The sequence below is a fragment of the Tessaracoccus sp. O5.2 genome (assembly GCF_964266725.1).
GTDB classification, from domain to species: Bacteria; Actinomycetota; Actinomycetes; order Propionibacteriales; family Propionibacteriaceae; genus Arachnia; species Arachnia lapidicapta.
This window is the reverse complement of sequence record NZ_CAXWGV010000053.1, coordinates 56534-141150: the sequence shown is the minus strand read 5'-3', so window position 1 is coordinate 141150 and position 84617 is coordinate 56534. Positions and strand designations below refer to the sequence as shown.

General features: G+C 71.8%; 73 protein-coding genes, 4 tRNA genes and 3 pseudogenes (1 of these 80 cut by a window edge). 51 read left to right on the top strand and 29 right to left on the bottom strand.

Annotated features, from left to right (window positions below; genetic code table 11):
- Positions 1–309 precede the first annotated feature (309 nt).
- From ACFQPD_RS13270 to ACFQPD_RS13255, 4 genes and pseudogenes are all read left to right on the top strand, one after another.
- Positions 310–1005, top strand: coding sequence for a sirohydrochlorin chelatase (locus tag ACFQPD_RS13270; RefSeq protein ID WP_068752698.1), 696 nt, complete (start codon positions 310–312; stop codon positions 1003–1005).
- A 14-nt stretch (positions 1006–1019) separates the two neighbouring features.
- Positions 1020–1865 (top strand): annotated as a pseudogene (locus ACFQPD_RS13265) (phosphoribosylaminoimidazolesuccinocarboxamide synthase); the annotation flags it as partial.
- 47 nt (positions 1866–1912) lie between these two features.
- The gene (locus ACFQPD_RS13260) at positions 1913–2761 is read left to right on the top strand and encodes an aminotransferase class IV (RefSeq protein WP_353081794.1); all 849 of its coding nucleotides are present in this window, start codon (positions 1913–1915) and stop codon (positions 2759–2761) included.
- Positions 2761–3378: a DNA-3-methyladenine glycosylase gene (locus ACFQPD_RS13255; protein WP_385901227.1), complete on the top strand. Its 618-nt coding sequence runs from the start codon at positions 2761–2763 to the stop codon at positions 3376–3378. The genes ACFQPD_RS13260 and ACFQPD_RS13255 overlap by 1 nt, the downstream gene beginning before the upstream one ends.
- Before the next feature lie 134 nt (positions 3379–3512).
- Here the strand turns inward: ACFQPD_RS13255 and ACFQPD_RS13250 are convergent.
- Positions 3513–4277 (bottom strand): annotated as a pseudogene (locus ACFQPD_RS13250) (pyridoxal phosphate-dependent aminotransferase); the annotation flags it as partial.
- A gap of 146 nt (positions 4278–4423) precedes the next feature.
- Here ACFQPD_RS13250 and ACFQPD_RS13245 point away from each other — a divergent pair.
- The 4 genes from ACFQPD_RS13245 to purQ all read left to right on the top strand — a co-directional run bounded on the left by ACFQPD_RS13245 (position 4424) and on the right by purQ (position 6393).
- Positions 4424–5056, top strand: a complete 633-nt coding sequence (locus ACFQPD_RS13245) for a hypothetical protein (protein ID WP_385901225.1) — start codon at positions 4424–4426, stop codon at positions 5054–5056.
- Entirely contained in the window at positions 5053–5418 is a 366-nt protein-coding gene (locus tag ACFQPD_RS13240; RefSeq protein ID WP_385901223.1) for a GntR family transcriptional regulator, read from the top strand. Before ACFQPD_RS13245 ends, ACFQPD_RS13240 begins: the two co-directional genes overlap by 4 nt.
- Positions 5419–5479: 61 nt before the next feature.
- Positions 5480–5719, top strand: a complete 240-nt coding sequence (gene purS / locus ACFQPD_RS13235; protein WP_068752691.1) for a phosphoribosylformylglycinamidine synthase subunit PurS — start codon at positions 5480–5482, stop codon at positions 5717–5719.
- On the top strand, positions 5719–6393 hold the full coding sequence (gene purQ, locus ACFQPD_RS13230) for a phosphoribosylformylglycinamidine synthase subunit PurQ (protein WP_385901222.1): 675 nt from the start codon (positions 5719–5721) through the stop codon (positions 6391–6393). The genes purS and purQ overlap by 1 nt, the downstream gene beginning before the upstream one ends.
- A 256-nt stretch (positions 6394–6649) precedes the next feature.
- Here purQ and ACFQPD_RS13225 read toward each other — a convergent pair whose 3' ends face one another.
- Positions 6650–6946 (bottom strand): GIY-YIG nuclease family protein, encoded by a 297-nt coding sequence (locus tag ACFQPD_RS13225; RefSeq protein ID WP_068752689.1) that lies wholly within the window; start codon positions 6944–6946, stop codon positions 6650–6652.
- 613 nt (positions 6947–7559) lie between these two features.
- On the opposite strand from ACFQPD_RS13225, the gene pepN reads away from it, so the two are divergent.
- The 4 genes from pepN to ACFQPD_RS13205 are packed head-to-tail and all read left to right on the top strand — an operon-like array spanning position 7560 to position 14714.
- Positions 7560–10082 (top strand): aminopeptidase N, encoded by a 2523-nt coding sequence (gene pepN, locus ACFQPD_RS13220; protein WP_385901221.1) that lies wholly within the window; start codon positions 7560–7562, stop codon positions 10080–10082.
- A 4-nt stretch (positions 10083–10086) separates the two neighbouring features.
- Complete coding sequence (gene purL, locus ACFQPD_RS13215; protein ID WP_385901220.1) at positions 10087–12339, top strand: phosphoribosylformylglycinamidine synthase subunit PurL; 2253 nt, start codon at positions 10087–10089, stop codon at positions 12337–12339.
- Positions 12340–12390: 51 nt separating this feature from the next.
- On the top strand, positions 12391–13713 hold the full coding sequence (locus tag ACFQPD_RS13210) for a dipeptidase (protein WP_385901219.1): 1323 nt from the start codon (positions 12391–12393) through the stop codon (positions 13711–13713).
- A complete protein-coding gene (locus tag ACFQPD_RS13205; protein ID WP_385901217.1) occupies positions 13710–14714 on the top strand; it encodes a glycoside hydrolase family 76 protein in 1005 nt (334 codons plus the stop codon). The genes ACFQPD_RS13210 and ACFQPD_RS13205 overlap by 4 nt, the downstream gene beginning before the upstream one ends.
- Here ACFQPD_RS13205 and ACFQPD_RS13200 read toward each other — a convergent pair.
- Positions 14711–15145: an NUDIX domain-containing protein gene (locus tag ACFQPD_RS13200; protein ID WP_068752684.1), complete on the bottom strand. Its 435-nt coding sequence runs from the start codon at positions 15143–15145 to the stop codon at positions 14711–14713. The genes ACFQPD_RS13205 and ACFQPD_RS13200 overlap by 4 nt on opposite strands.
- Before the next feature lie 57 nt (positions 15146–15202).
- Between ACFQPD_RS13200 and ACFQPD_RS13195 the strand changes: the two genes are divergently transcribed.
- Positions 15203–16678, top strand: coding sequence for an aspartate ammonia-lyase (locus tag ACFQPD_RS13195; protein WP_385901215.1), 1476 nt, complete (start codon positions 15203–15205; stop codon positions 16676–16678).
- Between the two features lie 8 nt (positions 16679–16686).
- Here the strand turns inward: ACFQPD_RS13195 and ACFQPD_RS13190 are convergent, their stop codons facing one another.
- Both ACFQPD_RS13190 and ACFQPD_RS13185 read right to left on the bottom strand, forming a co-directional pair.
- Positions 16687–17559: an enoyl-CoA hydratase-related protein gene (locus ACFQPD_RS13190; protein ID WP_385901213.1), complete on the bottom strand. Its 873-nt coding sequence runs from the start codon at positions 17557–17559 to the stop codon at positions 16687–16689.
- The gene (locus ACFQPD_RS13185) at positions 17556–18467 is read right to left on the bottom strand and encodes an NAD(P)H-dependent flavin oxidoreductase (protein WP_385901211.1); all 912 of its coding nucleotides are present in this window, start codon (positions 18465–18467) and stop codon (positions 17556–17558) included. The genes ACFQPD_RS13190 and ACFQPD_RS13185 overlap by 4 nt, the downstream gene beginning before the upstream one ends.
- A 117-nt stretch (positions 18468–18584) precedes the next feature.
- Between ACFQPD_RS13185 and ACFQPD_RS13180 the strand changes: the two genes are divergently transcribed.
- Entirely contained in the window at positions 18585–19535 is a 951-nt protein-coding gene (locus ACFQPD_RS13180; RefSeq protein ID WP_385901210.1) for a M28 family peptidase, read from the top strand.
- On the opposite strand, the gene ACFQPD_RS13175 is transcribed toward ACFQPD_RS13180, so the two are convergent.
- The 3 genes from ACFQPD_RS13175 to ACFQPD_RS13165 form a co-directional block, all read right to left on the bottom strand.
- A complete protein-coding gene (locus ACFQPD_RS13175) occupies positions 19462–19716 on the bottom strand; it encodes an HPr family phosphocarrier protein (RefSeq protein ID WP_068752680.1) in 255 nt (84 codons plus the stop codon). The two genes, ACFQPD_RS13180 and ACFQPD_RS13175, sit on opposite strands and share 74 nt — an antisense overlap.
- A gap of 114 nt (positions 19717–19830) precedes the next feature.
- Complete coding sequence (locus ACFQPD_RS13170; protein WP_385901208.1) at positions 19831–21450, bottom strand: glycoside hydrolase family 13 protein; 1620 nt, start codon at positions 21448–21450, stop codon at positions 19831–19833.
- A complete protein-coding gene (locus ACFQPD_RS13165; protein WP_385901207.1) occupies positions 21447–22439 on the bottom strand; it encodes a LacI family DNA-binding transcriptional regulator in 993 nt (330 codons plus the stop codon). The genes ACFQPD_RS13170 and ACFQPD_RS13165 overlap by 4 nt, the downstream gene beginning before the upstream one ends.
- Before the next feature lie 288 nt (positions 22440–22727).
- On the opposite strand from ACFQPD_RS13165, the gene ACFQPD_RS13160 reads away from it, so the two are divergent.
- The 3 genes from ACFQPD_RS13160 (at position 22728) to ACFQPD_RS13150 (ending at position 26531) form a co-directional block, all read left to right on the top strand.
- Positions 22728–23987: an extracellular solute-binding protein gene (locus tag ACFQPD_RS13160; RefSeq protein WP_385901206.1), complete on the top strand. Its 1260-nt coding sequence runs from the start codon at positions 22728–22730 to the stop codon at positions 23985–23987.
- 79 nt (positions 23988–24066) lie between these two features.
- Positions 24067–25641 (top strand): ABC transporter permease subunit, encoded by a 1575-nt coding sequence (locus ACFQPD_RS13155; RefSeq protein WP_385901204.1) that lies wholly within the window; start codon positions 24067–24069, stop codon positions 25639–25641.
- Positions 25641–26531 carry a sugar ABC transporter permease gene (locus ACFQPD_RS13150; protein ID WP_068752675.1) on the top strand — a complete coding sequence of 297 codons (891 nt, stop codon included), beginning with the start codon at positions 25641–25643 and terminating at the stop codon, positions 26529–26531. Before ACFQPD_RS13155 ends, ACFQPD_RS13150 begins: the two co-directional genes overlap by 1 nt.
- 45 nt (positions 26532–26576) lie before the next feature.
- Here the strand turns inward: ACFQPD_RS13150 and ACFQPD_RS13145 are convergent, their stop codons facing one another.
- Positions 26577–27230, bottom strand: coding sequence for a helix-turn-helix transcriptional regulator (locus ACFQPD_RS13145; RefSeq protein WP_385901202.1), 654 nt, complete (start codon positions 27228–27230; stop codon positions 26577–26579).
- Positions 27231–27286: 56 nt separating this feature from the next.
- Here ACFQPD_RS13145 and moaA point away from each other — a divergent pair, with 56 nt between their 5' ends.
- From moaA to glp, 10 genes are all read left to right on the top strand, one after another.
- Positions 27287–28306, top strand: a complete 1020-nt coding sequence (moaA, locus tag ACFQPD_RS13140; protein WP_385901201.1) for a GTP 3',8-cyclase MoaA — start codon at positions 27287–27289, stop codon at positions 28304–28306.
- Between the two features lie 4 nt (positions 28307–28310).
- Positions 28311–28871: a molybdenum cofactor guanylyltransferase gene (locus tag ACFQPD_RS13135; RefSeq protein ID WP_385901200.1), complete on the top strand. Its 561-nt coding sequence runs from the start codon at positions 28311–28313 to the stop codon at positions 28869–28871.
- A 78-nt stretch (positions 28872–28949) separates the two neighbouring features.
- Positions 28950–32663 (top strand): nitrate reductase subunit alpha, encoded by a 3714-nt coding sequence (locus ACFQPD_RS13130; protein ID WP_385901199.1) that lies wholly within the window; start codon positions 28950–28952, stop codon positions 32661–32663.
- On the top strand, positions 32663–34243 hold the full coding sequence (gene narH / locus ACFQPD_RS13125) for a nitrate reductase subunit beta (protein ID WP_068752670.1): 1581 nt from the start codon (positions 32663–32665) through the stop codon (positions 34241–34243). Before ACFQPD_RS13130 ends, narH begins: the two co-directional genes overlap by 1 nt.
- Positions 34243–34848 (top strand): nitrate reductase molybdenum cofactor assembly chaperone, encoded by a 606-nt coding sequence (gene narJ, locus ACFQPD_RS13120; protein WP_385901197.1) that lies wholly within the window; start codon positions 34243–34245, stop codon positions 34846–34848. Before narH ends, narJ begins: the two co-directional genes overlap by 1 nt.
- A gap of 3 nt (positions 34849–34851) precedes the next feature.
- Positions 34852–35613, top strand: a complete 762-nt coding sequence (gene narI / locus ACFQPD_RS13115) for a respiratory nitrate reductase subunit gamma (RefSeq protein ID WP_385901196.1) — start codon at positions 34852–34854, stop codon at positions 35611–35613.
- 76 nt (positions 35614–35689) lie between these two features.
- On the top strand, positions 35690–37033 hold the full coding sequence (locus tag ACFQPD_RS13110; protein WP_385901195.1) for a nitrate/nitrite transporter: 1344 nt from the start codon (positions 35690–35692) through the stop codon (positions 37031–37033).
- Complete coding sequence (locus ACFQPD_RS13105; RefSeq protein WP_385901193.1) at positions 37030–38418, top strand: MFS transporter; 1389 nt, start codon at positions 37030–37032, stop codon at positions 38416–38418. The genes ACFQPD_RS13110 and ACFQPD_RS13105 overlap by 4 nt, the downstream gene beginning before the upstream one ends.
- Positions 38419–38755: 337 nt before the next feature.
- Positions 38756–39172 carry a molybdenum cofactor biosynthesis protein MoaE gene (locus ACFQPD_RS13100; RefSeq protein WP_068752665.1) on the top strand — a complete coding sequence of 139 codons (417 nt, stop codon included), beginning with the start codon at positions 38756–38758 and terminating at the stop codon, positions 39170–39172.
- The gene (gene glp, locus ACFQPD_RS13095; protein WP_385901191.1) at positions 39172–40380 is read left to right on the top strand and encodes a gephyrin-like molybdotransferase Glp; all 1209 of its coding nucleotides are present in this window, start codon (positions 39172–39174) and stop codon (positions 40378–40380) included. The genes ACFQPD_RS13100 and glp overlap by 1 nt, the downstream gene beginning before the upstream one ends.
- Before the next feature lie 124 nt (positions 40381–40504).
- Here the strand turns inward: glp and ACFQPD_RS13090 are convergent.
- Positions 40505–40669: pseudogene (locus tag ACFQPD_RS13090) on the bottom strand (SRPBCC domain-containing protein); the annotation flags it as partial.
- A 93-nt stretch (positions 40670–40762) separates the two neighbouring features.
- Here ACFQPD_RS13090 and moaC point away from each other — a divergent pair.
- Positions 40763–41239, top strand: a complete 477-nt coding sequence (moaC, locus tag ACFQPD_RS13085; protein ID WP_068752663.1) for a cyclic pyranopterin monophosphate synthase MoaC — start codon at positions 40763–40765, stop codon at positions 41237–41239.
- Between the two features lie 7 nt (positions 41240–41246).
- On the opposite strand, the gene ACFQPD_RS13080 is transcribed toward moaC, so the two are convergent.
- A complete protein-coding gene (locus tag ACFQPD_RS13080) occupies positions 41247–41762 on the bottom strand; it encodes a molybdenum cofactor biosynthesis protein B (protein ID WP_078920143.1) in 516 nt (171 codons plus the stop codon).
- A gap of 58 nt (positions 41763–41820) precedes the next feature.
- On the opposite strand from ACFQPD_RS13080, the gene modA reads away from it, so the two are divergent.
- The 9 genes from modA (at position 41821) to ACFQPD_RS13035 (ending at position 50467) form a co-directional block, all read left to right on the top strand.
- Positions 41821–42540 (top strand): molybdate ABC transporter substrate-binding protein, encoded by a 720-nt coding sequence (modA, locus tag ACFQPD_RS13075; protein WP_385901190.1) that lies wholly within the window; start codon positions 41821–41823, stop codon positions 42538–42540.
- The gene (locus tag ACFQPD_RS13070; RefSeq protein WP_385901189.1) at positions 42537–43319 is read left to right on the top strand and encodes an ABC transporter permease; all 783 of its coding nucleotides are present in this window, start codon (positions 42537–42539) and stop codon (positions 43317–43319) included. The genes modA and ACFQPD_RS13070 overlap by 4 nt, the downstream gene beginning before the upstream one ends.
- Positions 43312–44367 carry a sulfate/molybdate ABC transporter ATP-binding protein gene (locus ACFQPD_RS13065; RefSeq protein ID WP_385901188.1) on the top strand — a complete coding sequence of 352 codons (1056 nt, stop codon included), beginning with the start codon at positions 43312–43314 and terminating at the stop codon, positions 44365–44367. Before ACFQPD_RS13070 ends, ACFQPD_RS13065 begins: the two co-directional genes overlap by 8 nt.
- A 68-nt stretch (positions 44368–44435) precedes the next feature.
- On the top strand, positions 44436–45866 hold the full coding sequence (gene purF / locus ACFQPD_RS13060; RefSeq protein WP_385901187.1) for an amidophosphoribosyltransferase: 1431 nt from the start codon (positions 44436–44438) through the stop codon (positions 45864–45866).
- Entirely contained in the window at positions 45863–46906 is a 1044-nt protein-coding gene (purM, locus tag ACFQPD_RS13055; protein WP_385901186.1) for a phosphoribosylformylglycinamidine cyclo-ligase, read from the top strand. The genes purF and purM overlap by 4 nt, the downstream gene beginning before the upstream one ends.
- 73 nt (positions 46907–46979) lie before the next feature.
- The gene (locus ACFQPD_RS13050) at positions 46980–47924 is read left to right on the top strand and encodes an AEC family transporter (protein ID WP_385901184.1); all 945 of its coding nucleotides are present in this window, start codon (positions 46980–46982) and stop codon (positions 47922–47924) included.
- 74 nt (positions 47925–47998) lie between these two features.
- Positions 47999–48433 (top strand): MarR family winged helix-turn-helix transcriptional regulator, encoded by a 435-nt coding sequence (locus ACFQPD_RS13045; protein ID WP_385901183.1) that lies wholly within the window; start codon positions 47999–48001, stop codon positions 48431–48433.
- Positions 48423–49715, top strand: coding sequence for an MFS transporter (locus ACFQPD_RS13040; protein ID WP_385901182.1), 1293 nt, complete (start codon positions 48423–48425; stop codon positions 49713–49715). The genes ACFQPD_RS13045 and ACFQPD_RS13040 overlap by 11 nt, the downstream gene beginning before the upstream one ends.
- Positions 49716–49774: 59 nt before the next feature.
- Entirely contained in the window at positions 49775–50467 is a 693-nt protein-coding gene (locus ACFQPD_RS13035) for a YceI family protein (protein WP_385901181.1), read from the top strand.
- Positions 50468–50532: 65 nt separating this feature from the next.
- On the opposite strand, the gene ACFQPD_RS13030 is transcribed toward ACFQPD_RS13035, so the two are convergent.
- Positions 50533–52746, bottom strand: coding sequence for an NADP-dependent isocitrate dehydrogenase (locus tag ACFQPD_RS13030; RefSeq protein WP_385901180.1), 2214 nt, complete (start codon positions 52744–52746; stop codon positions 50533–50535).
- Positions 52747–52939: 193 nt separating this feature from the next.
- Between ACFQPD_RS13030 and ACFQPD_RS13025 the strand changes: the two genes are divergently transcribed.
- Positions 52940–53167 (top strand): DUF3073 domain-containing protein, encoded by a 228-nt coding sequence (locus tag ACFQPD_RS13025; RefSeq protein WP_068752652.1) that lies wholly within the window; start codon positions 52940–52942, stop codon positions 53165–53167.
- A 151-nt stretch (positions 53168–53318) separates the two neighbouring features.
- Positions 53319–54152, top strand: a complete 834-nt coding sequence (locus ACFQPD_RS13020; protein WP_385901178.1) for an alpha/beta hydrolase — start codon at positions 53319–53321, stop codon at positions 54150–54152.
- Positions 54153–54186: 34 nt separating this feature from the next.
- On the opposite strand, the gene ACFQPD_RS13015 is transcribed toward ACFQPD_RS13020, so the two are convergent.
- The 5 genes from ACFQPD_RS13015 to ACFQPD_RS12995 all read right to left on the bottom strand — a co-directional run bounded on the left by ACFQPD_RS13015 (position 54187) and on the right by ACFQPD_RS12995 (position 57051).
- Positions 54187–54260 (bottom strand) — tRNA-Phe (locus ACFQPD_RS13015).
- A gap of 28 nt (positions 54261–54288) precedes the next feature.
- Positions 54289–54362: transfer RNA gene (locus tag ACFQPD_RS13010), tRNA-Asp, on the bottom strand.
- 125 nt (positions 54363–54487) lie between these two features.
- Positions 54488–54560: transfer RNA gene (locus ACFQPD_RS13005), tRNA-Glu, on the bottom strand.
- A gap of 112 nt (positions 54561–54672) precedes the next feature.
- On the bottom strand, positions 54673–56058 hold the full coding sequence (locus tag ACFQPD_RS13000) for an SH3 domain-containing protein (RefSeq protein WP_385901176.1): 1386 nt from the start codon (positions 56056–56058) through the stop codon (positions 54673–54675).
- A 357-nt stretch (positions 56059–56415) separates the two neighbouring features.
- A complete protein-coding gene (locus ACFQPD_RS12995) occupies positions 56416–57051 on the bottom strand; it encodes a hypothetical protein (RefSeq protein ID WP_385901175.1) in 636 nt (211 codons plus the stop codon).
- Between the two features lie 32 nt (positions 57052–57083).
- Between ACFQPD_RS12995 and ACFQPD_RS12990 the strand changes: the two genes are divergently transcribed.
- A tRNA-Lys gene (locus ACFQPD_RS12990) sits at positions 57084–57156 on the top strand.
- 21 nt (positions 57157–57177) lie between these two features.
- Here ACFQPD_RS12990 and ACFQPD_RS12985 read toward each other — a convergent pair.
- The 3 genes from ACFQPD_RS12985 to ACFQPD_RS12975 form a co-directional block, all read right to left on the bottom strand.
- On the bottom strand, positions 57178–59037 hold the full coding sequence (locus ACFQPD_RS12985) for an alpha-amylase family protein (RefSeq protein ID WP_385901173.1): 1860 nt from the start codon (positions 59035–59037) through the stop codon (positions 57178–57180).
- A 16-nt stretch (positions 59038–59053) separates the two neighbouring features.
- Positions 59054–60535: a patatin-like phospholipase family protein gene (locus tag ACFQPD_RS12980; protein WP_385901171.1), complete on the bottom strand. Its 1482-nt coding sequence runs from the start codon at positions 60533–60535 to the stop codon at positions 59054–59056.
- 348 nt (positions 60536–60883) lie between these two features.
- On the bottom strand, positions 60884–62332 hold the full coding sequence (locus ACFQPD_RS12975) for a DUF222 domain-containing protein (protein ID WP_385901169.1): 1449 nt from the start codon (positions 62330–62332) through the stop codon (positions 60884–60886).
- A 151-nt stretch (positions 62333–62483) separates the two neighbouring features.
- Between ACFQPD_RS12975 and ACFQPD_RS12970 the strand changes: the two genes are divergently transcribed.
- Positions 62484–63314: a formate transporter FocA gene (locus ACFQPD_RS12970; RefSeq protein WP_385901167.1), complete on the top strand. Its 831-nt coding sequence runs from the start codon at positions 62484–62486 to the stop codon at positions 63312–63314.
- 386 nt (positions 63315–63700) lie between these two features.
- Here the strand turns inward: ACFQPD_RS12970 and ACFQPD_RS12965 are convergent, their stop codons facing one another.
- Positions 63701–66757 (bottom strand): glycine--tRNA ligase, encoded by a 3057-nt coding sequence (locus ACFQPD_RS12965; protein WP_385901235.1) that lies wholly within the window; start codon positions 66755–66757, stop codon positions 63701–63703.
- Positions 66758–66852: 95 nt separating this feature from the next.
- Here ACFQPD_RS12965 and ACFQPD_RS12960 point away from each other — a divergent pair, with 95 nt between their 5' ends.
- Together ACFQPD_RS12960 and ACFQPD_RS12955 are read left to right on the top strand one after the other, a co-directional pair.
- Positions 66853–67797 (top strand): NAD(P)-dependent oxidoreductase, encoded by a 945-nt coding sequence (locus ACFQPD_RS12960; RefSeq protein ID WP_385901165.1) that lies wholly within the window; start codon positions 66853–66855, stop codon positions 67795–67797.
- Positions 67798–67831: 34 nt separating this feature from the next.
- Entirely contained in the window at positions 67832–68743 is a 912-nt protein-coding gene (locus ACFQPD_RS12955) for a cation diffusion facilitator family transporter (RefSeq protein WP_385901163.1), read from the top strand.
- On the opposite strand, the gene ACFQPD_RS12950 is transcribed toward ACFQPD_RS12955, so the two are convergent.
- The 5 genes from ACFQPD_RS12950 to ACFQPD_RS12930 form a co-directional block, all read right to left on the bottom strand.
- The gene (locus ACFQPD_RS12950; protein WP_385901161.1) at positions 68740–69498 is read right to left on the bottom strand and encodes an esterase/lipase family protein; all 759 of its coding nucleotides are present in this window, start codon (positions 69496–69498) and stop codon (positions 68740–68742) included. The two genes, ACFQPD_RS12955 and ACFQPD_RS12950, sit on opposite strands and share 4 nt — an antisense overlap.
- Positions 69499–69513: 15 nt before the next feature.
- Complete coding sequence (locus ACFQPD_RS12945) at positions 69514–70701, bottom strand: galactokinase family protein (RefSeq protein WP_385901159.1); 1188 nt, start codon at positions 70699–70701, stop codon at positions 69514–69516.
- Positions 70698–71516 carry a nucleotidyltransferase family protein gene (locus ACFQPD_RS12940; RefSeq protein ID WP_385901157.1) on the bottom strand — a complete coding sequence of 273 codons (819 nt, stop codon included), beginning with the start codon at positions 71514–71516 and terminating at the stop codon, positions 70698–70700. The genes ACFQPD_RS12945 and ACFQPD_RS12940 overlap by 4 nt, the downstream gene beginning before the upstream one ends.
- Before the next feature lie 64 nt (positions 71517–71580).
- Positions 71581–72198: a dihydroxyacetone kinase subunit DhaL gene (dhaL, locus tag ACFQPD_RS12935; RefSeq protein WP_068752640.1), complete on the bottom strand. Its 618-nt coding sequence runs from the start codon at positions 72196–72198 to the stop codon at positions 71581–71583.
- A gap of 77 nt (positions 72199–72275) precedes the next feature.
- Entirely contained in the window at positions 72276–72527 is a 252-nt protein-coding gene (locus ACFQPD_RS12930) for a PLD nuclease N-terminal domain-containing protein (protein ID WP_068752639.1), read from the bottom strand.
- 43 nt (positions 72528–72570) lie between these two features.
- Here ACFQPD_RS12930 and ACFQPD_RS12925 point away from each other — a divergent pair, with 43 nt between their 5' ends.
- Genes ACFQPD_RS12925 through menD form a run of 4 tightly spaced genes read left to right on the top strand, consistent with a single transcriptional unit; the run spans position 72571 to position 76926 of the window.
- Complete coding sequence (locus ACFQPD_RS12925; protein ID WP_385901154.1) at positions 72571–73581, top strand: AMP-binding protein; 1011 nt, start codon at positions 72571–72573, stop codon at positions 73579–73581.
- Positions 73578–74456: a 1,4-dihydroxy-2-naphthoate polyprenyltransferase gene (locus tag ACFQPD_RS12920; protein ID WP_385901152.1), complete on the top strand. Its 879-nt coding sequence runs from the start codon at positions 73578–73580 to the stop codon at positions 74454–74456. The genes ACFQPD_RS12925 and ACFQPD_RS12920 overlap by 4 nt, the downstream gene beginning before the upstream one ends.
- Positions 74453–75400, top strand: a complete 948-nt coding sequence (locus tag ACFQPD_RS12915; protein ID WP_385901150.1) for an o-succinylbenzoate synthase — start codon at positions 74453–74455, stop codon at positions 75398–75400. The genes ACFQPD_RS12920 and ACFQPD_RS12915 overlap by 4 nt, the downstream gene beginning before the upstream one ends.
- Positions 75397–76926: a 2-succinyl-5-enolpyruvyl-6-hydroxy-3-cyclohexene-1-carboxylic-acid synthase gene (menD, locus tag ACFQPD_RS12910; protein ID WP_385901148.1), complete on the top strand. Its 1530-nt coding sequence runs from the start codon at positions 75397–75399 to the stop codon at positions 76924–76926. The genes ACFQPD_RS12915 and menD overlap by 4 nt, the downstream gene beginning before the upstream one ends.
- Before the next feature lies 1 nt (position 76927).
- On the opposite strand, the gene ACFQPD_RS12905 is transcribed toward menD, so the two are convergent.
- Together ACFQPD_RS12905 and ACFQPD_RS12900 are read right to left on the bottom strand one after the other, a co-directional pair.
- Entirely contained in the window at positions 76928–78625 is a 1698-nt protein-coding gene (locus tag ACFQPD_RS12905; RefSeq protein WP_385901146.1) for a TM0106 family RecB-like putative nuclease, read from the bottom strand.
- Position 78626: 1 nt separating this feature from the next.
- Entirely contained in the window at positions 78627–79322 is a 696-nt protein-coding gene (locus ACFQPD_RS12900; protein ID WP_068752634.1) for a demethylmenaquinone methyltransferase, read from the bottom strand.
- A gap of 58 nt (positions 79323–79380) precedes the next feature.
- Here ACFQPD_RS12900 and ACFQPD_RS12895 point away from each other — a divergent pair, with 58 nt between their 5' ends.
- The 3 genes from ACFQPD_RS12895 (at position 79381) to ACFQPD_RS12885 (ending at position 82436) form a co-directional block, all read left to right on the top strand.
- Entirely contained in the window at positions 79381–80091 is a 711-nt protein-coding gene (locus ACFQPD_RS12895) for an alpha/beta fold hydrolase (RefSeq protein WP_385901143.1), read from the top strand.
- Positions 80092–80160: 69 nt separating this feature from the next.
- Positions 80161–80811: a heme ABC exporter ATP-binding protein CcmA gene (gene ccmA / locus ACFQPD_RS12890; RefSeq protein WP_385901141.1), complete on the top strand. Its 651-nt coding sequence runs from the start codon at positions 80161–80163 to the stop codon at positions 80809–80811.
- Complete coding sequence (locus ACFQPD_RS12885; RefSeq protein WP_353082534.1) at positions 80808–82436, top strand: DUF6297 family protein; 1629 nt, start codon at positions 80808–80810, stop codon at positions 82434–82436. The genes ccmA and ACFQPD_RS12885 overlap by 4 nt, the downstream gene beginning before the upstream one ends.
- Before the next feature lie 26 nt (positions 82437–82462).
- Here the strand turns inward: ACFQPD_RS12885 and ACFQPD_RS12880 are convergent, their stop codons facing one another.
- Entirely contained in the window at positions 82463–83716 is a 1254-nt protein-coding gene (locus tag ACFQPD_RS12880; protein ID WP_385901139.1) for an isochorismate synthase MenF, read from the bottom strand.
- Positions 83717–83952: 236 nt separating this feature from the next.
- Here ACFQPD_RS12880 and ACFQPD_RS12875 point away from each other — a divergent pair, with 236 nt between their 5' ends.
- A protein-coding gene (locus tag ACFQPD_RS12875) for a geranylgeranyl reductase family protein (RefSeq protein ID WP_353082536.1) crosses the window boundary here: on the top strand, positions 83953–84617 show its 5' portion. It continues 634 nt past the right edge of the window; 665 of the gene's 1299 nt are visible here — the first part of the coding sequence; the start codon lies at positions 83953–83955; its stop codon lies off the right edge, out of view.

Sequence of the window (84617 nt, the reverse complement as noted above, 5' to 3'; positions counted from 1 at the left end):
TCATAGATCGCCGCCGCTGGTCCGGGCAGGGCCTTGATCCATGCCGTCACTTCGGCGGGGTCGGGGCAGAGTCTTGCTTTGAAGATCTCGCCGGTCTGGACGTCCATGGCATGCGCCACGACGCTGCGGGCATGCACGTCCAGGCCAACACTCGTACGCTCGGTAAACAACCGGGGCCTCCCCACGTATGTCGGAAAGGCCAGACAGGACGCCCCTGTCCGGCAACCCACGAATCGTTGCGCGGCGAGGCCCCGGCCTGCCAGAGCCTCACCCCCGATCGGGGTCACCCATACCGTCTAGGTTGGCCCAATGCCTGACATCGTCCTGATCGCCCCCGGCTCGCCCGACCCGCGCCACAGCGACGGCGTGGAGCGGCTCGTCGACGCCGTCCGCGACCGGGTCCGTTCCGGGCGGGGCGTGGGGGCGTGTTACCTCGGGCATCACGGGCCCACCCCGTCGGAGCTGTCCGCGGAACTGGGGCGTGCGGCCGTCGCCATCCCGCTCCTGCTGGACCCCCGGGACCGCCACGCGAGCGCGCTGCCCGGCGCCGCCCGGGAACTGGCCGCGGCGGGTGCGGACGTCCAGCTGAGGCCCACGCTGGGGCCTGATCCCCGCCTGTTCGACGCCTGCGAGGAACTCCTGGCCGCGGCGGGCATCGTGCCGGACCCGGCCACGGCCGTCGTGCTCGTGGGCCCGGCAGGGGGGCGCGACCTCGCGAGCGTGGAGGAGCCCGCCACCGCACACCGCCTCGGCTGGGGGCCATGGGCCCTGGCCGCCGTCGACGGCGCCGAGCCGCTGGAGGCCGTCGTGGCCCACGTCCGCGGCCTCGCGGACCGGGTGGTCGGCGTCTCGTTCGTCGTGTCGGAGGACCGCGACCACGACCGCATGGCGGCCCGCTGCGACGCCCTCGACATCCCGATGGTGGCCGGTGGCCTGTCCCAGACCGGAGCGCTGGCTGATCTCGTCATCGCGCGCGCGGCGCAGGACGCTAGGCTCTCCGCGTGAGTCAGTTCGGCGCCCTGGTCAACCTCCCCCTCCGCCACGCGGGCAAGGTCCGCGAGCTGTACACCGTCGACGACGACGGGATCGAGCGGATCCTCATGGTGGCCACCGACAACATCTCGGCGTTCGACCACGTGCTGGCGACGCCGATCCCCGACAAGGGAGCCATCCTCACGCAGCTCAGCCTCTGGTGGTTCGATCAGCTGGCCGACCTCGTCGACAACCACGTGGTCTCCACCGACGTGCCGGCCGCGCTCGCCGGGCGCGCGACGCTCGTCGAGGCACTCGACATGGTGGAGGTCGAGTGCGTGGCCCGCGGCTACCTCACCGGCTCCGGGTGGACCGAGTACCAGCAGTCGCGGACCGTGTGCGGCGTTCCGCTGCCGGGCGGACTCCGCGACGGCGACAAGCTTCCCGAACCCATCTTCACGCCGGCCATCAAGGCCCCGCTCGGCGAGCACGACGAGAACGTCGACTTCGCCACCATCGCCCGCCTCCACGGCGATCAGCTGGCGGCCGAGCTGCGCGACCTCACGCTGGCGATCTACCGACGCGCCGAGGCCATCGCCGCCGAGCGCGGCATCATCCTCGCCGACACCAAGTTCGAGTTCGGCCGCCGCGCCGACGGGACGCTAGTGCTCGCGGACGAGGTGCTCACCCCCGACTCCTCCCGCTTCTGGGACGCCGCCGCGTGGCGGCCGGGGGAGTCGCTGCCGAGCTTCGACAAGCAGTACGTCCGCGACTGGCTCGCGCACGAATCCGGCTGGGACAAGGCCTCCGACACCCCGCCCCCGCCGCTGCCCGCCGAGGTGGTGGCGGCCACGCGCGAGCGCTACCTCGAGGCGTTCCGCCGCCTCACCGGCCGCGACTTCCAGCCCGCGGTTCCCGCCTGAGGGCTAGTGTCGACGGCATGACCATCCGCATGCTCGCCCTCCTCGACGGCACGCTCGTCGACCCCACCACCCCCATCGTCCGCGCCGACGACCAGGGCGTCGTGCGGGGCGACGGCGTCTTCGACGCGCTGCTCGCGAGCTTCGGCCGCGCGCACCATCTCGACGAGCACCTCGACCGGCTCGCCGCCTCGGCCCGCATCCTGCAACTGCCCGACCCCGACGACGCGGGCTACCGTCGCGCCGTGGACGCCATCCTCGGCGCGTGGGACTGGGACGCCGAGCCCGAGGCGGTGCTGCGGCTCATCATGACGCGCGGACCAGAGGGCCTCGATGAGCCGAACGGGTGGGTGATGGCCGCCCCGCTCGACGCCACCACCAAGCGTGAGCGGACCGACGGCGTGCGCGTCCTGGTCCTGGACCGCGGGTTCGAGGGCGCCGACGTCGCCCCGCTGCCCTGGCTGCTGCCGGGCGCGAAGTCGCTGTCCTACGGCATCAACATGGCGGCCAAGCGCTACGCGAAGGCGAACGGGGCCGACGACGTCATCTTCGTCACGCCGTCGGGCTCCCTGCTTGAGGGCCCCACCTCCAGCGTGGTCCTGGACCTGGACGGGGTGCTCGTCACCCCGCCGCTGGACGGCATCCTCCGCTCCATCACCATCGCGGAGCTGCTGGACAAGGCGCCCGCTGCGGGGCTCGACGTTCGGGTGGTCCCGCTGCACCGCGACGACCTCGCCCGCGCCCGCGGCGTGTGGCTGCTGTCGAGCGGCCGCATCGTCGCCCCCGTCACGCACATCGACGGCGCGGACATGCCCGCCTCTCCGCTGGGGGAGGCGCTGACCGACCTGCTCACCCCGCGCCCCGAGTGATGCTGGTCCATCCCGCGATCGGCTACCCCGACCTGCCGGACGACGCGGTCGTGCTGCTCGAGGCCGTCGCGGCGGAAGCCCGCGCGCTGCTCGACGGCACGCTGACCGTGGACCGGGACGGGGAGCGGGTGTCGCTGCGGATCACCGAGGTGGAGGCCTACGGCGGCGGGTACGACCCGGCCTCGCACGCGTACCGCGGGCCCTCGGCGCGCAACGCCGCGATGTTCGGCCCGCCCCGCCACGCCTACGTGTACCGGCACATGGGCCTGCACACCTGCTTCAACGTCGTCGTCGCCGTCGACGGCACCCCCACCGGGGTCCTGGTCCGCGCGGGGGAGGTGGTCGAAGGGGTCGAGATCGCCAGGGCCCGGCGCGCGGCCAAGGGCGTCACCCGCCGCGACACCGACCTCGCGTCGGGGCCCGCGCGGCTCACGGTCGCGATGGGGATCACGCTCGCCGACGCCGGCGCCCCGTTGGACGGGTCCACCGGCATCACGGTGCGGCCGCGCAGTGCAGAGGAGCCGATGGTGGGGGTCGGCCCGCGCATCGGCGTCGGGAAGGCGGCCGACTTCCCGCTGCGGTTCTGGATCGACGGCGACCCCACCGTCAGCCGGTGACCCTCAGCGCTGGAACGCGACGATCCGCTCGACGGCCTCGGCGATCGCAGCGCTCCCGGCCGCGAAACTGATCCGCACCGTGCGGTCGCCGAGGCGGGCGTCGAAGTCGCGCCCCGGGGTGACGGCGACGCCGGCGGGCAGAGCGCCAGGTTTCCGGCCAGCGCGTCGACGGCGGGCGCCAGATCCTCGGGCAGCACGAGCCAGCCCAGCCGCCAGCCCGTCATGCCCCAGTACTTGCTGAACGAGGACACCACGACGGCACCGTCGCTCTCGTCCAGCGCCGAGGTTCCGCGATCCGCGCCTGCCGGGTAGGTGACGCCGTGGTAGATCTCGTCGCTGACGAGCAGGACCCCATGCCTGTCGCACCAGGCCACGAGGTCGCGCAGCTCGTCGCGGCTGACCATGGTGCCGGTGGGGTTGGCGGGGGAGGCGAGCACGAGACCCGACAGGGGGTGCTCGGCGTGCGCGGCGGCGAGCAGCTCGACGGTGGGCTGGAACCGCACCTCCGGGCCGCAGTCGATGTCGACGACCTCGCAGCCGAGCGAGGTGAGGATGTTGCGGTAGGCGGGGTAGCCGGGGCGGGCCAGCGCCACCCGGTCGCCCGGCTCGAAGGCCGCGAGGAACGCGAGCAGGAAGCCACCCGACGACCCGGTGGTGACTGCCACCCGGGCGGGGTCGAGCTCCACGCCGTACCAGCGGCGGTAGTGCCCGGAAAGAGCCTCGCGCAGCGGACGGATCCCGAGCGCCGGCGTGTAGCCGAAGGGCCTGCCCTCCGCGTGCAGCCGCGCTGCCTCGGCGTTGACGGCCGACGGCGCCCCGCCCGCGGGTTCCCCGGCGCACAGTGAGATGACGTCGCGGCCGGCCGCCCGCAGGGTGGCCACGCGGTCGAGGACGGTCATGACCTCGAACGGGGGGACGGCGGAGCGCGACGACGGCATGCCGCTCAGGGTAGCCCGGGGCCTCCCCGCGTGTTGTATCAAGGTGTTGACACAAGGGTGAGCCGGGGGATAGCTTTGTGTCACCTACATGATACAAGGAGGGCGCCATGGCCGTCTCAGGACTCTTCTCGCTGATACTGCTCTCGCTGACCGTCGTGATGGCGCTCGCCGCCGCACTGCTGCTGGGGCGACGGCGGGCCCGATCCCTCGCATTCGACGTGGCCTGCCTGCTGGCCCTGCTCCTCACCGCGGTCCTCTTCTCGACGCTGGCAGCCTCGCCAGACGACATGGGCCGTGCCGGGCGTGCCGTGGCGGCCTCGTGGACCCAGGGCGACGGCGCGGCAGAGGGTGTCTTCGGCTCGCTGCGCAGCCCGTACCCGGGCAGCTTCTACACCCTGTGGGTGGGCATCGCGCTGGTGCTGCTGCTGGTGGCGACGGGCATCGGGCTCGGCATGACGGCGCGGCGTCCGCGCAACGGCGCCGATCCGGAACTCGTGCGGGTCGACGACGCGCTGCGCCGGATCATCGCCGAGGGGATCGTCGCCGGGCTCGGCGTCGGCGTCGGCGGCGCGGCGTTCGCCGTGCTGCTCGTCGGGGGCATGGACCTGGTGCAGCTCGCGCCGGTCCCCCTCGTCACGGCAGCCGGGGTGGTGAGCCTCCTCGGCGCCGTCGTCGCGCTCGTGGGTCTGATCGGCGCCGGCGTGATCCTCCTCGTGCCGCGCGACGGCGGTGCCCGGTGACCGTCTCGCTTCGCGTGGACTCCGCCGATCCCACGCCACCGTATGAGCAGCTGCGGCGACAACTCGCTGGGCTCATCCGCACCGGCACCCTGGCCTCGGGGACGAGGCTGCCGACGGTCAGGCAGCTGGCCCAGGACCTCGGCCTGGCTCCAGGGACCGTGATGCGGACGTACCGTGAACTCGAGGCGGACGGGCTCGTGGCGAGCCGACGGGTCCAGGGCACTGTGGTGACCGGGACGGTAGGGGCCGTGGACCAGAGGTTGGCGGTGCTTGCAGCGAGCTTCGTCGAGGAGGCGGGGCGCCTCGGCGTCGGGCCCGCCGAGATCCGCGCCGCCGTCGACGTGGCGCTGTCGCGGGGCTGACGCTGTCCGGCGTCGTCGCGCGCGGACGTCCGCAAGGACGCCGTGGGCTAGAATCCGGGCCATGCCACGCGTCGTCGTCAACGTCATGCCGAAGCCCGAGATCCTCGACCCGCAGGGGAAGGCCGTCACCGGCGCCCTCAAGCGGCTCGGCTTCGACGGGCTCACCGTCCGTCAGGGCAAGCGGTTCGAGATCGAGGTCGACGGCGAGGTTACGCCCGAGGTGCTGGCGGAGATCGGGGATGCGGCCGAGAAGCTGCTCGCCAACACCGTCATTGAGTCCTTCGACGTGGTGGCCGACTGATGGCCCGCATCGGCGTCGTCACGTTCCCGGGGTCGCTCGACGACCATGACGCGTTGCGCGCCGTCCGGCTGACAGGCGCCGAGGCCGTGCCGCTGTGGCACGGGTCTGACTCCGTGCAGGGCGTCGACGCCATCATCCTGCCCGGCGGATTCTCGTACGGCGACTACCTGCGCTGCGGCGCGATCGCCCGGTTCAGCCCGGTCATGGACACCATCATCGACGCCGCCAACGCGGGCATGCCGGTGCTCGGGATCTGCAACGGCTTCCAGCTGCTGTGCGAGGCGCACCTGCTCGAGGGGGCGATGATCCGCAACGTCGGGCAGCACTTCATCTGCCGCGACGAGCGGCTGCGGGTCGAGACCATCGACACCACGTGGACGTGCGCCTTCGAGAAGGGCCAGGAGATCACCATCGCCCTGAAGAACGGCGAGGGCAACTACCAGGCCTCGCCTGAGACGCTGCGCAAGCTCGAGGACAACGACCAGGTGGTCTTCCGGTACCTGGACAACCCGAACGGTTCGGCCAACGACATCGCGGGGATCACCAACGAGCGCGGAAACGTCGTCGGCCTGATGCCGCACCCGGAGCACAACGTCGAGGAGTTGACCAGCCCCACGCTCGACGGCCGCCCGTTCTTCGAGTCGGTGCTGCAGTTCCTGTCCGCGCGCGTCTGACTGGCGCTAGCCGCCGACCGAGGCCGCGCTTGCCTGTTCGCTGAGGTCGCGCCCGACGGCGCAGCCGTCCGGGCGAGTCTCGAAGCCGACGCCGCAGGCGTCGATCTCCTTACCACCCCGTTCGCTGAGGTCGCGCCCCGACGGCGGAGCCGTCCGGGCGAGTCTCGAAGCCGACGCCACCTCGTTCGCTGAGGTCGCGCCCGGTGCGGAGCACCCGGGCGAGTCTCGAAGCCGACGCCGCAGGCGTCGATCACCCTCACCCGGCATCCGTCGAGCGACGTCGCCGAGCCGACAGACCCGGCAGGTCGTCGAACCGACCCTCCACCAACGCACGCCGCTTCGCCCGACCCCAACCGCTGAGCTTCCGCTCCATCTGCCAGGCCTCCCCGATGTTGTCGAACTCCTGCGCCCAGACCAGTCGGACGGGCTGCCTCAGCGCGGTGTAGCGGCTGCCCCTCCCGATGCCGTGCTCCCAGGCGCGCTGATCCAGGTCCCGGGTCGAGCCGACGTAGTACGAGCCGTCTCCGCATTCCAACATGTATGTCCAAGCCATGTCGGCATGATGGTTGGCGGGGCTGGCGGTGTGCCGCGGAATGTGTCGCCTGTGGAGAGTGGGGGGCTTGGGGGGATCGACGCCTGCGGCGTCGGCTTCGAGACTCGCCCGGACGGCTGCACCGTCGGGCGCGACCTCAGCGAACGGGGTGGCGCGACCTCAGCGAGCGGTGTACGCGAGGGGGTGGGACGGTGGGGCGGCAATGCGCAGTGATGCCCAACCCGAGGGTCACCAAACTGGCGTCCCGCCTGGAGCTACCCGACCCAGGGCCGCCCCACCGGCACGCACCCGGACCTGCTCACGCCACCGCCGGAACGAGTGTGGGGAGACGGGAGCCGAGGGTCGGGCGGCCTCGATCTACCCGGCCCCAACTCCTCGGTCAGCTGAACGGGGCACCCGGCCACAAGGGCCGCCCGAGCGTCGGGTCACGGCTTCCCACACCATCAGGGGATGGGGTCAAGGGATCGACGCCTGCGGCGTCGGCTTCGAGACTCGCCCGGGTGCTGCGCACCGGGCGCGACCTCAGCGAACGAGGCGGGCGCGACCTCAGCGAACGGGCAGGCGCGACCTCAGCGAACGGGGAACGCTTGCCACAGGTGCCAGGATGGTGCCCATGTCGTCTGCCAACCTCAGCCACGCCGAAACTTCCGAGCGTGCCCGCCTCGTCACCGTCCACGCGTACCGCGTCGACGTCGACATCCGTGACGCGGCGAACCCCGAGGTCGACATGTTCCCGGTCACGTCGTCGATCGATCTCACCTCGCTGGCGACGGAGACCTGGCTCGACTTCATCGGCGAGGTCGACGCGGTCGAGGTCGACGGCGCGACACACCCCGTGGAGCACGACGGCGCCCGGATCGCGCTGAGCGACCTCCCCACCGGCCGCCCCTGCACCGTCACGGTCCATGCCCGGGGCCGGTACTCGCGCACCGGCGAGGGGCTGCACCGCTTCGTCGACCCGGCTGACGGCGAGACGTACCTCTACACCCAGTACGAACCGGCCGACGCCCGCCGCGTGTTTCCGAACCTGGAGCAGCCGGATATCCGGGCGCCGTTCACGTTCTCGCTCACGGGGCCTCACGGCTGGTGGCTCGGGTCCAACCAGCCCGCGGCGTCGCGGGAGGAGGTGGCCGACGGCGTCGTGCGCGTCGGCTTCGAGCCCACCCGGACGCTGTCGACCTACATCACCTGCCTGGTGGCAGGGCCGTACCACCGGGTGACCGACACCTGGCGCGACATGGAACTCGGCCTGATGTGCCGCCAAAGCCTGGCCCGCTACCTCGACGCCGATGAACTCTTCCGGCTCACCAAGGCGGGCCTGGACTGGCTGACCGCCAACTTCGGCGAGTACCCGTGGGGAGCGACCTACGACCAGATCTTCGTGCCCGAGTACAACCTGGGCGCCATGGAGAACCCCGGGCTGGTCACGTTCACCGAGCACTACCTGTTCCGCTCGCCCGCGACACCCGCGCAGCTGCAGGGCCGCGCCAACACGCTGGTGCACGAGATGAGCCACATGTGGTTCGGCGACCTGGTGACCTGCCGCTGGTGGGGCGACCTGTGGCTCAAGGAGAGCTTCGCGGAGTTCATGGGCAGCCACGTCTCCGTCGAGGCGTGCGGCTTCGCCGACGGCTGGGTCAACTTCGCCACGTCGCGCAAAGTGGGGGCCTACCTCGCGGACGCCATGCCGACGACGCACCCGATCGTCGCCGACATCCCGGACCTCGAGGCCGCGAAGACCAACTTCGACCGGATCACCTACTCCAAGGGGTCCGCCGCGCTGACTCAGCTCGTGCACTACGTGGGCCTGGACGCGTTCCTCGCCGGGTGCCGCCGCTACTTCCGCACGCACGCCTTCGGCGCGGCCAGCCTCGCCGACTTCATCGCCGCCCTGGACCACGAGACCGACCGGGACCTCAGCGGCTGGATCGCGGCGTGGCTGGAGACGTCGGGCCACGACCGGCTGAGCGCCCACGTCGACGCGCCCGCCGGCCGCCTCGCGGGGCTGCGGGTGCGCCGCTACACCCCGGCGGGTGACTCGGCCGACCGCCCGCACGCCACCACCGTCGGCCTCTATGCACTGACGGACGGCAGCCTGACCCTGATACGGCGGCTCGACGTCGTCATCGCGGGCCAGGAGACCGCGGTGGAGGTGCCGACCGGGCTCCCCGCACCGGACGTCGTGCTCGTCAACGACCAGGATCAGACCTTCGCGCGCGTCGAGCTGGACGACCGCAGCCGCGAGGTCCTGCTCTACCACGTCGCCGACCTGGAGCCGCTGGCCAGGGCCGTCGCCTGGACCGCGCTCTGGTCGGATGTCCGCGCCGGGCTGATCGCCCCGGCCGCGTTCGTCGCGGCGGTCCTCCGCGCCGGCGAGACGCAGTCCGGCGTCCTGGCGACGCTGCTGGACCGCGCCTTCACCGCCCTGGACCGGTACAACGACGACGCGCCCGTGACAGCGCTCTGGCGCGAGGGCTGCCGCCGGGCCGCCCTGGACGCCGAACCGGGTTCGGCCGAGCAGCAGTCGTGGGCCAAGGCGTCCCTGCGCGCCGCGGCCCTGGCCCCCGAGGACGTCCGCTGGGTGCTGGACGGCGGGATCCCGGGGCTGGAGGTGTCGGTCGACCTCACCTGGTTGGCCTGGCAGTCGCTGGCGACGCAGGGCGCGGCGAGCGACGCCGAACTGGCCGCGGCTCTGGCCGCCGACGACACCGCGACGGGTCGTATGGCGCACCTGCGCGCGGTCATGTCCCGCCCCGACCCGACGCTCAAGGAGGACGCCTGGCGGCGGGCGCACACCGTCGGCGGCGAGACCAACGAGGCGGTCGACGCCCTCCTCGCCGGCTTCCGCGCCCCAGGTCAGGACGCGATGCGCGCCCCGTTCACGGACCGCTACTTCGCCGGGCTGCTGGCGGTGTGGCGGGAGCACCCCATCGAGATCGCCATGCGGCTGGTCCGCGGCGGGTTCCCCGCCGACGGCGCGGAGGCGGGACGGCGGTGGCTGAGCGAGCACCCGGACGCGCCGGCCACGCTGCGCCGCCTGGTCCGCGAGGAGGTCTTCGAGGCGGAGGTCGCGGCGCGGGTGCGGTCCGCGAACGCCGTCGAGTTACCCGCAGCGGAGCGTGCGACGGTAGATTGACCCCGTGGCAGACACCGTTGAGCACGCAGCCCAGACGCCGGATGTCGAGCAGCCGTACGCGGCGCTGGGCGTGAAGGACGACGAGTACGCGCGGATCCGCGAGATCCTGGGCCGCCGGCCCACCAGCGCCGAACTCGCGATGTACTCGGTCATGTGGTCCGAGCACTGCTCGTACAAGTCGTCGAAGGTGCACCTGCGCAAGTTCGGCGAGCTCAGCCAGGACACCCCGCGCGGCCCGCTGCTGGCCGGCATCGGCGACAACGCCGGCGTCGTCGACATCGGCCAGGGCTACGCCGTGACCTTCAAGGCGGAGTCGCACAACCACCCGTCGTTCGTCGAGCCGTACCAGGGCGCCGCGACCGGCGTCGGCGGCATCGTCCGCGACATCCTCGCCATGGGCGCCCGCCCGATCGGCGTGATGGACTCGCTGCGCTTCGGGCCCCTCGACGAGTCCGACACCCGCCGCGTCCTGCCCGGCGTCGTCGCCGGCGTCGGGGGCTACGGCAACTGCCTCGGCCTGCCCAACATCGGCGGCGAGGTCCAGTTCCACGAGAGCTACCTCGGCAACCCCCTGGTCAACGCCCTGTGCGTCGGCGTGCTGCGCCACGAGGACCTGCACTTCGCCAAGGCGACCGGCGTCGGCAACCAGGTCATCATGTTCGGCGCGGCCACGGGCGGCGACGGCATCGGCGGCGCCTCGATCCTCGCCTCCGAAACGTTCGACGAGGACGGCCCCGCCAAGCGCCCGAGCGTGCAGGTCGGCGACCCGTTCATGGAGAAGCTCCTCATCGAGTGCACCCTGGAGCTGTTCCAGGCGGGCATCATCAACGGCATCCAGGACTTCGGCGCCGCCGGCATCTCCTGCGCCACCTCCGAGCTGGCCTCGGCGGGCGACGGCGGCATGTTCGTCAACCTGGACCTCGTGCCGCTCCGCGACCCCAACCTCGCCCCTGAGGAGATCCTCATGAGCGAGTCGCAGGAGCGGATGATGGCGGTGGTCGAACCCGCCAACGTCGACCGCTTCATGGAGATCTGCGCCAAGTGGGACGTCCAGGCCACGGTCGTCGGTGAGGTCATCGAGGGCGACCGGCTCATCATCCAGTGGCACGGCGAGACCATCGTCGACGTCGACCCCAAGACGGTCGCCCACGAGGGCCCCGTCTACGAGCGCCCGTACCACCGGCCGGCGTGGCTCGACGCCGTCAACGCCGACCGCGCCGAGGACCTGCCGCGCGACAACTCGCCCGAGGCCCTCAAGTCCGCGATCCTCACGATCCTGGGCCACGGCAACATCGCCGACAAGACGTGGGTGACGGAGCAGTACGACCGCTACGTGCGCGGCAACTCCGTCCTCGCGCAGCCCGAGGACTCGGGGATGCTGCGCATCGACGAGGAGACCGGCCTCGGCATCGCGCTGGCGCTCGACGCCAACTCGCGGTTCTCCTACCTCAACCCGTACCTCGGCGCCCAGCTGTCCCTGGCCGAGTCCTACCGCAACGTCGCCGTCACCGGCGCCGAGCCCGTGGCGATCACGGACTGCCTGAACTTCGGCTCCCCGGAGGACCCCGAGGTGATGTGGCAGTTCGCCGAGGCCGTGCTCGGGCTCGTCGACGGCTGTCGTGAGCTGGGGGTCCCCGTGACCGGCGGCAACGTGTCGCTGTACAACCAGACGGCGACCGCCCCGATCCTGCCGACCCCCACCGTCGGCGTGCTGGGCGTGATCGACGACGTGGCCACGCGGCTGCGGTCCGGCTTCGCGCACCCCGGCGACGCGATCCTCCTGCTGGGCGAGACCCGCGAGGAGCTGTCCGGCTCCATCTGGGCGTCGGCGCTGCACGACCACCTGGGCGGCATGCCGCCCGCCGTGTCGCTGGACGCCGAGAAGGCGCTGGCGGCCGTCATGGGGGAGGCGTCGCGCCGCGGGCTGCTGTCGTCTGCGCACGATGTCAGCGAGGGCGGCCTGGCCGTCGCGCTGGCGGAGTCGGCGTTCCGCGCCGGCCTGGGCTTCGCCGTCACCGTCCCGGAGGGTGACCCCACCGTCGCCCTGTTCTCAGAGTCGTCGGCCCGCGCCGTTGTGTCGCTGTCGGGCGCCGACGTCGAGGCGTTCGAGGCGCTCTGCGCCGAGAAGGGCGTCCCCGTCACGCGGCTGGGCGAGGTGACCGGTGAGCCGGAGCTCGAGTTCGTGGGGCTGCTGACCCTCGGCCTGGAGGAGGCGCTGTCGGCCTGGAAGGCGCCGATCCCGGCCGCGATGGCCTGACGGCTCGGGCCCCGGGCTGGGGCATCGGGGAGTCTCGGTAGGGTGGGGAGCATGAGCCTCACCGACCGCGTCACCGATGTCCTGCCCTCAGTCCTCACCGACCTCAAGCGACTCATCGCGATCCCCTCGGTGTCGTCCCTCCCGGACCACCACGACCATGTCCTGGCCGCCGCCGACGGCGTCGCGGACCTCCTGCGCGACCTCGGCTGCCCGGACGTGCGGCTCCTCGGCGCCGGCGGCAAGCCGGCCGTCTACGGACACTTCCCGGCCCCCGACGGCGCACCGACGGTCCTGCTCTACGCGCACTACGACGTCCAGCCGACGGGCGACGACGCTGCCTGGACCTCGGCGCCGTTCTCCGCGATGGAGCGCGACGGGCGCCTGTACGCCCGCGGCTCCGCCGACGACAAGGGCGGCATCGGGGTCCACCTCGCCGCGCTGCGTGCCTTCGACGGTCGGCCGCCCGTCGGAGTCAAGATCTTCATCGAGGGCGAGGAGGAGATCGGCTCGCCCAGCATGTCCGGGCTGCTGGATCAGCACGCCGCCGACCTCGCCGCCGACGTGTTCGTCATCGCCGATGCCGTGAACTGGAACGTCGGCGAGCCCTCCTTCACCACGACCCTGCGCGGCATGGTCGACGCGACCGTCACCGTCTCCACGCTGCGGACCGGGCTGCACTCCGGCCAGTTCGGCGGCGTGGTGCCGGACGCGCTGACCGCGCTGTGCCGCCTGCTGGCCACGCTCCACGACGAGCGCGGCAACGTCGCCGTCGCCGGCCTCACCAGCGACCCCGACCCCGTCGTCGACTACGACGAGGACCGACTGCGCGACGAGACGGGCCTGCTGGACGGCGTGCAGTGGATCGGCGACGGACCGGCCACCGCCCGCATGTGGACCCGGCCCGCCGCCTCGGTGCTGGCCATCGACGCCACCCCCGTTCAGGACGCGTCCAACACGCTCATCCCCACGGCGCGGGCGAAGGTGAGCCTCCGGCTCGCGCCCGGCCAGGACGCCGACGCCGCCGAGGCCGCCCTCCGCGACCACCTGCTGGCCAACGCCCCGTGGGGCGCGCGGGTGGAGGTCGAGGCCGGCCAGAACGGCGCGGGCAGCGTCATCTCGCTCGACGACGACCGTGCCCGCGCCGCCCTCGACGCGTTCGCCGAGGCGTTCGGCGTCGCGCCTGTGGAGATCGGCGTCGGCGGCTCCATCCCCATCGTCGCCGAGTTCGCCGACCGCAACCCCGGCGCCCTGGTGCTCGTCACGGCCGTGACGGACCCGACGTCGCACATGCACGGGATCGACGAGTCGCTGGACCTCGGCGACTTCGCCAAGGCGGCGCTCGCCGAGGCCCTGTTCCTCCAGCGCCTGGCGTGACCGCGCCGCGTGCCGATGAGGCCGCCCGCTCGGTGTTGACCCTGTTCGGCGCCCGCGCGCTCGGCCTGCCCGGCACGCACCTGGCGCGCACCTCCCGTCCGGGCCGGGTGCACCGCGACTGGCATTACTGGTGGCAGGCGCACCTGCTCGACTGCATGGTCGACGCCCACGGTCGCGGGTCTCCCGTCGTCAGCGAGCGCCTCATCCGCCGGCACCTGCGCGGCATCCGGGTGCGGAACTGGGGCCGCCTCCGCAACGGGTTCTACGACGACATGGCATGGTTGGCGCTCGCGGCGCACCGCGCCGGCCGCCCTGCTCGCGGACTCGAACGGGCGCTACTCGGCGCCATCACCGACGACTGGGGCGGCGGGGCCTTCTGGAGCACCGACCGGGACTTCAAGAACACCGCCGCCACCGCGCCGATCGCCCTCTACCTCGCCCGGACGGGGGACCGGGTCGCGGCGGGCCGGCTCCTCGACTGGCTGCTGGCCCACCTCGCGGACCCCGACACCGGGCTGCTGCGCGACGGGCTCCGCCGCGTCGACGGCCGCCCCACCCTCGTGCCGCACGTGTTCACCTACAACCAGGGCCCCGTGCTGGCGGTGATGCTGGAGCTCGGCCGGGTCGACGACGCAACCCGCCTGCTGGGCGCCGTCGGCACCCGCCTCACACACCCGGGCACCGCGGTCCTGCGCACCCACGGCGGCGGCGACGGGGGTCTCTTCACCGGCATCCTCGTCCGCTACCTGGCGCTCGCGGCCCGCGATCCGCGAATCCCCGCCGACGCCCGCGCCGCGGCCGCCGACCTCGTCGGCGCCACCGCCGAGGCCCTGTGGTCGGGCCGCGAGGTCCGCGGCTGGCGGCACCGGCCGGTCACCGTCTTCCCGCAGGACACCACGCCCGCCGGGGCAGGACCCGTCGCGGACACCGTCGAACTCGCCGCACAGCTGCAGGCATGGCTGGCGCTGGAAGCCGCGGCGGTGCTCCGCCGGTCCGCCTAGCCGACGGTCTCCACCCAGAACCGGCCCTCGAGCCAGTGGGCGGCGATAGCCGCGGGCAGCCAGGGCAGGACGTCGGCCGGCAGGTCGCGCGGCTCGAACCAGCCGAGCTCCGACGTGGCCTCCCCGGGCGCGAGCCGGCCGTGCCAGACGTCGGTGTCGAAGAAGAAGTTGAACCCTTGCACCCGCCCGTCCGCGTACGGCACGTCGAAGCGCTGCACGCCCACGTGCCGCAGCGCCGTCGGGTCCAGGCGGGCGCCGACCTCCTCGGAGGCCTCGCGCGCCGCCGCCACCGCGATCGTCTCGCCGGGCTCGACGTGACCGCCGGGCAGATTCCACAGACCGTCGCCCCGCCCCGTCCCGTCGCGGCGCGCCAGCAGCACCCGGCCGGCCTGATCGCGCAGGGCGACCCAGGCGATCAGTTCGAATTCCATACCCTCATCTAACCGCGCCGGTAGCGTGGCGGAGGAACCGACGGGAAGGGGCGGCCAGTGCGGATCGAGCGCGACTCGCTGGGGGAGATGGAGCTCCCGGACGACGCCTACTGGGGCATCAACACGGCCCGCGCCGTGAACAACTTCCGGATCAGCCGCCGCGAGATCAGCGTCTACCCGGACCTGATCGTCGCCTACGCGCAGGTCAAGCAGGCCGCCGCCCGCGCCAACCGCGACATCGGCGCCCTCGACGGCGAGCGCGCCGAGCTCATCGACCGGGCCGCGCAGGACATCATCGACGGGCACCTGCACGACCAGTTCATCGTCGGGGTGATCCAGGGCGGCGCCGGTACCTCGACCAACATGAACGTCAACGAGGTGATCGCGAACCGCGCGCTCGAGCTCGCCGGCCGTCCCTTCGGCGACTACGCGTTCCTCTCACCCAACGACCACGTCAACCGGTCGCAGTCCACCAACGACACGTATCCCAGCGCGGTGAAGCTCAGCCTCATCGCCGCCCTCACGAAGCTGGCCGACGAGATGCGGCTGCTGCGCCACTCGTTCGCGACCAAGGGCCGCGAGTTCCGTGAGGTGCTGAAGGTCGGCCGCACCCAGCTGCAGGACGCGGTGCCGATGACGCTCGGCCAGGAGTTCCGCGGTTTCTCCACCACGCTGGGGGAGGACATCGACCGCCTCGAGGACGTGCGCCCGCTGTTGATGGAGCTCAACCTCGGCGCGACCGCCATCGGCACCGGCATCACCGCGTCGCCCGAGTACGGCCCCGCCGTGATCCGCCATCTGCGCGAGATCACGGGTCTGCCCGACCTCATGCAGGCGGGCGACCTCATCGAGGCCACCAGCGACACCGGCGTGTTCATGTCGACGTCGTCGGTGATGAAGCGCGCGGCCATGAAGCTGTCGAAGATCTGCAACGATCTGCGGCTGCTCAGCTCGGGCCCGCAGGCGGGGTTCGCCGAGATCGTCCTGCCCCCGGTTCAGGCCGGCAGCTCGATCATGCCCGGCAAGGTGAACCCGGTCATCCCCGAGGCGGTCAACCAGGTCGCCTTCGTCATCGCCGGGGCCGACGTCACGGTCGCGATGGCGTCCGAGGCGGGCCAGCTGCAGCTCAACGCCTTCGAGCCCGTCATGGCGCACGTCCTGTTGCAGAACTCGACCTGGCTGCGACGGGCCGTGCGGACGCTGCGCATCAACTGCGTCGACGGGATCACGGCCAACGTCGACCGGACGCGGGCGCAGGTGAACCAATCCGTCGGCGTGGTCACCGCGCTGCTGCCGGTGCTGGGCTACGCGACGGCGACGCGGATCGCGAAGGAGGCGCTGCGCACCGGCCGCCCGGTCCGGGACCTCGTGCTCAAGGACGGCCGGATCAGCGCCGAGGTCCTCGACGAACTCCTCTCGCCCGTGGCGCTGTCGGGGCTGCAGGACACCGGTCCGCTGCCGCCCATGACGCCCGAGCTCATCCTGCGGATGGAGCGCGAGCTCGACGCGGCCGACCTCCGCGACGACTCCTGAGCCCCGATTCAGCCGTCCGACGCGAACACGTGCCCGAACGACTCGGGCGCCGGCTGCGTGAACCGCGCCTCGCGCTTGCCCAGGAACGCGAGCGCGCCCTCGCGGCCGTCCCCGTGCGCGGCGTGGCGCAAGGCCAGCGACTCCGCCAGGTGCGCCCCGAGCACGTCGTCGCTGGCGAGGTGCCGCCAGACGAGCTGCCGCGTGAGCGCGACGGCGTGCGCGGAGCGACCGAGCGTCATCCGGTCCGCGACAGCGCGGGCGGCGGCGAGCAGATCGGCGGGGGAGTGGACCGAGTCGACCAGGCCGATCTCGAGGGCCCGCTCGGCCGGGATGATGTCGCCGCTGTAGAGCAGGTCCAGGGCCCGCGAGGGACCGACGATGCGCGGCAGGAACCACGTCGAGCAGGCCTCCGGCGTGATCCCCAGCCGCGCGAACACGAACCCCATGCGGGCGTCGGTGGAGGCCAGCCGGGCGTCCATCGGCAGCGTCATCGTCGAGCCGATGCCGACACCGGGCCCGTTGATGGCCGCGATGACGGGTTTGCGGCATTCGAGGATCGCCAGGGTGAGCTTGCCGCCCGGTTCCCGGGCTCCCTCGGTGACCTCCGGCTCCGCCCAGCGCTCCCGGAGCTCCGCCGGGGTGAGGTCCATCCGCGGGTCGAAGCCGAAGACGTTGTCGCTGTCCGACAGCTCCATCCCGGCGCAGAACGCCCGCCCGGACCCGGTGACGATGATGGCGCGCACCGCGTCGTCGGCGTCGGCGTCGCGCAGGGCGTCCACGAACTCGCGCCCCATGTCGAGGGTGAAGGCGTTGAGCCGATCCGGGCGGTTGAGGGTGAGGGTCGCGACGCCGTCGTCGCGGGTCAGCAGCACGCTGCTCATGGCTCTCCTTGTAGTCGGGTGAGGGTGGCGCGGTACTCGGTGTCGAGCCGGTCGACCAGTTCGGCGACCGTGGGCACGTCGGTGATGCCGGCGACGCCGTGTCCGGCCGACCACACGTCGCGCCAGGCCTTGACGTCCTCGGTCCCCGCCGGCGGCCCGGCGGGGTCGATGCCCGCCGCCCCCAGGCTGGCGGCCAGGAAGTTCGCCGGGATGCCGCTCACGGCCGGGGTGTACACGACGTCCCCGGCCCCGGCGGCCACGACCATGGCCCGGTAGGCGTCGGGGGCCAGGGACTCGCGGGTGGCGAGGAATCGGGTGCCGAGGTAGGCGAGGTCGGCGCCGAGCGCGCGGGCGGCCACGACGTCGGCCCCGCTGTTCATCGCGCCGGCGAGCAGGACCGTGCCGTCGAACCACGGCCGCACCGAGGCGACGAGCGCGAATGGATTGACGGTGCCCGCGTGCCCGCCCGCGCCCGCGGCCACGAGGACGAGGCCGTCCACCCCCGCCGCGGCGGCCTTGCGCGCGTGGCGCAGGGTGGTGATGTCGTGGAACACGACGCCCCCGTAGCTGTGGACGGCCGCGACCACCTCGGGGACGGCGCCCAGCGACGTGATGACCAGCGGGACCTCGTGCTCGACGACGACCGCCAGGTCCGACTCCAGCCGTGTGTTCGTCGCGTGCACGATGAGGTTGACGCCGTACGGGGCGTCGGTGGGGCCCAGCCCGGATTCGACGGCGGCCAACCACTCGTCCAGGTCCGCGCTGCTGCGCCGGTTGAGCGCGGGGAACGTGCCCACGACGCCGGCGCGGCAGCAGGCGACGACGAGGTCCGGCCCTGACACCAGGAACATGGGCGCGGCGACCACCGGCACCCGCAGCCGCTCTGACCATCCGGCCGGCAATACCATCGACGCCTCCTCGACCTCGGCTCGAGCCCAGTCTGGCAGAGCCCGCTGTCCAGTCTCGCGCTCCGGCCGGTTCTGCGGCACAATCTGTCGGGTGCGCGCACTGATGCGACTCTGGCGATGGTCGCCGTCGTCACGGCCTGCGCGCCGGCCCAGGGCGGCGGGTCCGACGAGCCGGTGGAGTTCGCGGAGATGGCGGCGGCCGCCGAGTCGGGACCCGCAGTGGGGATGGGGGACCGCGTCTTCGCGCACCTCGGCCAGTTCCAGGCGATCGCGGACCTCAACGGCGGGACGCGGGCCAGCGGATCCGCGGGGCATGCCGCGGCGCTCGACTACGTCGAGTCGGTGTTGCGGGACGCCGGTTACGAGACCGTCCGGGTGACGCTCGACGCCGAGCATCCCTCAGCCGGCGCGGCGGACGTCACGGTGCTCAACGGCACCCCTTCCGATCCGGGTGAGGTCATCGCCATGGTCGGCTCCCCGGTGGCCGGTTCGCTGACCGCTCCGCTGCTGGCCACCACCGACCCCACCGGCTGCACCGCGTCCGACTACGCGCAGGCCGACAGCTCCATCGTCCTGGTGCAGCGGGGCCGCTGCTCGTTCGCGGACAAGGCTCATCTGGCCGAGCGGGCCGGGGCGCATCTGGACTCCGTCGCCGAGAGCCCCGGCATCAACGCCAACGCCTCCGGGGTGTCGGTGGCGTTGGCGGTGGCGGAGGAACTGGCCGCGCGCGGCGCGCCGGGAGCCCGGTTCGCGTTCTGGGACGGCACGGAGCAGGGAGTGCTCGGCTCGACCGCCTACGTGCAGGCGCTCGACCAGGCGGCGCTCCGCTCGGCCTGTCGGGGGAGATCTTCGACATGTCCGCGGCCGTCGCGCCGGACCCCTGCTACCACCGCGCCTGCGACACCTTGTCGGCCGTCGACACGGCCACGGTGCGGGCGAGGCTGGGGGCCATCGCCGACGCGACCGTGGCGGCCGTCGCTGACCTCAGCTCGCGCTAGGCGTCGAGGTCCTGCTCGATCATCGCGGCGATGCGCTCGACGGCGTCCGCGTTGTCCGACTCGACGGTGACCTGCGCGCCCTTCTCGGCGCCGAGCGTCATGATCAGCAGCGAGGAGGCCGCGTCGACCTCCGCGCCGTCCATCGAGATGGTGATGTCGTCGTCGTATTCGCCGGCGGCCGCCGCGATGAGGGCCGCGGGGCGGGCGTGGAGGCCCACCACCGATCCGACGGTCACAGTCCTGCTAGGCAACGTGACTCCTTTGCGTATCTCAGGTCCCGGCACCGTCGCCCACGGACTCGCGGCCAAGCATAGCCGGGGCGGAACCCCTTCCCAGCAGCGGGTCGGGGTCCCGGCGGGCGGGCGTCACCCGGCGGTGAGCCACACCGTCGCGTCGGTCGGCAGCACGCGCCCCGGCAGCGCGTGGCTGCTGAGCAGCACGCGGTAGCCCTCCGGCAGGTCGACGGGGGCACCCAGAACGTTGGTGAGGACTCGGACCGGCCCGTTGTCGAAGGCGACGACCGAGGCGCCCGCGTCGATCCACTCCACCTCGCCGCGGCCGAGGCCGAGGCTGCGGCGCAGCGCCAGCGCGTCGCGGTACATCGACCAGGTGGACCCGGCGACGTCCACCTGCCGGTCGGCGGCCGCGTCACGGTACGAGTCCGGCTGAGGCAGCCAGGTGCGTCCGGTCGGGGAGAATCCGAGCCCGGGGGCGTCGGCCGTCCACGGCATCGGGACGCGGCAGCCGTCGCGTCCGGGCTTGGTGAAGTCGGAGCGGAACCAGGCGGGATCCTGGCGGACTTCGTCGGGGAGCGTCGTGTGGTCCGGCAGCCCCAGTTCCTCACCCTGGTACAGGTAGGCCGATCCCGGCAGCGCCAGCATCATGAGCGTCGCCGCGCGGGCACGGCGCAGGCCCACGACGTTGTCCGGCTGCTCGTCGGCGGCGCCGAGGCCCTCGTGGCTGGAGCCCGGCTCCCGGAGGCCGAGGCGGCTGACGTGCCGCAGCACGTCGTGGTTGCTCAGCACCCAGGTCGTCGGGGCCCCGACCGCCTCGTCGGCGGCCATCGTCGCGGTGATCACCTCGCGGTACGACGCGGCGTCCCACGGGGAGTCGAGGAACTGGAAGTTGAAGGCGGTGTGCATCTCGTCCGGACGCAGGTAGAGCGCGAGGCGCGCGGGGTCGGCCACCCAGGCCTCGGCCACGAGCGAGCGGTCGCCGTCGTAGGAGTCGAGGACGCGCCGCCAGCGACGGTAGACGTCGTGCACGCCGTCCTGGTCCCACATGGGCCCGGACTGGCCGTCGAGCAGGGACTGCTCATCGCCATCGTCCGGCAGGCCCTCGGCCTTGACGAGGCCGTGGGCGACGTCGACCCGGAAGCCGTCGACGCCTCGGTCCAGCCAGAACCGCAGGACCCCGTCGAACGCCGCGCGCACGCGCTCGGTCGACCAGTCGAGGTCCGGCTGCTTGACGTCGAACAGGTGGAGGTACCACTGCTCGGGCGTGCCGTCGGGCGCCGTCAGGCGGGTCCAACCCGGCCCGCCGAAGACCGATTTCCAGTTGTTCGGAGGCAACTCGCCGTGCGTGCCCCGCCCGTCGCGGAACAGGTACATCTCCCGCTCCGGCGAGCCGGGGCCGGCCGCCACCGCCTCCCGGAACCAGCGGTGCTCGTCGGAGGTGTGGTTGGGCACGAGATCCACCACGACCCGCAGCCCGGCCGCGTGCGCGGCCTCGATGAGCCGGTCGGCGTCAGTCAGGTTCCCGAAGAGCGGATCGATCTCCTCGTAGTCGGCGACGTCGTAGCCGGCGTCCGCCATGGGGGAGCGGTAGAAGGGGGACAGCCAGATCGCGTCGACACCCAGCGCGGCCAGGTAGTCGATCCGGGAGATGATGCCGGGTATGTCGCCGTAGCCGTCGCCGGTCGAGTCGGCGAACGAACGGGGGTAGATCTGGTAGATGACGGCGTCTCGCCACCATTCAGCGGTCATGCACAGGGTCCTGTCGAGTGTCGGATGATCAGATCGGGGTGGAACAGCATCTCGGTCGGGTCGGGCGGAAGACCGCGGATCGCGGTGAGGAGGGAGCCGACGGCCGCCTGCGTCATCACGGCGACCGGCTGCCGGACCGTCGTCAACGCCGGGTTGGTGAAAGCCATGAGGGCGGAGTCGTCGTAGCCGACCACCGACACGTCGCCGGGCACGTCGAGGCCACGGGAGCGGGCCTCCCGGATGGCGCCCAGCGCCATGACGTCGGAGCCGCAGACGAGCGCGGTGTGACCGGCGTCCAGGAGGCGTGCCGCAGCAGCCTGACCGCCCTCGACGGTGAACAGCGTCGACACCACCGAGCGCTCGTCGAAGCCGAGGCCGAGGAACGCGGCGTGCTTGCGGCGGCTGGGCAGATAGCGCATCTGGCCCACCGCCAGCCCGATCCGCTCGTGCCCGTAGGAGCGCAGGTGGGCGACGGACATCGAGACGGCCTCGGCGTCGGAGCAGGAGAAGAAGGCGCCGTCCACGGACGGGTTGTACCCGTTGATGAACACGGCGGGGACGCCGGCATCGATCAACCGCTGGTAATGCTCGGGGGAGGCCTCGGTGTCAGCTGGGGTGCCGGAGACGGAGATGATCCCGGCGATCTCGACGCCGAGCAGGGCGTCGAGATACTGCTCCTCGCTGGTGCCGCCGGGACCGGCGGTGCAGAGGATCATGTGCCGCCCGGCCGCCGTCAGGACCAGCGCGAGCTCGTTGGCGAACGAGGCGAAGGACGGGTTGGCCAGCTCCGGGACCATGACGGCGATGAGGCCGGCGCCCTCCGCGGGCTCGGGTTCCGTGCCATAGCCGAGCGTCTCGAGCGTCGCCAGGACGGACGCGCGTGTGGCGTCGGCGACGCCGGGCTTGCCGTTGAGGACTCTGGAGACAGTCGCCGTCGAGACGCCGGCGGCGGCGGCCAGGTCGGCCAGCCTCGCGCGGGTGGGAATCATGGTCTCCTCTTCCTTGAGAGCACCGTCTGCTGCAACGTGTCGAGGATAGTTTGCAGGTGTTCGGCAAACTTTGCAACGGTCTTGCAGAAAGCGTTGCAGAATGAGATCGTTCACATTCGGCGCCGTGAGGCTCGGATTGCATCGCGGTCTCACCAAGCGGGGCCAGGGACTCGGCCAGTTGTTATCGAAGTGTTATGCAAGCAGACTTGCAAGCGTTGCAAAAATCGTTACGATTCACATCAGAACGGGCTGCAGTGGAGCGGCCCGGATGACGAAGGAGTTACACACATGCGCAAGAGCTTCCTCGCCGCAGCCGCGGTCGGGCTCTCCCTGACGCTCGCCGCCTGCGGCGGCGGGTCGTCGACCAGCACCCCCTCTGCCACCGGCGACGCCACCACCAGCGCTGCCGCCACCACGTCGTCGGCCCCCGCTGCCGCCGGCAGCCTGACCGTGTGGGCCGACGAGACCCGCATCGACGCGTTCAAGACGCTGGGCGAGACCTTCTCCGCCGAGACCGGCGTCGCCCTGGACGTCGTCCAGAAGCCGTCGGCCGACATCAAGAACGACTTCATCGCGCAGGTCCCGACCGGTGAGGGCCCCGACCTCATCGTGACCGCGCACGACGCGACCGGTGACCTCGTCAAGAACGGCGTCGTGTCGCCCGTCGAGCTCGGCGACAAGGCCGACGCGTTCGGCGACGTCGCCCTGCGCGCCGTCAGCCTCCAGGGCCAGGTCTACGGCGTGCCCTACGCCGTCGAGAACATCGGCCTCGTGCGCAACAACGCGCTCGTCCAGGACACCCCCGCCACCTTCGACGAGCTGATCGCCCAGGGCAAGGGCGTCTCGGGCGCCGAGTTCCCGATCGTGATTCAGCAGGGCGAGAACGGCGACCCGTACCACCTGTACCCGCTGCAGACCTCGTTCGGCGCCCCGGTGTTCAAGTCCGACGCCAACGGCGACTACACCGCGGAGCTCGGCATGGCCGGACCCGAGGGTGAGGCGTTCGCGCAGTACCTGAAGAAGCTGGCCGACGAGGGCGTGCTCTCGGCCTCCATCGGCGGCGACCAGGCCAAGCAGGCCTTCCTCGACGGCAAGTCCCCGTACATCATCACCGGCCCCTGGTGGACCGGCGAGTTCGTGGACGCCGGCCTCGACATCTCCGTCCTCCCGGTCCCGTCGGCCGGCGGCCAGCCCGCCGCCCCGTTCGTGGGCGTCCAGGCCGTGTTCCTGTCGTCGAAGTCCGAGAACCAGCTGCTCGCGCAGCAGTTCCTCGACTTCATGGGCACCAAGGAGACCCAGGACACGCTGTTCGAGATGGGCGGCCGCATGCCTGCCCTGAACGAGTCCGCCGACGCGGTCTCCGACGAGATCCTCGCCGGCTTCGGTGAGGCCGGTGCCGAGGGCCAGCCGATGCCCGCCATCCCCGAGATGGGTGCCGTGTGGCAGTACTGGGGCGGCGCCGAGGTCAGCATCCTCACCGGCAAGGCCGAGCCCGTCGCGGCGTGGCAGACGCTGGTGACCAACCTCGAAGCGGCCTTCCAGGCCTGATCGACCTCTCCGGGGGCTGCGTGGCCACGGCCGCGCAGCCCCCGGACTCCACAGACGCAACGACGCGAAGGCCACCACCTTGAGCAGCACCCCGACCCAGCCGCCACGGCGGCTCTCCCACGCGCGCGACATCTCGCGCCCGGGCTTCTACATCAAGCTCGTCCTCATGATGCTGGTCAACGCGCTTGGCCTCTACGGCATCCTCGCCGCCTACGGCCAGCGGGAGTGGGGCGTCCTCGCCTTCCTCGTCCTCGCCCTCATCATCGCGGACTACGTCTACTTCTCGAAGCGCGCGATCCCCGGCAAGTACCTGTACCCCGGCCTGCTGTTCCTGGCCGTCTTCCAGATCTACGTCATGGTCAACACGGCCTACGTGGCGTTCACCAACTACGGCGACGGCCACAACGACTCGAAGCCGTCGGCGATCACCCAGATCATGAAGACCTCGGACCGCCGCGTCGACGGCACCCCCACCTATCCGGTGACGGTGCTGGACCGCGACGGCGAGATGGCCTTCGCCATCGTCGACGACGACCGCGTCCTGGTCGGCGACGCGGAGGAGCCCTTGAGCGAGGTCGGCGACGCCGTGGCCGAGGACGGCCGGGTCACCGAGGTTCCGGGCGCGACCGTGCTGCAGCTGGCGGAGATCCAGCAGCGGCAGGACGAGGTCCTGGGGCTGCGCGTCAGCATGACCGACGACCCCGACGACGGCTGGCTACGCACCGACAACGCCGCCATGGCCTACGTCGCCAAGTCGCTGCTGCAGTACGACGAGGCCAGCGACACCTTCACCGACGCCGAGGGCACGGTCTACACCGCCGATCCTGCCCAGGGGCTGTTCGTCTCCGACTCCGGCGAGGCGCTCACCCCCGGCTGGCGGGTCCTGGTGGGATTCGACAACTTCACGCGCATGTTCACCGATTCGCGGCTGGCGGGCCCGTTCCTGTCGATCCTCGGCTGGACGTTCGCGTTCTCGATCCTCTCGGTGCTCACCACCTTCGCGCTCGGCCTCGTCCTGGCCGTGGTGTTCAACGACCCGCGCGTCAAGGGCCGCACGATCTACCGTGCGCTGTTCATCCTCCCGTATGCCTTCCCGGGCTTCCTCGCGGCACTCGTGTGGCGCGGGCTGCTCAACCAGGAGTTCGGCTTCATCAACGAGGTCCTGCTCGGCGGAGCCAGCATCCCGTGGTTCTCCTCCGGCATCCTCGCCAAGCTCAGCATCATCGGCGTCAACCTCTGGCTCGGTTTCCCGTACATGTTCCTGGTCGCCACGGGCGCCCTCCAGGCCATCCCGGGGGAGTTGACGGAGGCGGCCGTCATGGACGGCGCCGGACCGTGGCGCCGCTTCTGGTCGATCACGCTGCCGCTGCTGCTGGTGAGCGTCGCACCGCTGCTCATCGCCAGCTTCGCGTTCAACTTCAACAACTTCTCACTCATCTACATGCTCACCGGTGGCGGCCCCAACTACCCCGGTGCTCCGCTGCCGATCGGTGAGACCGACATCCTCATCTCGATGGTCTACGCCATGGCCTTCGAGTCGGGGACCCGTCAGTACGGCCTGGCGAGCGCCATGAGCATCATCATCTTCGTCGTGGTGGGCGTCATCTCGTGGCTGGGCTTCCGTCAGACCCGCAAGCTCGAGGAGATCATGTGATGGCCAGGAAGATCCTCGCCAACGGCGACAACGACACCCGCCTGCGCGGCGCCAAGTGGTGGAGCCAGGTCGGCTGGAAGCACGTCTTCGCGATCCTCATGATCGTCTACTGCGTCTTCCCGCTTCTCTACGTGCTGTCCGCCTCGCTCAACCCGGGTGGCACCCTCACCGGCAGCACCCGCCTGTTCACGACCGTCTCCGGGGTGAACTTCGCAGACCTCATGGAGACCGACTTCCCGCGGTGGATGATGAACTCGTTCATCGTCAGCACCGTCACCGCGGTGGGGACCGTCGTGATGGGGGCGGCCGCGGCCTACGCGTTCAGCCGGTTCCGGTTCGCCGGCCGCCGCGGCGGCCTGACTGCCCTGTTGATCATCCAGATGTTCCCGCAGATGCTCGCCTTCGTCGCGATCTTCCTGCTGGCGCTGACCCTGGGCGAGATCTTCCCGGGCCTCGGCATCGGGTCGAACCTGCAGCTCATCGCCATCTACCTCGGCGGCGCGCTCGGCTCCAACACCTTCCTCATGTACGGCTTCTTCAACACGGTCCCCGCCGACATCGACGAGGCCGCCAAGATCGACGGCGCCACGCACGCGCAGATCTTCTGGGGCATCATCATGCGCCTAGTCACCCCGATCCTCGCGGTCGTGGGGCTGCTGAGCTTCGTCGCCTCCTACGGCGAGTTCATCCTGGCCCGCATCGTGCTGGCCCGCCCGGAGAACTACACGCTGGCCGTCGGCATGTATGTGTGGGGCTCGGACGAGCGCAACGCGCCGTGGTCGCTGTTCGCGGCCGGGGCCGTCGTGGCCGCGGTGCCGATCATCCTGCTGTTCATGTACCTGCAGAAGTACATCGTCGGCGGGCTGCTGGCGGGCGGGGTCAAGGGCTGACGCGCGCCACTGTCACCACCGTCGCGGCGGGCCGGTCCCTTGGGATCAGCTCGCCGCGACGCGCATGTGCGCGCCGGCGTCATGCAGGTCGAGGTGGCACAGCCGGGGCCCCACCTGGATGCGATCGGCGCTGTGCGTTCCGCCGCAGGAGTCCAGGTAGCCGTCGATGAACCCCTGGTGGATGGCGCAGACGACGGGCAGCTCCGCCAGGCCGACCTCGGGGCGGAAGGGGCAGCGGGTGAAGGTGAGCGCGTCCTCGCCCCGGATGGTGCCGAAGCCGCGCTCGGCGAGCTGGGCGACCAGACCGTCCAGCACGTCGGTGGCCGGCTCCGTGTCGTCGCTGACCTCGCGCCCCCACGAGCGGCCGGCCTCCTCCGCCAGCCGCGACGCATCCGGCAGGCTCGACACGAAGCTGCGGATGAGGACCTGGGTCAGCTCCATGAGATGGGAGTTCGTGACGTTGGGGGAGTCGCTCGTCGCCGTGAACAGCAGCGGTGGGCGGCCCAGGTGGCCGGTGGCGCCGGTGGTGCAGTCGACGTAGCCGGCCTCGCGCAGCCCCTCCAGGTGGAACCGCGCGGAGTTCTTGTGCAGCCCGAGCTGGTCGGCCACGTCGGCGACGCTGAGTGGCGCGGCGGCCGACTGGAGCAGGGCCAGGACGCGGGCCCGCGTGGGCCCCAGGCCGTGGTGTTCGCTCGTCACCGACCCAGTTTCTCACGAGCATGGTGGAGTAACTCGGGCGGGGTAGGCTGCACCCCATGCATGGGCCGGGTCTGTTGGACGGGTACGGGAGGGTCGCGCGCGATCTGCGCGTGTCACTGACCGACCGCTGCAACCTGCGCTGCACGTACTGCATGCCCGCCGACGGCCTCGCCTGGCTGCCCACGGAACAGACGCTGACCGACGCCGAGGTGGCCCGCGTCATCGCCGTCGCCGTCGAGCGCCTCGGCGTGACCAGGATCCGGTTCACGGGCGGCGAGCCCCTCCTGCGCCCCGGCCTGGAGCGCATCGTCGCCGCCGCCGCGGACCTGCGCGGACCCGATGGTCGCCCCGAGCTCGCGTTGACGACCAACGGCCTTGGCCTGGACAAGCGCATCGAGAGCCTGGCCGCGGCCGGGCTGGACCGGGTCAACATCTCGCTCGACTCGCTCGATCCTGTCCGCTACGCGCGCCTCGCCCGCCGCGACCGCCTCCACGACGTGCTGACCAGCATCGACGCCGTGGACAGGGTCGGGCTGCGGCCGTTGAAGGTCAACGCGGTCATCATGCGCGGCGAGAACGAGCCCGACATCGTCCCGCTGGCCGAATTCTGCCTGGCCCGCGGCCACCAACTCCGGTTCATCGAGCAGATGCCGCTCGGCCCGCACGGCGAATGGGACCGCAGCCAGATGGTCACCGCAGCGGAGATCCTGGGCGCGCTGGGGGAGCGGTTCGCCCTCACGCCGTTGGACGAGCCGCGCGGGGCGGCGCCGGCCGAGCTCTGGGCCGTGGCTGCCGACGCCGCGCAACCGGGCGGCCGCATCGGCGTCATCGCCTCGGTCACCAACCCGTTCTGCGGCGCGTGCGACCGCACGCGGGTCACGGCAGACGGTCAGGTCCGCACGTGCCTGTTCTCGCGCACCGAGACGGACCTGCGCGGCATCCTGCGCTCCGGCGGATCGGACGACGACCTCGTCGCCGCCTGGACCGGCGCGCACGCGCGCAAGGCCAAGGCCCACGGCATCGACGAGCCGGGGTTCGTCCAGCCGCAGCGCACCATGAGCGCCATCGGCGGCTGAGGTCGTGCGCTGCGCGGTCGTGCTGGCGGGGGGACGCTCCTCGCGCATGGGCACGGACAAGCTGGCCCTGACTCTGGAGGGCGAGACGCTGCTGGGCCGGGCGGTCCGGGCTGCTGCGGCGTGGGCTGAGCGCGTGGTCGTCGCCTCTCCCGAGCGGTCGGACCCCGCGCTGGCCGGGGTCACCGTCGTGCTGGAGGACCCGCCGAACGGCGGCCCCGCGGCCGGGCTGGCCGCGGCCGTGGCGGCGTTGCCGGAGGGCGCCGTCGAGACCCTGGTGCTGGCGGCCGACCTCGCCGACCCGTGGGCTGTCGTCGCCGCCCTCGCCGACGCACAGCGGGGCGACGACGGTGTCGTGCTGGTCGACGACGAGGGCTGGCCGCAGTACCTTGCTGGGCGGTACCTCGTCGCATCTCTGCGCAGGGTCGTCGAGGCCGCCCCGACTGTGCGCGACGTGGCCGTGCGCCGCCTGCTCGCGCCCCTCGTCGTGCGCCGGTTGCCCGCGTCCTCCGAGGTCACCCGCGACATCGACACCCCGGAGCAGGCCCGCGCCGCACGTGTCGAATAGCGCTTCTACGACGCCATGTAATAGCTTTTTCCCGAGAAGTTCGAACGTATCCGTCCTCGGCATGGAAAGCTGACCGCTATGAGCACCGACACCGCGCGAGTCGACGGCCCCGCCTCCGATGCCCTGTTGAAGATCGGCCGGTTCTTCACCCACTGGGACCAGACCGACGACGGCCGGGCCGTGTTCCGTGAGGGCGGCCGGGCCGGGGACGTCTTCTACCGGGACCGCTGGAGCCACGACAAGGTGGTCCGCTCCACCCATGGCGTCAACTGCACCGGCTCCTGCTCATGGAAGGTCTACGTCAAGGACGGGATCATCACCTGGGAGGCCCAGCAGACGGACTACCCGACGACGGGGCCGGACCGCCCCGAGTACGAGCCCCGCGGCTGCCCCCGTGGGGCCGCCTTTTCGTGGTACACCTACTCGCCGACGCGCGTGCGCTACCCCTACGGCCGCGGCGTCCTCATCGAGATGTACCGCGAGGCCAAGAAGCGCCTGGGGGACCCCGTCGAGGCGTTCCGCGAGATCTCCACCGATCCGGCCAAGCGACGCAAGTACCAGCAGGCCCGCGGCAAGGGCGGCCTGGTACGCATCTCGTGGGAAGAGGCCATCGAGATCGCGGCCGCCTCCTACGTCAACACCATCAAGCACTACGGCCCCGACCGGTGCGTGTCCTTCTCACCCATCCCTGCCATGAGCATGGTCAGCCACGCGATCGGCACCCGGTTCACGCACCTCATCGGCGGCGCCATGACCAGCTTCTACGACTGGTACGCCGACCTGCCGGTGGCGAGCCCCCAGGTCTTCGGCGACCAGACCGACGTGCCCGAGTCCGGCGACTGGTGGGACGCCACGTACCTCATGATGTGGGGCTCCAACGTGCCGGTGACGCGCACGCCCGACGCCCACTGGATGGCCGAGGTCCGCTACCGCGGCACCAAGGTCGTCACGGTCAGCCCGGACTACGCCGACAACGTCAAGTTCGCCGACGAGTGGCTGCCCGCGCAGGCCGGCACCGACGCCGCCCTGGCCATGGCCATGGGCCACGTCATCCTCAAGGAGAACTTCGTCGACCGGAAGGTCGACTACTTCGACAGCTACGTCAAGCAGTACACCGACCTCGGGATGCTCATCACGCTGGTCGACCACCCGGACGGCCACGGCCTGGTGCCAGGCAAGTTCCTCACCGCGGCCGACCTGCCCGCGCACGCCGCCGTCAGTGACGCCGCCTTCAAGACGGTCGTCTGGGACGAGGCGACGGCGGGCCCGGCCGTGCCCAACGGCTCGATGGGCTACCGGTACGCCGAGGACGGCGCCGGCCAGTGGAACCTCGACCTCGGGGACATCCGCCCCGCGCTGAGCCTGATCGACCAGGCCGACGCCGACATGGTCGAGGTCGCGCTGCCCTGCTTCGAGGACCCGAAGGGGGAGGGCAGCGTCATCCGTCGCGGCGTCCCCGCCCGCGTGGTCGAGGGTCGCCTCGTCACGACCGTGTTCGACCTCATGCTCGCCCAGTACGGCGTGGGCCGCGACGGGCTCCCGGGCGTCTGGCCCTCCGGCTACGACGACGCCACCGTGCCCTACACGCCCGCCTGGCAGGCCGAGATCACGTCGGTGCCCGCGGAGGCCTGCATCCGGACCGCCCGTGAGTTCGCCCAGAACTCCGAGGAGTCCAAGGGTCGCACGATGATCATCATCGGCGCCGGCATCTGCCACTGGTTCCACGCGGACGTCACCTACCGCGCCATCATCGCGCTGCTGATGATGACCGGCTGCATCGGCCGCAACGGCGGCGGGTGGGCGCACTACGTCGGCCAGGAGAAGTGCCGGCCCATGACGGGCTGGTTCAACATGGCCAACGCGCTCGACTGGTCGCGCCCGCCGCGCACCATGATCGGCACGGCGTACTGGTACATGCACACCGACCAGTGGCGCACCGACGGCTTCTCGGCGGACCGCATCAAGTCGCCGCTGTCGACCGGCAGCCTCGACGGGACGCACACCGCAGACGCCATCGCCCTGTCGCACCGCCTCGGCTGGATGCCCTTCTACCCCCAGTTCGACCGCAACCCGCTCGAGCTCGCCGACGAGGCCGAGGCCGCCGTCGCACGCGGCGAGTACGCCACGCCGCAGGCCTACGTCGCGGCGCAGCTCAAGTCGGGCGAGCTGAAGAGCGCCGTCGAGGACATCGACGCCCCGGAGAACTGGCCGCGCACCATGATCCTGTGGCGGTCCAACCTGTTCGGGTCGTCGGCCAAGGGCAACGAGTACTTCCTCAAGCACCTCCTCGGCACGCACAACAACGTCATGGAGAACGGCCACGGCGCAGACCAGCGGCCCGAGGTGGTGCGCTGGCACGACGACGCCCCCGAGGGCAAGCTCGACCTCCTCATCACCGCGGACTTCCGCATGACCAGCTCGACGCTGCTCAGCGACATCGTGCTGCCGGCGGCCACGTGGTACGAGAAGTACGACCTGAGCTCCACCGATATGCACCCGTACGTCCACGCGTTCACGCCGGCGATCGACCCGCCGTGGGAGGCCAAGAGCGATTTCGACGTCTTCACCGAACTCGCGCTGAAGCTGTCGCAGCTGGCCAAGGGCCGCCTCGACACGCGCCGCGACCTGGTCGCCGTCGCGCTGCAGCACGACACCCCGGGTCAGATCGCGCAGCCGGGCGGGCACGTGCCGGACTGGCGCGGGACCGACATCGAGGGCGTGCCCGGGAAGAACATGCCGGTGTTGGCCGTCGTCGAGCGCGACTACACGGCGATCGCCGACAAGCTGCTCACCGTCGGCCCGCTCGCCGAGAAGCTCGGTTTCACCGTGAAGAACATCACGTACCAGGTGGGGCACCAGGTGCACCAGCTGGCGCAGAAGCACGGCGTCTACCCGTCGGGACCCGCCGCTGGGCGGGCCGCCATCAACACGGACCAGCGCATGGCCGAGGCGATCCTGACCTTCTCGGGCACCACCAACGGCGAGCTCGCCACGCAGGGCTTCCGGGACCTGGAGCGCAAGACCGGCCGCAAGCTGGCCGACCTGTCGCTGGGCTCGGAGGAGAAGCTCATCACGTTCGCCGCGACGCAGCAGTCGCCGCAGCCGGTCATCACGTCGCCGGAGTGGTCCGGCTCGGAGACCGGTGGCCGCCGCTACGCCGCCTTCACGATCAACACCGAGCGCCTCAAGCCGTGGCACACCCTCTCGGGGCGGATGCACTTCTTCCTCGACCACGACTGGATGACCGACGCCGGCGAACAGTTGCCGACGTTCCGGCCGCCGCTGGACATGACCAAGGCCTACGGGGAGCCGGAGCTCGGGCCGAACGGGGAGAAGGCCATCACGCTGCGCTACCTGACGGTGCACAACAAGTGGTCGATCCACTCCGAGTACCAGGACAACCTGTTCATGTTGAGCCTGGGCCGTGGCGGACCCCAGGCATGGCTGAGCGTCGGTGACGCGGCCAGCATCGGGGTCAAGGACAACGACTGGATCGAGCTCACCAACGCCAACGGCGTCTTCGTGGCCCGTGCCGTCGTCACGCCGAAGCTGCCGGACGGCATCTGCTACGTGCAGCACGCGCAGGAGCGCACGATCGACGTGCCGAAGTCGGAGGCCACGGGCCGCCGCGGCGGCATCCACAACTCGGTCACCCGCATCCTGCTGAAACCGACCCACCTCATCGGCGGATACGCGCACCAGGCGTACGCCTTCAACTACATCGGTCCCACCGGCGTGCAGCGCGACATCGTGTCGACGGTGCGGCGCCGTTCCCAGGAGGTCCAGTACTGATGGCCAAGCAGCGGCGCGTGATGGCCCAGGTGGCCATGGTGATGAACCTGGACAAGTGCATCGGCTGCCACACCTGCTCGGTGACCTGCAAGCAGGCCTGGACCAACCGGGCCGGCACCGAATACGTGTGGTTCAACAACGTGGAGACCCGCCCGGGGCAGGGCTACCCGCGCACCTACGAAGACCAGGAGAAGTGGCAGGGCGGCTGGGTCCGGACGAAGTCGGGCCGGCTCAAGCTGCGCTCCGGCGGCCGGTTCAAGAAGCTGCTGAGCATCTTCGCCTCGCCGGTGCAGCCCGAGCTCACCGACTACTACGAGCCGTGGACCTACGACTACGAGAACCTGGTGCAGGCCCCCCTCGGCGACGACTTCCCCGTCGCTCGGCCCAAGTCGCTCATCACGGGCGACAACATGGCGATCAAGGCCTCCGCGAACTGGGACGACGCGCTGGGCGGCATCCACGAGACGGGGCAGGACGACCCGATCGTCAAGAAGCTCCGCGAGGACGCCAACCTGCAGATCAAGTTCGAGTACGAGAAGACGTTCATGTTCTACGTGCCGCGCATCTGCGAGCACTGCCTGAACCCCTCGTGCATGGCGGCCTGCCCCTCCGGCGCGATCTACAAGCGGGCCGAGGACGGCATCGTGCTGGTCGACCAGGACAAGTGCCGCGGCTGGCGCCAGTGCATCACCGGGTGCCCGTACAAGAAGATCTACTTCAACCACCGCTCCGGCAAGGCCGAGAAGTGCACCATGTGCTACCCGCGCCTCGAGGTTGGCCTGCCGACGGTGTGCTCGGAGACCTGCGTGGGCCGCCTGCGCTACATCGGGATCATCCTCTACGACCCCGACATGGTCACCAAGGCCGCGCTGGCCGACGACAAGGACCTCTACCAGGCGCAGCTGGACCTCATGCTGGACCCGTCGGATCCGCAGGTCATCGCCGACGCGAAGGCCAACGGCATCCCGAACGACTGGCTGGCCGCCGCCCAGAAGTCGCCGGTGTACGCGCTGATCAAGCACTTCAAGGTCGCGCTGCCGCTGCATCCCGAATACCGCACCATGCCCATGGTCTGGTACGTGCCGCCGCTGTCGCCCGTGGTGGACCTGCTCAAGGCGCAGGGCCACGACTCCGAGGCCGGCGGCAACCTGTTCGGGGCCATCGACTCGCTGCGTATCCCCGTGGAATACCTGGCGGAGCTCTTCACGGCGGGCGACACCGAGGTGGTCACGCTCGTCCTGCAGAAGCTCGCCGCCATGCGCTCCTACATGCGCGACGTGACGCTGGGCCGCGAGCGGCAGCCGGAGCTGGCGCACGCCGTCGGCATGGAACCGGGCGCGATGGAGCAGATGTACCGGCTCCTGGCGATCGCGAAGTACGACGAGCGCTACGTCATCCCCAAGGCGCACCGCGAGCAGGCGCACAACCTTGAGGAGATGGGCTGCTCCCTGGACTTCGAGGGCGGACCGGGCTCTGGCGGCGACGGCCCGTTCGGCACGTCGTCCGGCCGGGTCGTTCCAGTGGCCATCGAGAGCTTCGCCGACGCGCGGGCGCGGCAGCGCGACGCGAGCGGGGCATGATGTCGGCGGTCGTATTCCAGGCGGCGGCGCTCCTGCTCAGCTACCCCGAGCAGGAGCTGCTGGACCGTCTCCCTCTCATCGAGGAGGCGGTCGCGGAGGCCGGCGCGGCCCAGGACTTCGCGCCGACGTTCGCCCACCTGCGGAGCCGGCCGCTCATGGAGCTGCAGGGCTGGCACGTCCAGGAGTTCGACCTGTCCCGGCGGCACGCGCTGCATCTGACCTATTGGACCGACGGCGACACCCGCCGGCGCGGCGAGGTGCTGGCCGCCATCAAGCAGACGTACCGCGACTCCGGCCTGGTCGTCGACCTCGACGGGGAGTTGCCCGACTTTCTGCCGATGGTGCTGGAGTTCGCCGCCGTCGGGCACCCGGAGCTCGGCCGGGCGCTGCTGACCACCTATCGGGCCAGCCTCGAGTTGCTGCGCATCGGCCTCGCGGAGGACAAGCTGCCGCAGGCCGGCGTCGTCGCGGCGGTGTGTGGCGCTCTCGGCGGCCCGTCTCCGCGCACGCGCTCGGAGGTCCGCGACCTCCTGGGCGGACCGCCCACCGAGGCCGTCGGGCTCGAGCCCACCCTCCTGCCCTACCCGCAACTGCAAGGGAGCTAAGCGATGGACGTTCTGCTGTGGGGGATCCTGCCCTACGTGGTGGTGCTGGTGCTCGTCGGCGGGCTCATCTGGCGCTACCGCTTCGACCAGTTCGGCTGGACGACCCGCTCGTCGCAGCTGTACGAATCGAAGCTGCTGAAGATCGGCTCGCCGATCTTCCACTTCGCGCTCATCGCCGTCCTCATGGGACACCTGGTCGGTCTGCTGATCCCCAAGGCGTTCACGGACTGGATCGGCATCGATCAGCACACGTACCACGCCGGGGCGCTGTACGGCGGCGGGCTGGCGGGGCTGGCGCTCATCGTCGGTCTCGTGATGCTCATCTGGCGGCGCCGCTCGACGTCGGCGGTCTTCAAGGCCACGACGTGGAACGACAAGATCATGTATCTGGTGCTCGCCACGGTCATCGGTCTCGGCATGGTGGCCACGTTGACCGGCGACACGACGCCCACGGGCGAGGAGCACAACTACCGCGAGACGGTGTCGGTGTGGTTCCGCTCCCTGTTCGTGTTCCAGCCCGATGTCGAGGCGATGGGCGCAGCGACCTGGCAGTTCAAGACGCACGTGGTCGTCGGCATGCTGCTGTTCGCGATCATCCCGTTCACCCGACTCGTGCACGCGTTCTCGGCCCCGTTCCACTACCTGTTCCGGCCCTACATCGTCTACCGGTCCCGCGATGCTCAGGGCGCGCGGCAGTCGGCGACCGTTAAGGGCCGCGGATGGGATCCGGTCGGGACCCCCGACAACCAGCGCTCCCGCCGCTGACCCACTGACCCCGCCGTCGGCCCGGCCCAGCCGCGCCGACGGGAGGAACCCTGCCCCGACGACCATCAGGAGACCAGTGAGCAAGCACCTGATCGAGGTGCCCCCCATCCACGAGACGGGCAAGGGCGCCGGCCGGGTCCTGACGATGTCGACCATCGCCTTCACCGTGATGTTCGCGGTGTGGCTGATGTTCGGCATCCTCGGAGTGCCCATCCAGAAGGAACTGGGCCTCACCGACGTTGAGCTGTCGTGGATCTCCGCGCTCGCCGTCCTCAACGGCTCCATGTGGCGGCTGCCCGCCGGCATCATCGCCGACCGCATCGGCGGGCGGCGCGTCACGCTGTTCCTCTTGTTCGCCACCGCGATCCCGACGTTCCTGGTGTCGAAGGCCGACGGCTACCCGCTGCTGCTCGCGCTTGCGTTCCTCGTCGGCTTCGCCGGGAACCTGTTCTCGGTGGGCACCACCTGGAACGCCGCCTGGTACTCCCGCGAGCGGCAGGGCCTGGCGCTGGGCGTGTTCGGCGCCGGCAACGTCGGGGCGTCGGTGACCAAGTTCATCGGGCCGCCGCTCATCGCCGGCACCGCCGGGGTCACCTATGCGTTCGGCATCGAGGGCGGCTGGCGACTGGTGCCCGTGATCTACGCGGTGCTGCTGCTTGTCGTCGGCGTCATCACGTGGCTCGTGGTGCCGCACGTCGACCGCGCGCCTGGGCGCGGGAAGCCCCTCCGAGAGATGTTGCTGCCGCTCAAGCACATGCGCGTGTGGCGGTTCAGCCTCTACTACGTCGCGGTGTTCGGCGCCTACGTGGCGCTGTCGGCCTGGTTGCCGAAGTACTACGTCGACAACTTCGACGTGTCGCTGACCACCGCCGGCCTTTTGACGGCCACATTCATCTTCCCGGCCTCACTGCTGCGGCCCGTCGGGGGGTGGCTGTCGGACCGCTACGGGGCGCGGCGCGTCATGTACTGGACCTTCGGACTCATGCTCCTGACCTCCGGTGTCCTCATGATGCCCAACGGGCATATCGTCATCGACCACGCCGACGGGACCCAGACCGAGCATCTCGCCTACAGCCTTAACGTGTGGTTCTTCGCGCTGCTCGTGTTCCTGCTGGGCTGTGCGATGGGTCTGGGCAAGGCTGCGGTGTTCAAGCACATCCCGGAGTACTTCCCCGACAACGTCGGTTCGGTCGGCGGCCTCGTCGGAACGCTCGGCGGCCTGGGCGGGTTCATCCTGCCGCCCCTGTTCGCGTACACGAAGGCGTGGTCCGGGTTCCCGACCAGCACCTTCTTCGTCATCTTCGTCCTGACCGTCATCTGCGCGGCGTGGATGCACCTCACCATCGTCAAGATGCTGCACGACAAGTCCCCCGAACTCGCCGGCACCATCGAACTTCCCCTTGAGGAGGCCAAGTCATGAGCACCAAGCTCGAGACGAAGGGCGACTGGCTCCAGTCCTGGGATCCGGAGGATCCCCAGAAGTGGGACAGCAAGCTCGCCTGGAACACCCTTGCCGTCACCACGTTCACGCTGACGCTGTGCTTCGTGGCGTGGTTCCTCCCCAGCGCCATCGTGCCCAAGCTCAACGCGCTCGGCTTCGACTTCACGAAGGAGCAGCTCTACTGGATGGCGGCCATGCCCGGCCTCTCCGGCGGCCTGCTGCGCCTGGTGTGGATGGTGCTGCCGCCCAAGATCGGCACCCGCAAGATGGTCACCCTGACCACACTGCTGCTCGTCCTGCCGGTCCTCGGCTGGGGCGTCGAGGTGACCAACCCGGACGTGCCGTACTGGCGCCTCATGGGGCTGGCGTTCCTGTCCGGCATCGGCGGCGGCGCCTTCTCCGGCTTCATGCCCTCCACCTCGTACTTCTTCCCGAAGCGCCTGCAGGGCACCGCCCTCGGGCTCCAGGCCGGCATCGGCAACTTCGGCGTCTCGCTGGTGCAGCTCCTGACGCCCTGGCTCATCACGTTCGGCATGTTCGGCTTCCTGGGCTCGCAGCAGATGACCCTCGCGGGCAAGGAGCCGGTCGTCGTCTGGTACCAGAACTCGGCGCTGGTCTACCTGCCGTTCATCGTCGCGGGCGCGATCTGGGCGTACATCGTCCTGCGGTCGGTGCCGATCAAGGCCAACATCAAGCAGCAGTTCGACATCTTCGGCAACCAGGACACCTGGTGGATGACGATCCTCTACATCATGACCTTCGGCACGTTCTCGGGCCTGTCTGCCCAGTTCGGCCTGCTCATGCTCAACCTCTACGGCGCGGGCAACACCGACATCGTCGAGGGCTCCGGCACCACGGCCACCATCCTCGTCGAGGGCTACACCCTGCCGGACCCGGTCAAGTTCGTGTTCCTCGGCCCGCTGGTCGGCGCCGGGGCGCGCGTCCTGTTCTCGCCCCTGACCGACCGCATGGGCGGCGCCATCTGGACGCTCATCTCCGGCATCGGCGTGCTGGGCTCGATTCTCTTCACCATGCCCGCGCTGACGCCCGACACCTCCAGCGCCGCCGCGCTGCAGGGCGACTTCAACCAGTTCCTGTGGGGCATGCTGCTGATCTTCCTGTTCTCCGGCATCGGCAACGCGTCCACGTTCAAGCAGATGCCGATGATCTTCGAGAAGCGGCAGGCCGGCGGCGTGATCGGGTGGACCGCGGCGATCGCCGCCTTCGGGCCGTTCCTGTTCGGCGTGGGCCTCACCATCATGAGCCCGACGTTGTTCTACGCCGTCGGAGCGGTCTGGGCCGTGGGGTGCATCGCCATCACGTGGTTCCGCTACGCACGGCCGGGTGCCCCGAAGCCCAGCTGACGGTGTCGCGGGCGCCTGCCCGGGCGCCAGGCGCCTGCCCTCCGTCGAGACGCCTGCCCTAACGCTGGACGCCTGCCCTCCGCCGCCTGCCTTACGTCCAGCCGCCTGTACTAGAGCGCAGGCTCCCGGTGAGCGCCTGCCTAACGTCGCGCCGCCTGCTTTCTAGCGCAGGCGCCCCGCGCTAAGGCAGGCGGCCCCGGCGCTCGGGCAGGCGTCCCGCGCTCGGGCAGGCGTCCCGCGCCAAGGCAGGCGTCCCGCGCTAGGGCAGGCGCCGCCGCTCCAGGGCGTTGGACAACAGCCGGATCCACGACGACGACTCGCAGTTAGGCTGGTCAGTGTGAAGCAACTCGCAGGGGTGACGGCCGACGACGTCGACGTGGCCGCGCTCACCGCGTTCGTCAGCGACGACCGCGCGGGCGCCGTCGTCACGTTCGGCGGCATCGTGCGCAACCACGACCACGGCGTCGCGGTGACGGGCATCGAGTATGTCGGCCATCCGACGGCGGACGCTGTCATGCGGGATCTGGTCGCCGAGTTCGCGGACCGGGAGGGCGTGCACGCGATCGCGGCGCAGCACCGCGTCGGCACGCTCGGCATCGGGGGAGTGGCGCTGTTCGTCGCCGTCGCCGCGTCGCACCGGGCGCAGGCGTTTGGCTGCGCATCCGACCTCGTCGAGCTCGTCAAGGAGCGCCTGCCGATCTGGAAGAAGCAGTTCCTCGCCGACGGCACGCACGAGTGGTCGATGTGCCCGTGATGCTGAGCGTCGAGGACTATCTGGACCGGGTGCTCGGCCTCGCCACGGTCCTCCCCGCGGAGGACACGCCCATCGGCGACGGGTGGGGCCGGGTCCTCGCCCAGGACCTGCCCGCGCGCCTCGCGGTGCCGCCGTTCGACAACTCGGCCATGGACGGCTTCGCCGTGCGGGCCGCCGACTGCGCACCCGGCGCCGTGCTGCGGGTCGTCGGCGACATCCCCGCGGGCGCCACGGGCACGCCGACGGTGGGGTCCGGCGAGGCGGCCCGGATCATGACGGGCGCCCCGCTGCCTCCCGGCGCCGACGCCGTCGTCCCCGTCGAGCTGACGGACCAACCGATGGGCGCGGCGCCGCTTCCGTCGAGTGTCGTCGTCCGGGACTCGGCATCCGCGGGGCGCCATGTGCGTCGCGCCGGGGAGGACGTGCGGGCTGGCGACCTCGTCCTCCGCGCGGGCGCCGTGTGGTCGCCCGAGGCGGCCGCGGCCGCCGCATCGATCGGGTACGGGTCTGTGCCGCTGCGTCGTCGCCCGCGGGTGGCCGTGTTGGCCACCGGCTCCGAGCTGGTCGCGCCCGGCGCGGCCGTGGGCTTCGGCCAGATCCCGGACTCGAACTCACTCCTGGTGGCCGGGCTCGTCGAGCGGTTCGGCGGCGAGGTGGTGCTGTGCCGCGCGGTCGACGACGACCCCGCACGCTTCGCCGCCGCCATGGACGATGCCGTGGCCGCGGACATCGTCGTCACGACCGGCGGGGTCTCGGTCGGGGCGTTTGAGGTCGTGCGCCAGGTGGTCGAGGACCGGATCGAGTTCGTCAAGGTCGCCATGCAGCCGGGCAAGCCCCAGGCGTGCGGGACCCTGCGCGATCCGGACGGCCGTGGCGTGGCGTTCCTGGCCCTGCCCGGCAACCCCGTCAGCGTCTACGTGAGTTCGTACGCGTTCCTCCGCCCCCTCATCGCGGCGTTCCAGGGGCTTCCCCCGTCCTGGCCGGGCGCGGACCTGCCGGTGGCCGAGGGGTGGCGCAGCCCGCCCGGGCGGCGGCAGTACACGCCCGTGCGCATCGTCGACGGCGCGGTGCGGCCGGCGCATCGCCTGGGATCGGGTTCACACCTGGTGGCGTCGCTGCACCTGGCCGACGGGCTCGCCGTCGTCGCCGAGGACGTCGATGGTGTGTCGCCGGGCGACGTCGTCGCGGTGCACCGCACTCGCGCCTGAGCGGGCGCGCCGGGGCTCGACACCCGGCACACCCGGCACGCCCGCACCGGTCAGCCCGCGAGTTCGTCCATCGACTGCCCGGTCTCCAGCAGCGACCGGCCATGTCGCCCATGCCCATCTGCTTCATTTCCTCGGTACTGAGGCTCCGGTAGTCGCCGCCGGGATGGGGATCGATCTCGACGCTGCCGCCGTAGCCCCAGCGGGAGGTGTCCTCGGGAGTGGTGAGGGCCTTCCAGATCCGCTGGGCGGGGGCCTTGATGTAGATGCTGTAGACGACGGTGGTGCTCATTGTCAGCCTTTCGTGGAGTCGCTCTCGACGACGTGTTTGAGCTGGATCCGGGGGTGTCTTGGTGAGAGCCTGCGAACCTGACAGGCTGGGCACATGGAGTTCACGCATCTCGACGCCCGCGGCCAGGCCCGCATGGTCGACGTCACCGCCAAACAGCCCACCGTCAGGTCCGCCACCGCGGTCGCGACGGTCCGGTGTTCGGCCGACGTCGTCGCCGCGCTGCGGGGCGGCACGGTGCCGAAGGGCGATGTGCTGGCCGTCGCCCGCGTCGCCGGCATCGCGGCGACGAAGAAGGTACCGGACCTGCTGCCCCTGGCCCACGTCATCGGGGTCCACGGCGCCGTCGTCGACCTGACCATCGTCGAGGAGGGCGTCGACATCGAGGCGACGGTGCGCACGGCGGACCGCACCGGCGTCGAGATGGAGGCGCTGACCGCGGTGACCGTCGCGGCGCTCGCCGTCGTCGACATGGTCAAGGGCGTTGACCGGTCCGCGGAGATCGTGTCGGCGCGGATCACCGCGAAGAGCGGCGGCCGCTCGGGGGACTGGACGCGCCCGGCGCAGTCCTGACCTCGCCTCAGCCCTGGCTGGCCGGGCGGCTGAGGTCGTGGTCGGCCCCGTCGAGTTGCTGCACGATGTGCACCAGCAGGGGGCCGAGCACCGCGATCGCGTCCCTGGCCCCGCCCCGCGACCCGGGCGCGTTGAACACGAAGGCCCGGTTCCCGTCCTGCTCGATCACGCCTGCCAGGCCCCGCGAGAGCCACGACAGCGGCGTGTTGGCCGAGCCGAGGCTGCGGACGGCCTCCGCGACACCCGGAACCTCGTACGTCAGCAGGGGGCGGGTCGCCTCGACGGTGACGTCGCGGGGACCGACCCCGGTGCCGCCCGTGGTGAGCACGACCCGCGCGCCGTCGGCCACCGCCAGCCGGATCTCGGTCGCGATCACCTCGGCCTCGTCGGGGACGATCACGGCCTCCGCGACATCGAAACCCAGCCCGTCGAGGGCCTCACGCAGCACCGGGCCGGAGCGATCCTCATAGACGTTGTCGGCGGCCCGGTCGGAGCAGGTGATGACGGTGGCGCGGTACGGCATGTCGGCCAGCCTAATGTGCGGGTGACCCCGGCGGAGCCGCGGTGCTAGCGTGCCGCCCATGGCGACGATCGGGCAGCGGGTGGGTGCGCTGGTCGCCGTCGCGGCGCTCGCCGGCTGCGGCCAGCCGGCCCAGGGCGACGCGCCGGTGGTCTTCGCGGCGTCCTCGCTCAGCACCGTGCTGCCCCACCTCGACGACACCGCGCGCTTCAGCTTCGACGGCTCCACCGGCCTGCTCGACCAGCTCCGCTCGGGGGCCCGGGCCGACGTCTTCGTCTCGGCCGACCACGCCACCATGCTGGCCGCCGCGGAGGAGGGCCTGCTCGACGGCGAGCCCGTCATGGTCGCCACCAACCGCCTGGTGCTCGTCGTGCCCGCCGACAACCCGGCCCGCGTCACTGGCTTCGACGGCTCGCTCGCGGACACCAGGCTGGTGGTCTGCGCCCCGGAGGTCCCCTGCGGGTCCGGTGCCCGGCGGCTGGCCGAGGCGGCCGGCGTGCGCCTCGACCCGGTCTCGGAGGAGCTCAAGGTCACCGACGTGCTGGGGAAGGTGGCCTCCGGCGAGGCCGACGCCGGGATCGTCTACGCCACCGACGCCGCGCTGGCCAGCGACGCGGTGACCGCCATGGAGATCCCGGGAGCGGCGGCCGACCCCAACACGTACTGGGCGGGCGTCGTCGCACAGGCGCCGCACCCGGAGGGCGCCGAGGCCTTCGTGGCCGCCCTCGCCGGTCCATGGCAGGCGGACCTTCGGGCCGCCGGATTCGGGCCGCCGCGATGACCGGCGCAGGCCTGCCGCGCTGGGCGTGGCTCCCGTTCGCGCTCGCGATGGCGCTGCTTGTCATTCCCCTGGCGGGCCTGCTGGCTCGCGCCCCGTGGGCCCGGCTGGGGGAGCTGCTCGCCTCCGACCGGTCCCGCGACGCGCTCCTGCTCAGCCTCGCCACCTGCGCCGCCTCCACCGTCATCTGCCTGGTCTTGGGCGTCCCGACGGCCCTGGTCCTGGCCCGCGCGCGGGGTCGATGGGTGGCGGCCGCCCGGACGCTGCTCACGGTCCCGATGGTGCTGCCTCCGGTGGTGGCGGGCCTGGCTCTCCTCACGACGCTCGGCAGGCGCGGGCTCCTGGGGCAGCCGCTGGCGGTGTTCGGCGTCGAGATCGGGTTCACCACGGCCGCCGTCGTGGTGGCGCAGACATTCGTGGCGCTTCCGTTCCTCGTGGTCTCGCTGGAGGGGGCGCTGCGCACCGCCGGCACCGACATGGAGCGCGCGGCCGCCCGCCTCGGCGCGTCGCCGTCGTACGTGCTCGCCCGGGTGACGGTGCCGCTGGTGGCGCCCGCAATCCTGTCGGGCACCGCGCTGTCCTTCGCGCGGGCGCTCGGGGAGTTCGGCGCAACCCTCACGTTCGCCGGATCCCTGCAGGGCGTGACGCGGACCCTGCCGCTGGAGATCTACCTCCTGCGCGAGTCGGACACGGACCTGGCGCTCGCGCTCGCCATCGTGCTGCTGGGCGTCTCCGCGCTGGTCGTCGCGGCCGCCGCCAGGCTGGGCAGGACCCATGGGTGAGGCCATCCGCGTGCGGGCCAGGCACGCCGCACGCGGCCTCGACGTCGACGTCACGGTCCCCGAGGGCTCCATGCTGGCCGTCGTCGGTCCCAACGGCGCGGGCAAGTCGAGCCTGCTGCAGCTCATCTCCGGCGACCTCGTACCCGACGACGGGGAGGTGACGGTGCACGGGCGCACACTGACCGGGCCCGATGTCCACATCCCCCCGCACCGCCGGGCGGTGGGCTACCTGGAGCAGCGCGCCCTGCTCTTCCCGCACCTCACCGTCGTCGACAACGTCGCGTTCGGCCTCCGGGCGCGAGGCCGCGACCGGCGCGCGGCCAGGGCGAGGGCCGCCGCCGAGCTCGCCGCCGTCGGATGCGCCGACCTCGCCGGCAGCCGGCCCCGCGAGCTCTCCGGCGGGCAGCAGCAGCGCGTCGCCCTGGCGCGGGCGTTGGCGACCGACCCCGAGGTCCTCCTCCTCGACGAGCCCCTCGCTGCCCTGGACGCCGGTGTCGCCCCCGAACTCCGTCGGCTCCTGCGCACCCGGCTGCGCGGCGTCACCACCGTCATCGCGACCCACGACCTGCTCGACGTCGTGGCGCTGGCCGACCGCATGGTCGAACTCACCGGCGGACGCGTGACCGCCGAGGGCCACGTCGACGATCTCTGCCAGCGGCCGGCGTCGGCCTTCCTCGCCGGATTCGTCGGCGTCAACCTCCTGCACGGCGACACCCGCGGCGACGCCCGGGTGTGGCTCGCGCCGACGATCGCCATCGCCGGCGCCGTGGACGGCGATCTCCCGCCCGGGCCGGCGCGGGCCGTCTTCGCGCCCGCCGCGGTCGCCGTGTACCGCGCGGCAACGCACGGCAGTCCGCGCAACGAAATGCCCGCCGTCGTGGTCGCCGTCGAGGACCGCTGGCCGGTCCAGCGGGTGACGCTCGCGGTGGCAGGGCAGCGTATCGCGGCGGACCTCACGCCGGCGTCGGTGCGGGAATTGGCGCTCGCGCCGGGCGACGACGTGCTCGCCGTGGTGAAGGCCACCCAGGTCGCACTGCACCCCGGCTGAGCGCATCCGGCGAGCGGCCGGATGGGCGGAGGAGGCCGCCCCAGCCGGCAGCAGGTAGAGTCTGGCGCGTGCTCGGCTACGACGGTCCCAAGGAAGAGTGCGGCGTCTTCGGGGTGTGGGCGCCCGACGAGGACGTCGCGCAGCTGACGTTCTTCGGCCTCTTCGCGCTGCAGCACCGCGGCCAGGAGTCCGCCGGCATCGCGGTCAGCGACCAGCAGCGGATCATGGTCTACAAGGACATGGGCCTGGTCAGCCAGGTGTTCAACGAGGCGACGCTGAAGTCGCTGCCGGGACGCCTCGCCATCGGCCACACCCGCTACTCGACCACCGGCGCCAGCATCTGGCACAACGCGCAGCCCACCTTCCGCGCCACCCGCGACGGCGGCCTCGCCCTGGCCCATAACGGCAACCTCACCAACACGCACGAGCTGGAGGCCTGGCTCGCCGACCTCGATCCGACGGAGCGGGTGCCGGAGAAGAAGACGATGGACTCGACCAACGACACGTCGCTGGTCACGGCCCTCATGGCGAGCTTCGGCGACGAGCCGATCGAGTCGGTCGCCATGAAGGTCCTGCCCCGCCTGCAGGGCGCCTTCTGCCTCACCTTCATGACGGAGCGGACCCTCTTCGCCGCCCGCGACCCCCAGGGTATCCGGCCGCTGGTGGTCGGGCGGCTGGCGAACGGCTGGGTCGTGGCGTCCGAGACCGCGGCCCTGGACATCGTCGGGGCCAGCTTCGTCCGCGAGGTCGAGCCCGGCGAGTTCCTCGCCATCGACGAACGCGGCCTGCGCTCCGCCCGGTTCGCGGAGGCGCGGCCGAAGGGCTGCATCTTCGAGTACGTCTACCTCGCCCGCCCGGACACGACGATCGCCGGTCACGGCGTCCACGCCGTCCGGGTGCGCATCGGGCAGCGCCTCGCCGAGGAGTACCCCGTCGACGCGGACCTCGTCATCCCTGTGCCGGAGTCCGGCACGCCGTCGGCCATCGGCTACGCGCAGGCCTCCGGCATCCCCTACGGACAGGGCCTGGTCAAGAACGCCTACGTGGGCCGCACCTTCATCCAGCCCAGCCAGACCATCCGGCAGCTGGGCATCCGGCTCAAGCTGAACCCGCTGCGCGAGGTCATCGAGGGCAAGCGGCTGGTCGTCGTCGACGACTCCATCGTCCGCGGCAACACGCAGCGCGCCCTGGTGCGCATGCTGCGCGAGGCCGGCGCCCGCGAGGTGCACGTGCGGATCTCGTCGCCGCCGGTGCAGTGGCCGTGCTTCTACGGCATCGACTTCGCCACCCGCGCCGAGCTCATCGCCCCCGGGCTCACCGTGGAGGAGATCCGCCGCTCGCTCGGCGCCGACTCGCTGGGCTACATCTCGCTCGACGGGCTGACCGCCGCCACCCGGGTGCCGGCCGACCAGCTCTGCCGGGCCTGCTTCGACGGGCAGTATCCCGTCGCCATCCCGCCGGCCCAGGCCGAGCTGCTGAAACTGGAGGAGAGGTCATGAGCGACACGAGCGCCTACGCCGCCGCGGGCGTCGACATCGAGGCCGGCGACCGCGCCGTCGACCTCATGAAGGCCCACGTCGCCGCCACCCGGCGCCCCGAGGTGCTCGGCGGGCTCGGCGGGTTCGCCGGCTTCTTCGACGCGTCGGCGCTCAAGGGCTACCAGCACCCGGTGCTCGCCACCTCCACCGACGGCGTCGGCACCAAGGTGGCCGTGGCGCAGGCCATGGACAAGCACGACACCATCGGCATCGACCTCATCGGCATGCTGGTCGACGACCTCGTGGTCTGCGGCGCCGAGCCGATGTTCGTCACCGACTACATCGCCTGCGGCAAGGTCGTGCCGGAGCGCATCGCGGACATCGTCAAGGGCATCGCCGACGGCTGCCTCGCGGCAGGCTGCTCGCTCGTCGGCGGCGAAACCGCCGAGCACCCGGGCCTCCTGCAGCCGCATGAGTACGACATCGCCGGCGCGACCACGGGCGTCGTGGAGCGCTCGAAGATCCTCGGCCCCGAGCGGGTCCGCGTCGGTGACGCCGTCGTCGCCATGGCCGCGTCGGGCCTGCACTCCAACGGCTACTCCCTGGTGCGGCACGTCCTGCTGTCGGGCGCCGGCTGGGCGCTGGACCGGCACGTCGACGAGCTCGGCCGCACGCTCGGCGAGGAGCTGCTCGAGCCCACCCGCATCTACGCGCTCGACGTCCTGGACCTCATCGGACAGGTCGAGGTGCACGCCATGAGCCACATCACCGGAGGCGGCCTCGCCAACAACCTCGCCCGGGTCATCCCCGGCGACATGGTCGCGGTGCTGCAGCGCTCCAGCTGGACCCCGCCCGCGATCTTCCAGCTCGTGCAGCGGGTCGGGCGGATCTCGCAGGCCGACATCGACGCCACCCTCAACATGGGCGTCGGCATGGTCGCCATCCTGCCCCAGGACCAGGTGGACGCGGCTCTTGCCCGCCTGGCGGGCCGCGGCGTCGAGTCGTGGGTCCTGGGCCGTATCGAGGCCTCCGAGGGTCCGGGCGACGCCGTCCTCGTCTAGCGGGGGCCGGGGCCGGCGCCGCCGCCCCACTCGTTAGGGTGCAGGTGTCCCCCCACCGTCGAACGAGGAATCCATGGGCACCATCGCGGAGACGCTCACGGGCGTCATCCCCATCGTCGCGCTGATCGTGCTCGGCGCCGTGCTGCGGCACCTGCGTGTGCTCGACGACGTCGTGGTCGAGGGCTTCAAGCGGCTCATCGTCACTGTCGTGCTCCCCGCCGTGCTGTTCACCGCCTTCCTGTCCATGGAGTTCCAGGCCGCGTACCTGGCGCTCATCGTGATCGTGCCGCTGGCCTGCGTCGCGCTGCTCGCGCTGGGCGTCGCGGTCGGGCGGCTGCTCCACGCGCCCCGCGTCGCGCCGTTCCTGTTCACCGGATTCGAGTTCGGCATGGTGGGCCTGGCGCTCTACACGGCCGCCTACGGCGTGGCCGAGGTGCCGAGCGCCGCCATCGTCGGGCTCGGCCACGAGTTCTTCATCTGGTTCGTGTACGTCACCCTGCTCAAACGCCAGAGCGACGGCGCGGTGTCCCTGTCCGAGACGCTCCTGTCGTTCGTCAAGTCGCCCGTGATCATCGCCATCGCGGCCGGCCTGCTGCTCAACGTGCTCGGGTGGCGCGGGCTGCTGGCCGACAACCCGGTCGGTGGGGGAGTGTTACGCAGCCTCGAGTACCTGGCGGCGGTCATCGTCCCCCTGATCCTCCTCGTGGTCGGCTACGGCACCAGGCTCACGCGTGCGGGTGCGAAGGCCGCCGCGCCGCTGGTCGCCGCGCGGTACGTGACGACGCTCGCCCTGGCCGTGCTGCTGTCGGAGGTCGTCGCGGGACAGTGGCTCGGGCTCGGTCAGCCGGTCCGCGCCGCGGTGTTCATGCTGTTCATCCTGCCGCCGCCGTTCATCGTGCCGATCTTCCTGCCGCGGGAGCGCGCCGTCGAGACCATCTACGCCAACAACGTGCTCAGCCTGTACACCGTGGTGAGTGTGGTGACGTTCGTCGCCTACGTCATGGCGACCGTCGGCTGACGGGCCGCCCGTCCCGGAGCAGTTGATTACTCAAGGTAATGACCTAGACTAATCAACTGCTACGGAAGGACTGCATGCCCGACTACGACCCACAACTCCTTGCCCTCGCCAACGACGTCCGTGTCGCGTGCCAGCGCATCTCGCGCCGGGTGCGCTTCGAGAGCACCAGCGACGTCGCCCCACACCAGTTCTCGGTCCTGGTCTACCTGCACTTCGCCGGACCCCAGACCCCGACGCACCTGGCCGCGCGCGACGCCGTCAGCACGCCGTCGATGACCCGGACCGTGAACTGCCTGGCGGACAAGGGCCTGGTGGAACGCTCGCAACACCCCGACGACGGGCGCCAGATCCTCGTCTCGCTCACGGCCGAGGGCCTGCGGGTGGTCGAGGAGACCATCGCCAACCGCGATACCTGGATGCTCGCGCACATCGCGACGCTCGAGCCCGAACAGCTGGACCTGCTCCGCCGGGCCGCCGACCTCCTCATGGAGGTGTCGCATGCGGAGTGAGCGGGGGAAGATGTTCGCGTCGCTCGCCGTGCGCAACTACCGGCTGTTCTTCGCGGGTGCGCTGATCAGCAACCTCGGCACCTGGGTGCAGCGCGTGGGGCAGGACTGGCTGGTCCTCACCGAGCTCACCGAGGGGTCCAGCGCCGCGCTGGGCATCGTCACGGCCCTGCAGTTCCTGGCGATTCCCATCCTGGCGCCGTACGCGGGCGCGGTCGTGGACCGGATGCCGAAGCGGAGAGTGTTGTTCGCCACGCAGGTGCTCCTGGGGGTCACGGCCTTCGCGCTCTGGGGCGTCGTGGCGGCAGGTGTCGTCGAGCTGTGGCACGTCTACCTGTTCGCGTTCCTCCAGGGCGTCATCACGGCCTTCGACAACCCGGCCCGGCAGTCGTTCGTCTCGGAGATCGTCCCCGCGCAGCTGCTGCCGAACGCGGTGGGGCTCAACTCGACGTCGTTCAACGGCGCCCGGCTCATCGGGCCCGGGTCCGCGGGTCTGCTCATCGCGGCGTTCGGCGTGGGGCCGACGCTGCTCATCAACGCGGTGAGCTTCGTCTTCATGCTGGCAGCAGTCGTGGCACTGCGCCCGGCGGAGCTGCATCCGTCACGGCGGGTCAAGGCGCGCGGCGCCACGCGCGACGGGCTGCGCTACCTCGCCGGGCGGCCGGACCTCATCATCCTCATGGTGATCGTCTTCTCGCTCGGCACCTTCGGGATGAATTTCCAGATCTACAACGCACTGATGGCCACGGAGGTGTTCGGGAAGGGGGCGGAGGAGTACGGCCTGCTCGGCACCGTCATGGCGGTCGGCACCCTCGGCGCGGCCCTCGCCGCCACGCGCCGGACGCGACCCAGTCTGCGCACGGTCCTGGCCGCGCTCGGCGCCTTCGCCGCCAGCACCGCACTGCTGGCCGTCACGCCGTCCTACCCCGTGTATGCCCTGCTGCTCGTGCCCGCCGGTTTCTTCGCGCTGACCGTGATGACGACGGCGAACGCCGCGGTCCAGCTCGGGACGGCCCCGGAGTTTCGCGGCCGGGTGATGGCCGTCTACGTCGCGATCTTCACCGGCGGGACGCCGATCGGCGCTCCGCTCATCGGGTGGCTGGGCGAGGTGTGGGGGCCTCGCGCCATGGTGCTGACGGGGGCCCTGGCGACGGGGCTGGCCGCCGGCGCGGTGCTGGCGTACCTCATGCTCCACGACGGCGTCCGCCTCGCCGTCGAGCGCGGCTGGCCGCTGCGGCTGCGGGTGTTCGTCGCGCGCAGGGAGGCAGCTGCGGTCGCTGATTGACAGTTCAATGAATCGGGCGTAGAGTTTTGTTAAACATTCAACAAATATCAGGAGTCTCCATGACCAGCGCCCCCGCCGCGACCGTCGCCCTCTCCGCCCTGTCCGGGCAGTACACGATCGATCCGAGCCACACCGAGATCGGCTTCGTCGCCCGCCACGCCATGGTGACCAAGGTCCGTGGTGCCTTCACCGAGTTCGAGGGCTCGGCCACCACGCGCCCCGGCCTGGCGGACGCCGCCATCTCGCTCACCATCCAGGCCGGCTCGGTCGACACCGGCAACGCCGACCGCGACGGGCACCTGCGCTCGGCCGACTTCTTCGACGTCGAGACGCACCCGACGATCACGTTCGTCTCCACCCGCGTCGTCGAGACCGCCCCACAGGTGCTGCGTGTCGAGGGCCAGCTGACGATGCGCGGCGTGACGCGCCCCGTCGCGATCGACTTCGACTTCGACGGCGCCGCCACCGATCCCTTCGGCAACGAGCGCGTCGGCCTGTCCGGCTCCGTCGTCGTCAACCGCAAGGACTTCGGCCTCGAGTGGAACGCCGCCCTGGAGACCGGTGGTGTCCTCGTGTCGGAGAACGTGACGCTGGTCTTCGAGGTGTCCGCCATCCGCAGCGGCGACGCCCCCGAGGCCGCGCCGGTGGAAGACGAGCAGCCCGCCCCGGCCCGCGCGTCCGCGCCGGCCGCACAGGCCCAGCCCGCCGCCCAGGGCGGCTTCGTGGCGTGGCTGAAGAAGATCTTCGCCTGAGCCCAGCCCCTAACATGCGACGGCGCCGCCCCCGACAGAGGCGGCGCCGTCGTCGTCTGGCCGGCTCAGGCCAGGGAGTCGATGATCGCGTTCAGCGTCGCCGACGGTCGCATGACCGCGGTCGCCTTCGCGTCGTCGGGGCGGTAGTACCCGCCGATGTCGGCGGGCTTACCCTGCACGGCGAGCAGCTCGGCGACGATCGTGTCCTCGCTCTCCGCGAGGGCCGAGGCCACCGGGCCGAAGACGGCGGCCAGTTCGGCGTCGTCGGTCTGCGCGGCCAACTCCTGGGCCCAGTACATCGCCAGGTAGTAGTGCGAACCGCGGTTGTCGATGCCGCCGAGCTTGCGGGTCGGCGACTTGTCGTTGTCGAGGAACGTGCCGGTCGCGCGATCCAGTGTCGCGGCGAGGATCGCTGCGCGGGCATTGTCCTCCGCGCGGGCCAGGTGGTCGAACGACGCCGCCAGCGCCAGGAACTCACCGAGCGAGTCCCACCGCAGGTAGTTGTCGGCCACTAGCTGCTGCACGTGCTTGGGCGCCGAGCCGCCGGCGCCGGTCTCGAACAGGCCGCCGCCCGCCATCAGCGGCACGACCGAGAGCATCTTGGCCGACGTGCCGAGTTCCAGGATGGGGAACAGGTCGGTCAGGTAGTCGCGCAGGACGTTGCCGGTCACCGAGATGGTGTCCTCGCCCCGGCGGATCCGCTCGACGCTGAACCGCGTGGCGTCGACCGGGTTCATGATCTCGATCTGCAGGCCGTCGGTGTCGTGGTCCGCGAGGTAGCCGCGTACCTTCTCGATGAGGTTGCGGTCGTGCGCGCGCTCCTCGTCGAGCCAGAACACGGCGGGCGCCCCGGTGACGCGGGCGCGCGTGACGGCGAGCTTGACCCAGTCCTGGACGGGGGCGTCCTTGGTCTGGCAGGCGCGCCAGATGTCGCCCGCGGCCACGTCGTGGCTCATGAGCACGGAGCCGGACGCGTCGACGACCTCGACGACGCCGTCGGACGGGATCTCGAAGGTCTTGTCGTGCGAGCCGTACTCCTCGGCCTTCTGCGCCATGAGGCCCACATTGGGGACCGAGCCCATGGTGCGCGGGTCGAAGGCCCCGTTCGCCTGGCAGTCCTCGATCACCGCCTGGTAGACGCCGGCGTACGACGAGTCAGGCAGCACCGCGAGCGTGTCGTCCTCCTCGCCGTCGGGGCCCCACATATGGCCGGACTGGCGGATCATCGCGGGCATCGAGGCGTCGACGATGACGTCCGACGGGACGTGCAGGTTGGTGATGCCCTTGTCGGAGTTCACCATCGCAAGCCGCGGGCCGTCCGCGATGCCCTGCTCGATCGCGGCCCGGATGTCGGCGCCGTTGGGGAGGGAATCGAGCCCGGCGAGGATCGCGCCCAGCCCGTCGTTGGGGGAGAGGCCGGCCGCCGCGAGATCGGCGCCGAAGCGCTCGAACACCTCGGGCAGGAACGCCTCGATGACGTGGCCGAAGATGATCGGGTCCGAGACCTTCATCATCGTCGCCTTGAGGTGCACGGAGAACAGCACGCCGCTCTCCTTTGCCGCGGCCACCTGCTCGCGCAGGAACGCGTCCAGGGCGGATGCCCGCATCACCGTGGCGTCGACGACCTCCCCCTCGAGCACCGCCAGCGACTCCTTGAGGACGGTCTCAGTGCCGTCGGCGGAGCGGTGCCGGATGGTCAGCGTGTCGGCGGAGGGGAGGATGACGGACTGTTCGTTGTGCCGGAAGTCATTGGCGTCCATCGTGGCCACGCGGGTGCGGGAGTCGCTCGACCAGGCGCCCATGCGGTGCGGGTTCTTCTTCGCGTAGTTCTTCACCGACTCGGGCGCGCGGCGGTCGGAGTTGCCCTCGCGCAGCACCGGGTTGACCGCGGACCCCTTGACGCGGTCGTAGCGGGCGCGGACCTCGCGCTCCTCGTCGGTCTGCGGATCCTCGGGGTAGTCGGGGAGCTGGAAGCCCTGGCTCTGGAGTTCGGCGACCGCGGCCTTCAGCTGCGGGACGGACGCGGACACGTTGGGCAGCTTGATGATGTTGGCGTCCGGCGTCTTCGCCAGCTCGCCGAGCTCGGTGAGCGCGTCATCGACCCGCTGGTCCTCCGGCAGCCGGTCGGTGAACTGGGCGAGGATGCGGCCCGCGAGCGAGATGTCGCGGGTCTCGACCGCCACCCCGGCCTGGCCGGCGAACGCGTTGATGATGGGGAGGAAGGAATACGTGGCGAGCAGCGGGGCCTCGTCGGTGAGGGTGTAGATGATCTTGCCCATGTTGCTGAAGAACTCCTCTGGGTAGGCTGGCGTCAGCTTATCGCCCGTGCGCTGCGTTCGGCGGGGGCGAACATGGGCCGGCCGGGCGGAGCGTGCTTTGGGGAAACCCGCCGCATTGGGTAGCCTGTACCCCACGAGTATCTGACAGATTCCGCGGCCTGCCGCGAAGGACAAAGCAAGGGGGTCGACCCGTATGGGGCGCGGCCGTGCAAAGGCGAAGCAGACCAAGGTGGCGCGCGATCTGAAGTATCGCTCGATCGACACCGATTTCTCGTCTCTGGAGCGCGAGCTCCGCGGGGGCTCTTTCGTCGAGGAGTCCACCGAGGACGAGATCCCCGATGCGTACGCAGACCTCGTTGAGGGCGCGGGACTGGCAGAAGGCTACGAGGACGACGACGAGTACGAGCGCCGTTCCTCCTGACGCCCAGCGTCAATGGCTGCCCGACACGGAGCTGCCGGGCTATGAACTGCTGCCCATTCCCCTGCCCGACGAGCCCACGTACGCGTTGGAGCCGGAGGGGAGCCTCGTGGCGACGTTGGTACGTCGCTCGCACCCTATGTCTCGGCGGGCGGTGCTGTACGTCCACGGCTGGAGCGACTACTTCTTCCAACGGCACCTGGCCGACGAGATGGCGGGCCTGGGCTACGACTTCTACGCCGTCGACCTGCGACGCTACGGCCGCTCCCTCCGCGACCGGCAACTGGCCGGCTACATCGCCGACCTGAGCGACTACTTCACCGAACTGGACGAGGCGCTCGAGGTCGTGCGTTCCGAGGGGCACGACGACGTGGTCCTCATGGGCCACTCGACCGGCGGACTGACGGCCTCCCTGTGGGCGCACGAGCGGCCCGGCGCCTTCTCCGCTGTGGTGCTCAACGCACCGTGGCTCGAGTTGCAGGCGAATTCGCTGCTGCGGCCCGCGACACAGCCCGTCCTCAGCGCGGCCCGCGCCGTCGCCCCCACGACCGCGCTACCGCAGCTCGACACCGGCTTCTATCGCCGCTGCATCTCCAGTTCGGAGGAGGGCGAGTGGGACTACAACCTCAACCTCAAGGGTGACCCGGCCTTCCTCATCCGGGTCGGCTGGATGGCGGCCATCCTGGACGGGCACGCGCGGGTCGCGGCCGGGCTCAGCATCGACTGCCCCGTGCTGGTGGCGATCTCGGCGCGCAGCGACTTCCGGCGCTCCTGGGACGAGGGGTTCCGCCTGGCGGACATCGTCCTGGACGTGGACCGCATCGCGTCCCGGGCCCCGAAGCTGGGCGATCTCGTGGTCATCGCCCGGATCCCGGACGCGATGCACGACCTCGTGCTCTCGCGCACCGACGTGCGCGAGCGGGTCTTCTCGGAGTACTCCCGTTTCCTGACTGCCTACGCCCCTGAGGCAGACAGGGCCGCCAACTGAAAAACCCCCGCCACGTGGGGCGAGGGTCATGCGGTGGCCAGGGCCGGGATCGAACCGGCGACCTTTCACTTTTCAGGCGAACGCTGCTACCAGCTGAGCTACCTGGCCAGGTGGCCGGGCGTTTCCGCCGACCTAGCGACCCCGACGGGACTCGAACCCGCGACCTCCGCCGTGACAGGGCGGCGCGCTAACCAACTGCGCTACGGGGCCAATTTCTTGACCTGCTGGCCGTGCCAGCCCGGTAACTATAGCGTGATTCCCGCAGAGATGGGAAATCGGGTGAAATCCCTTGTCGTTACCGGTTTCAAGCCCCTTCCCGAGGGAAGGAACGAGAGCATCCCCAACGGGATTCGAACCCGTGCTGCCGCCGTGAAAGGGCGGAGTCCTAGGCCGCTAGACGATGGGGACCAGCGTGGTGGACAGTCTAGGGAGTAGGCGGCGGCCCGCGCAAACCCCGGGGAACGCAGCGACGGCGCCGCATCGGGGGAATGCGGCGCCGTCGCGTTCAGGGGTGGACCGATCAGCCGTAGGTGTTGATGTGGACGTGGTTGTAGTGGTTGGCGTTGTCGCTGCCGCGGTCGGCCATCAGCCGCCATCCCTCGGAGTCACGCGCCACCGACCAGATCTTCTGCGCGAAGATGATGTAGTTGATGTTGTACTCCTTGGCGTGCGCCCGGTAGTAGTTCGCGATCTCCCAGCCGAGGGCCTGGTTGGAGGAGTACGACGGGATCATCACGTCGACGGCGCGGCCGGCCGGATGGTCCGGCGTGACGTCGCGGCGCCAGCCGTACATCGTCTTGATGGCGGGGTAGCGGTTCCAGATGTCGCGCGTGATGGCCTGGACGTTGGCGTTGGTCTGGTCCAGACCGCTCGAGTAGCCGCGGTTCAGGGTGGTGCCGCTGCCGGCTGACGCGGTGCCGTCGGCCGGCTTGGTGGCCGACACGTAGCGTGCGGTGAACCAGCGGACGGCACCGTTGACGACAGCCTGCGCGCGGCCGTTCTCGACGACGCCCGTCACCTGGATCTCGGTGCCCTTCGGGATCTCGCCGACGAAGGAGGTGCCGCTGCTGGCGGTCCAAATGTTCAGCACCGTCGTGGCGTACCGGGTGGTCGTGGCGGGCGTCGCGGGGACCGTGGGTGCCGGGGTGGCGGCGTCGACGGCCACCAGGTAGCGGGCGTTGACCCAGCGGACGGCGCCGTTGTAGACGATTTGCGCGACGCCGTTGGTGACGACGCCGGTGACGTCGAGGATGGTGCCGCGCGGGACGTCGCCCAGGTTGACGAACGAGGTGGTGTTCGTGGTGCGGATCATCAGGGCCGTCGTGGCGCGGGCCTTACCGGTCACCTTCGGCAGCTCGGAGGAGGCCTGTGCGGCGGTGGCGCTGAGGTAGCGGGTCGCGGCCCAGTAGGTGGCGCCCTTGTAGGTGACCTGGGCCCAGGTGCCGCTCACCTTGCCGGTCAGCTGCAGCGCCGTGGCGCGCTGGACGACGACGCCGATGCGGTCGGACGTCGAGGGGCCGGTGCGCAGGTTGAGGTTGGCGGTGGTGTAGACGGCCCCCGTGCTGCCCTGGCTGGTGCCGTTGGTCGTCTCGGACGACGGGCCGGCGGCGGCGGTGCCGCCCTTGAGGTACGCCGAGGCGATGTACGCGGTGCGCCCGTTGTAGGTCACCTTCGTCCAGCCGTTGGCGGAGCCCAGGCTCGGCAGGGACTGGCCGCGGTAGAGGAGCCCCAGCTTGGAGCCGGACGTGGACGGAGCGGTGCGGATGTTCACGGCGGTCGTCGCCGTGACGTCGCCCAGCTGGGCGTCGGCCAGGGGGCCGAGCGCGAGTGTTCCGAGTCCCTGGACGAGGACCGCGATGCCGGCGGCCGATGCCAGCCCGCGAAGGCCCTTCAGTGCTGTTCTCACGTCTCTCCTCATGTGCGAAATCTCTGTGAGGTCGGACGTGCCGCTTCCTCGGGGCTTCGTCGGCCCCCGACACGTCCGGCCACTGCCCCGGACATTAAGAGCCCTAGTCATCGCCCAACAATGGGCACTTGAGGGTTGCCTGAGAGTCCTCGCCGCGACACGCCGGGCGCGGGATCACAATCACATCGGTGTGATTCGAGGGCGGTCGCCGCCAGTTGGTCGGCCCTGACAAGGGCTGATGTGAGCTGGTGGCGCGTGTTGCGCCGCCTGAGAGGAGGATGAGAAAGTGCCGGGCGCCTCAGAATCAAGCCAGCTGAAGTCTCACTTGAGGTTCAGGGTGCGTGGTTGAGGTTCAGTTCAGCTGGTCGTGACCCACGTGCGCGTCGCGGTGCTGGTCCACCGCTGGGCCCGGCCGAAGGCGGCTTCAGGCAGGTAGCCGGCGCGCAGGTCGGCCTCGGTCAGTTCCTCGCCGCCGGTGAGCTCCGCCAGTCGACGGCGGTCGCGCGCGTCGGCGACCGCGGCGAGCACCGGCAGGCGCAACGCCCGCCGGTTCGCGGCCAGCGTCTGGAGCACCTCGGGGTGCAGAGAGGCGGCCACCACGACCAGCGGGTGCTCGGCCGTCGCGGCTCCCAGCGGCGCGAGGAGTTCGCGCATGGACGTCACGGCGCCGTCGACCACGAGGATCAGCGGGTCGCGCAGATCGGCCCCCGCGGGCGCGGTGGCGAAGTCCGCGTGGGCGTGGCCGAACCGGAATCCCTCACCGGTCCGAGGCCCGAGGCCGGCGTCGGGGTCGTAGGGGCGCGGTAGGGCGTCGATCTCGTGCTGCGTGACGTAGCGCGGGACGTGGCGGTCGACGTCGGGCACATCGCGGCGCGGGGCGGGGACGCCGACCCCGGCTCTCCGGCGGCTGGAGCGACGGTCGGCCGTCGCGGCCAGCGCGAGCAGGCCGACACCGACCGTGAGGGCGATGGCGAACCAGGACCAGGCGGGCATGCGCCCAGCCTGCCACGCGATAGACTGCACGGGCCCCTATAGCTCAGCCGGTAGAGCAGTGGACTTTTAATCCATGGGTCGCGGGTTCGAGCCCCGCTGGGGGCACCGACGGCGCCCGCGGATCCCTCAGGCGGTGAACCAGTGGACCGCGTACGGCCGCAGCGTCATCACCCACGGCGTCAGGTCCCACGCGACGTCGTCGAGCAGCTCGTGCCCCGTCTCGCCGAGCGTCTCCGCCAGGCATCCCATCGGCACGGTCACCTCCGTCGGCGAGAAGTTGTACACCTGCACCATGGGGCCCAGCGGGTGGTCGCGCCTGATCGCCAGCACGCGCGGATCCCCCGTCTCCAGGAACTCGGCCTCGCGGGACGCGTGCAGGTGCGGCGTGGCGCGCCGGACGGCCAGAACGTGCCGCAGCCATGCGTTGACGCGGGCGGCAGGCGACGACGGGTTCTCGCCGAGGGCGGCGACGGCCGCCCAGTCCATGACCGGCCGGTGCACCCACCGGTTGTCCTCGGCGTGCGCGGGGTCGCGGGCGAAGTCGTGGTCGTTGAGCATCGCCAGCTCGTCGCCCATGTAGATCAGCGGGATGCCTCCCCAGCCCGCGATGACCGCGTGGAGCAGGTTGATCCGCGCCACCGCGAGCTCGACGTCGTAGGGCCGCCCCGCCTTCAGCGCCGCCTCCAGGCCGGCCAGTGAGGCCAGGGAGCCAGAGATGCGGCGGTCGCCGGTCGCGGGATTGGCCTGGAAAACCAGCCCGCGCGCGAACGAGCCGGGATGCTCCCCGGAGTAGAAGTCACTCAGGAACCTGCGGTGTGCGGCCCCGTTGAGGCCCGCTGTCGCGGCGTCGACGTCGTCGATCGCCCAGCCGATGTCGTCGTGGCAGCGTACGTAGGTACCCCACGTCGCCGTGGCGGGCTTGGGCGGGAACGCGCCGAGCGCCCGGCGCAGCAGCGTGGTGTCGTGGGTGGCCAGCGTCGACCACAGCTGCGCCATCAGCGAGTTGTGGTAGGCGATGTCGGAGAGCTTCCCGTGGTGCTCCCCGGTCCCGAAGTACGCGATGAGGTCCTTCGGCCCGACGATCGCCTCCGCCTTGAACGCGACGGCGGGAGCCGCGATCCGCGCCGCCTGGCGCAGAGCCTGCGTGATGGCGTGCACGGGCGGTTCGTTCTGGCAGTCGGTGCCCATCTCCTTCCAGATGAAGGCGATGGCGTCGAGCCGGAACACCTCCACACCCAGGTTGGCCAGGTCGAGGATCAGATCCAGGTACTCGACGAAGACGTCGGGGTTCGCCCAGTTCACGTCCCACTGGTAGTCGTTGAACGTGGTCCACACCCAGCCGTCGAGGTCGTCGTCCCACGTGAAGTTGCCGGGCGCGAAGTCCGGGAACACCTCCGGCAGGGTCGCCTCGTAGCGGTCCGGCATCTCCCGGTCCGGGAACACCATGAAGTAGTCGCGGTACTTCTGCTCACCGGCGCGCGCCCGGACCGCCCACTCGTGCTCGCGGGCGACGTGGTTGAGCACTAGGTCCACCACCAGCGAGATACCGTGTCCGCGCAGCTGGCCGGTGAGCGCCTCCAGGTCCGCCATGGTGCCGAGGTCCGGGCGGACGGTGCGGTAGTCGGCGACGGCGTAGCCGCCGTCGTTGGCGCCCTCGCGCGGCTGAAGCAACGGCATGAGGTGCAGGTAGGTCACGCCCAGGTCCTGCAGGTAATCCACGTGCCCGGTGATACCGGTCAGCGTGCCGGCGAAGCGCTCCGTGTAGGCGACGTAGCCCACCTGCGAGGGCAGCTGCAGCCAGTCCGGCCGCAGCAGGCGAGCCTCGTCGAGCTCCCGCAGCTCGTCGCTTCGCTGGTCGAACTTCGCGCGAACCAGCTCGCGGACCCGATCGGTCACCTCCCAGGCGCGCTCACCGTAGACGCTCTCCAGCGCGGCGATGAGGTCCGCGCCGTAGCGTTCCCACCTGAGGTCAAAGGTCGTCTTCACCTTCCTCAGCCTAGTCTCACCCCTGTGGCGGCAACGGCATCCACGGCGGATCCCCGGCAGGGGGCACGGGGTGCCGCTCCCACGTGGTCCACCAGGTGTCGGCGCCGTCGGGGAACGGGGTGTCGCGGGCGGCGCGAACCGCGTCGCGGAGCTGGATCTTGGCGCTGCGCAGCGCCAACTGATCCCTGCGCACCGGGCCCGGCGACGAGATCACCTGCTCCTCCAGCTGCAGGATGCGCATGCGGAGTTCGATGATCACCCGGTGCAGCGACTCTGTGCTCTCACCCAGCGCCAGGTGACGTTCCGCCGCCCTCAGCCAGCCGTAGTCCCGGTTGATGGCCATCAGCCCGGGGTGCACCGTCATCGAGTCGTGGACGGCGATCTCCGGGTGGACGACGAACGCGCCCGCCGAGTGCGCGTAGGCCAGCTCGTCGCGCCCGGCCTCGTCGATGAGGATCTCCGTGGAGCGCATGACGACGCTGAACAGGTCCGCGTCCGCCATGCTCGCGCGGCGCGGGACACCCTGCGACTGCGACGAGATGACGTAGTTGCGGCCAGCGCCCAGGTGGCCCACAGCGAGTTCGGCAGGCAGGTTCTCGCGCGCGCCCCCGTCGACATAGGTGAGGTCGCCGATCGGCACGGGGCGGAACACCGCCGGGATGGCGCACGACGCCAGCACACCCACGGGCAGGTCGTGGACCTCCGGCCCTACGGGCTGGTCCGTGCGGTCGACCAGCCGGCCGGACTCGGTCATGAAGTGCAGCTCGCCCGTCTCCAGCGCGACCATCGCGATCCGGAGGGTCACCCCGGAGCCGGCGACGCGGCTGGGGTCGAACGTCGCGGGGTCGAGGAGGTCGCGGAGCATCGGCCCCGGGCGGTACATGGACCGGGACCGTTCGACCCCGTGCCAGATGGAGTTCAGTTCGCTGCCGATGCGCGGCAGCCTGCCCAGCTGGTTGGCCAGCCCCGACAGCATCGCGAGGGACCAGTCCGACCGGACCGTCTCGTCGTCCGGCGCCAGCGCCGATTCCAGCGGGTCGAGTGCCGTCGGCTCCGGTGGGGTGACAGGGCTCGCGGGGGAGGGGCGACGGAAGGGCAGGATCCCCGGGCGTATCCGCGGCGTCCGCGGAGCCTGTGGCGGGGGAGCCATCACCTGCAACCATGCCGGACCCTCGTCCTGCAGTCGGCTGAACCACGGGCGGGGCGTGAACATGTCCGTCTGGGAGGTCATGCCCATCCAGATGTCGTCCAGCCGGCGGAGGAACGCGATCTGTCCGTCGCGGGTCGCGGACTGCGCCAGCGTCGCGGCGAGGATGGCACCCGCGGAGGCGCCCACGAACGCGGTGGGGGTGAAGTCGTCGTCGTGGCGGTAGAGATAGTCGAGCGCGCCGAGCTGGAAGCTCGCCCGGGATCCGCCCCCGGACAGCGTGCAGGACACGCGTTCGTCGCGTGGGCTCTGCCCGAAGAACGGGAGCCCGAACCAACCCTTGCCAGCCACCCACCCAGCCTAATCGGGGCCGCAGTGCATCGGCGTCGGACCTGGGTCTGGTCCGCGCCCCACCGCCCCCCTGAGGTCGCGCCCGCCCGCTCGCTAACGTCGCGCGTGCACCGTTCGCTGAGGTCGCGCCTGTCCGTTCGCTGAGGTCGCGCCTTCCCGTTCGCTGAGGTCGCGCCCGACGGCGGAGCCGTCCGGGCGAGTCTCGAAGCCGACGCCGCAGGCGTCGATCCCCCGACCCCCGCTCGCTGCGGTCGTGCCTGTCCGCTCGCTGAGGTCGCGCCCGACGGCGGAGCCGTCCGGGCGAGTCTCGAAGCCGACGCCGTAGGCGTCGATCCCCCTGGGTGCGGGTCAGGTGCCGTCGCCCCAGATGGCGGCGGAGCGGTGGATGAGATCGCCCAGGTCCGGCCGGTCGGCGTCGGACAACTCCGTCTCGGGATGGTCGACGTCAGGTGGGTCGGTGTCTGGTGGGACGCCGTCTGGGCAGGGTCGTGCCCCGGCGCGGATCTGTGGGAGTCGGAAGCGGGAGTGTTGCCGTGGTCGTCTGGCCGGGTCGATGTGCCGCGGTGGGGTGAACCACGGCAGCCCGGTCACCGGATCCAGATGCACCTGCCATTGGGAGGTTTCGGATTGGAGTGGGTCGGGTTCCACGAGGCGGTGGTGGTGGGGGCAGAGCAGTACGCCGTTTCCTAGCCGGGTGTCCCCGCCCTGCCACCAGGGGACGATGTGATGCGCTTCACAGCACGCGGGGGTTGCCGAGCAGCCGGGGAACGCGCAGCCCCCGTCGCGCTGCATCAGGGCGGCCCGCAGGGCGGGGGTGAACATGCGGTAGGTGCGGCCGACATCCAGCAGCCGGGATGGTCCGCCGAGCACGACAGGGATGATGCCGGCGTCGCACGCGAGTCGCCGCACTTCGCCGGCTGGCAGGCCGTCGACGTCGTCGAGACCGATCAAGCCGGCCTTGCCGAGGCCGGTGGTGAGGGTGTCGAGGTCGAGGGTGACGTGGACCTGGGGTCGGTCCCCACCATGCGCCGGCAGCGCAGCGCTGGAGGCGGCTTTCTGGGTGAGCAGGACCAGCGCATCCGCCCGGCGCGCGTCCCGGGACGCGGCCTCCCCGGCGGCGGTGTAGGTGGAGGCGTCGGGCAGCAACGCGTCCAGCTGCGCGCTCAGCAGTGCCGCATCCGAGACGGGCAGTTGTCCGGTGATCCGCATCGACCCGTGATAGTCCGGCGCCAGGCGCAGGAACCGACCCCGATGCGCAGCCGCTTCCTCCCGCGCCAGGCGCTTCGCGTCATCGGCATCGGCCTGATCCGGGTCGATGATCTCCACCAGACGAGACGCCAACACCCGCAGCTCCGAGGGGCCCAAGGTGTCGGCGTGGTGCAGGATCTCCTCCTCGCAGCGCGTCAACTCCGCCCGGGTCAATCGCCCGGGCAGCTTCCGCAGACCGGCGACGATGGCGTCGGCCTGCGCCAACGAAATCGAGCCGTCGTTCAAGGCGGCGCCGATCAGCGGGAACCGGTCACCCAGATCCTGCGCGAGCCGGAGACTGGCGGTGGCTTGGGCGGGGGTGGTGCGCACCGACTGCCGCACCCCCTCGATCACACTCTCCGCCGCGGCCAGTTTTGCCTCATGCAGCAGGTGGAGGCGTAAACCGGCGAGCTGCGCCTCGGCCTCGGTGACCGCGGTGACCAGTGTGGCGAGACGCTCGGCCGCGGCGCCCGGATCCTGGGCGAGGGAGCGCGCGGCGTCCCAGAGCGCGGCGAGGTGCCGCTGCCCGAAATCCCGCAAGTCGCTCATGTGCACTATTCTTGCGGAGGCCACTGACAAAAACGCGTCGCCGTCGACCCGATGCCAGGATCTCCTACGACCCGCCCTAGCATTACCGCCCCGCGCATGGTGACCCCGCCCCCGGTCGTTGTCGGAACACGCGTCACTAGTCTCTCCACGCGTGAGCGACGAACGAACGATTGCGATGGCGACACCCGCCGAGATGGCCAGGCTCGTGCAGGACACCATGCTCTATAAAGCACAAGCGACTGTCCCGCGCACTCTGCTGCTCTCCCTGACCGGCGGCGGCTACATCGCGCTCGGTTTCGTGTTCTATGTGACGACGCAGGTCGGCGCCGAGGCACTCCCGTGGGGCGTGGCCAAGTTGCTGGGTGGCGTGGTGTTCAGCGTCGGACTGATCCTGGTCGTCCTGACCGGAGCGGACCTCTTCACGTCCACCACGATGACGCTGATGCTCAAAGCGTCAGGGCATCTGTCCTGGTGGAAGCTCCTCCGGCACTGGGGTCTGGTGTACCTCGGCAATGCGGCGGGAGCCCTGACCATCGTCGCGCTGATGGTTCTCGGTGGCGTCCAGCACAGCGCCGACGGTGCGTGGGGCCAGGTGGTGCTGACCGCCGCGAGCCATAAGCTCGACCACTCTTTCATTGAGGCACTGGCGCTCGGCGTTGCGTGCAATCTGCTCGTGTGCCTGGCGGTGTGGGCGGCGTTCTCCGGGCGGACGACCACCGACAAGATCATGGCCCTCGTCGGCCCAGTGGCGCCGTTCGTCGCCACGGGATTCGAGCACTCGGTCGCCAACATGTTCCTGGTTCCGCTGGCCATCTTCATCCAGTCGGAGTTGGCGTCGGCCGGGTTCGAGCACCCGGGATGGTGGACGTTCCTCACGGCCAACCTGGTCCCGGTGACGCTGGGCAACATCATCGGGGGCGGCCTGATGATCGGGTTGTTCTACTGGCTGGTCTTCCGCGCGAAGCGCGACGCCGGCCGCTGAGAGCCGGGCCACCGCGAAGAGGAGCGCTCGGAGGGTGGTGTCTGAGTGAACGATGCCTGCGGCATCGGCTTCGAGACTCGCCCGGACGGCTTTGCCGTCGGGCGCGACCTCAGCGAGCGGGGTGGCGTCGGCTTCGAGACTCGCCCGGACGGCTCCGCCGTCGGGCGCGACCTCAGCGAACGGGACGCCGCGAACTCAGCGAACGGGACGCCGCGACCTTAGCGAACGATGGGGTCGGGGGATCGACGCCTGCGGCGTCGGCTTCGAGACTCGCCCGGGTGCTGCGCACCGGGCGCGACCTCAGCGAACGAGGCAGGCGCGACCTCAGCGAACGAGGCAGGCGCGACCTCAGCGGGCGGGCAGCCGCGACCTGAGCGAACGACCCGTCACCCGAGGGCGATGTCCAAAGCCCTCCAGTCGATGCCCGACGGCGCCAGCGACAGGACCGACGCCAGCAGACCCTGACGCGCGGCCCGGACCGCCTGGTCCTCGGCGTTGACGAGGATGTCGTCGAAGAAGGTCGCGGCCGCGGCCACCACGGGGGCGGTGCGCTCCAGCACGGCCGGGATCGACTGCGCCTCGGGGGAGCCGTCGACGGCGGCGAACACGGCGTCGTGGAGGGCGACCTCGGCGGGCTCGCTCAACCGCTGCATGTCGAAGCTGGGCGTCACGCCGGCGGGCAGGATGCGGCTGATGCGCACGTTGATGGCCACCAGGTCGCGGAGTTCCTGGCCGTCCTTCGCGGCGTCGAGCTCGGCCAGCAGGCGGGCGGCGCGGCCCGGCGCGTCGGCGGCCGGCAGGATCGCCTGGACCAGCGCGGCGGGCGTGCCCTCGTCGCGCAGCAACTGCGCGAAGCGGCCGATGGTGAACTCCAGCGCCGATTCGACGGCGTCCTCGGCCACGTCGACACCCTGCTCCGCGAGGCGCGCGACGGCGTCCTCCAGCCCGGCGCGGACGGTGAGGCCCTCCAGCGGGGTGCCGGCGGATTCACGCAGGATGCGCACCACGCCCAGCGCGGCGCGGCGCAAGCCGAACGGGTCCGAGGAGCCGGTGGGCTTGGCGCCCAGCGCGAACATGGCGGCCAGCAGGTCGAAGCGGTCGCCCAGCGCCAGCAGCGCGCCCGGCACGGAGGCGGGCACTGCGTCGGCGGAGGTGTGCGGCTGCTCCATCTCGAACAGCGCATCGGCGACGGCCTGGGTCTCGCCCTTGCGCACGGCGTACTCGCGGGCGATGAAGCCGGCCAGGGAGCTCATCTCGACCACCATCTGGGTGGCGAGGTCGAACTTGGCCAGTTGGCCGGCGCGGGTCAGGGTCTCGCGGTCCTCGGCCGTGATCTCCAGGCGGTCCGCGAGCTTGCCGGCGACATCTGCGATGCGGCGCGCCCGCATGCCCACCGATCCGAGGCGGTCCTCGAAGGTGAGCTTGTCCAGGCCCGGCACGAAGGCCTCGGCCCCGCCGTCGGCCTCGAGGTCCGCGTTCCAGAAGAACAGCGCGTCCTCGTAGCGCGCGCGGATCACGGACTCGTTGCCCTTGCGGACGGTGTCGTCGTCACACAGGCCATTGGCCATGGTGACGAAGTGCGGGGCCAGCGCGCCGTCGATGTAGACCGGCAGGTAGCGCTGGTGCTTGCGCATGACGGCGGTGAGGATCTGCTCGGGAAGCTCCAGGTAGCGGGCGTCGAAGTTGCCCAGGACGCCGTGGGGGTCCTCCACCAGGTTGGTGATCTCGTCGATGACGGCAGCCTCGGCGTCCACCTCGATGCTCCCGCCCACGCCGCGGGCGAGGGTCTCTGCCTGCTCCACGACGGAGGCGCGGCGGGCATCGGAGCTGAGCTGGATGTGGCCGGCCTCGATGGTGGGCAGCAATTCTGCGGCGGAGGCCACCGCCACGTGGCCGACGAGCGCGCCGTCGGAGCGCCTGCCGTCCTCCTCGCCCTTCACGGGGCGCTGCAGGTAGGTGGTGCGGCCGGCGGTGAGGCCCGAGACGCTCACGGGCACGACGGCCTCGCCCCACAGGGCCACCAGCCAGCGGATGGCGCGGGAGAACGATAGGTTGGCGTCGTTCCAGCGCATGTTCTTCTCGGCGCGCAGCCCGCCCACGATGGCGGCGATGGTCTCGGCGGCCACGTCGATCACGTGGCGGCCCTCCACCCGCACCGACACGGCGGCGTGCTCGTTGCCGCCGATCTCGGCGCGCACGATCTGGGAGGCATCGGCCTGCTGGCCGCGCATGAAGCCCTCGAGGGCCTTGGTCGGGTTGCCGTCGGCGTCGAACGCGGCGCTCCACTTGGGGCCCTTGCGCAACTGCTCGGCGTCGGGTTCGCGGGCGGCCACGTCGTCGACCACCGCGACGATGCGCCGCGGGGTCCCGTCGACGGTGATGGCGCCGTGGCTGAGGCGGGTGGCGGCCAGCTTCTCGGTGAGCGCGGCGCGCACCGCGTCGACCGTCTGCGGCACCACGTGCGGCGGCAGCTCCTCGACGCCGATCTCGAACGCCAGCGTGCGCGGCGAATCGCCGAGCGCCGCCCGATCCACGGACTCCTCGGCGGCGGGCTCGACTGCCTTCGGCTCGCGCAGCAGCGGGAAGCCCAGCTCCTCGCGGCGCTCGATCCACAGGGCCGCGGTGTCGCGCATGAGGCGGCGCATCGTCGCGAACGCCTTCGCCCGCTCGGTGGTGGAGATGGCGCCGCGCGCGTCGAGCACGTTGAAGGCGTGGCTGGACTTAAGGATGTAGCCGTGCGCGGGCACCGGGAGCCGGGCCTCGACCATGCGCGTCGCCTCCGCGACATAGGTCTCGTACAGCCGCCGGTTGGCCTCGACGTCGGCGTCGTCGAGGTAGTAGCGGCTCATCTCGTACTCCTGCTGGCCGAAGGCCTCGCCGTACGTGACGGGCCGGCCGTCGGAGGCGACGGAGTAGACGATGTCCTTGAAGTGCGTGACGCCCTGCTGGGCCATGAGGATGCGCTCGACGCCGTAGGTCAGCTCCACCGGGATCGGGTCGAGGTTCTGGCCGCCCACCTGCTGGAAGTAGGTGAACTGCGTGATCTCCATCCCGTCGAGCCACACCTCCCACCCCAGGCCCCACGCGCCGATGGCGGGCTGCGCCCAGTTGTCCTCGACGAAGCGCACGTCGTGTTTGGCCAGGTCGATGCCCAGCGCCTCGAGGGAGCCGAGGTACAGCTCCTGCGGGTCGCCCGGCTCGGGCTTGAGGATGACCTGGAACTGCGTGTGCATCTGCAGCCGGTTCGGGTTCTCGCCGTAGCGGGAGTCGTCCGGGCGCACCGACGGCTCGACGTAGGCCACGTCCCACGGCTCAGGGCCCAGGACGCGCAGCACCGTGGCGGGGTTCATCGTCCCCGCGCCGACCTCCGTGTTGAAGGGCTGCCACGTCAGGCACCCCTTCGAGGTCCAGTAGTCGGAGAGGCGGCGGAGGGCGTCTTGCATCGTCAGCACCCCTGCAGGGTACCGAGTCGCGGCCGTGCGGGGCCACCGCCCTGTGCCATGCTGGGGTCACCCGCCGATGGAGGTCAACCACAGCCATGAAGATCCTTGTTCCCGATGCCTACCGCGGAGCGCTGCCGCACATCGACGACGCCGACGTCGTCGTCATCGCGGCGGGGGAGCCGGTGCCCGAGGAGCACGTCGACGCCGAGGTGCTCGTCGTGTGGGGCCAGCCGCTCGACGTCCTCACCGACGCGGCGCGCCGCATGCGCCACCTGAGGCTCGTGCAGGGCCTCCTCGCCGGCCCCGACATCCTCCGAGCCGCCGGATTCGCGCCGGACGTGGCGCTGGCCAGCGGCGTGGGCCTGCACGACGGCCCGGTCGCCGAGCACGCGCTGGCGTTGACGCTGGCGCTGGTGCGCATGCTCCCGCTCGCGATGCGGCGGCAGCGCGAGCACGCGTGGGACGCGGTCCTGGGCGGCGCCATGCTGGAGCGCGCGCACGACGGGCGCGTCATCTCGCTGGAGGGCGCCCAGGTGACGGTGTGGGGGTTCGGGTCCATCGCGTCGCGGCTCGCTCCGCTGCTGCGCGGCATGGGCGCCTGGGTCACCGGCGTCGCCCGCTCGGCCGGGCCACGGCACGGCTTCGACGTCGTCGCCGAGGACTCGCTGCCCGAAGTGCTGGGCCGCACCGACGTCCTCATCATGATCCTGCCCCGCGACGAGTCGACCCACGCCGCCCTCAACGCCAAGCGGCTCGCTCAGCTGAAGCCGTCGGCGCTGGTCGTCAACGTGGGGCGGGGAACCACGGTGGACGAGGACGCGCTGCTGGCGGCGCTGCGGTCCGGCCACGTGGCCGGCGCCGCCCTCGACGTCACGGCGGTCGAGCCGCTGCCCGAGTCGTCACCGCTGTGGGACGAGCCGTCGGTGATCATCACCCCGCACGTCGCCAGCGGGCGGCCGCAGCGCGCCGAGCGCCTCATCGAGGCCAACGTCGCGGCGCTGCGCGAGGGCGGGGACATCACCAACCTCATGGCGCGCTGAGCCGGATTGGCCGCCGGGGCGGGGGACAGGCACGATGGAGTCCATGTCCCAGCCCCGCGTCGACCTGACGAAGTTCGCCTGGCTCTCCATCGCGGCCGCGCTGGCGACCATCGCACTGAAGACGGCCGCCTGGTGGGTGACCGGGTCGGTCGGCCTGCTGTCCGACGCGGCCGAATCGGTGGTCAACCTCATCGCGGCCGTGGTGGCGCTGTTCGCGCTGCGGGTGGCGGCCCGCCCGGCTGACAAGAATCACCACTTCGGCCACTCCAAGGCCGAGTACTTCTCGTCTGCCATCGAGGGCGTCATGATCTTCGTGGCCGCCGCGGCCATCGTCGGCTTCGCCATAGAACGCCTCATCGTGCCGCGGCCGCTGGAGGAGATCGGCATCGGCCTGGTCATCTCGGTCGTCGCGGCGCTCGTCAACGGCGCCGTCGCCTGGGTGCTGCTGCGCGCGGGGCGCCGCTACAACTCCATCACCCTGCGGGCCGACGCCCACCACCTGTTCACCGACCTCGTCACGTCGGCGGGCGTCGTCGTCGGCGTGGTGCTGGTGGGCGTCACGGGCTGGAACTGGCTGGACCCCGTCGTCGCGCTCCTCGTGGGCATCAACATCCTGTGGACCGGGTGGCGGCTCGTCTCCGAGTCGGCCTCGGGGCTCATGGACGAGTCCCTGCCGAAGGAGGACAACGCCCGGCTGCGGCAGATCCTCACCGACCACGAATCCGACGAGGTGCACTTCCACGCCTTCCGCACCCGCATCTCGGGGGCGCGCGCGTTCATGGAGTTCCACATGCTGGTCCCGGGCGCCTGGTCCGTGCAGCGCGGCCACGACGCGATGGAGGACCTCATCGACCTCATCCGCAGCGAGTACACCGAGCTGCGCGTCATCGGCCACCTCGAACCGATCGAGGATCCTCGCAGCTACGAGGACATCCACATCGACTAGGCCCCCTCGGGCGCGTCCTCGGCCAGGCGGTGCGCATGCTCGTGGATGAGGCGCCATACCGCCTTGTCGCGCAGAGGCCGGAAGTGGCCGCCGACGGCGAGGTCGACGTTGGTGGCGCCCGTCAGGTGCGAGCCGTCGGGGATCACCTGGTCCCAGGCCGGGGCCAGTGACACGATGCGCGCGTTGACCGCCAACTCGGCCGCCAGCCCGCCCAAGACCGCGTTCCCCGGTGCAAAGAGGCCCAGCGGCGAGCGGGCCACGAGGCGGTGCAGCCGACGGCCGACGCTCGAGCCGCCGAACGGGGTCGCCACCGCGACCAGCCCGACGGCCAGGTCCTCGTCGCCCTGACGCAGCAGGACCGCCTTCCCGATCAGCCCACCCTTGGAGTGCGCGACCAGGACCACCCGTCGCAGCCCACGCTCCCGCAACACGCCGAGGCAGCGCTCCGCGGACTGGTCGAGGTCTGCGACGTTCCACCCGAGCGTCTCGACGAACTCGACCCGATGCCCGCGCTGCGCGAGCCACCGCGCGAGCGGCGCCAGGTAGCTCCACGGCTCGAGGATGCCGGGCAACAGCACGACGGTGATGTCGGCGCACGCCGGTCCCGGGTCGCTCGCGGACTCGGGGTGCCAGCGACGGCGCGACCAGAGGGCCGCGGCCATGTCCCGCGCCGCGACCGTCCAGTCTCCCGCCGCGTGTCGGGCGCGGCGGAGCTCCGAAGCCAGGCGTGTCGCGCGCGTTGCCGGGAACCTCATGTCGCTCCCGCCCGCTCAGACGCGGTGGGCCGGGGGACCGGGGCGCGTGACCAGCGTCGTCGCCCGCCCGGCGGCGTCGGGGAACTCCGCCAGGTAACGGGCCAGCCAGTCGGCGGCGAAGCCGTCGGCGTCCGCGGTCGGCACCATGGCCCACACGGAGCCGCCGAAGCCGGCGCCGAACCCGGACGCCGCGGGCGCGCCCAGGGCCCGGGCGAGCGCCTGCAGGCGATTGGTCTCGGGGATCTGGTTGCCGAGGGCCTCGTCGGCGGTGCGGTGGGACAGGTCGGCGGCGGCCCCGAAGGCGGCGACGTCCCCCGAGCGCAGCGCGGCCAGGGCGCGCGGGATGGCGACGGTCGACTCGGTGAGGAACGCGCGCAGCCGGTCGGACCACCACTCGTCGTGTTCCGTGATGGCCTCGAGCGCCAGCATCGCGTCCTCCCCGCTGGCGAGGGCGTCGGCCAGCGTGGCGTCCGAGCGGCCCATGACGTCGTTCCACTCGGCGACGATCTCCCGGGCGAGCGCCGAGGCTTCGTTGTAGGCCTCCAGCGCGGCCCCGGTCTTCTCGGCCAGGACGCCCGATACCGCGACGACGAACGACCAGCCCTCGGGCATCGGGACCGAGCCTCGCTCGACGATGGGACAGAAGGAGAACTCACTGAGCCGGCCCTCCCGGCAGCACAGCATCGCCGTGTGGTCCTCGGAGCCGCCGAAGGTCCCGACGCCGCGGCGGCCCTCCAGCGGGCCGAAGCTCAGCCCGTTCTCCATGGTCGCGAGATACCCGGCCAGGTCGATGTCGTCGGCGATGGCGGCGCGCCACTCGTCCCGATCGCGGAGCCCGTTGTGGTCGATCAGCGCCAGCGCGACGGCCACCACGAGCGCCGACGACGAACTCATCCCCGAGGCGAGCGGCAGGTCGGAGTCGACGACCAGGCGCGCCGGGCGCAGCTCGCCGAAGTTGAGGGCCAGGCGGTCGAGCACCGACTGCACGTAGTGTCCCCAATGCCCGGGCGGCAGCGCGGGGGAGGCGCCGGCGGCCAGGCGGAGCTCCCCGGGCAGCGCCGTGGAGGTGGCCGTCACGCCCGAGTCCCCGTCCGACAGACTGACGGTCACCCCGCGGTCGACGGCGGCGAGCAGCGAACTGCCGCCCGCGTAGTCCGTGTGCTTGCCCAGCACCTCCAGCCGGCCGGGCACGAACCACGTCACAGCCGCACCTCGCGGTCCCCGAGGGCCGCAACGACCGACGAGATGTCGCCGCGGCTGGACATGTCGAGAACGCCGACGGCGGCGCGCACCACGCGGTAGGGGTCGCCGTCGGCGATGGCCCGGCGGACGGCGTCGGTGATCTCGTACTCGCCGCGCGCGGACGGCTCGATGGCGCGGGCGGCGGGAAAGATCGCGGGTGAGCAGAGCCAGCAGTTCATCGACACGAGGGCATGGCCGCCGAGGCGGGCGAGCGTGCCGGCGTCCGGCTTCTCGACGAGCTCTGCCAGGTTCCCCTCGGCGTCGACGGTGGCGAGCGCGAACGCGGCGATCCGGTCGGCCGGGATGTTGGACCCGCCCACCAGCGCCGCGCGGTCGAACCCGACCAGCGCCGAGCCGGGAGCGTCGGCCAGCAGCCGCAGCGCCTCGGCGGGGTAGTAGTTGTCGGAGTTGATCACCAGGATCCGGTCCTCGCCGGCGAACTCCTCGGCCGCCAGCACGGCGTCGGCAGTGCCGCGGGCCTCTGCCTGCACCGCGTAGTGGATGGTGACGCGGGAGGTCTCGAGGCCGTCGTAGTAGTCGCGGATCATCCCGTGCTCGGGGCCGATGACGAGGCAGACGTCCGTGAAGCCGGCGTCGGCGAGCGCGGAGATGACGTGGTCGAGGAAGGGGCGGCCCACCGAGATCATGGCCTTGACCCCGGCGTCGGCGGCCCGCGCCTGCGCCGCGTCCAGCGCGACGCCGTCGGCCTCCTTCCGCATGCGGGAGCCCAGACCGCGGGCGAGGATGACTGCCTTACGAGGGGTGTCGACGCTCACAGCGCCAGCGTAGTGCGCCGCGACCCCCGGCGGCCCGGCCGGGGGAGGGCGGCGCGCGAACCGCTCAGCGGACGTGCGTGGCTGCCGTCGTCACGATGATGGCGACGGACACGGCTCCCGGGTCGATGACGCCGACGGACGTGTCCGCCTTCAACGCGGCGCGGCCCCGGCGGGCGACCATGTCGCGGGTGGCGTCGCGGCCGCGCTCGGCGGCGGCGGCGGCCGCCGGCAGCGCTTCGGAGAGGTCCTGGCCAGCCGCGGCGGCGGACTCCAGCGCCCGGACCGCGGGGGCGAGCGCGTCGACCATGGTCTTGTCGCCCTCCCGCGCGCGGCCGCGGATGACGACGGCGTCGAGACCGGCGCGCATGGCGCGCGCGACGCCGGCGGTGGTCACCTGGCTCGGCCAGGCGGCCCCTGTCCGCAGGAAGAAGGTGCCGAACAGCGGGCCCGATGCCCCGCCGACGGTGCTGACCAGGGCCATGCCGACCTTCCGCAGCGCCTCGGCCGCGGTGCGGGTCTCGCTGAGGTCGATGGCGCCGGCCGCCTCGGTCCCGCGGCGCATGTTGGTGCCGTGATCGGCGTCGCCCAGCAGCCGGTCCAGCTCGTCCAACTCATCGGCACGGCGGGCGAACTCGCGCGCGCAGTCGCCCAGCCATGCGGCCACGGCGTTCACTCCACCCATCGGGGTCCTCTCTCGATTCTGGACGACGGCTCAGTCTACGGCCCCGGCGTCGGCGGGGCAGGTGTCCGGGCTGCGCGTCAGCGCAGGCCGCGGAGGAAATCCTCGTCGTCGTCCGGGGCGCTGGGCCCGCGATCCAGCCGCGGGTGGTCCTTGACCGGGCGGCCCAGCAGCAGCCAGGCGACGGGGCCCACGACAGGCACGGCGATGACGGCGAAAGCCCACAGCCAGCGCGGCATCGCACGCACGCGGTAGCCCCGCGACTGCGCCACCTCGACGACGCAGTACACGGTCAGCATCACGATCGCGATGATCAGCAGGACCCGGGCCACTCCGCCATCCTACCCGCGCCGCGCGGTGGCCTAGGGTGGCGACGTGGAGCAGTGGGTGGCGGCGGTGACCGGGATGCTCGCGGGCGGCGACGGCCTGTGGCTGGCCGACGGGCCGGGCGAGGCCCCGCCCGGCACCGCGGTGGTGGGGACCTCCGGCAGCACGGGGTCGGCCAAACGCGTCATCCTGCCGCGCGGGGCCCTCGCCGCGGCCGCCGACGCCGCCCACCAACGGCTCGGGTTCGCCCCCACCTGGCACCTGGCGCTGAGTCCCCGCTACGTGGCCGGCCTGATGGTGCTGGTCCGCGGGGTGCTGGGCGGCGGGGTGCGCGGCGCCGACCCGTCCCTGGCCGACCTCACGCCGGCCCCCGGCCACAACGCCGTCTCCCTCGTCCCCACCCAGCTGTACCGCGCCCTGGGGGACCCGGAGCGCGCCGCCGTCCTCGCCCGCTTCGACGCCGTGCTCGTCGGCGGGGCCGCGCTGGACCGCGGTCTGCGGGCACGCGCGGAGGCTGTGGGCGTCCCCGTCGTCTCGACTTACGGCATGAGCGAGACCTGCGGGGGAGTGGTGTGGGACGGCGTCCCGCTGCCGGGCGTCGACGTCCGCCTCGGCCCGGAGGGCCGGATCGCGATCGCCGGCCCCACCCTGTTCCGCGGCTACCTCGACCGCCCCGATCTCACGGCGGAGGCCCTCGTCGACGGCGCCGTCCTGACCCGCGACCGCGGGCACACCGAGCCGAGCGGCCGGCTCGTCGTCGAGGGTCGGCTCGACGACGTGGTGATCTCGGGCGGCGTCAACGTGGACCTCGCGGCGGTGCGCGGCGCGGTCGCGGGCATCGACCCCGAGACCGAGGTGCTGGCGGTGGCCGACGACGAGTGGGGCGTCCGGCTGGTCCTCTTCGCCCGCGGCGGCGACCTCGCCGGATGGCGCGACCGGCTCCGCGGCGCGCTGCCGGCGGCTGCCCTGCCGCGCCAACTCGTGTGTGTGGACCCGCTGCCGCGCACCGCCGGTGGTAAGCCGGACCGCGAAAAGCTCCTAGAGTTGCTCCGGTCATGAACGAGAAGCTCTCCGTCTGGGTGGCCGGCGCCCGCCCGCGCACCCTGCCCGCCGCCGTCGCGCCCATCCTCGCCGGTACCGCCGGCGCGGCCGCGGTCGGCCACACCGGATGGGGGCTGGCGGCGCTGTGCCTGCTCGTCGCGCTCGCGCTGCAGGTGGGCGTCAATTACGCCAACGACTACTCCGACGGCGTCCGCGGCACCGACGACCAGCGCGTCGGCCCCACGCGGCTGGTCGCATCGGGCCTGGCCACCCCGGCGGCCGTCAAGCGCGCCGCCTTCCTCGCCTTCGGCGTCGCGGGCGTCGCGGGCCTCGCGGTGGTGGCGCTGAGCGGCCACTGGTGGCTCCTCCTGGTCGGGATCCTGTGCATCCTCGCCGCCTGGCACTACACCGGCGGCAGCCGACCGTACGGCTACCTCGGGCTCGGCGAGGTCATGGTCTTCGTGTTCTTCGGGCTGGTGGCCACCGTCGGCACCGGCTACGTCATCGCCGGCGTCGCGCCGGCACACCTCTGGCTGGCCGCGACGGCCGTCGGCGTGCTGGCCAGCGCGATCCTCGTCGCCAACAACCTCCGTGACATCGCCACGGACCGGGTCGCCGGCAAGATGACGCTCCCCGCGCGCCTGGGCGACCGCGCCACCCGCCGGTTCTTCGCGCTGCTGGTCCTGGTCGCGGTGGCGGCCGTGGTCGGCTACGCCGCCCTCACGACGTGGTGGGCGCTCCTCGCGCTCGCGGGCGCCGTCGTGCTGGCCGACCCGCTGCGCCGGGTGCTCGGCGGCGCCACGGGCCGCGAGCTCATCCCCGTCATCCCGGCGACCGGTTTCGCTGAGATCGGCATCGCGGCCGGCCTGCTCGTCGGATCCCTGGTCGGATGACGCCGTTCGTCTACGACATCGCGCTGCGGGTGCCGTTCCGCGGGCTGACGCGGCGCACCGGGATCCTCGTCGAGGGCCCGGCCGGATGGGCCGAGTGGAGCCCCTTCCCCGAGTACGACGACGCCGAGGCCGCAGCCTGGCTGCGCGCCACGCTCGAGGCCGCGGAACTCGGCCACCCGGCTCCGGTGCGCGGCGCGGTCCCCGTCAACGGCATCGTGCCGGCCCTGCCCCCCGCCGAGGCGGCGGCCAGGGCGGTGGCCTCGGGCTGCGGCACCGTCAAGATCAAGGTTGCCGCGCCCGGGCAGGACCTGGCCGACGACGTGGCCCGCGTGGCGGCCGTCCGGGCCGCGCTGCCAGAGGCGCGCCTCCGGGTCGACGCCAACGGCGGCTGGACGCTGGCCGAGGCCCGCGCCGCCATGGCGGCACTCGCACCGTACGGGCTGGAGTACGCGGAGCAGCCGTGCGCCGCCGTCGATGACCTCGCCGCGTTGAGCGCGAGCGGGCTGGGGGTGCCGATCGCCGCCGACGAGTCCATCCGGCGTGCCGACGACCCCCTGCGCGTCCGCGACGCCGGGGCCGCCGACATCGCGATCCTCAAGGTGCAACCCCTCGGCGGTGTGCGCGCCTGCCTGCGGCTGGCCGCCGAACTCGGCCTGCCTGTCGTCGTGTCGAGCGCCGTGGAGACGTCGGTCGGGCTGCGGGCCGGGCTCGCGCTGGCCGCCGCGCTGCCCACGCTCGACCTCGCCTGCGGCCTCGAGACAGCCCGGCTCCTGGCCGGGGACGTCGTGGCCGAGCCCCTCGTCCCCGACGCCGGCGTGCTGCGCGTCCGCGACGTCGCGGTGTCGCCCGACCTGCTGGTCCGCCATGCGGCCGCCCCGGACGTGACGGCCTTCTGGTTGGATCGGTGGCAGCGCGTCAGTCGCCTCGTGGAGGAGGAGCGGTGAGCAGCATCGAACTCGGGTCCGTGGTCGTCGACGCCCTCGTCGGCCTGGGCGTCACCGACGTCGTGCTCGCGCCCGGCTCCCGCAGCGCGGCCCTCGCCCTGGCGGTGGACCGGGCCGACCGCGACGGCCGCCTACGGCTCCACGTCCGGCTCGACGAGCGAGTCGCGGGCTTCACGGCGCTCGGACTCGCCAAGGAGTCCGGGCGGCCGGCCGCCGTCGTGACGACCTCCGGTACGGCCGTGGCCAACCTGGCGCCCGCCGCCGTGGAGGCCCGCGCCGCCGGGATTCCCCTCCTCCTCGTCACGGCGGACCGGCCCGCACACCTGGTCGGTACCGGGGCCAATCAGACGGCCGATCAGCTCGGGGCCTTCGGCCCGGCCGCGCTCGGCGTCGTCAGGCTCTCCTCCGAGTCCGGGGACGCCGCCGCGTGGGCCACCGGCGTGCAGCGCGCCGTGACGGCGGCCGCCGGGCACCGCACACGCCAACCCGGCCCGGTCCAGCTCAACCTTGAGTTCGCCGCGCCGCTCGTGGGACGGCTGCCCGATCCGGTGGAACGACGGTTCCAGGCGGCCCGCTCGGCCGGCCACAGCGCCGTCGAACTCGACGGGCGCCGCACCGTCGTCCTCGCCGGCGACGCCCCACCCGCCGTCGGGGCGGAGGCCCGCGCGATCGCCGAGGTGGCGAGCGCACCCCTGTTAGCCGAACCGTCGTCCAACGCCCGCAGCGGCCCGAATGCCATCGCCGGCTACCGGGACCTCCTGGCCGACCTCGGCGGGGCGATCGAGCGGGTGGTCATCGTCGGCCATCCCACGTTGTCGCGGCCGGTCACCGCGCTGCTGTCGCGCTCGGACGTCGAGGTGGTCGTGGTCGCGGCGACGGCCACCTGGCCGGACCCGGGACACCGCGCGACCATGGTCGCGGACCGGGTCCTCCTGGGCGACCAACCAGACTCCTGGCTGCGTACCTGGCGCGACGCCGACCGCAGCGGCGCCGGGCCCGGCTTCACGCGCCGGCACGTCGCCGACCTGGTCCTCGCCGCGCTGGGCCCGGCCGACGACCTCGTGCTGGGGTCCAGCTCGATCATCCGGGCCGCCGACCTGTCGCCGATCCCCGCCGCGCCGCCGCGGGTCTTCGCCAACCGGGGACTGGCCGGCATCGACGGCACCGTCGCGACCGCGACCGGCATCGGGCTGGCCGGCGGCCGCCCCACCACCGTCCTGCTGGGCGACCTCACCCTGCAGCACGACCTCGGCGCCCTCGTCCGCCCGCCGGGCGAGCCGCGGGCGCGCCTGCGGATCGTCGTGGCCGACGACGGCGGGGGCTCGATCTTCCACGGCCTGGAACAGGGTGCGCCCGACTACGCGGACAGCTTCGAACGAGTGTTCGCCACGCCCCAGGGCGTCGACCTCGTGGCCGTGGGCCGAGCGCTGGGGTGGCGCGCCGTCAACGCGGCGTCCGCGGCGGAGTTCACGGCCGCCTGGGCCGGGGACGCCGAGCTCATCGTGGCGCGGGTCCCCCGACCCTGACTCAGGCTCCTGCCTCGTCGAGGCCGGTCAGCCAGCGCCGCACCGCCAAGGTGGCCCGCACGTCGTCCTCGTTGTACTGCAGGACCCGCCGGCGTGCGGCGTCGCGCTGCTCGGCGGTCGCGCCGGCGACGGCCTCGGAGAACCAGGTCTGCGACGCCAGCCCGCCCGGCTCCTCGTCGCGCCACGCGAAGCCCGCCCCGCGCGTCGCCACGATCTTCAAACCGAGGCCGTCCACACCCACGAAGTTGTCGCGGACGAAGCTGAACAGGTCGACGAAGTGGTCGTGGATCAGGTCGCAGGCCGCCAGCAGGACACCGCTGCCGCTGCGCTCGGCCAGGCGCCTGAGGTGGACCGTCTCGTAGTCGGAGTAGTGGAACACGAGCGCCTCCGGGTGTCGGGACACGACGCCCGCCAGCCAGTCCGCGAACTGCTCGGCCAGCTGCACCTCGCCGCAGCCGCCGCCGGCCTCGAACCGGCTGAACTCGTGGTAGCTCGACTCGCCGTCCACCGTGAGCAGCGCGCCCCACAGGTACACGGTGCCGTCGTCGGAGGTCTCGATGTCCAGGTCCACCTCGACGGCGGAGCGCGGCACGCCGATGGCGTCCACACTCACCCGCTCGAGTTCCACCCCACGGGCAAGCATCCGGGCGCGCGTCGCCGCCTGCCGCAGGCGCTGTTCCGCTCGGTCGCGGTGGCCGGTGTGCGGCAGGTAGCGGGGGAGGAGCGCGTCGACGTCCGCCTCCGCGAGCTGCGCGACCGTGGAGATCCCCAGGCCCAGGAGCGTCTGGAGCTCCCGCACGTCGAGCGGCGCCTTGGAGATCCGCAGCGACAGGTCGTCGTCGTCGATGCGCGGGCGGCACACCTGCCACCACGAGCACCATTCGCACTCCTTGACCCGGATGGGGCGCACGACGGGCGGCGGATCGTCGACGCCGGTGCGCGCGGCCGCCTGCTCCGCCACGTGGACGCGGAAGCGGTGCTCGTGGTCGTAGCGCTCGAACGCCGAGCGCAGCTTGTGCCCGGCGGTCCGGGAGTAGGTGCGGATGAACTTGTGGCTGAGATCCACCCAGGTGGCGGCCGGCGCGCCGTCGGGGCCACGGTCGTCACCGACGACGGCGGCGACCGGCTCTCCCGAGGCGAAGCCGCACGACTCCAGCAGCCGCCAGTGGTGCGCCAGTTCCAGCAGGGCCCCCTCCCGGTAGACCCGGTACCGCTGATCGGGCAAGACGGCGCGGCGCCCCACGTCCTCCAGGGGCGACCAGCTGAGCGTCGTGGCGCCCATCTGCTTCTCCCGGACGCGATAGGGCTTGACCTTCAGCGGGTGGTAGCCGGGGGTCCCGGCGGCGGTGTCGGCGCCACGGACCAGCGCGTCCGGCCGCCCGCTGCGGTGCCCGTCGAGGTCCAGGGGCAGGACCCCGCCGACGACGACCGGCGCCCGGGCGGCCATGGCCGCGAGGCAGGCCTCCTCGCGCTCCTCCCAGGAGGCGCCGGCGGCATGGAGCCCACGCAGGTCCACCGCACCCGGCGTCTCCACCAGCCGCGCGAGCACCTCGTCGCGGAAGTCCGACCCGCCCTGGAACGACTCGCGCAGCGACTCGTCGATGGGCTCCTCCGGCTTGGCCACCGTCGGGTCGAAGGTGTGGAACGTCTTCACCGGGCAGCTGCGGGCCGCGTACGCGTCGAGGACGAAGCCCCCCACCTCAGGCCTTCCGGGCGCGGTGCAGCGCGACGATGCCCCCGGTGAGGTCCCGCCACTCGACGTCGACCCATCCGGCGGCGGTCATGAGCCCGGCGAGGGTCCGCTGGTCCGGCCAGGCCAGGATTGACTCGGCCAGGTACTCGTACGCCGCGCGGTTGCTCGACAGGCGGGCCATCAGCGGCAGCGCCCTGGGGAGATAGGTGGTGTACAGGCTCCGGAAGGCCGGGTGCGTCGGCGTCGAGAACTCGTTGACGACCAGCCGGCCCCCCGGCCTGGTGACGCGCAGCATCTCCCTGAGCGCGGCGGTGGTGTCCTCGATGTTGCGCAGCCCGTAGCTGATCGTCACGGCGTCGAACGTGTCGTCCTCGAACGGCAACGCCATGCCGTCGGCGTTGACGAAGTCCAGGAAGGGGAAGTTGGCCCGGCCCTCGTGCAGCATGCCGTAGGAGAGATCCGCCGCCGTGACCCGCGCCCCGCGTTCAGCGATCGCGGCCGACGACTTCGCAGTCCCGGCGGCCAGATCCAGGACGTGTTCGCCGGGCCGCGGGGCGATGGCGTCGACCGTGGCCCGGCGCCAGGCCCGGTCCTGGCCGAGCGACATGATCGAGTTCATGAGGTCGTAGCGGTGCGCGACGGCGTCGAACATCCGCTGCACGTCCGCCCTCCGCTTGTCCAGCGTGGCCCGGTCATTCTGCATTCCTGCAGCCTAGCGGTGGCCGGCGACGAGAGCCCGGCCCACCGGGCATGCTGGGGGCATGACGCACCCCCCGGGCGGCCAGGTCACGCGCTTCGTGCTCGTGCACGGGTCGATGTCGTCGGCGGCCCAGTGGGCCGACTATCCGGCGTTGCTGCGCGGCCGCGACGTCGTGGCGGTCGATCTGCCCGGACACGGGACGCGGCGCCGCGACGCCTTCACGCTCGACCGGGCGGCCGCCGTCCTCGATGAGGCGGGCGCCGGCCGCCCGGACTCGGTCCTCGTCGGCCACAGCCTGGGCGGCTACGTCGCGGCGCGGTACGCGGCCGAGCGGCACGGGCCGGCCGGGCTGGTCCTCATCGGCGCCACCGGCGACCCCGGCGGGATCGTGGCCGGCCCCTACCGCGCGTTCGCCGCCGCGGCCGGACGGATCCCGTCGCGGGCCCTGATCCGGGTCCGGCTGGCGGTGGCCCGTCGGCTCGGCGTGCGGGAGGCACTGCTGCCCGACGCCGCGGACTACCCGGCGCTGCCGGCCGTGTGGCGCGCGGTCGCGCAGTCCTGTGGGCCCGCCGACGTCGCGCGCGTCGCCTGCCCGATCCTGCTGGTCAACGGCCGGTTCGACCAGATGCGCGTCGATGAGCGGCGCTATCTGAGGCTCGCCCCGACGGCCCGCCTCGCGGTGGTGCCGGGGGCGACGCATCTGGCCCCGCTCACGCACCCGGAGCGGGTCGCGGAGCTGCTGCGCCGGTTCGCCGACGACCTGTCCGGCTGAGCGGCGAACTGCCTCCCGGTGGGGCGGCCCGGACGGGCCGATGTGCCCGCGCTTCGGCAATGGGTCACAATGGCGGGCGTGGCTAAGAAAGACGTCGTGCTCCAGGTCGACAACCTCAAGAAGGCCTACGGGCCGGTGAGCATCGTCGAGAACTTCTCGATGAAGGTGCACGCGGGCGAGGCGGTGGCCCTGACCGGGCGCAACGGCGCCGGGAAGTCGACGGTGCTGCGCTGCCTCGTCGGCGCTGACCGCCCGGATGAGGGCACCGTCACCGTCAACGGCACCAAGGTCACCGAGACCAACCCCGAGATCCGGCGCGCCGTCGCCACCGTCATCGACGATCTCGACTTCTTCCCCGACCTCAGCGTTGTCGAGCACCTCGACCTCCTCGCGCGGGCCCACGGCCTGCACGAGCCGGACGGGCTGGTCGACGAGGTGCTCGAGGAGGTGCAGCTGGTGCCGCAGGCCGGGCAGCTGCCCAGCACGCTGTCGTCGGGTCAGCGCCGCCGCCTGGCTCTGGCCACCGCCTTCGTGCGGCCGCGCCAGCTGCTGGTGTTGGACGAGCCGGAGCAGCGCCTCGACGTCGAGGGCGTTGCCTGGCTGGGGGAGCGCCTCAAGGCCGAACTCGACGGCGGGCTGGCCATCGTGCTGGCGAGCCACGAGCCGGCGCTGCTGCAGGCCATCGGCGCCCGCGAGCTGCGCCTCGAGGGCGCCCGATGACCGACGAGCGGCTCACCGACGTCGGAGTCGTCGACGAGAAGCAGCTCAAGCTGCTCATGCGCGACTGGCGGCGCGGGCGCGCCGACCGGAACCTGTGGCAGGCGCTGTCCGACGGCTACGTCATGGTGTTCTCCATCGTCGTCATCGGCGCGATGCTGGTGTCGTCGATCCTCCAGGCGCAGGAGACGGCGGCCGTGTGTGACACCGACGGGTGCGTCGCGGCGCGCGGCCTGCTGCCGTGGGCCTCGGTGGCGGGCGTGCTGGCGTTCACCCTGGTCGTGTCGCGGCTGTTCGGGCCCGTCGCCGCCTCCGCGGCCGAGGGCTTCTGGCTCATGGACGGGCCCACGGACCGACGCCGCATCCTCGCCGGGCGTCTCTTCGGCGCGATCGGCGCCGCGGGCGCGCTGGGCGCTGCCGCGGGCGCGCTGATCGCCGCGCTGACCGGCTCCGGACCCGTCGAGATCGGGATCTGGGCGCTGGCGGGCGGGTTGGGCGCCGCGGGGCTCATCGCGTTCGCGGCCGCCGAGCAGGGCCTGGATCGGCACTGGATCGTCACCGGCGTGCAGTGGCTCATCGGGGCCGCGGCCATCGGCACCATGGTGCTGCTCGTCAGCGGCGCCGCCGGCTGGATGGACCTCGGCCGGCTCACGCTGCTGGCCGTGGAACTCGCGCTGATCATCGCCGGGGTGGGCCTGCTGCTCGTCGTCGCCGCCGGCTTCCTCGCGTACCGGCGGTTGCGCAACATCAAGCGCCAGCGCCTCACGTCGGGTGGCTCGCTCATCAGCGGACTGCAGGGCGCCGCCTTCGCGCTCGAGTTCGCGCTCATCCGCGACATCCTCGTCGAGGCCAAGGCGCGGCAGCGCGGCCACGTCCGGCCGACGCGCGGCCTCGGACACGGGACGACGGCGCTCGTCATGCGCGACGTCCAGCGCCTGTGGCGCCAGCCCCTGCCGCTGGTCACCCTCGTCGCGACCATCGTCGTGCCCTACGCCGTGCAGGCGCTGGGCCTAGCCATGCTGAACCCGCCCATCTCCGCGCTGGTGCTGCTGGCGGCGCTGGTGCCCTTCATGAACTCCCTGCGCGTCCTGACCCGCACCAAGGGTCTGCAGCGCTGCTTCCCATTCGATCCCGGTCAGCTGCGCACGGCCGCCATGATCGTGCCAGCCGTGCTGGCGCTCCTGTGGACCGTCGGGGCCTTCCCCGCCTTCCTGGGCGTCGCCGGGGGAGTGACGACCGACCCGGTGAGCGCCGCCTCCGCCGCGCTGGTCACCGGCGTGGCCGGCCTCCTCGGCGCGGTGCGCTGGGTGTCGGCCAAACCGGCCGACTACTCCGGCCCCATCGTCTCCACCGGGGTGGGCGCCATGCCGCCGGGCCTCATGTTCTCGCTCCTGCGCGGCATCGACATGGTGGCGCTCATCACGCTGCCGATCGTCTTCAACTGGCCCGCGTGGATCTCGCTGATCATCGCGCTGATCGCCTTCTCCCTGCTGCGCAGCGGCATTGACCGCGACTCGCTCATGGACCAGCAGGCCGAGCAGAAGCGGATGCTCGAGGAGGAGCGGGCGCGTCGCAGCGGTGCGCCCGCCGCGGGCAAGCAGAAGATCCAGGTGCAGCGGAAGCGCTGACCGGGCTCAGTCAATCCTGACCGGGCTCAGTCCAGCCCGAGCGCCTGCAGCATCGGCACGAACTTCGCGGTCGTCTCAGCGAGTTCCGCCTCGGGGGACGAGTCCGCGACGATCCCCGCGCCGGCGAACAGCTGGATCTCCGCAGGGTCGGTCGCACGGACCTGGCCGCCGCGCAGCGCGATGGCCCATTCGCCGTCGCCCTGGGCGTCGACCCAGCCGACCGGCCCGGCGTAGCGGCCACGGTCGAGGGACTCCAGCTCGCTGATGATATCGAGCGCCATATGGGTCGGCGTGCCGCACACGGCGGCGCTGGGGTGCAGGGCCGCGGCCAGCGTCAGCGCGCTGGCCTCCTGGCACACGACGCCGGTGATGTCGGTGGCCAGGTGCATGACGTTGGGGAGCTTCAGCACCGACGGCGCCTCGGGCACGTTCATGGCCTGGCAGTAGGGCGCCAGCGCCGAGGCCACGGACTCGACGGCGAACTCGTGCTCGGAGATGTCCTTCTGCGAGCGCGCCAACTCCGCGGCCTTGGCCAGCGGGTCGGTGCCCTCGGCGTCCTTCCACACGGTCCCGGCCAGCACCCGCGACGTCACGAGCCCGCCCTGGCGCCGCAGCAGGAGCTCGGGCGTGGCGCCCACGAGGCCGTCGACGAGGTAGGCCCACGTCATCGGGTAGCCGGCCAGCAGCCGGCCGAAGAGGTGCCTGAGGTCGAACGGCGCGTCGGAGCGCACCAGCAGGTCGCGCGCCAGGACGACCTTGTGCACCTCCCCGCGGCGGATGAGCTCGACGACCTCGGCGACGATGTCGGTCCAGACGCCCTCGCCCATCGAGCCGCCGAGCACCTCGAGCCCGCCCGGGCGGCGGGTGGGCTCCGCCACCGGGGGCAGCGCCGTCGACCGGTGCGCGGGACCCAGGCGCGTCATCCAGGACAACTCGCCGCGCCGGCCCACGATCACCTCGGGGACGATGAGGACCGAGCGGTCCTCGGACCGGTCGGGGTCGAAGGTGAAGCTGCCGACCGCCAGAGGCCCGGTGCCGAACTCCCCGGGCATCTCGGAGTCGTGGTCGATGTGGTCGGAGATCTCGTCCCACCAGACGTCGGCGGCCTCGAGGGTGTCGGTCTCGAAGCGCGCGACCTCGCCCAGCGCCACGAAGCCGTCGCCGCGGCGCACGAACGCGCATCCGGGTGCCGACTCGGGCAGGAAGCGCTCGAGCGGCCCGGGGTCGGGGATGGCGACGGTGGTCGCACGCATCCTTGCGCTGCCGAAGTCCAGAATCACCTTCGCGAGCATAGCGGCTCGGCGTGATCTGGTCGCGCTGGGCGCGTGCCCGCGGTGGCCGTGGACGGGCCGTCCGCGCCCGGCAAGGGGTGATGGATTACGCAACGTAGTAATGGCGTAAATGGGTCACAGAAGCCCTTGTCAATACCGGGTGTGGGTGTGTCGGACCGTTTGGTCTGACTATCGGCGCACCCCTAGACTGACCCCCGAGATCCGCCCCCAGACAGGAGTCCTGCATGTCGAACGCCAAGCCTGATGGCGCGGCGCCCGCCGACACCCCGACCGAGTCCGACGTCATCGTCGTCGGCGCAGGGCCCGGCGGTTCGACCACCGCCGCCTATCTGGCCCGCCACGGGCTGTCGGTCACGCTGCTGGAGAAGTCCCACTTCCCACGCGAGAAGGTCTGCGGCGACGGTCTCACCCCGCGCGCGACCCGTGCGCTGACGCGGCTGGGCATCGACACGTCCGAGGAGAACGGCTGGCTCCACAACAAGGGGCTGCGCGTCTACGGCGGCCGGACCGAGCCGTTCGAGCTGCCCTGGCCCGAACTGACGGACTTCCCGCCCTACGGCCTCGTGCGGCCGCGCTCGGACTTCGACGACATGCTGGCCCGCCACGCCGTCGCGCAGGGCGCCACGCTGATCGAGGGCGCCAACGTCGACGGCGCGGTGCTCGACGACCGCACGGGCCGGATCACCGGTGTCAGCACCAAGGACGGCCGGACCTTCAGCGCGCCCTACGTCGTCGCCGCCGACGGCAATTCCTCGCGGCTGTCGGTGTCCATGGGCCTCAACAAGCGCGACGACCGCCCCATGGGCGTGGCCGTGCGGACGTACTACACTTCGCCGCGCACGCACGACGACTACCTCGAGTCCTGGCTCGAGCTGTGGGACGGCAAGCC

Bases quoted from the DNA above. Each gene is read 5' to 3' on its own strand.
- ACFQPD_RS13130 (WP_385901199.1), top strand. From the start codon at position 28,950: ATGAGCACCGACACCGCGCGAGTCGACGGCCCCGCCTCCGATGCCCTG.
- ACFQPD_RS13180 (WP_385901210.1), top strand. From the start codon at position 18,585: ATGGTCGCCGTCGTCACGGCCTGCGCGCCGGCCCAGGGCGGCGGGTCC.
- dhaL (WP_068752640.1), bottom strand. From the start codon at position 72,198: ATGGGTGGAGTGAACGCCGTGGCCGCATGGCTGGGCGACTGCGCGCGC.
- ACFQPD_RS13050 (WP_385901184.1), top strand. From the start codon at position 46,980: ATGGGCACCATCGCGGAGACGCTCACGGGCGTCATCCCCATCGTCGCG.
- ACFQPD_RS13170 (WP_385901208.1), bottom strand. From the start codon at position 21,450: ATGACCGCTGAATGGTGGCGAGACGCCGTCATCTACCAGATCTACCCC.
- ACFQPD_RS12960 (WP_385901165.1), top strand. From the start codon at position 66,853: ATGAAGATCCTTGTTCCCGATGCCTACCGCGGAGCGCTGCCGCACATC.
- ACFQPD_RS13245 (WP_385901225.1), top strand. From the start codon at position 4,424: ATGGCCGTCTCAGGACTCTTCTCGCTGATACTGCTCTCGCTGACCGTC.
- ACFQPD_RS13260 (WP_353081794.1), top strand. From the start codon at position 1,913: ATGACCATCCGCATGCTCGCCCTCCTCGACGGCACGCTCGTCGACCCC.
- ACFQPD_RS13040 (WP_385901182.1), top strand. From the start codon at position 48,423: ATGCGGAGTGAGCGGGGGAAGATGTTCGCGTCGCTCGCCGTGCGCAAC.
- ACFQPD_RS13185 (WP_385901211.1), bottom strand. From the start codon at position 18,467: ATGGTATTGCCGGCCGGATGGTCAGAGCGGCTGCGGGTGCCGGTGGTC.
- ACFQPD_RS13070 (WP_385901189.1), top strand. From the start codon at position 42,537: ATGACCGGCGCAGGCCTGCCGCGCTGGGCGTGGCTCCCGTTCGCGCTC.
- ACFQPD_RS13225 (WP_068752689.1), bottom strand. From the start codon at position 6,946: ATGGCTTGGACATACATGTTGGAATGCGGAGACGGCTCGTACTACGTC.
- moaA (WP_385901201.1), top strand. From the start codon at position 27,287: ATGCATGGGCCGGGTCTGTTGGACGGGTACGGGAGGGTCGCGCGCGAT.
- purS (WP_068752691.1), top strand. From the start codon at position 5,480: ATGCCACGCGTCGTCGTCAACGTCATGCCGAAGCCCGAGATCCTCGAC.
- ACFQPD_RS13190 (WP_385901213.1), bottom strand. From the start codon at position 17,559: ATGAGCAGCGTGCTGCTGACCCGCGACGACGGCGTCGCGACCCTCACC.
- ACFQPD_RS13270 (WP_068752698.1), top strand. From the start codon at position 310: ATGCCTGACATCGTCCTGATCGCCCCCGGCTCGCCCGACCCGCGCCAC.
- purM (WP_385901186.1), top strand. From the start codon at position 45,863: ATGAGCGACACGAGCGCCTACGCCGCCGCGGGCGTCGACATCGAGGCC.
- narI (WP_385901196.1), top strand. From the start codon at position 34,852: ATGGACGTTCTGCTGTGGGGGATCCTGCCCTACGTGGTGGTGCTGGTG.
- ccmA (WP_385901141.1), top strand. From the start codon at position 80,161: ATGGCGGGCGTGGCTAAGAAAGACGTCGTGCTCCAGGTCGACAACCTC.
- ACFQPD_RS13150 (WP_068752675.1), top strand. From the start codon at position 25,641: ATGGCCAGGAAGATCCTCGCCAACGGCGACAACGACACCCGCCTGCGC.
- narJ (WP_385901197.1), top strand. From the start codon at position 34,243: ATGTCGGCGGTCGTATTCCAGGCGGCGGCGCTCCTGCTCAGCTACCCC.
- ACFQPD_RS12885 (WP_353082534.1), top strand. From the start codon at position 80,808: ATGACCGACGAGCGGCTCACCGACGTCGGAGTCGTCGACGAGAAGCAG.
- ACFQPD_RS12900 (WP_068752634.1), bottom strand. From the start codon at position 79,322: ATGCAGAATGACCGGGCCACGCTGGACAAGCGGAGGGCGGACGTGCAG.
- ACFQPD_RS12955 (WP_385901163.1), top strand. From the start codon at position 67,832: ATGGAGTCCATGTCCCAGCCCCGCGTCGACCTGACGAAGTTCGCCTGG.
- ACFQPD_RS13035 (WP_385901181.1), top strand. From the start codon at position 49,775: ATGACCAGCGCCCCCGCCGCGACCGTCGCCCTCTCCGCCCTGTCCGGG.
- ACFQPD_RS12975 (WP_385901169.1), bottom strand. From the start codon at position 62,332: ATGAGCGACTTGCGGGATTTCGGGCAGCGGCACCTCGCCGCGCTCTGG.
- ACFQPD_RS13255 (WP_385901227.1), top strand. From the start codon at position 2,761: ATGCTGGTCCATCCCGCGATCGGCTACCCCGACCTGCCGGACGACGCG.
- ACFQPD_RS13080 (WP_078920143.1), bottom strand. From the start codon at position 41,762: ATGCCGTACCGCGCCACCGTCATCACCTGCTCCGACCGGGCCGCCGAC.
- ACFQPD_RS12920 (WP_385901152.1), top strand. From the start codon at position 73,578: ATGAACGAGAAGCTCTCCGTCTGGGTGGCCGGCGCCCGCCCGCGCACC.
- modA (WP_385901190.1), top strand. From the start codon at position 41,821: ATGGCGACGATCGGGCAGCGGGTGGGTGCGCTGGTCGCCGTCGCGGCG.
- moaC (WP_068752663.1), top strand. From the start codon at position 40,763: ATGGAGTTCACGCATCTCGACGCCCGCGGCCAGGCCCGCATGGTCGAC.
- ACFQPD_RS13030 (WP_385901180.1), bottom strand. From the start codon at position 52,746: ATGGGCAAGATCATCTACACCCTCACCGACGAGGCCCCGCTGCTCGCC.
- ACFQPD_RS13200 (WP_068752684.1), bottom strand. From the start codon at position 15,145: ATGGAATTCGAACTGATCGCCTGGGTCGCCCTGCGCGATCAGGCCGGC.
- ACFQPD_RS13045 (WP_385901183.1), top strand. From the start codon at position 47,999: ATGCCCGACTACGACCCACAACTCCTTGCCCTCGCCAACGACGTCCGT.
- glp (WP_385901191.1), top strand. From the start codon at position 39,172: ATGCTGAGCGTCGAGGACTATCTGGACCGGGTGCTCGGCCTCGCCACG.
- ACFQPD_RS12915 (WP_385901150.1), top strand. From the start codon at position 74,453: ATGACGCCGTTCGTCTACGACATCGCGCTGCGGGTGCCGTTCCGCGGG.
- ACFQPD_RS13165 (WP_385901207.1), bottom strand. From the start codon at position 22,439: ATGATTCCCACCCGCGCGAGGCTGGCCGACCTGGCCGCCGCCGCCGGC.
- ACFQPD_RS12895 (WP_385901143.1), top strand. From the start codon at position 79,381: ATGACGCACCCCCCGGGCGGCCAGGTCACGCGCTTCGTGCTCGTGCAC.
- purQ (WP_385901222.1), top strand. From the start codon at position 5,719: ATGGCCCGCATCGGCGTCGTCACGTTCCCGGGGTCGCTCGACGACCAT.
- ACFQPD_RS13025 (WP_068752652.1), top strand. From the start codon at position 52,940: ATGGGGCGCGGCCGTGCAAAGGCGAAGCAGACCAAGGTGGCGCGCGAT.
- ACFQPD_RS13065 (WP_385901188.1), top strand. From the start codon at position 43,312: ATGGGTGAGGCCATCCGCGTGCGGGCCAGGCACGCCGCACGCGGCCTC.
- ACFQPD_RS12995 (WP_385901175.1), bottom strand. From the start codon at position 57,051: ATGCCCGCCTGGTCCTGGTTCGCCATCGCCCTCACGGTCGGTGTCGGC.
- ACFQPD_RS13160 (WP_385901206.1), top strand. From the start codon at position 22,728: ATGCGCAAGAGCTTCCTCGCCGCAGCCGCGGTCGGGCTCTCCCTGACG.
- ACFQPD_RS13210 (WP_385901219.1), top strand. From the start codon at position 12,391: ATGAGCCTCACCGACCGCGTCACCGATGTCCTGCCCTCAGTCCTCACC.
- ACFQPD_RS12950 (WP_385901161.1), bottom strand. From the start codon at position 69,498: ATGAGGTTCCCGGCAACGCGCGCGACACGCCTGGCTTCGGAGCTCCGC.
- ACFQPD_RS12965 (WP_385901235.1), bottom strand. From the start codon at position 66,757: ATGCAAGACGCCCTCCGCCGCCTCTCCGACTACTGGACCTCGAAGGGG.
- ACFQPD_RS13105 (WP_385901193.1), top strand. From the start codon at position 37,030: ATGAGCACCAAGCTCGAGACGAAGGGCGACTGGCTCCAGTCCTGGGAT.
- pepN (WP_385901221.1), top strand. From the start codon at position 7,560: ATGTCGTCTGCCAACCTCAGCCACGCCGAAACTTCCGAGCGTGCCCGC.
- narH (WP_068752670.1), top strand. From the start codon at position 32,663: ATGGCCAAGCAGCGGCGCGTGATGGCCCAGGTGGCCATGGTGATGAAC.